This window comes from Rhodococcus triatomae, assembly GCF_014217785.1.
Taxonomy (GTDB): Bacteria; Actinomycetota; Actinomycetes; order Mycobacteriales; family Mycobacteriaceae; genus Rhodococcus_F; species Rhodococcus_F triatomae.
The window spans coordinates 1-114,047 of the sequence record NZ_CP048814.1 but is presented as its reverse complement, the minus strand read 5'-3'; the positions used below and the strand labels follow the sequence as shown (position 1 = coordinate 114,047).

Below are 114,047 nucleotides of genomic sequence, written 5' to 3'. Positions count from 1 at the left end.
GTCGTCGTCGACGCGGGTGCCGGGCAGACGAGCGCCCTGATCCTCGGAGCTGTGGCCTTCGGCCTCGGATTCGGTGCCGTGCAGAACGATTCGCTGGTGATGATCTTCACCGCCGCCGGTCCGGGGCGGACCGGTCCCGCCAGCGCCGCGTGGAACATCGGTTTCGACGCCGGCACCGGGGTGGGTTCGCTGACGCTCGGCGTCGTCGCCGCCGTCGCGGGCTACCCGTGGTTGTTCGTCGTCGCGGCCGTCATCGTTCCCGTACTTCCGTTCGCCGTCCTCACCGTCGGCGGCAGTCGGCGGGCCCACCGATAGAATCGGCCCATGACCGTCGCTCGCATCGCCGTTCTCGACTACGGATCCGGGAACCTGCACTCGGCCACACGCGCCCTGGCCCGTACCGGTGCCGAGGTCGAGGTGACCGCGGATCCCCAGGTGGCGCTCGCCGCCGACGGACTTCTCGTCCCCGGTGTCGGCGCATTCGCCGCCTGCATGGAGGGGCTGCGCGCGGTGCGGGGAGACCGGATCATCGGGCAGCGTCTGGCGGGTGGGCGCCCGGTGTTGGGGATCTGCGTCGGAATGCAGATCCTGTTCGAGAAGGGCGTCGAGTTCGGTGTCGCCGCGGACGGGTGCGGCGAATGGCCCGGCACCGTCGACCGTCTCCAGGCCGACGTCCTTCCCCACATGGGTTGGAACACGGTGGACGCACCCGAGGACAGCGTGCTGTTCGCGGGGCTCGATCCGCAGACCCGCTTCTACTTCGTGCACTCCTACGCGGCGCAGCGCTGGGAGATGCCCCCGTCCGAGCACCTGGCCCCGCCGAAGCTGACGTGGGCCGACCACGGGGGCCGGTTCCTCGCCGCCGTGGAGAACGGCCCGCTCTCGGCCACCCAGTTCCACCCGGAGAAGTCCGGTGACGCCGGGGCCGAGCTGCTGGAGAACTGGGTACGCAGCCTGTGACCGATCACGGTCAGGTGCCCGCGAGTGGTCCTGAACGGGACGACGGCGAGCGAGACCTGTCCGTGGGCAAGCTGGCGCTGTGCGCGCTGGGTGCTGCCACGGCGGTGCTCGTCGCGACAACCCTGCTCCTGGCACTCTGGCGGCCCGGCCCGGCCGTGACGGCGGTGATCGGGCTGCTCGGGCTCGTCGGCGCGGTCACGGTGATGGGGCTGGTGTCCACGCGCATGACGCGGGCGGCATACGGCGGCGCCCCGGCCCACGATCGTGACCCCGGCGCGTGCGGTCCCGACGATCATGGTCCCGACGATCACGGTCCCGACGAACCCGGCACCGGTGCGACGGCGCGGAGCGACTAGGGTTGACGCACGTGAGCCTGGTCCTTCTGCCTGCAGTCGATGTCGTCAACGGTGAAGCTGTTCGCCTCGTACAGGGAGAGGCAGGCAGCGAGACCGGATACGGCTCTCCCCGCGATGCCGCCCTCGCCTGGCAGGAGCAGGGTGCCGAGTGGGTCCACGTCGTGGATCTCGATGCCGCGTTCGGTCGCGGCTCGAACTACGAACTGCTGGCCGGAGTGGTCGGCGAACTCGATGTGAACGTCGAACTCTCCGGCGGAATCCGTGACGACGCCTCGCTCGAGGCGGCGCTGGCCACCGGATGTGCCCGTGTCAACATCGGTACCGCCGCGATCGAGAACCCGCAGTGGTCGGCGAGGGTGATCGCCGAGCACGGCGAGAAGATCGCGGTCGGCCTGGACGTCCGGTTCGTCGACGGCGACTACCAGTTGCGCGGCCGGGGCTGGGTCAGTGAAGGCGGCAACCTGTGGGAGACCCTCGCCCGGCTCGACCGCGACGGCTGCTCGCGCTACGTCGTCACCGACGTGGGTCGTGACGGCACCCTCACCGGCCCCAATCTCGAGCTTCTCGCGCAGGTGTGTGCCGCGACGGACGCGCCGGTCGTGGCCTCCGGTGGCGTGTCCACCATCGACGATCTCCGTGCGATCGCCGGCCTCACCGGTCAGGGCGTCGAGGGATCGATCGTGGGGAAGGCACTCTACGCCGGGCGATTCACGCTGCCCGAGGCGCTCGCCGCGGTCTCCGGCTGACGCCGATGGCCCTGGACCGTGATCCCCGGGAACTACTCGCCGTCGCCGGCGAGATCCTCGATGCCGCGTCGGAACGATTCCTGACCGGCGTCGGCGCCCCGAGCGCGGTCGCCAAGGGGCGCGACGACTTCGCCACGGCGGTCGACCTGGAACTCGAGAAGCGGGTGTCCGGCGAACTCTCGGACCGGACCGGAATCGCCGTGCACGGCGAGGAGTTCGGCGGACCGAGTCTGCGCGAGGGCGCGGTCTGGGTGCTCGACCCGATCGACGGCACGCTGAACTACTCTGCCGGGCTGCCCACGGCCGGGATTCTCGCGGCTCTCCTCGTCGACGGTGAGCCGGTGCTCGGTCTCACCTGGCTGCCGTTCGTGAACCGCCGCTATGCCGCGTGGGTGCACGGTCCGGTATACGAGGGTGGAGAGGAACTGCCGCCGCTGGCGCCGCGGACCCTGTCCTCCTCCATCGTCGGCATGGGGGCGCTCAACGTCGACAGCCGGGGGCGCATCCCCGGCCCGTTCCGGTTGCAGGTGCTCGCCGAATTGAGTCGCACGTCGTCCCGGATCCGCATCCACGGATCGACCGGAGTCGATCTGGCCTACACCGCCGCGGGAATCCTGGGAGCCGCCGTGGTGTTCGGACACAATGCGTGGGACAACGCCCCCGGTGTCGCTCTCGTCCGCGCGGCGGGCGGGGTGGTGACGGACCTGCGCGGCGCGCCGTGGACGGTCGACTCGGGATCGGTGCTGGCGGCGGCGCCCGGCGTGCACGCCGAGATACTCGATATCCTGGGACCGCTGGACAATCCGGCATCCCCGCATTCAGGAGGACTTCGATGACGCTGGCCGTTCGGGTGATCCCGTGTCTGGACGTCGACGCGGGCCGCGTCGTCAAGGGCGTGAACTTCGAGAATCTGCGTGATGCGGGCGATCCCGTCGAGCTCGCCGCGGCCTACGACGCACAGGGCGCCGACGAGCTGACCTTCCTCGATGTCACGGCATCCACGTCGGAGCGCGGCACGATGCTCGACGTGGTCAGCCGGACCGCCGAGCAGGTCTTCATCCCCCTCACCGTCGGGGGTGGCGTTCGTACCGTCGAGGACGTCGACCGCCTGTTGCGGGCCGGGGCGGACAAGGTGAGTGTCAACACCGCCGCGATCGCCCGTCCGGAACTGTTGCGTGAACTGAGCGAGCGGTTCGGCTCGCAGTGCATCGTGCTGTCGGTGGATGCGCGCACCGTCCCCGAGGGCGCCGAACCGACACCGTCCGGTTGGGAGGTCACCACGCACGGCGGCAGGCGGGGGACCGGTATCGATGCGGTCGAGTGGGCGGTGCGGGGCGCCGAGCTCGGCGTCGGGGAGATCCTCCTGAACTCGATGGACGCCGACGGTACCAAGGCGGGATTCGATCTGCGGATGATCGAGTCCGTGCGCGCGGCAGTCCACGTTCCGGTCATCGCGAGCGGGGGAGCGGGTGCGGTCTCGCACTTCGCCCCGGCCGTGCAGGCCGGTGCGGACGCCGTGCTCGCGGCGAGTGTGTTCCACTTCGGGGACATGACCATCGACGAGGTCAAGACGTCGATGCGCGGCGAGGGGATCGTGGTCCGATGAGTGGAGGAGCAGGCGGTCTCGATCCGGCCGTCGCGGCCCGTCTCAAGCGGAATGCCGAAGGGCTGTTCGGCGCGGTCGCACAGGAGCGGTCCACCGGCGACGTCCTGATGGTGGCGTGGATGGACGACGAGGCGCTCGCGCGCACCCTGGCCACCCGGAAGGGCACCTACTATTCGCGGTCCCGGCAGCAGTACTGGGTCAAGGGCGAGACGTCGGGGCACACGCAGTACGTGCACGAGGTGCGGCTCGACTGCGACGGAGACACGGTGCTCCTCGTCGTCGACCAGGAGGGCGCCGCGTGCCACACCGGCACCCACACGTGCTTCGACACGGACGTCCTGCTGCCGGCGCCCTGACCGGGGATCTGCACAGCGCCTCGTCCGTCGGTCTCGAGGACTCGGAGGACCTGATCGACGACCCGGCCGCAGCACTGGGCACAACCGGCTGACCGGCCCCGTGACGTACGGGACGCGTGCGTGCTGGCAGGATCGCGGCATGCCGCTGATCCAGATCTCCCAGACCCCGGGCCTGTCCACCGCGCAGAAGCGCGCCGTGATCGAGGGCGTGACGCGCGCCTACGCCGATGCCACCGGCAAGGACCCCGCGAAGGTCTGGGTCACCCTCACCGACGTTCCCCGGGAGAACTGGGGTGTCGGCGGAGAGCCCCTCGGCTGAATCTGTGGCCGGATTCGGAGCCGGTCCGGTTCAGGGCCTCCCGACGCCGGAGGCGATGGCCTTGTCGAGCTGGGTGACCATCGACTCGGCCAGACGTTCCAGCTGACCGACCTGTCGCGCGGACAGGCCGTCGAAGACGAGGTTGCGTACGGTCTTGACGTGCTGCGGAGCAGCCTCGACGATCTTGGCGGTGCCCTCCTCGGTGAGAACCGCGTCGGACGCCCGGGAGCCGGGCACCGGTTCACGCCGCACCCACCCGCGCTTCTCGAGCTTCGTGACTACGTGGGACAGGCGCGACAGCGAGGAGTTCGCGCGTTGGGCGAGCACCGAGAGTTGCAGGCGCCCATCCCTTTCCGCCGACAGTGACACGAGCACGAAATACTCGAAGTGGGTCATCGAGGAGTCGCGCTGCAGTTGGGTGTCCAGCGCTGCCGGAAGGCGCATCACCAGGGCGATGAGGGCGAGCCACGCGCGCTGCTGATCGTCGCTCAGCCAGTGTGGTTCGGTGGCGTCCGGGTCGTGTCCCCGGCCGCCCTCGGAGTGTGCGGCGTCGTCACCGGTTCCGTCGCTCATGCTTCGTTCGTCTCCAGTCTCCGGCGCCCGACGCGCCGTCGGTCCATCTTTGCGCACGGGAATGCTCTCCGCGATATCCAGGTTGTGTGTCCTGTAAGTTGAAGGTTCAACTTGATGTGCTCTCGAACGAGGCGCGATCGCGAACGAGGAGTGACGATGTCCGGCCAGGTACCCACCCCTCCGCCCACCCGGATGCCCGCACTGTTCCTGTCCCACGGCGCCCCGCCGCTCGTCGACAGCGAACTCTGGGTGGGACAGTTGCGCGAGTGGGCAGCACGCCTCCCGCGGCCGACCGCGATCCTCGTGGTCTCCGCGCATTGGGAGTCCGCGCCGCTGACCATCGCGTCCACCACCACGGGAACGCCACTGGTGCACGACTTCGGCGGATTTCCCGAGCGGTTCTCCCGGGTGACCTATCCCTCGCCCGGTGCTCCGGAGCTCGCCGCCGAGGTCGCGGCACTCCTGCCCGGTGACGAGTCCGTCGCGCACCAGCCGAACCGGGGACTCGACCACGGCGCGTACGTGCCGCTGACCGTGATGTATCCCGATGCGGACATTCCGGTCCTGCAGATCTCGCTGCCCACCCTCGATCCCGAGCGGCTGCTGCGACTCGGGCGGAGGCTGCGTCCGCTGCGCGACCGCGGCGTCCTCGTCATGGGGTCGGGATTCACCACGCACGGACTGCCGTTCCTGCGTGATCCGTCGCCCGACGCGGCCGCGCCCACGTGGTCCGCCGAGTTCGACGCGTGGGCGGCCGAGCGCCTCTCCGGTGGCGACGTGGACGGGCTGCTCGACTTCCGCGCCCGAGCACCCGGGATGCCGTACGCGCACCCGACGATCGAGCACTTCGCGCCGATGTTCGTCACCCTGGGTGCGTCGAGCGATCCGGAGCATCCGCCGCAGCAGGTGATCGACGGCTTCTGGATGGGCCTGGCCAAGCGCTCGTTCCAGGTGGCGTAGGCCGGTATCGCCACGGAGTCCGGAAGCCGGGCGAAGCGCTCAGGCGGTGCGGCGCGAGCGCAGGAACTCGAGTGCCTGATCGCCGTGGGTGTCCGCGCGCAGTTCCCTCGCGATCGTCGTCAACACGGTGCGATCGGTGTCGATGACGAAGGTGGTCCGCTTCACCGGGGCGATCCGGCCGAGTAGGCCCCGCTTGACGCCGAACTGTGCGGCGACCGCACCACCGGCGTCGGACAGCAGCGGGTAGTCGAACGACTGCGCCGTGGCGAACGACGCCTGCTTCTCGACGGTGTCGGTGCTGATCCCGGCGCGGGCCGCACCGACGGCGGCGAACTCGGCGGCGAGGTCACGGAAATGGCAGGCTTCCGCCGTGCACACCGGGGTCGAGGCACCCGGATAGAAGAACAGGACCAGCGGGCCGTCCGCGAGGAGGCCGGAGAGTGTGCGGACGGCTCCGGTCTGGTCGGGGAGGCTGAAATCGGGCGCAAGATCTCCGGGCTGCATACCCACGCACCGTAGTCGAGAAGGCGCTCGGCGGTGCGCGGGCCCGATCCGGCGCGGGGTGCGCGGGACGTCTGCGGGGCACCTGGGACAATGGGCGTCATGCACGCCGAGCCCACCGCCCTGTCCGATGCCGCGGGGTCGGATTCGACCACCACCCGCGAGCAGTTCCGACTCCTCGCCGCCGAGCATCGGGTCGTGCCGGTCACGCGGAAGTTGCTCGCCGACGCCGAGACTCCGCTGTCGGCCTACGCGAAGCTCGCGGCGAACCGCCCCGGCACGTTCCTCTTCGAGTCGGCGGAGAACGGGCGTTCCTGGTCCCGCTGGTCGTTCATCGGGGCGGGAAGCCCGGCGGCGCTCACGGTCGTCGACGGTGAGGCCGCGTGGTACGGCAATGTGCCCGCGGGCGTTCCCGCAGGTGGCGACCCGGTGTCGGCGCTCGGCCGAACCCTCGAGTTGCTGCGTTCGGAGCGACTGCCGGATCTGCCGCCGCTGACCGGAGGCATGGTCGGATTCCTCGGCTACGACGCGGTACGCCGGCTCGAGCGGCTGGGCGATCACGCCGACGACGACCTGCGGATTCCCGAGATGCTGATGCTCCTCGCCACCGATCTCGCCGCGGTGGACCATCACGAGGGCGTGATCTGGCTGATCGCGAATGCTGTGAACTGGGACGGCACCGACCGACGGGTCGACGAGGCGTACGACGACGCGGTGGCCCGACTCGACCGGATGGAGGCCGCGCTCGCCGCGCCGTCGTCGTCGACGGTCTCCACCTACTCCCGGCCGAAGCCGGAGTTCCGCAGGCAGCGGACCACCGAGGAGTTCGGGGCGGGTGTGCGGCGGCTCGTCGGCGAGATCGAGGCGGGCGAAGCCTTCCAGGTGGTGCTCTCGCAGCGGTTCGAGATGCCGTGCGATGCAGCCCCGATCGACGTCTACCGGATGCTGCGGGCGACCAATCCGAGCCCCTACATGTACCTGGTCCACGTCCCCGACGGCACCGGCGACACCGCGTTCTCCATCGTCGGGTCCAGCCCGGAATCCCTCGTGACGGTGCACGACGGCGTCGCCACCACGCATCCGATCGCCGGGACGCGCTGGCGCGGCGAGACCGAGGAGGACGACGTCCTGCTCGAGAAGGATCTACTGGCCGACGAGAAGGAGAACGCCGAGCACCTGATGCTCGTCGACCTCGGCCGCAACGACCTCGGGCGGGTCTGCGAGCCGGGCACGGTCAAGGTGCACGACTACCGGCACATCGAGCGCTACAGCCACGTCATGCACCTGGTGTCCACGGTGACCGGCCACCTGGCCGACGACAAGCACGCCCTCGACGCGGTCACGGCCTGTTTCCCGGCGGGCACCCTGTCGGGAGCACCGAAGGTCCGCGCGATGCAGTTGATCGAGGAGCTCGAGCCCACCCGGCGGGGGGTGTACGGCGGGATCGTCGGGTACCTCGACTTCTCCGGTGACGCGGACACCGCCATCGCCATCCGGACCGCGCTGATCAAGGACGGCACCGCCTACGTCCAGGCCGGGGCCGGGGTCGTCGCCGATTCCCATCCCGAGTACGAGGACACGGAATCGCGGAACAAGGCGATGGCGGTGCTGTCCGCGGTGGCGGCCGCACACACGGTGCGTGCGGTCGGGAGCCGGGCGGCCGGGACACAGGGAACGAGCGGAGGTGTGTAGGCGATGACGGGCGAACGGAACGGCAGGGGCGGCGCACGTCCGACCGCGGTGGCCGTGGTGCTTCTCGCCGCGGCGGCGGTTCTCCTCTGGGCCGCCTCGCGGATGACGTGGGTCGACGCCGTGTCCGCCGACGGGCTCGGCGAGGAACAGTCGACCGCGATCGACGGCGGTACCTGGGCGGCCGCGACGACACCCCTCGCGCTCGCGTTGGTCGCCGCGATCGCGGCGACGTTCGCGGTCCGCGGGTGGGCGGTACGGGTGGTCGCGCTGTTGGTGGCACTCGTCGCGGTGGCGGCGGCCGTACCGGCGCTCACCCTGCTGGCCTCCGGCGCCCCGGACGAGCGGGTCGCACAGTTGGCGGAACTCCCGGGTCGGGCCGAGGTGCACTCGGTGGTGGTCCATCCGCTCGGCGCCGTCCTCGTCGTGGTGGGAGCGGTGATCGCGCTGGCCGCGGCACTCGCACTGGCCCGCAGGCCCCGCGCGAGCGGCGGCCTCTCCTCGAAGTACGACGCTCCGGCGGCACGCCGGGCTGCCGCGACGGCCGTGACCGACGAGCCCGTCACGCAGAGGATGATGTGGGATGCGCTCGACGCCGGAGACGACCCCACCGTCGAAAGTGACGACGGTGCCGGATCTGCCGCGGACGACGGTGTCGGATCCGTCGTGGACGACGGTGCCGGCCTGCCCCGCGGAGAGACGGAATCGGGAGACGGTCCGGGACCCGGCCGTAGACCCGATCAGAGTGCAGATTAGGCTGTCAACGTCTCGATGATGTTTCTCACATCGAGCTACTGCCCAGAAAGGACTCGGGCCAGATGACCGTTCTCGATTCGATCCTCGACGGGGTGCGTGCCGATGTCGCAGCCCGGGAGGCAGTTGTCGACTTCGCTGCCGTGAAGGCCGCGGCTGCCGCCGCACCCCCGGCACTCGACGCCGCCGCTGCGCTGCTCGGACCCGGGATCGGAGTCATCGCCGAGGTGAAACGTGCCAGTCCCTCCAAGGGGCCGCTGGCGGACATCGCCGACCCCGCCGAACTCGCCGCCGCGTACGAGGCGGGCGGTGCCAGGATCATCAGCGTTCTCACCGAGGAGCGCCGCTTCCAGGGCTCGCTCGCGGACCTCGACGCCGTCCGGCGCGCGGTGAGCATCCCGGTTCTGCGCAAGGACTTCATCGTCGGGCCCTACCAGATCCACGAGGCCCGCGCACACGGTGCGGACGTCGTGCTGTTGATCGTGGCGGCGCTCGAGCAGACGGCCCTGACGTCGCTCATCGACCGCACCGAGTCGCTCGGAATGACCGCCCTCGTCGAGGTGCACACCGAAGAGGAAGCGAACCGCGCACTCGAGGCCGGTGCCCGGGTGATCGGGGTCAACGCGCGCAACCTCAAGACGCTCGAGGTCGACAAGAACACCTTCGGTGAGATCGCCCCCGGGCTGCCCACCGAGACCATCAAGATCGCGGAGTCGGGTGTGCGCGGCACCGCGGACCTGCTCGCCTACGCCGGCGCGGGCGCGGATGCGGTGCTCGTCGGCGAGGGCCTCGTCACCAGCGGTGATCCGCGCAAGGCGGTCGCCGATCTGGTGAATGCGGGAGCGCACCCGTCCTGCCCGAAGCCCGCCCGCTGACCGAAGATCGCGGGGCAGGTCCGGCGGTCGACCCGGTAGGCGGCGACGTCCGTCGTTGGGGCAGACTGGAAGGGTGACTGCACCGAATCCAGGACCCGCTTCCGGAGCCTCCGCCACCGGCGGCGGCCTGCCGACCTCGAGCGCCGGCATCGCCGAGCGCACAGCCCACGACCCCGACGGTGGCGGGCACTTCGGTGTGTACGGCGGCAGGCACGTTCCCGAGGCGCTGATGGCGGTCATCGAGGAGGTCACGTCCGCCTACGAGAAGGCGCGCAGCGACGAGTCGTTCCTCGCGGAACTGGACCGGCTGCAGCGGGACTACACGGGTCGGCCCTCACCGATCTTCGAGGCGACGCGGATGAGCGAGTTCGCCGGCGGCGCGCGGATCATCCTGAAGCGCGAGGACCTCAATCACACCGGCTCGCACAAGATCAACAACGTGCTCGGCCAGGTCCTGCTCGCGCAACGGATGGGCAAGCGGCGCATCATCGCCGAAACCGGTGCCGGCCAGCACGGTGTCGCGACTGCCACCGCGTGCGCGCTCCTGGGCCTCGAGTGCATCATCTACATGGGAGCGGTCGATACCGGACGCCAGGCCCTCAACGTGGCACGGATGCGGCTGCTCGGCGCGAAGGTCGTTGCGGTGCAATCCGGTTCGCGCACGCTCAAGGATGCGATCAACGAGGCGCTGCGGGACTGGGTGACCCACGCGCACAACACCTACTACTGCTTCGGTACCGCCGCCGGGCCGCACCCGTTCCCCATGATCGTGCGCGACTTCCAGCGCGTGGTGGGGCTCGAGGCCCGAGTGCAGGTGCAGGCGCTCACCGGAAGGCTCCCCGACGCGGTGACGGCGTGTGTGGGTGGCGGGTCGAACGCGATCGGCATCTTCCACGCCTTCCTCGACGATCCGTCGGTGCGGCTCGTCGGCTACGAGGCCGGCGGTGACGGGGTGGAGACCGGCCGTACGGCGGCCACCTTCTCCGCCGGCACCCCCGGGGCATTCCAGGGCGCCTACTCGTATCTGCTGCAGGACGAGGACGGCCAGACGATCGAATCCCACTCGATCTCGGCCGGTCTGGACTACCCGGGCGTCGGCCCCGAGCACGCACTGCTCAAGGATCTCGGCCGCGCCACCTACGAGCCGGTCACCGACAGCGAGGCGATGGACGCGTTGCGGCTGCTGTCCGAGCGGGAGGGGATCATCCCGGCGATCGAATCCGCGCACGCCGTCGCCGGCTCGCTGCGCCTCGGCCGTGAACTCGGCGCGGGGGCGATCATCCTGGTGAGCCTGTCCGGTCGCGGAGACAAGGACATGGACACCGCCGCCCGATGGTTCGGACTGTTCGACGACGACCCCGAGAACAACCCCGGTGACGACCAGAAAGGTTCGGCCCAGTGAGCAGCTTCGACCCGGCGAGCAGCAGCATGTCGCGACTTGCCCCGACGTTCGAGCAGTGCCGCAGCGAGAATCGTGCGGCCCTCGTCGGATACCTGCCCGCAGGGTTTCCCACCGTCCCGGACTCGATCGACGTGTTCAGGGCGATGGTCGACTCGGGCTGCGACATCATCGAGGTCGGCCTGGCCTACTCCGACCCGGTGATGGACGGTCCCACCATTCAGGCCGCTGCCGAGACCGCGCTGTCGAACGGCGTGCGGGTGCGGGACATCTTCCCGGTCGTCGAGCAGATCGCCGCCGCGGGCGGCAAGGCCGTGGTCATGACGTACTGGAACCCGGTGCTCAAGTACGGGGTCGATGCGTTCGCCCGTGATCTCGCGAACGCCGGTGGTCTCGGCATGATCACACCCAACCTCATTCCGGAGGAGGCAGGGGAGTGGCTGACCGCATCCGAGCGGCACCACCTCGACCGCATCTTCCTGGTGGCGCCGTCCTCGACGGAGGAGCGCCTGGTCAAGACCATCGAGTCCAGTAGCGGCTTCCTCTACGCCGCGTCGACCATGGGCGTCACCGGCGCCCGGGATGCGGTCTCGACGATGGCGCCCGAACTGTGCGCACGGATTCGTGCCCACTCCGACATCCCGATCGGCGTCGGGCTCGGTGTCCGCTCCGGCGCCCAGGCCGCCGAGATCGCCGCGTACGCCGACGCCGTCATCGTCGGATCCGCGCTGGTGTCCGCGGTGGAGAACGGTCTCGACGCGGTACACGCCCTCACCGCCGAGCTCGCCGCGGGCGTGCGCTCCGCTACCGTGGCGTCGTGACCTCCTCGGTAGATCTGCTCGCATACATTCCCAGTCCGCCACAGGGAGTGTGGTACCTCGGCCCGGTCGCATTGCGGGCCTATGCGCTGTTCATCGTCGTCGGCATCATCGTGGCGATCGTGTGGGGCGACCGCCGCTGGGTGGCCCGCGGTGGCGACAAGGGGACGGTGCTCGACGTCGCGATCTGGGCGGTGCCGTTCGGCCTGATCGGCGGCCGGCTGTACCACGTGATGACGGACTGGCCCACGTACTTCGGTGAGGGCGGTCGTCCACTCGACGCGTTGAAGGTGTGGCAGGGCGGACTCGGGATCTGGGGCGCCGTGGCGCTGGGTGGTGTCGGTGCCTGGATCGCCTGCCGTCGGCGCGGTATCCCGCTGCCGGCGTTCGGCGACGCGGTCGCCCCCGCGATCCTTCTCGCGCAGGCGATCGGACGCATCGGCAACTACTTCAACCAGGAGTTGTACGGACGCGAGACCACCGTGCCGTGGGGGCTGGAGATCTTCGAGCGCCGCAACGACGCCGGGGCGCTGTCGCCGAGCCTCATCGACGGCGTGTCCACCGGCCAGGTCGTCGCGGTGGTGCACCCGACCTTCCTGTACGAGGCGTTGTGGAACGTCCTGATCGTCGTCGCCCTCGTGGTGATCGACCGGCGGTTCCGGATCGGCCACGGCCGCCTGTTCGCGCTGTACGTCGCCGGCTACTGCCTCGGCCGGTTCTGGATCGAGATGATGCGTACCGACCACGCGAGCCTCATCGCCGGTGTCCGCGTCAACTCGTTCACCTCGGCGATCGTGTTCGTGGCTGCCGTCGTGTACGTCGTGTTCGCGACGAAGGGCCGGGAGGCTCCCGAGGAACTGAGGACACGGCGACCGGGTGCCCCGGTACCCGCCGGTGTCGCGGCCGCGACCACATCGGAGCCACCGGCTGACGACCCGGCCGGGACCCACCTGGACGACACCGAGTCGGGCGGGGGGCCGGCCGGCGAGTCCGCGGAGGCACCGACCGAGAAGACGAAAGATGGTGACTCATGACCGATCCGTCTGCACGCGGCGACCAGCCCGAGAAGGATGAAGCGCAGGTCCAGCCGGAGTCGGGAGCCCAGCAGGAGTCGGGAGCCCAGCAGGAGTCGGGAGAGCAGTCCGGACAGTCCCGCCCCGCGCCCGATTTCGGGGATCCGTTCGACTACGACGCGACCGCCGAGGCCTCGCTGTCCGAGCCGCCGTCCGAGGCGATTCCTGCCCCGGGTGGAACGGGCGCCGGCCCGGGGTGGGACACCTATTCCGGGGTCGGCAACGGGCCGGGCTGGGGGTCCACGCCGAGCTATCCGCCGCCGTCCGAAGGTGGCGCGGTGTTCGGCGCTCCCGATCCGAACCTGGGGCGCGAGACGTCGGCGGAGTCCGGTGCAGCGACGGAAGCGGGCGGCTATACCGGGACCGGTTACGGCCAGCAGCCGACTTACGGCGAACCAGGCGCGTACGGGGCGCCGCAGTACGCGCAGCAACCCTTCGATCCGCAGGGCCAGTACGGTCAGCAGTACCCCTACGGTGCGCAGCCGTACATGGCGGCGCCGTACGGCTACGGGCCGGTGGACCCCACCGCTCCGTACGGCAGGCATCCGATGACCGGCGAGCCGTTCTCCGACAAATCCAAACTGACCGCCGGTCTCCTGGAGCTGTTCCTCGGTGCGTTCGGCGCCGGACGTTTCTATCTGGGGCAGCCGGGGATCGCCATCGCCCAGATCGCGGTGACGTGGCTGACGTGCGGTGTCGGCGCCATCTGGCCGCTCATCGACGCGGTGCTCATGCTCGTCGGCAACGTCAAGGACAAGTACGGACGTCCGCTGCGCGACTGATCGGCGGTAGGCCACCGGCATTTCCGCTGGTAGAATCACTCGCGCCGGATCACTCCCGGCACACAACCTTCTCGGGTCGACGCTCGTGCGGTTCCTCCTGCGGCGCACGGCCCAGTGCGGAGGTCCTCGGTGCACTACTCCCGGCTTCCCGGGCGCCAGGGTCTGTACGACCCTGGCGGGGAGGCCGACGCGTGCGGCGTGGCGATCGTGTGCGACATCGAGGGGCGTCCGTCGCACCGGATCGTCGCGGATGCGCTCGATGCTCTCGGGAAGCTGGCCCATCGCGGCGCGGCCGGGGCGGAACCGGACAGCGGTGACGGGGCGGGCATCACGCTTGCGCTGCCCGTCGACCTGTACGCGCGGGTGTGCCCCTTCCCGTTGCCCGGTGTGCCGGGTTCCCACGGGTCCTGCGGGAGCGAGCGCGAGCACGCATTCGCGACAGGTTTGTGTTTCCTCCCCGCGGACGCCTCGGCCCGGGCGGAGGCAGTGCGCCGGGTAGAGGCGATCGCCGCCGAAGAGGGCCTCGAGGTGCTCGGATGGCGCGAGGTCCCGGTCGACCCCGACCGGGCCGGCGTGGGGGCCGCGGCGCGGGCCTGCGCCCCGCACATCGGTCAGCTGTTCGTCGCGGCGACACGCCCGGACGGCGGGTACGAGCGTGGGGTGGCGCTCGATCGCCGTGTCCTGGCGCTCCGTATCCGAGCGGAGCGGCTCCGGGGCACATCGGACCACGGCGGCGAATCGCACGAGGACGGCGAATCGCACGAGGACGGCACCGTCTACTTTCCCTCGCTGTCGAGCCGGACCATCGTCTACAAGGGGATGGTGACGCCGGGACAACTCGCCGCGTTCTACCCGGATCTGCGGGATCGGCGTACGGTCGCCGCGATCGCCCTCGTCCACAGTCGCTACTCCACCAACACCTTTCCGTCCTGGATCCTCGCGCAGCCGTTCCGCCTCGTCGCGCACAACGGTGAGATCAACACCATTCGCGGCAACCGCAATCGGATGCGCTCCCGTGAAGCTCTCCTCGAATCAGCGCTGCTCCCCGGCGATCTCGCCCGGATGTTCCCGATCTGCACGCCCGGGCTGTCGGATTCCGCGTCGTTCGACGAAGTGCTCGAGCTGCTCCACCTGGCCGGGCGTACCCTCCCGCACGCGGTGGCGGCGATGGTGCCGGAGACGTGGGAGCGCGACGCCGCGATGGCCCCGTCGCGCAGGGACTTCTACCGATTCCACGCCTCGGTCATGGAAGCCTGGGACGGGCCCGCGTGTATCGCCTTCACCGACGGCACCGTCGCGGGCGCCGTCCTCGACCGCAACGGCCTCCGGCCGGGCAGGTGGTGGCGCACCGCCGACGGCCGGATGATTCTGGCCAGCGAGAGCGGCGTCCTCGACGTCGATGCGGCCGAGGTGGTCGAGAAGGGGCGCCTCGAACCCGGGGCGATGTTCCTCGTCGACACTGCGGCGGGACGGGTCGTCCCGGACCGGGAGGTCAAGGAGGCGTTGGCCGCGCATCGCCCCTACGACGCATGGTCGTCGAATCTGGTATGGCTCGATACCGGTGTCCGGCCGGGGGAGGTCGAGGTGCCCGCCGACCTGCGCCGTCGGCAACAGGTGTTCGGGTACACCGACGAAGAGCTACGAGTGCTCCTCGCTCCGATGGCGCGGTCGGGTGCCGAGCCGGTCGGTTCCATGGGGGACGACACCCCGATCGCGGCGCTCTCGGAACGGCCCCGCCTGATCTACGACTACTTCGTGCAACTGTTCGCGCAGGTCACCAACCCGCCGCTCGATGCGATCCGGGAAGAGATCGTCACGTCGCTGCGCAGCGTGGTGGGTCCCGAGTCGAACCTCCTCGACCCCGGCCCGCACTCGTGCCGGCAATTGGTACTCGACGGGCCGATCCTCGATCGCGCCCAGGTCGCCGAGATCCTCGAACTCGCCACGGCACGGGGTCACCGGCACCTGTCCGCCGTCGTGCTGCCCACGGTCTACGACGTGCGCCGCGGCGCGGCGGGGATGCGTGAGGCCCTCGACCGGCTGCGTGCCCGGGCCGCTGCGGCTCCGGCCGAGGGCCACTCCCTGCTCGTCCTCTCCGATCGGGACGTGAGCCCGGACCGGGCGCCGATTCCCGCGCTGCTCGCGGTGGCCTCCGTCCACCACCATCTGGTGCGGACCGGTCACCGCGCCCAGGTGTCACTCGTCGTCGAGACGGGCGACGCGCGCGAGGTGCACCACGTAGCGGCATTGCTCGGATACGGCGCGTCCGCAGTGCACCCGTACCTCGCGACGGCGTCGGTGGCGGACCTCGTCGCGTCGGGGGAGATCGACGGGACGTCGGTGGCCGAGGCCGTCGACAACTACGTCCGGGCTCTGCGCCGCGGGGTGGTCAAGGTGATGTCGAAGATGGGGATCTCCACCCTCGCGTCGTACACCGCGGCCCAGGTGTTCGAGGCGATCGGCCTGGACCACGATCTGGTGGACGAGCACTTCACCGGGACGACGAGCCGCATCGGCGGCGTGGGCCTGGACCGACTCTCGGCAGACGTACGTCGACGCCACCTTCGGGCGTACCAGGAGAATCCGGCGGCGGCAGTACATCGGCCCCTCGACGGAGGAGGTGCCTACCGGTACCGGTCGGACGGCGAGATGCACCTGTTCACACCGGAAACCGTGTTCCTGCTCCAGCATGCGACGCGTACCGGCAGGTCGGAGGTGTTCGCCCGGTACAGCGCCCGAGTCGACGAACTGTCCGCCCGTGGCGGAACGCTCCGTGGCCTGCTCCGGTTCCGGGACGTGGACGAGCCGATACCGCTCCACGAGGTGGAGCCGGCCTCGGAGATCGTGCGCAGGTTCGGCACCGGCGCGATGAGCTACGGCTCGCTCTCGGCCGAGGCGCACGAGACCCTCGCGATCGCGATGAACCGGATGGGGGCACGGTCGAACACCGGCGAGGGCGGCGAGGACGGCGCCCGGCTGCGCGATCCGGAACGTTCGAGCGCGGTCAAACAGGTCGCCAGTGGGCGTTTCGGCGTCACCAGCGACTATCTCGTGCACGCGGAGGACATTCAGATCAAGATGGCACAGGGAGCGAAACCTGGTGAGGGAGGTCAGCTTCCGGGTTTCAAGGTGTATCCGTGGGTGGCGCAGACCCGTCATTCGACCCCTGGTGTCGGCCTCATCTCGCCGCCTCCCCATCACGACATCTACTCGATCGAGGATCTCGCCCAGCTCATCCACGACCTGAAGAACGCCAACGATCGGGCGCGCATCCACGTCAAGCTCGTCAGCGCCTGCGGCGTGGGAACTGTGGCCGCGGGGGTCGCCAAGGCACATGCCGACGTGGTGCTGATCTCCGGGCACGACGGGGGCACCGGAGCCACTCCGCTCACCTCGATGAAACATGCCGGCCTGCCCTGGGAGATCGGGCTCGCCGACACGCAGCAGACCTTGGTGCTCAACGGGTTACGTGATCGCATCGTCGTCCAGTGCGACGGCGGGCTGCGCACCGCGCGGGACGTGACCGTGGCGGCATTGCTCGGGGCCGAGGAGTACGGCTTCGCCACCGCCCCGCTGGTGGCCGCCGGATGCGTGATGATGCGGGTGTGCCATCTCGACACCTGCCCGGTGGGGATCGCGACCCAGAACCCCGAGCTGCGCGGGCGGTACACCGGCAGGCCGGAGTTCGTGGAACAGTACTTCCGATTCGTCGCCGAGGACGTCCGGCGCCATCTCGCGGTGCTGGGGCTGCGCAGCCTCGACGAGGCCGTCGGCCGCGCCGATCTGCTCGAGGCCGCCGATCGTCACGAGGACGCGGCCTCGCGCGGTGGGCTCGACCTCACGCCGTTGCTCGCCGTCCCGCCGGGTTCCGGTCGGGTGGCGCGGCGGCGAGGTGCGGTGTCGGCGCGACGGGATCTGGACGGCTCGCTCGACCGCACACTCCTTCTCCCCGCCGCGGAGCCCGCGCTCGAGGATGCGCTTCCGGTGCGGATCGACACTCCGATCCGCAATGTCCACCGGACCGTCGGGACATTGCTCGGCGCCGAGATCACCCGCCGCTACGGCGCACGAGGGCTGCCCGACGACACGGTGCGGGTGGTCCTCACCGGCTCCGCCGGCCAGTCGTTCGGCGCGTTCCTCCCGCCGGGGCTGACGCTCGAGCTGATCGGAGATGCCAACGACTACCTGGCGAAGGGGCTGTCCGGCGGCCGGGTGGTGGTGCGACCCGACCCGGCAGCGCCGTTCGAGGCGCAGGGCCAGGTGATCGCCGGGAACACCCTGCTGTACGGCGCCACGTCGGGAGAGGTGTTCCTACGGGGCCGGGTCGGGGAACGCTTCGCGGTGCGCAATTCGGGGGCCCTCGCCGTCGTCGAGGGCATCGGCGATCACGGGTGCGAGTACATGACCGGTGGCCGGGTGCTGGTGCTCGGTCCGATCGGCCGCAACTTCGCGGCGGGGATGTCCGGGGGAATCGGCTACGTACTCGATCTCGACCGGAGTCGGGTGAACCTCGACATGGTCGAGATCGAACCCGTCGACGCGGACGACGTGGCCTGGTTGCGCGGGGTACTCGCTCGACACCGCGAGCGGACCGGGTCGGTCGTGGCGTCGGCGTTGCTCGCGCACTGGCCGGCCGCGGCGGATTCGGTGTCGAAGGTGATGCCGGTCGACTATCGGCGTGTGCTCGCCGCGACCAGGGCGGCCGAGACCGAGGGGCTCGACGTGGATTCCGCGGTGATGGAGGCGGCACGTGGCTGATCCACGCGGGTTCCTGCACACCGTCCGCCGCGACGCGCCCCGGCGGCCGGTCGACGAGCGGGTCCGGGACTGGCGTGGAGTGGAGGTGCCGCAGCCCCGGCCCGCGCGGGATGCGGAGGTGCGTGAACAGGCCGGTCGGTGCATGGATTGCGGCATCCCGTTCTGTCACTCGAGCGCGGTGGGATGCCCGCTCGGGAATCTCGTGCCGGAGTGGACCGATCTGGTGCACCGCGGCCGTTGGGGCGCGGCGGCGGAGCGGCTGCACGCGACGAACAACTTCCCGGAGTTCACCGGTGCACTGTGTCCGGCGCCGTGCGAGTCCGCCTGCGTTCTCGCGCTCGGAGACCCGCACACCACCGGTGGGGTGACCATCAAGAGGATCGAACGGGCCATCGCCGACCACGCGTGGGAGGACGGTCGCGTCACTCCGGAGCGAGCGGGCATCGACACCGGATTCCGGGTGGCCGTCGTGGGGTCGGGGCCGGCGGGCCTGGCTGCCGCGCAGCAACTGACCCGCGCCGGTCACCGGGTGACCGTCTTCGAACGCGAGGACCGGCTGGGCGGACTTCTGCGCTACGGAATCCCCGCGTTCAAGATGCCCAAGTCCGCGATCGACCGTCGGATCGCGCAGCTGCGGTCGGAGGGAACCGCGTTCGTCACCGGATGCGAGGTCGGCGTGGACCTCGACGTCGACCGCCTCCGCGCCACCCACGATGCCGTCGTCCTGGCGATCGGCGCACTCGACGCCCGCGAGACGCAGGTGCCCGGCCGCGAACTGGCCGGAGTCCACCAGGCGATGGAGTACCTGGTGGCAGCGAACCGCGAGGGGGAGGGCGACGGGGCGACACCGGTGAGTGCCGCCGGGAAGAGGATCGTCCTCGTCGGCGGCGGCGACACCGGGGCCGACTGCCTGGGCACCGCACACCGCCAGGGCGCGCGGTCGGTGATCCAGCTGGACTACCACGCGCCGCCGCCGACGGACCGCGACGAGTCCGGCACGCCGTGGCCCCTCGTCCCGTTGGTCCTGCATACCTCGGCCGCCCACGAGGAAGGCGGCGAGCGTCGGTATCGCGTCGCGGTTCGGCGTTTCGTCGCGGATGCGGCGGATGCGGTGCGGGCGGTGGCTCTCGCCGAGGTGTCCGTCGATCGGGACAGGGACGGGCGCCGGGTGGTCACTCCGGTGGGCGCCGAGTACGAGATCCCCTGCGATCTCGCCCTGCTGGCCATCGGGTTCGAGGGTGTCGAACGGGGCGCACTGCTCGACGGCCTCGGCCTGTCCCCGGACATCCACGGCCGGCTCCGGTGCGGACCGGACTGGCAGAGCGGAACACCCGGTGTCTTCGTGTGCGGTGACGCCCACCGCGGAGCATCCCTGGTGGTGTGGGCGATCGCCGAGGGACGCGCCGTCGCGCGGGCCGTCGATGCCCGTTTGACCGGAACGTCCGTCCTGCCCGCACCGGTCTCCAGCACGGCGCTCCCGCTCACCGCGAGGTGACCGGAGGTGAATGGAGAAGGTGGAGGCAGCCGACTAGGCTCGAGCTGTGAATCGACGGACGAAGATCGTTTGTACTCTTGGACCTGCAACCGCACACGGTGACCGGATTCGCGAACTCGTCGAGAGCGGCATGGACGTCGCTCGGCTCAACTTCAGCCACGGCGAGCACGCGGACCACGAGAAGAGCTACCACGCCGTCCGCGCAGCCTCGGACGCCACCGGCCGCGCGGTCGGTATCCTCGCCGACCTCCAGGGACCGAAGATCCGGCTCGGGAGGTTCAAGGACGGGCCGACGAACTGGGCCACCGGCGAACTCGTGAGGATCACCGTCGACGACGTCGCCGGCTCGCGCGATCGGGTATCGACCACCTACAGGCAACTCGCCCAGGACGCCCAGGCAGGCGACCGGCTGCTCGTCGACGACGGCAAGGTCGGTCTCGTCGTCTCGGAAGTCGACGGAAACGACGTCGTGTGCCGGGTCACCGAGGGTGGCCCGGTCAGCAACAACAAGGGCGTCTCGCTGCCGGGCATGAACGTCTCGGTGCCGGCGCTGTCGGAGAAGGATCTCGAGGATCTCGAGTTCGCGCTGCGCCTCGGGGTGGATTTCATCGCGCTGTCCTTCGTCCGCTCCCCGGCGGACGTGGAACTGGTGCACGCCGTGATGGACAAGGTGGGCCGCCGTATCCCGGTGATCGCCAAGCTCGAGAAGCCGGAGGCGATCGACAACCTCGAGGCCGTCGTGCTGGCGTTCGACGCGGTCATGGTCGCCCGCGGCGACCTGGGTGTGGAGCTGCCGCTCGAGCAGGTGCCGCTGGTCCAGAAGCGCGCGATCCAGATCGCCCGGGAGAACGCCAAGCCGGTGATCGTCGCGACGCAGATGCTCGAATCGATGATCGAGAACTCGCGCCCCACCCGCGCGGAGGCATCCGACGTGGCGAACGCGGTGCTCGACGGCGCGGACGCGGTCATGCTGTCCGGTGAGACCTCGGTCGGCAAGTACGTGATGGAGACGGTGCGGACGATGGCCCGCATCGTCGAGGCGGTCGAGTCGGAGTCCACCCGGGTCCCGCCGCTCACGCATGTGCCGCGCACCAAGCGCGGCGTCATCTCCTATGCCGCGCGGGACATCGGTGAGCGACTCGATGCGAAGGCGCTGGTCGCGTTCACGCAGTCCGGCGACACGGTGCGTCGTCTCGCGCGCCTGCACACCCCGCTGCCCTTGCTCGCGTTCACCCCGCTGCCCGAGGTGCGCAGCCAGCTCTCGCTCACCTGGGGCACCGAGACGTTCATCGTCCCGCCGGTGGACAGCACCGACGCGATGGTGCGTCAGGTGGACCACGCGCTCCTCGGCCTCGGCCGATACGTGAAGGGCGATCTCGTCGTGATCGTGGCGGGCTCGCCCCCGGGCACGGTAGGGTCCACCAACTTGATTCACGTGCACCGCATCGGAGAAGAGGATCACGGGTGAGCGACACCTCCACCAGGACCGATCTCGAGACCTTGCTCGGTCTCCTCGATCTCGAGGAGGCCGGCGAGGATTTGTTCGTCGGTCACCACCCCGCACAGGTCGGTAGCCGCACGTTCGGCGGCCAGCTGATCGCTCAGGCGCTCGTCGCCGCGGGGCGGACGGTGGGGGATGCGCGTGCGGTCCACGCGATCAATGCGCACTTCATCCGTGGCGGAGATGTCAAGGCGCCCATCGAGTATCGGGTGGACCGGCAGAGAGACGGGCGGGCCTTCGCCAACCGCCAGGTCACCGCGTTGCAGGACGGCAAGGAGCTGTTCGTGATGCTCGCGGCGTTCCAGGACTGGGGCAAGGGGCTCGATCACGCCGTGGAGATCCCGGACGTGCCCTACCCGGATGCGTTGCCGCCGTTGGGTGATCACTTCGTCGGTTTCGAGGACAAGCTCAAGATGTTCGTCGACGCGCTCAAGCCGATCGACATGCGCTACGCGAACGATCCGGCGTGGATCCTCAAGGGCACGGGGGAGAAGCTCAACCACAACCGGGTGTGGATGCGGGCGGACGGCGCGTTGCCCGATGATCCGTTGACTCACGTGGCCACGATGGCGTACTCGTCGGACACGACGGTGCTGGACTCGATCATCACCACCCACGGACTGTCCTGGGGCTTCGATCGGATCGTCGCGGCGACGGTCAACCACTCGATCTGGTTCCACCGCCCCTTCCGGTTCGACGAATGGGCGCTGTACGCCACCGAGTCCCCGGTGGCCGCCGGGTCGCGTGGACTCGCCACCGGTCGCTACTTCTCGATCGAGGGGCAGCTGCTCGCCACCGTCGTGCAGGAGGGATTGATCCGGCACTTCCCGGCGCGACGGTGAGACGGGCTGAGCGCAGCTCGTTTGCGGGATTCCCTCAGGCCGATTGCCGATAGGCGTCGGCGAGTTCCTCGGCCCGGTCCCACGGGGACCAGTCGATCGCGCGTCCGTCGAGTTGGGCTTCGACCACCTCGAAGCCCGCGTGCCAGCCGGCGGCATGAGCGTAGGCATCGTCCTGGTCCTCGACGGTGTGGGTGAGGGTCAGCCAGCACCCGCCACTGCCGTCGTGAGCCAGCTCCCAGTGCAAGGTGTCTGCGCCCCAGAGGTATTCGAGGATGTGGCCGGGACGGACGGCGATTACCGTTCCGGTGGTCTCGTGGTCGGGCGCGAGGCCGTAGCGCCGTGTCTGTTCGGGCGTGACTCGGAAGACGAGGTCGGCTCCCGGACGCAGGTCGAAGTCGACTTCTGCGGGAAACCAGGCGCGCAGTCGATCGGGGTCGGTGAGCACGGACCACACACGCGTCGCCGGATGCGGGAACGCCTGCTGCAATCGCAGAGCGACTCGTCCGTCATAGGTGAACTGCACGGTTCCGAGATCGGTCACGGCGGCCTCCGGTGGCTACGCGGATGTTCGTCTCGCCATTCTAGCTGCGGATTTACCGGTCGGACACCGAAAAGCGTGCATCGGTTACCGACCGGTAGGCCGGTGTCGCGGAGGGTTAGGAGGTTCCGGGGCTTGCGCGTGGCGGGCAGTACGGGCTGCCCCTCAGTCGATTCCGTTTTCGGCTTTGAGCTTGGCGAGGAAGGCATTCAGGAGCGGCTTTCCGTCGCCGCCGGCCAGAACGGTGCGGGCGATCTCCTCGGCCTCGGGCGTCCACTCGAGGCCGCCGAGCTCGAGGCTGGTGCGAATCCCCGCCAGTTCGACGTCGAGCGCGGTATCCGTGAAGGTGCGGCGCGGGCCGCGGGGCGACTCTGTGGTCATGGTTCCTCCTGGTGCCAGTGTGCCTGGTCTGACAGTGTTCGTCACCTGGCCTTCCCGTGAACCTTGGTCCTGCATACTCGTGTCAACGCTCCCCCTTTCGTGTCGGCGCACCCCCGATCGTGGGAGCGCCGACACGAGCGGCAGCTCCTCTTCGTGCATGGCAGCGCCTCCACTGAGATCGCGGCTCGGATACCGTCGGGCTCGTCAAGCCGAAAAGACCATTTCCGAGTGGCGGTTGGCGCCCCGAGCCGGCACGCCGGTTTCGCTGTGGTTGCTGTGCTAGCGTCCCTACTGATCTGTCGACAGGGGGAGATTCAGGTTGATCGCGAGCGATTGCGGGTATTGGCGTCGTCGACAGCCCGCCGAAGGTGCAGGTAGTTGCACCTGAGTATCCGACGAAGTCGCCAATGATATGAAAGTGTCTTCCGGGATTCCGCGAAATCGACGTTGTGACGGTTGTTGGGCGTCGGCAACGTGGTCTGTTCCGGTCACCTTCCCCCTCGTTGTCGCGGCACTGGCACTGGCACTGATGGTGTGGGCGATCGGACGGTTGTCGTCGATCGACGAGCGAACATCGTTGCTCGTGGTCGCGGCGGCGTCGAGCGTGAGCGTCGGGGCGGCAGCAATCGCTGCTGCCCTCGCCGTGCGGGGTTCGGCAAAGCAGCGTGGGGCTGCTCTCGGGCTGGGTTGTGTCACCGTGTTCGTTTGGGTGTGTGCAATGGTATTTGCGGTATCGGTGGGTCGATGGTGACGACAACTTCTGGTGCGAATTATCTGGGGCGGAGATTCGGTCCAGCCAGTTTCGTGGCTGCGCTTCTCAATGCGCCGATTGCAGTTGCTCCCGTCCTGTTGCTCATGCTTGGCGGAATCTCAGTCTTCTTTCTGGTCATGGTGGTCCTCGACCTGGTGGTGGCATTCGTCCTGGTGTTCCTCCGTGGCCATGCAGGACAAATCGGAAGGGGGATGCTCATCGCTTGGGCAACGGTTCCTGTGATGGCAATAGTGGTTCTCGGGGTCGTCGTCGCACGCGCATGAGCGGAGCGTCGGCCTCAGGCGACGCAATTAATGGACTCAAAAGCACTGGAAGTGCCGTTGCGGAACTCTGAAAATCAGGAGTGGGGTTAGTTACAGGTGCATGGAACAGCATATTCTGACATACCGCAACCGCGGGAATGGCCAGTCGAACGGATGACTTCTCGTGAGCGAGCGCGATTTGCGCTCATCTTTCTTATAGGAGTCGCATTCGTAGCGATCTGTACGCTCGGCTTCATCGCCGGGATCATTGAAGATGAGCCGGGCCTCGCAAAATACGCAGGGCTACTCACAATCTATTGGGCTATCCATTACATATTCCTGTTCCGTCATAGGGCATCATATAATGGAAAACTCGAGCTTGAGGACGGCGACCTAGGCGGGGCACCTACATCCGTCATCCGCTACGCGCCGTCACTCAAGTTCGGATACATGCTCTACGGGTCGGTGCTCGCCCTCGCCTGTGGGTTCGCTGCTTACGACCTGTCCCCGTTGCAAGGCCACGACACTTGGCTCTGGTCGGCCATCTTCGGAGCACTTGCCCTTTGGCTGGCATCATTGCCCGGCGCCTATCTGATCGGCACACTCCACCGTGGCTACCTCGCCTTCACACCCGAAGGCATCGAGATTCAGAGTTGGACCAGAAAGGCCACCATCCCTTGGGATTCAATCCTTGACATAAGCGGTGGGTACACGAAGAAGTCACACAAAGAGTTCGGATACCCCGAGACTGTGATCACCGTCCGTGCCGAAAACGTCCAGCAGAAGTACTCCACCCTCATCTGGCGCATGAACGAGCGCATACCGCGGGGCACCGCTGTCCGCATCGACTACCGAAAAATCAACTCCGATGCGCGGCTCGTCCACGACTACGTACTTACGCAGGCTGAACGCCGCAGCAACTTCCGGCGCCAGCCTGTCGTCTGATGCCACCGTCGGGTCGGGCCGGCTGGAGCCATTGCCAAAGAACTGACCTGTTGGTAATTTACCGCCAGGTCAAATTATCTGGTACTTCGGGTCACAGTCAACGATGGGTGGATACATGTCAGTGAAGACCGCCGTACTCCATGCCGTGCAACGCACGGCGTCGGGTGCGCACGCACTTGCCGGTGCTCCGTTCGACCCGGAGACACCCTTCCACCCGCCGCGAGGGCGCTACACGACCGTGCATTACGGGTTGATGTTCCCGAATCTTCCCGCGCCACTGAACTTCTTGGACATCATCGCGGTCGTGGGTCAGCCCTACATCAAGCTCTGGCGCAACGGCCACCTGATCCGGACGACGGGGCGTGACACGGCGTCGCTGTTGGTCGGGTCGGCGGTGACCTTTCCCGGGCAGTTCCGGGGCTACAGCGTGTCCGAGGAGATGGAACTCGCGGCGGACTCGAGCGTCGTCCGCTTCGGGAGCGATCTGTCACTCGAGGGCAGTTATCCGGACTTCACGCTGACGTACGACAACCCTGCCTGCCAGATTGCCTTCGACATCCGTGCCACGGACAGGATTGCTCACTTCGCCAAGGTGCGTGGTGGCCTCTACGATCACTGGTCGCTTCTGTGCGAGTACGCGGGCACGGTGCGCCACGACGGCACCACCTACGAGTTGTCCGGGCTCAGCACCCTCGAGTACGCGCGGGGGACGCCGCTGACCCTCGGATTCACCTTCTTCACCTACCAGATCATCAACGTGGACGAGCGGACTCAGGTGCTGATGGTGGAGGTGCTCGGGCCCGCGTCGGTGTCGGTGCAGCAGGCGGTATACGTCCGCTCGTTGGACGACCACGGGGGCGTGTACGAAGACGGATTCCGTTTCGACGTCTTCGATGTCGAGCCTGAGCCCAGAACAACTCCGAACGGCCTGACGATGGAGCTGGGAACGCGCTTCGAGTGGTCGGTCGACGACGAGAACGGAGACGAGTTGATCTCCATCGACGGAACGACCAACGACGACTACATCTTCGGGATGGCCGGTGGCTATGTGGGGAGCTACGGGTACACCGGCCGTTTTCGCGGTCGGGAGATTTCGGGGACGGGGTACATCGAGTACATCGGCAGACACCGGAAGGCTCGTCGAGGCTGAGGTGGTCCGGAGTAGCTCGGTGCCGGTAGTACCTGGCGTCCTACTCCGACGTTTGCGCCGTAGCCGCGCCACTGGCCGAGTTGGTCCCCGTCCTCGCAGAGGCACGCGATGTAGGCGTCGCCCAGCTGGTTCTTCTCGAACAGTTCGCCATCTGCGAGGGTCTTAGCGGTGAAGCGCAGCGTGACGGCTTGGGCGGTCTGCGCGTCCGTCACAGTCCTTTTGCGGCCGGGATTGAACTGGTCCGCTGCTCGGCGTAGGGCGTGTTCATGCTCGCGGAGCCGTGACGTAGTTCTCGGGTGTCGTTGAGGTCAGCGTCCGTGGCCCACAGCACGTTGCTCTGAAGGATGCCTAAGGAGTGCGTCCGCTGACGTGTAGCGGTAGAGGAGCCGAGGTGTCTTGTCGCTCACTGGGTGACCTTCCGGCGCTCGTCGAAAAGGGCGTCGGCGCGGTGGATGGTGCGGACGGCGACTTCCAGCACCTTCGACAGGCCGTGATAGCTGGGCGAGAAGTCGGCTTTGAACGCGCCGTTGCCGACCACGCGGCGGTTCGACTCGGCGGCGAACACCTCAAAGGACCAGAGTTTGCCGTGCGACATCCCCGAGGTCGTTCGCCAAGCCAGTTCGACGGACTTCAGGGTGTTTGGTGCGTCGTCGATCTCCTGGACGACGGCTCCGTATCCATGCCACTGGCAGTTCTTGAGCACAAGACCGGAATCTCGGAGGAGGGCGCCTAGGTTTCTCTTGCGTTGGTCAGCGTCATCCTGGTCGGCGTGCCCGGCAGCCGCGATTGCCTTCGATGCTTCCTTTGAGTTGTCGACTTCTAGGGCGACGCGCCGCTGTAGACGCGTGGTTTGGTCGTCGGGCGACAGAAGCCAGACGGCGGTGGCGGCGGACTCCAGCGCACCCCTGATGAGGACATAGGGGGAGTAGTGCTGGGGGCCATTGACGACGAGGAGTTGGTTGAGACCCCACAGGCAGTCCAGGCTGTGGTGCAGGGCGCGGTCGACGCTGTGCCCGACCAGAAGTCCGGTCATCCGCTGGTGGTCAAGGTCGAGGTCGCTCGTCGGCTCGATGCTGTGGCCGCCGGTCTCACATTTGCGTGCGACAGCGGTGAGTGTCTTCATGAGCTGCTGAGTCTTTGCGCGTCCAGCTTCATCCAGGCCGTCGAGGTCTGTCGTCGTATCGGCTGTCACCGTTGGAGTCTATGTGTGGCCTCCGACAGTCGACTCAGCCAACTTCTTAGCACGACGGGGTCGGTGGCACCCGCGAACTATTCTCCGTGCACGTCGAGTTGGAGCGTCTTCGTGCGCGAACACTTGGAACGCCTGGGCTTCGACAGCGCTGAGCTGAGTAGGCAAGCCAACGGCAGCGCTGCCACGGTGTCGCGGTGGCTCAACGACGACGCCCAACCGAGTGTGAAAGTCATCCCGAGCACAGCGCAAGCGCTGGGCGTGCCCACTATCGACGCGATGATCGCGGCGGAGGCACTCACCCCCGACGACCTAGGCGTGAACCACCTGGCGTCCGACCCGGCTCTGCTGTGCAACGAGGACCTCGTGCGTCAGCTGGAGGAACGACTCAGGCTCGCAGCGACCTCAGCGGCAGCTGCCGAGCTCTCACCGCCACCGCCGTCGGTACCTGCCGGCTGGTACTCGGACCCGGCCGGGCTGCCGACTCAGCGATACTGGGACGGGTTCTGGACCGAGCACACCGCCTCGACGGCCCCTTGGCGGGTCTCGTAGACGGAGTGCGCTTGCGGGTGCTTCTCTTAACTTAACGAGACCGAACAGGGATGGGCAGGTAGGTCGAGATGGCGAAGTGGACGAACGTGGTGGAGGAGCGAGACGGCGAGTACCGGCTTCTGGCAGCGATGGACCCACCCCATGCCAAGCTGTTCGCCAAGGTCTGGACCGGGGCCGCCCGTCCTCTCGAACGTATTGAGACCGGCGTGCATTGGGAATACCCGGAGCACCGCGTCGCCGTGATCGCCGGGTACCACGAGACCGTGAACCGGTGCCGGGGGTGGGATGCGCCGGTGGCTTCGATCTTCTCGGTGTTCGATAGGCCTCTGCTGCTTGCTCAGCTACTCACCGAGGATGACGCTTGGTACGACGTCGTCGAGGACCGCAAGAAGTTTGAACGGGCCGATGCGGCGGGACTACGTGCTCTGGGCGTCCAGCTCCGCTAGCTGCTCGACCCTGCGCACAGCACCGCCCGTTCACCGAGACTTCCATTCTCGTATCACCGGTCTCGGAATTGCGCGTCACTTCCTTTCGGTCTGATGGCTCCTGCCTACCCACGCACCGCCTGTGGGTTCCCGACTCGTCCGAAAGGCTGTACTCCTATGCGAACTCGCGGCCCCTCCGTTCTGGGCGCGTTCGTCGCTGCGTCCGCGATCGTCCTGACCGGCTGTTCCTTCGGCAGCAGTGCTACCGCGTCCGGGAGCGAGGACGTCATCCGCTTCGCGACGCTCCCGCTCACCGACGACCCGACCGCCGAGACACCTGTCGACGTGATCGCCGCGCTGCTCGAAGCAGAGACCGAGTATACCGTCGAAGTCACCGACGTACCCAACTACTCGGCCGTCATCGAAGCGATCCGCGCCGGCCACGAGGACATCGGCATCATGAGCGGATTTCCGTCCGCGCTCGCCGTCAACACCGGTGAGGTCGATTCGCTCATCGCGTGGTCCGGCGGTGACGACCCCGTCTCCACCTGTCTCGTCCTCGATTCCTCGCCCCTTCGCACGCTCACCGACATCACCCCCGACACCACCGTCGCGTTCGCCGACCCGGCATCGAGTTCCGGCTACTTCATGCCGGTGCACATGCTGTACGAGGCGGGCCTCGAGATGGGCGACGACTACGAGGTCCTCATCTCCGGCGGTCACGACCGCAGCTTCCTCGCGCTCAGGAACGGCCAAGCCGACGTTGCCTGCACCGCAACTATTTTCCCGTCGCTGGCGGGCAGGGGCGACCCGATGTTCCCCTTCGAGGTGGGGGAGACCCGCTCGCTCGGCGAGAGCATCCCGATGCCCGTCTCGACCTCCGTGCTCGCCAATCCCGGCATGGGTGACGCGAAGCGCCAGGCCCTCGTCGAGGCGCTGCCCAAGGTCTTCTCCGTGGAGAACAAGGAAGCCCTCGGACTGTACGGGGAGGGCATCGGTGTCGGAGTCGATCCCATCATCGAACCCGACGCCTCGGTGTTCCAGCCCTACGTCGACATCGCGGCGGTCGCCGGCGTCGACATCTCCGATCTCGAATGACGTCGATCGAGAAACGGGAGGCCACCGTCATGAGCACGCTACTGGGCCCGCGCGTACCAGCGGAGCCGGCCGCCTTGGCGGCGCGGGTTTCCGTTCGAGAACTCGCGGTCCGCTACGCACCCGACCTTCCCCTCGTACTCGACGGTGTCGACCTCGACCTGCACGCGGGTGAGGTCGTGGCACTGCTCGGCTCGTCCGGATCGGGCAAGTCGACCCTGATGAGGGCGCTCACCGGATTCGCACCCATCACGTCGGGAGAGGTCACGGTGGGCGGTGTGGACGTCGCACGGCTGCGACGCAGACAGTTGCGCGGTCTACGTGCCGAGGTCGGTCAGGTGTTCCAGCAGTTCAATCTCATCGGACGGCTGCCCGTTCTCACCAACGTCCTCACCGGGGCGCTGCACGGCGCGGGGCCGCTCAATGTGCTCGGCACCTTCCGCTCCGCCGACCGCGTCCGCGCATTCGAACTGCTCGAGCGAGTAGGTATCGCGCACAAGGCGAAAGACGAGGCGCGCTCGCTCTCGGGTGGGCAGCAACAGCGGGTCGCGATCGCGCGTGCACTCATGCAGAACCCGCGTGTGATCCTCGCCGACGAGCCGGTCGCCTCGCTCGATCCGACGATGAGCGCCGTCGTTCTCGACCTGCTGCGGTCGATCGCACGCCAGGAGGGCATTCCCGTCCTGGTGAGCCTGCACGTCGTGCCGCTCGCGCTCGCTCATTCCGACCGGATCGTCGGGCTACGCGGTGGCCGCGTGGTAGTCGAGGGCAGCGCGACCGACCTCACCGAAACGGACCTGCGGGCCGTCTACCACGGTGCGGCCACGGAGGAGCACGGATGAGCGGCCCTCGCACACTCGAACCCCAACTGGACCCGCGGGAACGGGAACGGATGCAACGGGCGTTCGCCGTCCCGAGGGCACGCGTCGGACTCGGAGTGGCCGTTGCCATCGTGCTGTTCCTGTGGTCCGCCGAGGGCGCCCAGTTCGATTTCCTGAAGCTCGGCGACGGCGCGTTCAACATGGTGGACTTCGTTACCAGACTGTTCCCGCCCGACTTCGGCAAGCTGCCACTCATCGTCGAACTGCTCGTCGAGACGCTCCAGATGGCCATCGTCGGAACCGTGCTCGGTGCTCTGCTCTCACTCGTCATCGCGTTCGGGGCGGCGCGCAACATCGCGCCGAGCTGGCTCTACTACCCGTGCCGATGGATCATGAACGTGATCCGCTCGATCCCCGACCTCGTGCTCGCTCTCATGTTCGTTTCGGCCGTCGGGCTCGGGCCGTTCGCCGGAATCCTGGCGATGACCCTCGGATCGATCGGGTCGATCGGCAAGATCTTCGCCGAGGCGATGGAATCCGTCGACCGCGGCCCGATCGTCGCGATGGAATCCGTCGGTGCGTCGAAACGGCAAGTCATCCGCTACGGCATTCTGCCGCAGTCGATGCCGATGCTCACGAGCTACACCCTGCTGCTGTTCGAGGGCAATGTGCGCGGCGCAACCATCCTCGGACTCGTCGGCGCCGGTGGTATCGGCCTCGAACTCACCACTGCCATGAACCGCTACGACTACGGACACCTCTGCGCCATGGTCCTGTGCATCATCGTGCTCGTCACCGTCATCGACCAGACGAGTGCCATCATCCGAAAGAGAATCACGTGAACCCAGTAGACCTCCTCCCCGAACTCATCCTGTCGGCCCCGGCCAACCTGCGTGATCTCGGCGGCATCGTCACGCGCGACGGCGTCGTGCGTGACGGATTCGCGATCCGCGCCGACGACCTCTCGATCGCCGACCCCGACTCGGCGAGGAAGCTCGCGGACGGTGGCCTCACCACCCTCATCGATCTGCGTTCGCCTGCCGAGGTGCGCCTCACCGGGCGCGGCCCGCTCGCCGACCTGCCGGTCACCTACCACCACGTCCCGTTCATCGCGTCCGTCGCGGAGACGACGCGCACCGCGGTAAACACCCGTGACCTGCTCGACCAATCCACGTTCGCGGACATGTACATCCGGATGTTCGAGACGGCCGCCCCGCACATCGTCACGGCGCTGTCGATCATCGCGCACAGCCCCGGCGCCGTCGCATTCCATTGCGCTGCAGGGCAGGACCGGACCGGGGTCCTCGCGGCATCGCTGCTGCTGGCGCTCGGTGCCGACGACGACGCGATCGTCGCCGATTACATCGCCACCGGAGCGAATACCGACGGGATCGCGGCCCGGACGCACCAAGTTGTCGGACCCCTGCTGGAAACGCTCGGTGTCGAACTCGACGAGGGCGCCCGCGCCGCACTGCGGAACGGGTTCTCGCCGGAACCGATGCGCGGGCTGCTCGGGTATCTCACAGCCACCTACGGTGGTCGACTCGAGCCGCTGCGGCGTGCCGGACTCGGCGACGGACTGGTCGAGCGGCTGCGTGAACGGGCGATCGCGCCGTGACGGCGGCAGCCGAGACCCGGGGACCCGGGCGTCCCCGTACCGAGGGGCACGACGAGAAGATTCTCGCCGCGGCGCTGCAGCTCATCGACGCCGACGAACCCGTCACGGTCAGCCGGGTGCTGCAGATCAGCGGCCTGTCACGTGCTGCGCTGTACCGACGCTGGGAATCGATGACCGTGCTGATGGCCGCTGCGCTCGACCACGGGCGCACCGCCATCGAGATCGACACGTCCGGTGACGTCAAAGCGGTGATCGTGGAACTGCTGTTCGGTGACATCGAGGCGACCCGAGGAAAGACGTACACCGAGCGGCGATTCCGCAAGCGTATTGCGCTGGTCATGGAGAACCCGGACCTACAGAAGGCGTATTGGACGTCCCATGTGCAACGCAGAAGGCGTGCGATGGTGAGGGCGCTCCAGGTGGCCGTCGACCGCGGTGAGTTGCGTGCCGATCTCGATGTGGACGCGGCCATCGACGCGATCAACGGGATCTTCTACTATCAATCCATCGCTCGCGGAGCGAATTTCGACGACCCGGTGACGTCGGCGCGGTGCCGGTCGGCTTTCGAGATCGTGTGGCGAGGGATGGTCGGGTAGTGGTGGCGCGCTGACGCCGCAGGAGCTGCGACACCCTGCAGCGTCACAGGCCGGTCGCATTGGGGCGGCGGTGATGGTCATGCAGCGGATGGGGTACACGTCGGATGGGATGATCCGGGACGTCTGGGCAGGCTGCGGCTCATGCGGACCGGATGCGGACTTCCGGTGCGGTCGCGGACCTGCCAGGTGCGGTGGGGCCGGCTTCCAGCGGTGAGTATCGGGAGTGCCCTCGGTGAGACTCGAACTCACACTGTACGGGTTTTGAATCCGTTTCCTCTGCCAATTGGGATACGAGGGCGTGCGGGGCCGGCCCGCGGTGCGGAGACAACTCTAGAAGATCGTTGCCGGGAGTCAACCACCGGTACCCTTCTAACGTTCACGCCCGGCATCGGGGCGTCCAGCAGAGGAGGATGGTGCCCATGAACGCACCCGAACCGCAGGTGGTGGCGCAGCCCACGCGTGTGCTCGTGGCGGAGGACGAGGCGCTGATTCGGCTCGATCTGGTGGAGATGCTGCGCGAGGAAGGGTACGACGTGGTCGGGGAGGCCGGCGACGGCCAGGTCGCCGTCGAACTGGCGCTGGAACTGAACCCTGACCTGGTCATCATGGACGTGAAGATGCCTCGCCGGGACGGTATCGACGCCGCGTCCGAGATCGCTGCCAAGCGGATCGCACCCGTGGTGATCCTCACCGCATTCAGCCAGCGCGAGCTGGTCGAGCGGGCCCGGGACGCGGGTGCGATGGCGTACCTGGTGAAGCCGTTCTCGATCGCCGACCTGGTGCCCGCCGTCGAACTGGCGACCAGCCGGTTCAAGGAGATCACCGCGCTCGAGCGTGAGGTCACCGAGATGTCCGATCGGCTCGAGACGCGCAAGCTGGTCGAGCGAGCCAAGGGCATTCTCATGGAGAAGCAGGCGATGACCGAGCCGGAGGCGTTCCGCTGGGTCCAGCGCGCCGCGATGGACCGTCGGTCGACGATGAAGGCGGTCGCGGAGATCGTCATAGAGACCCTGGGCGGGTCGCCCGAGGAGTGACTGCCGGGTCGCCCGAGGAGTGACTGCCGGGTCGCCCGAGGAGTGACTGCCGGGTCGATTCGCTACGGGCACGTTAAGTCTGGGTCCCCCAACGTCACAGTCAGGTCACGAGGCGTTCTCCGGCATTCGCGAAAGCGTATATGCGGCTACCGTTCTCTCCCACAGCTGCCACCGCGGTGCGGTGTCGGCATTCTGCTGACGTTAGGAGAGTTCGGATGGCTAGACGGTCCCTCGTTCGCGCCGCCGCGGTACTCGGTGCGGCCTCCCTCGCACTCGCGGCGTGTACCTCGGACAACGACGACTCCTCGGCTGCCGGTGACACCACCACGGCGGCGGGCGAGACGACGGTGTCCACCGACTGCACTCCCGAAGAGGCGACGCCCGGGGACACTCCGGTCACCACGCCGCTCAAGGTCGGCACTCTCCTGCCCGACACCGGCAGCCTCGCATTCCTCGGCCCGCCGATGGTGGCCGGTGCGCAGCTGGCGATCAACGACGTCAACGAGGCCGGGGGCGTCCTCGGTCAGCCGGTCGAGCTCATACCCGGCGACTCGGGCGACACCACCACGGATACCGCGAACGCGACGGTCGACCGTCAGCTGGCCGCCGGCACCCAGGCGATCATCGGTGCCGCCTCGTCGTCGGTCTCGCTGAAGGTCATCGACAAGATCACCAGTGCGGGCGTCGTGATGTTCTCCCCGGCAAACACTTCCGATCAGTTCGTCTGCTACCCGGACAAGGGGCAGTACTTCCGCACCGCGCCCACCGACGTCCTCCAGGCACAGGCCCTCGCGCAGTTGATCTCCGACGACGGTGCGCAGCGCGTGTCCATCCTCGCGATGAACGACCCGTACGGCACCGGCCTCGCCGCCAACCTCGAGGACAACCTCACCGAGGCGGGCATTCCGAGCGATCAGGTGCAGAAGATCATCTACGACCCCAACGCCCAGTCGTTCAACGCCGAGATCGACGACATCAAGAACTTCGCGCCGGATGCGGTGGCGGTCATCGGATTCGAGGAGTCCGCGAAGATCATCACCCGCATGCACGAGGTGGGTATCGGCCCGGCTGACGGCATGGCCGTGTACGGCGTCGACGGCAACATGGGTAACGCGCTCGGCGAGTCGGTGGCGACGCCGCTGCTCGACACCATGCAGGGCACGACGCCGCTGACCGATGTCGGCGCCGAGTTCCAGCAGCGTCTCACCGCAGTGAACCCCACGCTCATCGACTTCAACTACGCCGGTGAGTCCTACGACGCCGTGATCGTCACGGCCTTGGCCGCGGAGCAGGCACAGTCCACCGCCGGCCGCGACATCGCCGCGAACATCAACAGCGTCACCAAGGACGGCACCGTGTGCACGTCGTACGCCGAGTGCCTTCCGCTCGTGCAGGCCGGTACCGACATCGACTACGACGGCATCACCGGCAAGCTCGACTTCACCGATGCGGGCGAGCCGTCCATCGGTTCCTACGGCAAGCTCGTCTTCGACGACCAGAACACCCTCACCACCGAGGACTTCATCGTGGTCGGTGGCTGACCTTCGGAGCTGAACACGGCACTGAACTGAACACGGCGTGGCCCGGGGCTTTCGAGCCCCGGGCCACGTGCTGTTTCAGCGAATCATTCGCCGTTCGGTGACCTGCCCGGGCTTCCCCACGTGGCAGGATCGCGGGATGAACGAGGCGCATCGGCAGGGCGAGTACCGGATTCGGTTCGACTGGGGGCTGGTCGGTGCCGAGGCGGTGGCGCCCGGTGTGGATGTCGCGGTGGTGGTGGATGTCCTGTCCTTCAGCACGACGGTGTCGGTGGCGCTGGACATCGGGACCGAGGTGATCCCGTACCGATGGGACGACGGCGGTGCCGCGGATGCGGCCCGGCGTGCCGGAGCGGCACTGGCGGTCGGGCGCAGTCAGGCGGGAGACGACGGAATCAGCCTGTCGCCGGGGACGCTCCGCTCGGCGTCACCCTCGCCGAAACGCCTCGTCCTGCCGTCGCCGAACGGCTCGACCATCGCGGCGGCCCTGGCGGATCGGGCCGGACACTGCGTGGCCGCCTGCCTGCGGAACGCTCCCGCGGTGGCCGAGTGGATCGCCCACCACGCTCCGGGGGCAACGGTGGCCGTCGTGGCCGCGGGGGAGAGGTGGCCGGACGGAGCGCTGCGCCCCGCTGTCGAAGACCTGTGGGGCGCCGGCTACGTACTGGACCGACTCGGGGCGGGCGAGGCGAGTTCCGGTTCCTCACCCGAGGCGAGAGCCGCGGTGGCGGCATGGCGCGCGATCACCACCGATGTCCCGGACACACTGCGCGACTGCGCATCCGGGCGCGAGCTGATCGCGGCCGGATACACCGGCGACGTCGAGATCGCGGCGGAGGCGGCAGCGAGTCGGTCGGTGCCGCTGCTCCACGACGGCGTATTCGTGTGCGGCGAGTGAGCGGCCGGTGTCAGGTCACTTCTTCTCGCCGCTGCCCGCCAGGGTGCCCAGATACAGCTCGATCACCTTGGGGTCGTTCATCAGTCGGCGCCCGGTGTCGGTGTAGGCGTTGCGGCCCTGATCCAGGACGTAGCCCCGATCGCAGATCTGTAGACACCGTCGGGCGTTCTGCTCGACCATGATCACGGACACCCCGGCGGCGTTGATGGCCTTGCATCGGATGAACACTTCGTCCTGGAACATCGGGGACAGGCCCGCCGACGGCTCGTCGAGGAGCAGTACCTTCGGGTCCATCATCAGCGCCCGGCCCATCGCCACCATCTGACGCTCGCCGCCGGACAGAGCACCGGCTTTGACCTTGCGCCGTTCGGACAGCAACGGGAACAGGTCGCTCACGAAGGCGTATCGCTCGGCGAACTTCTTGGGCCGCAGATAGATCCCCATCTCGAGGTTCTCCTCGATGGTGAGCGAGGGAAAGACGTTCTGGGTCTGCGGTACGTACCCGACACCCTTCTGCACCAGGATGTGGGCGGGAGCGGACGTGATGTCGTCGCCGCGCAGCCGGACCGATCCCTCGCGCACCGGAATGAGCCCGAACAGCGTCTTGAGCAGGGTGGACTTTCCCGCCCCGTTCGGTCCGATGATGCCGACGATCTCGCCGTCCCGGAGGAAGAAGTTGCAGTCGCGCAGGATGTCGACGCCGGGGATGTACCCGGCGACCAGGCCGTCCGCGCGGACCAGGGCGCCCTCGGCGAGCTTGGCGTGTTCTGCCGGAGTGGCGGCCAGTTCCGCGGGGGTCGGTTCCGACGTCGGCCGGCCGGACGTGGGGGAATCGGTCATCGATCTCTCCTCAGCTCGTCGATGTCGGGTTCGGAGAGGTCGCCACCGGCCTCGAGGGTCTCGACCTCGGCCTCCTCGAGGACCTGGGCCAGCTCGGCCGTCGCCCCGACCGGATTGCCCTCGTCGTCGAACTCGAGTGCCTGATCGTGGTGGCTACCCAGGTAGGCGTCGACGACGGCATTGTTCGACGCCAGATCCGCCGGGGCGGACTCGGCGATCACCGAACCCTGCGCCATCACGACCACCCAGTCGCTGATGTCGCGGATGACGTCCATGTCGTGTTCGACGAACACCACGGTCATTCCGTCGTCGCGCAGCGACTTCACGTGACCGAGCAAGCTCTGCGTCAGCGCCGGGTTCACGCCTGCCATCGGCTCGTCCAGCATCACCACCGTCGGGTCCGTCATGAGGGCACGAGCCATCTCCAGCAGCTTGCGCTGACCGCCGGACAGGGAGCCGGCGAGATCGTTCGCCTTGGCGTCCAGCTTGAAGCGTGTCAGCAGCGAGTGAGCCCGCTCGGTGATCTCCCGCTCCTGTGCCCGCCACGTCCAGGGCAGCAGGCTGGTGAGCATCCGCTCCCCGGTCTGGCCGCGTGCCCCGAGCCGGACGTTGTCGAGCACCGACAGTTTGGAGAGCGCCTTGGTGAGCTGGAACGTGCGTACCACCCCGGTGCGGGCGACCTGGTGCGGATACATCCGGCCCAGGTCACGTCCGTCCATCGACCAGGTCCCGGTGTCCGGGCGGTCGAAGCCGGTGAGCAGATTGAACAGGGTGGTCTTCCCGGCACCGTTGGGCCCGATGAGGCCGGTGATGGATCCGCGCTGGATCTCGAGGTGGGCGACGTCCACCGCCTTGAGCCCGCCGAACGTGCGGGAGACCTGGTCGACCACAAGGATCGGGTCGGGTTTGGCAACGCCCGGCTCGTTGGGGACGCTGGCGAACAGCGCGGTGCGGACCGCCGAGGCGGTTTCCGCGCTCGACGAGGGGTGAGCGCCGGACACGGGATGGTCGGACGGCACGGGATGGTCAGACATTGAGCTGCACCTCCCTCTTGTTACCGAGTATGCCCTGTGGTCGGAACACCATGAGCAGGGCGATCATCAGGCCGAGCAGGACGAACCGCATGGCGCCCACCTGCTGTTCGGTGAGCGAGAGCAGCGGGTCGGGACCGGAGATCGCCTGGCGGAGCAGAGCATCGGGGATCGCGAGCAGGAACCAGAAGAGCATGGCGCCGACGACGGGACCGAACACGGTGGCGGCACCGCCGAGGATCAGGGCGCCGAACGCGAAGAACGTCTGCGCGGTGGAGTAGAAGTCGGGGTTGATCGACTTCGTCTGCAGCGCGTTGAACACGCCGCCGAGCCCGCCGATCATGCCGCCGAGGACCAGGGCCTGCAGCTTGTAGACGAAGACGTTCTTGCCCAGCGAGCGAGCCGCGTCCTCGTCCTCCCGGACCGCCTTGAGGACGCGACCCCAGGGGCTGTGGATGAGCAGGTAGACGAACCCGCACAGGACCAGCACCAGGGTCCAGCCCACCACCATCGCCCACAGGTCGTCGCCGTAGAACCGCACGCCGAGCAGCGAGTACTGGCGGCCGGAATCGAACGGACTGTAGCGGAAGAAGGGGTCGGCGAACCCGTACAGCCCGTTGGTGGATCCGGTCACCGAATCGGAAGCGGTGGACCGGAACACGAGTCTGAGCACTTCGGAGGCCGCGATCGTCACGATCGCCAGATAGTCGGCTCGTAGTCGCAGTGTCGGGATACCGAGGACGACGGCGAGCAGACCTGCGGCGGCGAGGCCGACGAGCACACCCAGCCACAGCGGTTGCTGATACGTGATCGTCATGATGCCGACGCCGTAGCCGCCGAGGAGCGCGAAACCGATCTGGCCGAAGTTCAACAGGCCCGCATAGCCGAAGTGCAGGTTGAGGCCGATGGCGAGCAGCGCGTAGAAGATGGCCGACGGGCCGATCAACTGCGCGAACGAGACCTGGAGCGCACCGATGACGTCCATCGCGATCACCCCACTCTCTGTCGGGAGCCGAGAATGCCCTGAGGCCGGACGACGAGGATGACGATCAAGATGAGCAATCCTCCGATGTACTTGAGATCGGGATTGATGACCAGCGTCGACAGCTGCACGAGCAGACCCACGATCACGCAACCGAGCAGTGCCCCGTACGCGGTGCCGAGACCACCGAGCGTGATGCCGGCGAACATGAGCAGCAGCAGCTTGAAGCCCATCTCCCACTGGACCCGGCCACCGAGCTCCGACAAGCCGAACAGGACCCCGCCGAGTGCGGCGAGCCCGCCGCCGAGGCCCCAGACGAACATGATCACGCGTTCGACGTTGATACCGGAGGAGGCGGCCAGATCACGGTTGTCCGCGACCGCCCGCATGGCCTTGCCGATCCTGGTCTTCTGCAGCAGCAGCGCGACACCGAGGAGGACGACCAGGCTCACGCCGATCGTGACGAGGTTGGAGTCGGTGATGCTGATCGGTCCCCACTGCCGCTCGACCTGCGCCTGGTAGTCGTCGAACGGCTCCGAGCGGTCGGAGAAGAAGATGAGGATCAGGTAGCGCAGCGCGATCGCGATGCCGATCGACACGACCAGCTGCTGGATGAGTCCGGTTCTGCGTTTTCGCAGTGGTTTCCACACCGCGGCGTTGTTGAGCAACCCGATGCCGATACCGACCACGATCGCAAGAAGCGTTGCCGGGATCAGTTGAATACCGAAGCTGACGTTGAACACCCAGGCGGCGACCGCGCCGAGCGTGACGAGTTCGCCGTGCGCGAAGTTGGTCAGGCCCGTGGTTCCGAAGATCAGGCTCAGGCCCACACCGGCGATGGCGATGACGAGACCGAACCGCAGCCCGTCCACCGTCAGGCGGAGCAACCGCTCCCACCATTCGACGCTGGTGCCGGTCCGCGCCTCGCCGAAGGAGAAGATGACCGTGTTGGTGCGACCGGACGCGACCTCGCGGTCGACGGACGACTGCACCGACACCTCGTCGGGCAGCGTGTCCTCGTCGACCTCGAACGTGTAGGAGCCGGGGGGCACTTCGAGTTCCCAGCGCCCACCCGTCGCGGATTCGGCGGTGGCGACCTCGTCGCCGTCGGAGTCGACGGCGCGCACCGTCACTCCTTCGAGGCGCTCACCCGCGTTGTTGAGGCTGCCGCTCACCCGTACGAGCGTGTCGGTGGGCGGTGGATCAGGTGGCGCCGGTGGCTGACCGAACGCGAGCCCGGCCGACAGGAAGGCCGAGAAGAGCCCGAACAGGACGATGGTCAGGGTGCGGCCGACGTGCCGGACGGCGGGCACGCTGCCACGCCGCTCCGTCGAGGTTGAAGCCACGCAGGTCCTCCGGATCAGTAGTGACGACACACCCTCGGCGCGCCGGACGAACCCGTCCGCGACGACGTGGGTGGTCGGACTCTAGCGGCTGAAATCGTTCGATCGGCGGTTCTGCGATTTCCGGCAAGTTTCGGTTGCGTATCGAAGCGCGAGGGGCCGAGTTCGTCGGGTCGATCGGTGCTGCGCGTCGTGGCTGTCGGCTGCGCTCCCTAGACTGGACGACCGTGAGCCCCGCAACCACGCCCCCCGAACCTGTCGACACTCTCGCCCCCGGTGACTCCGCTTCCGGTGCCGCCGCAGGCGACCGGCCGACGCTGCTGCTCCTGGACGGGCACTCGTTGGCGTTCCGGGCGTTCTACGCGTTGCCCGCGGAGAACTTCAAGACACAGAGTGGGCAGACGACCAACGCGGTCTACGGCTTCACCTCGATGCTCATCAATCTGCTGCGCGACGAGAATCCGACCCATGTCGGTGCGGCCTTCGACGTCTCGCGCAAGACCTTCCGCGCCGAGATGTTCGCCGACTACAAGGCGAATCGCGCCAGCGCGCCCGACGAGTTCCGCGGCCAGATCGACGTCACGAAGGACGTGCTCGGCGCGCTCGGCATCCCGGTCATGGCGATCGAGGGCTACGAGGCCGACGACATCATCGCCACGCTGGCCACTCAGGCGCAGGCCCTCGGGTACCGCGTCCTCATCGTCACCGGCGATCGTGATTCGCTCCAGCTGGTCAACGACGACGTCACCGTGTTGTACCCGCGCAAGGGGGTGTCGGACCTGACCAGGTTCACTCCCGAGGCCGTCGAGGAGAAGTACGGGCTGACCCCGTCGCAGTACCCGGACTACGCGGCCCTCCGGGGTGATCCGTCGGACAACCTGCCGGGTATTCCCGGGGTGGGGGAGAAGACGGCGAGCAAGTGGATTCGTGAGTACGGCTCGCTCGTGGGGCTCGTCGACAACGTGGACAAGGTGCGGGGCAAGGTCGGCGACGCGCTGCGCGAGAACCTCCCGAGCGTGCTGCTCAACCGGGAACTCACCGAGATGATCCGTGACGTGGCTCTGCCGTACACGCCGGATCAGCTCGGCCTCGCCCAGTGGGACCGGGAGAAGATCCACTCGCTGTTCGACGACCTCGAGTTCAAGGTGCTGCGTGACCGGCTGTTCGCGACCCTCGCAGCCCCGGAACCGGAGGCGGAGGAAGGGTTCGAGGTGCGTGGTGGCACCCTCGCACCCGGCACCGTCGCCGCATGGCTGGGCGAGCACGCGGCCAGTGGGCAACGGCACGGCGTCGCGGTCGTGGGTTCGCGTTCGCCCTACAACGGCGATGCCACCGCGGTCGCGATCGCGGCCCCCGACGGTGAAGGCGCCTACGTCTCCACCTCGGACCTGACTCCGGACGACGAGCAAGCCCTCGGTGAGTGGCTCGCCGATCCCGCGCAGCCGAAGGCGCTGCACGAGGCGAAGTGGGCGATGCACGCGCTGCGCGGCCGGGGCTGGACCTTGGGTGGGCTCACCAGCGACACGGCTCTCGCGGCGTATCTGGTGCGGCCGGGCCAGCGCACGTTCGCGCTCGACGACCTGTCGCTGCGCTACCTCAAACGTGAACTCCGCGTGGAGGACACGGGGCAGCAGCAGCTGTCGCTGCTGGACGACGAGGACGAGGCGGACGCGAAGGTCGCCGAGACCCAGATCCTCTCGGCCCGGGCGGTTCTCGATCTCGCCGCGGCCCTGGACGAGGAACTCGACGCCATCGAGTCCCGATCGCTGCTCGCCGACATGGAGCTTCCCCTCCTCGGGGTGCTCGCCGAGATGGAGGCCACCGGAATCGCCGTCGACGGAGCGCACCTGCACGATCTGCAGAGCACCTTCGCGTCGCTGGTGACCGATGCCGCGGAGTCGGCCTACGGCGTGATCGACAAGCAGATCAACCTCGGCTCGCCGAAGCAGCTGCAGGTCGTGCTGTTCGACGAACTCGGCATGCCGAAGACGAAGAAGACCAAGACCGGCTACACGACGGACGCCGAGGCGCTCCAGGGGTTGTTCGAGAAGACGGGGCACCCCTTCCTCGAACACCTGCTGGCACACCGAGATGCCACGCGCCTGAAGGTGACCGTGGACGGGCTGCTCAAGACCGTCGCCGATGACGGCCGGATCCACACCACGTTCAACCAGACGGTCGCGGCGACGGGACGGCTGTCGTCGACCGAGCCGAACCTGCAGAACATCCCCGTGCGCACCGATGCCGGCCGCCAGATCCGGGACGGGTTCGTCGTCGGCGAGGGGTTCGAGACACTCCTCACCGCCGACTACAGCCAGATCGAGATGCGGATCATGGCCCACGTGTCCGGCGACGAGGGGCTGATCGAGGCGTTCAACACGGGAGAGGACCTGCACAGCTTCGTCGGTGCCCGCGCCTTCGGTGTTCCCATCGAGGAGGTCACCCCGGAGCTGCGGCGACGGGTGAAGGCGATGTCGTACGGCCTCGCGTACGGGCTGAGCGCCTTCGGCCTCGCGGCGCAGCTCAAGATCTCGACCGAAGAGGCGCGCGAGCAGATGGACGCCTACTTCTCCCGCTTCGGTGGGGTGCGCGACTATCTTCGTGAGGTGGTCGAGAAGGCCCGCAAGGACGGCTACACCGAGACCCTCTACGGCCGCCGGCGCTATCTGCCGGATCTCAACAGCGACAACCGTCAGCGCCGGGAAGTCGCCGAGCGGGCCGCGCTCAACGCGCCGATCCAGGGCACCGCGGCCGACATCATCAAGGTGGCGATGATCAACGTGCGCAAGGCACTGGTCTCAGCGGAACTGCGTTCGCGGATGCTGCTCCAGGTCCACGACGAATTGGTGCTCGAGGTGGCCCCCGGGGAGCGGGAGCAGGTGGAGAAGCTGCTGCGGGACGAGATGTCCTCGGCCATCGAGCTCTCGGTGCCGCTCGAGGTCTCGGTCGGGACCGGACGGAGTTGGGACGCCGCCGCGCACTGACGTGGCGGCGACGTCGCGGGTCGGCGGAGCGCTCGGCGTCCCAGCGCTCGGTGGCCCAGCGCTCGGTAGCCCAGCGCTCGGTAGCCCAGCGGCAGCCGAATCCTCTAGGCGTCGCCCTGCTGCTGGGCGATCTGCTTGCGGACCTCGTCCATGTCGAGCGCCTTGACCTGGGTCACCAGATCCTCGAGCGCGGCCGGGGGGAGGGCACCGGCCTGGTTGAACACCAGTACGCCCTCGCGGAACGCCATGATGGTCGGAATCGAGCGGATGTTGGCGGCTGCGGCGATCGACTGCTCCGCCTCGGTGTCCACCTTGCCGTGGACGACGTCGGGGTGCGTCTCCGAGGAGGCCTCGTAGGTCGGGGCGAACGAGCGGCACGGACCGCACCAGGACGCCCAGAAGTCGACGAGGACGACATCGTTGCCGGTCACGACGTCGTCGAAGTTCTGCTGAGTCAGTGTCTGGGTGGCCACGGAGTTCCTTTCGTTGGCTGACGATCTTGTGGAATCAACACCGCCGTGCATCCGATTCTTCCCGAGACCCGATCCGCTGTCAGGCCGTGGACCCGGCGCGCCGTCAGGCCGTGGGCTCCATCTGCCGGAACGTGCGCCGATAGGCCTGGGGGGTGGTGCGCCGCAGCCGGACGAAGTGTGCGCGCATCACTGCGGCGCTGCCGAAACCCACTCGGTCGGCGACGAGTTCCACAGGCAGGTCGGTGGTCTCGAGAAGGCCCTGCGCTGCGAGTACGCGCTGGTCGGCGATCCACCGCGCCGGTGTGGTGCCGGTCTCCGCCTGGAATCGGCGGGCGAAGGTCCGGCCGGACATGTTCGCCTTCTCGGCGAGCGCGGTGACGTCGAGGTCGCCGCCGAGATGCGCGGAGATCCAGTCCAGCAGCGGAGCGAGCGAGTCGTCGGTGCAGGCAGGCAGTGGCATCGCGACGTACTGGGCCTGGCCCCCGTCTCGATGTGGTGGTACGACCATGCGCCGGGCGATGCCGTTGGCGACCGCGCTGCCCTGCTCCTTGCGGACGATGTGCAGGCACAGGTCGATCCCGGCCGAGGTCCCCGCGCTGGTGAGCACGGGGTCGTCGTCGATGTAGAGCACGTCCGGATCGACCCGCGCGGTGGGATGGCGAGCCGCGAGTTCGTCCGCGTGCCGCCAGTGCGTGGTGCACCGACGTCCGTCGAGCAGTCCGGCGGCGCCCAGGACGAACGCTCCGGTGCACAGGCTCGCGACCCGGGCGCCGCGGGCGGTGGCGGCGCGCAGCTTCTCGAACAGGGGCTCGAGTCGGGGAGGTTCGGTGGAGCACACCGACGCGCCGGTGACGCCCACCGAGGTTCCGCCGGCCGGCACGACGATCAGGTCCGCGTCGTCGAGGGCATCGAGGTCGTAGGGCACGTCGATCGAGTAGCCGAACCGGGTCGTGACGGGATCGGGGGACCCGGCGACCAGGGTGAAGTCGTAGCGGGGGAGCCCGTCGTCGGTCCGGTCGAACCCGAACACCTCGCACACCACCCCGAGTTCGAACGCCTCGGTGAGGGGGAGCAGGGGGGCGACGACTTTCTGCAGCATGGGATCAGTATGACGCAGTCCGTGGCAGAAATCTTCTCTTGAATGTCTTTTCAGCCACTGTTCGCGGGGCTCGTTGCGCACGACGCTCGATACATGACAACTCTGCTCGTGTTCCTCCTCGTTCTCCTGATCCTGGACGTGCTGGTACTCACGGGCCGCACCCCGGACACCCACCGCGAGGTCACCCAGCACGGTGACTACCGGGTGTGACGGGTCCGTCGCGCGCCCGGGTATCGCTGCCGCTCCAGTACGCAGGCGCCGCCCTGGCGTGGGGGTCCAGCTTCCTGTTCGTCTCGATCGGGCTCGGGGGCATGTCGCCCACCCAGGTCGTGCTCGGCCGCTTGCTGCTCGGTGCCGCCACGCTTGCGCTGGTGCTGCTCGCTCGCCGCAACGCATTGCCCCGCGACCCGATGGTGTGGTGGCACATGACCGTTCTCGCGGTCACCCAGTGCCTGCTTCCCTGGCTACTCTTCAGCTGGGCGCAGCAGAGCATCAGCTCGGGTCTGGCGAGCATCTACAACGCGACCACGCCGTTGATGACGATGGCCGTCGCGCTGGCGTTCCTGCCCGGCGAACGTTCGACGCCGGGCAAGATCGCGGGCCTCCTCCTGGGCTTCGGTGGCGTGGTCGTGGTGCTGGCGCCGTGGTCGGTCGAGTGGGGCGGCAGCATCAGCGCGCAGGTCGCGTGCCTGGGTGCCACCGCGTCCTACGGTGTCGCGCTCGTCTATCTGCGTAGGTTCGTCCTCGTCCGCGGTGTCGGGGCCCCGACGGTGGCATTCCTGCAGACCGCGATCGCCGCCGGGATCCTGCTGTCCGCGGCGCCGGCCGTGGCCGCGACGCCGGTGCACCTCACGCCGGCGGTGGCGGCGGCGATACTCGCGCTCGGCGTGGTCGGATCCGGCCTCGCGTTCGTCTGGAACACCAACGTCGTGCGTGGCTGGGGTCCGACTGCCGCCTCCACTGTCACCTATCTGACCCCGATCGTGGGAGTCGCGCTCGGTGCAACGGTTCTCGGCGAGCGGATCTCGTGGAACCAGCCGGCGGGCGCGACGGTGGTGATCGCCGGGATCCTGCTCACCAGGCGGGCATCGCCGGACATCCGACGGGCGTCACGGGGGAAGAGTGAGGGCCCACTCCCGCTTGGCGTCACCGTCCCAGCGCCGCAACCCCATGGCGTGGCCACGAATCTCGGGGCGATCGATCAGTCGGAGGGCCTCGGGCAGGTCGGAGGCGGCCAGCCTGCGGCTGAGGGTCACGTGTGGAGTCCACTGCCCGGGAGCGATGTGAGCGGGAACGTCGAGGTGGGGCGAGGCGAGATCCCATACTTGCCGGTGCAGGGTGAGGAGACGGCGACTGGGAACCACCGCGCGGGCCAGCGTCACGTGCCGGCCGCCGAACAGCAGAAGTCCGCCCAGCGTCACGGGGAAGTCTGCCGCGCCGAGCGCGCGGACGAGTGATTCGTCCACCTCGGCGGGGATGTCCCGCGCGACGAACAGGGTGATGTGGGGCCGATTCGAGACCGCCGAGACCCGGGCGAGGCTGGGAAGCCCGGCGTCCCACAGCGTCCGCCACTCGGCCCGGACCGCGGCGTCCGTGTCCGCGTCGACGAGCAGTTCCACCGACTGGACCATGGTGGGTAATGATTGCGGCATGACAGCACAGTCCGCAACGGCAGGGCAGACGGGGACAGCAGGGCAGGCGGGCGACTCCGTGCGCATCGGCGTGATGACCGGAGACGGGATCGGGCACGAGATCGTGCCCGCGACTCGGCGGGTGGTGACATCGGCGGCGAAGGCGTCCGGGGTGGCGATCGAGTGGGTACCCCTGGAACTGGGACTCGACGCGATCGAGCGTCGGGGGACACCGATCCCGGAGGAGACCGTGGAGGCTCTCGCCGGGCTCGAGGGCTGGGTGCTGGGGCCGCACGACAGCGCGGCCTATCCCGATCCCTTCCGCGGCACGCTGACGCCCGGCGGGGTGGTGCGTAAGCGTTTCGACCTGTTCGCGAATATCCGTCCGGCGGCCGCGCTGCCGGGAGTGGCCGCGATGGTGCCCGGAATGGACCTGGTGATCGTGCGGGAGAACACCGAGGGGCTGTACGCGGATCGGAACATGGCCGTCGGCAGTGGAGAGTTCATGCCCACGCCCGACATCGCACTGGCCGTGGGTGTGTTCACCCGAGCGGCGTGCGAGCGGATCGCACACTCGGCGTTCGCGCTGGCCCGCCGTCGGCGCCGCAGGGTCACGATCGTCCACAAGGCCAACGTCCTCTCGTTGACGACGGGGTTGTTCCGCGACGTCTGCCGTGAGGTCGGCGGGCAGTACCCGGACGTCGAGGTGGACGACTTCCACGTCGACGCCATGGCCGCCCACCTGGTCCGGCGGGGAGCCGATTTCGATGTCGTCGTCACCGAGAACATGTTCGGTGACATCCTGTCGGACCTGTCTGCGGAACTGTCCGGTTCGCTCGGCACCGCGCCGTCGCTCAACACGTCCGAGCACCAGGCCATGGCGCAGGCGGCGCACGGGGCGGCCCCGGACATCGCGGGGCGCAATCGGGCGAACCCCACCGCACTGATGCTCTCGGCGGCGATGCTGCTCGACTGGCTCTCCGACCGCCACGACGACCGCCGGCTGTCGACTGCGGCTCGCCGGGTAAGGCAGGCGGTGGTCGCCACGGTGGAATCGGGAGTCGCCACCGCGGACCTGGGTGGTCTCGCCTCGACATCCGAGTTCACCGAGGTGGTCGAGGCCCGCACCGTGCGATGGTGACTTCCTCTTCCGATGCGGAGATCGGCGGGGTCTGGCGTTAGAGTGCTCGAACTGTGCCCCTCGCCGTCCCGACCCGATTCCGCGTCCGCCGCCGCCTGACGGCGGTCGTCGGCGCCGCCCTGCTCTCCGTCGCGGCGACTGCGTGCATGACCAACACCGAGGCACTCGTCCCGCCCGGCGAGCCCGTCCGTGCGGAGGTCGTGCCGGAGATCGCGGCGCAGCTGCCCGAGCGGATCGCGGCCTCCGGCCGGCTCCAGGTCGGGGTCAACACCCCGTATGCGCCGAACGAGTTCAAGGACGACGACGGCACCATCGTGGGGTTCACGGTGGAGTTGCTGCACGCGCTGGGCGACGTGCTGGGGCTCGACATCGTCGTCAACGAGGCGGACTTCGATCGCATCATCCCGGCCGTGCAGGCCGGCACCTACGACATGGGGTCGTCCTCGTTCACCGACACGAAGGAACGCGAGGAGACGGTGGACTTCGTGACCTACTACAGCGCCGGGATCCAGTGGGCGCAGCGGGTGGGTGAGCCGGTCGATCCCGAGAACGCGTGCGGACTCCGCGTCGCGGTGCAGACCACCACGATCGAGGACATCGAGGAGATCCCGGCCAAGAGCGAGGCCTGTGAGGCGGCGGGGCTCCCACCGATCGAGAAGATCAAGTACGACAGTCAGGACGAGGCCACCAACGCACTGATCCTGGGCCGGGTCGATGCGCTGTCGTCGGATTCTCCGGTGACCGCCTACGCGATCGCCCGCAGCGAGGAGCGCATCGAGAGCGCCGGACCGGTCTTCGACGCGGCGCCGTACGGCTGGGTGGTCGCGAAGGGGTCGCCGCTGGGACCGGTGATCCAGCAGGCGGCCCAGCATCTCATCGACTCCGGCGCGTACGGCGAGATCGCCGAGCGGTGGGAACTCGAGGACGGCATGATCGCCACATCGTTGATCAATGCCGCGGTGAGCTGACGAGAGGGCAGTGATGACCGACAGAACGGATTCGGCCGGCGACCGGACCGGTGCCCCGCCCGACGTGATCCGCGCCGTGCCGCTGCGTCGGCCGGGTCGATGGATCGCCGCGGTGGTGATTGTCGTCCTCGGTGGCCTGTTCGTGTACGGCGCCGCGACGAACGAGGCGTACCGCTGGGACGTGTACGCGCAGTACCTCTTCGATCGCCGGATCACCGCGGCGGCGTGGAAGACGGTGCAGCTCACCGTCCTCGCCATGACCATCGCGATCGTGCTCGGTGTGGTCCTCGCGGTGATGCGGTTGTCCCCGAATCCGGTGCTGCGCGCGACGGCGTGGGTCTACCTCTGGGTGTTCCGCGGCACGCCCGTCTACGTGCAACTGGTGTTCTGGGGGCTGTTCCCTTCCATCTACAAGCAACTCGACCTGGGTATTCCGTTCGTGCACCAGTTCGTGCACATCGACCTGCAGGGAATCAGTGCGGCGTTCCTGTTCGCGGTGATCGGCCTGGGTCTCAACGAGGCCGCGTACATGGCCGAGATCGTGCGTGCGGGCGTGAGTTCGGTCCCCGAGGGCCAGACCGAGGCGTCGAAGGCGCTGGGCATGTCGTGGGCGCAGACGATGCGGCGCACCGTGTTGCCACAGGCGATGCGGGTGATCATTCCGCCCACCGGCAACGAGCTGATCAGCATGCTCAAGACGACGTCGCTCGTGGCGGCCATTCCGTACAGCCTGGAACTGTACGGGCGGGCACGGGACATCTCCGGCGCCAACTTCCAGCCGATCCCGCTGCTTCTCGTCGCGGCGACCTGGTACCTCGCGATCACCAGCATCCTGATGGTCGGCCAGTTCTACCTGGAGCGCTACTACTCCAAGGGCGTGAGCCGTCAGCTCACCGCCCGTCAGTTGCAGGCACTCGCCGACGCGCAGGCGGCGGCTGCGTCGGCAGGGTCCGCGGGCGGATCCGGGACGTCCGGAGGTGAGCGTCGATGACGCCGATGGTGCAGGCGGATCGCGTCTGTAAGAGCTACGGCGCCCTGCAGGTGCTGCGCGGGGTGAGCCTCGAGGTGGGTAGGGGAGAGGTCACCTGCCTGATCGGTCCCTCGGGGTCCGGCAAGTCGACGTTCCTGCGCTGCATCAATCACCTCGAGCGGGTCGACGCCGGGCGCCTGTACGTCGACGGCACCCTCGTCGGATACGAGGAGCGCGGCGACAAGCTGCACGAGCTGCACCCGCGGGTGGCGGCTCGGCAGCGTCGCGACATCGGAATGGTGTTCCAGCACTTCAACCTGTTCCCGCACCGGACCGCGCTCGAGAACGTGGCGGAAGCGCCGATCCAGGTGAAGAAGGTGCGCAAGGCGGACGCGGTCGAGCGAGCCCGTGCCCTGTTGGACCAGGTCGGACTCGGTGACAAGGCCGACGCGTACCCGGCGCAGTTGTCGGGCGGGCAGCAGCAGCGCGTCGCGATCGCGCGGGCACTCGCGATGGACCCCAAGCTCATGCTCTTCGACGAGCCCACGTCGGCGCTGGACCCGGAACTGGTGGGTGAGGTCCTCGCGGTCATGAAGAAACTCGCCGCCGACGGAATGACGATGGTGGTCGTCACCCACGAGATGGGCTTCGCCCGCGAAGTGGCCGACCGGCTGGTGTTCATGGACGGCGGGGTCGTCGTCGAGTCGGGCGATCCGCGCGAGGTCATGAGCACGCCGACGCACGAGCGGACCCGGGCGTTCCTGTCGAACCTGCTGTGACCGCCCGGGCCGATCGGAACTGCCGAGGGGCACTCAGCCGGGCTTACGGCAGCTGAAGATCGCGGTTCCCGGGAAGAGTGCGCCGCGCAGGGGACTCCACTGCCCCCACTCCCGGTCCGACCATTCCGGCCACTCGGGTTCGACGAGGTCGTGGAGTTCGAGGCCCGCGGCGACGATCTCGCGCACCCGGTCGCCGAGGGTTCGGTGGTGCTCGACGTAGGTGGGCACGCCGTCGGCGTCCGTCTCGACGTAGGGCGTGCGATCGAAGTAGGAGAGTGTCGCGGTGAGGCCGTCCGGGCCCGGGTCGTCGGGGAAGATCCACCGGATCGGGTGGTTCACGGCGAAGACCCACCGCCCGCCGGGGCGCAGTACTCGGGCGACCTCTCTCATCACCAGGGCAGAATCCGCAACGAACGGAACCGCACCAAAAGCCGAACAGGCGAGGTCGAAGCTGGCATCCGCGAAGGGGAGTGACTCGGCGTTCGCCTGCACCAGCGGCACCGCCGCCGTGTCGCCCCGCATGGCGGCGACGCCCCGCTCGAGCATGGCCAGGGACAGATCGAGTCCGACAGGCCGGGCTCCCTGCGTCGCCAGCCAGCGCGAACACGGGGCCGATCCGCAGCCGACCTCGAGGACGTCCTTGCCCGCCACGTCCCCGAGCAGGTGATGGTCGCCCTCGTGCAGCCCCTCCGGGCACCACACGAACTCGCCGGCGGTCGAATCCACTCCCAGGAACTCCCCGTGCGTGCGGTGGTAGTCGTCGGCGTCGGCATCCCACCACGAACGACTCGCCCGTTCGCTCGCCGCGGAGTCCAGTCGGGCCCGTCCGGCGTGGGCGGTGCCGAGGAGGCTCTCCGCGCCCGCATGACGGTCGGCGGCGAGTTTCTCGTCGGAATTGTCGGAATCAGGTGGCGGTGGAGTGGTCACGGATGACAGAGTAGAGGCGCGGATCGGGGTGGGTTTGCCCAGCTGAACTCCGGACGCGTACGCTGTTGGACGCGAGTGTGTCCGGATGATCCCTCGGGGTGACACCGGAGCGCTCGGGTAACCGGATCCGGTCCAGGTTCTCCCTGGGTTCCGCTGGGGTTTCTCCGAGTATGCGAGTTTCTCCGAGTGTGGTGCCCTCGGGTTTCCGTCGGGTCGGGTTGCCGCGCCCGACAGAACATCATCAACCGACCACAACCCGTCCGGAGCAACTCTACTAATGCCCTCCACCACCGTGACCTCGCCGCAGGTAGCCGTCAACGACATCGGCTCCGCCGAGGACTTCCTCGCCGCCATCGACGCCACGATCAAGTACTTCAACGACGGTGACATCGTCGAAGGAACCATCGTCAAGGTCGATCGCGACGAGGTTCTGCTCGACATCGGTTACAAGACCGAAGGTGTCATCCCTTCCCGTGAGCTCTCCATCAAGCACGACGTCGACCCCAACGAGGTCGTCTCCGTGGGCGATGAGGTCGAGGCTCTGGTCCTCACCAAGGAGGACAAGGAAGGCCGCCTGATCCTGTCGAAGAAGCGTGCTCAGTACGAGCGCGCCTGGGGCACCATCGAGGAGCTCAAGGAGAAGGACGAGGCCGTCAAGGGCACCGTCATCGAGGTCGTCAAGGGTGGTCTCATCCTCGACATCGGCCTGCGTGGCTTCCTTCCCGCGTCGCTCGTCGAGATGCGCCGCGTCCGCGATCTGCAGCCGTACGTCGGCAAGGAGATCGAGGCCAAGATCATCGAGCTCGACAAGAACCGCAACAACGTGGTTCTGTCGCGCCGTGCATGGCTCGAGCAGACCCAGTCCGAGGTTCGCAGCGAGTTCCTGCACCAGCTCCAGAAGGGTCAGGTCCGCAAGGGCATCGTGTCCTCGATCGTCAACTTCGGTGCGTTCGTCGATCTCGGCGGCGTCGACGGTCTGGTGCACGTCTCCGAGCTCTCCTGGAAGCACATCGACCACCCGTCCGAGGTCGTCGAGGTCGGCAACGAGGTCACCGTCGAGGTTCTGGACGTCGACCTGGACCGCGAGCGTGTCTCCCTCTCGCTCAAGGCGACGCAGGAAGATCCGTGGCGTCAGTTCGCCCGCACCCACGCAATCGGCCAGATCGTGCCCGGCAAGGTCACCAAGCTGGTTCCGTTCGGTGCCTTCGTGCGCGTCGAAGAGGGAATCGAAGGCCTCGTGCACATCTCCGAGCTGGCCGAGCGCCATGTCGAGGTGCCGGACCAGGTCGTGGCCGTCGGCGACGACGCGATGGTCAAGGTCATCGACATCGACCTCGAGCGTCGTCGTATCTCGCTGTCGCTGAAGCAGGCCAACGAGGACTACAGCGCCGAGTTCGATCCGTCCAAGTACGGCATGGCCGACAGCTACGACGAGCAGGGCAACTACATCTTCCCCGAGGGCTTCGATCCCGAGACCAACGAATGGCTCGAGGGCTTCGACAAGCAGCGTGAGGAGTGGGAGAAGCGCTACGCCGAGGCGGAGCGTCGCCACAAGATGCACACCGCTCAGATGGAGAAGATGGCTGCCGACGAGGCCGCCGAGGCTGCGACTGCCGCCGCCGGCTACTCCTCCGAGTCCGGTGCCGCCGAGCCCGGTGTCGCTGCCAGCGCACCGGAGACCACCGGTGGATCGCTCGCCAGCGATGCCCAGCTGGCTGCGCTTCGCGAGAAGCTTTCCGGCAACGCATGATTCGGGCGGGCCGGTCAGTGATTCGCTGACCGGCCCCATCCCGACCCGAACAACGAGAAACCCCGCTCTCCACCGGAGAGCGGGGTTTCTCGTTGTGTGTCGTGGCTCGTCGTGTCGTGGGAACGCGTTGCGCCGAGCGCTGTCGTCGACCGTGCGCGATCAGCCGGCCGGGGCGGGCACCCAGGAGGACGGTGCGGCGGTGCGACGACGCATCGCCGCAAAGCTGTGCCGCCCGTTGCTGATCAGGGTCGACAGCCAGGTGCGGCGATGCTCGGCGAGCGCCGACGCGACCTGGGGGTGTTCGAGGCAGTGCACACCACCGGGCATGCCGAGGCGGTGCCGGCCGACGATACGGGGAGCGGACATCGGAGCGCTCCTTCCCGGGAGCAGGTAGGTCGGGCTCGAAACTGGTAGTCGAAAGATAGCCGACGAGTCGCCCGTTTCGGGGTATTTGATGCTGGTGAGTCGGTGCCGGTCCGCGCGCGTCGCCCGACGGCGAGCCCGGCGAGGATGACAGACTGGTGCGGTGTTGAGAGTGGGCCTCACCGGAGGCATCGGAGCCGGCAAGTCGACCGTGTCGAGTGAACTCGCCGAACTCGGCGCGGTGATCGTCGACGCGGACCTGATCGCGCGGGAAGTGGTGGAACCGGGAACCGAGGGTCTTGCCGCTCTGGTCGACAGATTCGGCGGGTCGATCCTCACCGCGGACGGGCGCCTGGATCGCCCGGCCCTGGCGGCCGTGGCGTTCGCCGACGACGAGTCCAGGACGGCGCTCAACGCCGTCCTGCATCCACTGATCGGCCGTCGCACCGCCGAACGCATCGAACAGGCGCCGCCGGATGCCGTCGTGGTACAGGACATTCCGCTTCTCGTCGAGGGCGGTATGGGTCCGGCCTTCCCGCTCGTGGCGATCGTGTTCGTCGAGGAGCCCGAACGGCTCCGGCGGCTCACCGAGATCCGCGGCATGGACGAGAAGGACGCGCGAGCCCGGATCGCGGCGCAGGCATCGGACGAGCAGCGCGTTGCCGTGGCGGACGTGCGGCTGGACAACAACGGCGAGCCGGAGGATCTGGTCCGGCAGGTGCGACAGCTGTGGCACGAGCGGCTGGTGCCGTTCGAGGCGAACCTACGTTCTCGGACTCCGGTATCCGTGCTGCCGCGACTGGCCGAGCCCGACCCGGAGTGGCCCGCCGAGGCCGGTCGACTGGCGGCCCGGCTCCGGCTGCTGTGCGGTGCCGACGCGATTCGTGTCGATCACATCGGCTCGACCGCGGTTCCCGGGCTGGCCTCGGTCGACGTCGTCGACGTGCAGGTGACGGTCGCCGATCTGGCTTCCGCGGACCGCCTCGTCGATCACCTGGCCGATGGTGGGTATCCGCGGGTGGCCCAGGTGTACTCGGAACGGCCGAAGCCGGCGTATGTCGGCGGCGAAGTCGATCCCGCGGTGTGGGAGATGCGCCTGCACGGCGCCGCGGATCCCGGACGACCCGCCCACGTACACCTGCGCGTCGACGGGTCACCGGGCCAGCAGTTCGCCCTGCTTTTCCGGGATTGGCTGCGAGCGGATCCGGACGTGCGCGCCGAGTATCTGCGGATCAAGGAGGCGTCCGCGGAGCGGGCGGCGGATGCACCGACGGCGGCGGAGACGCGTGCGCGGTACGCCGACGGGAAGGCGCCGTGGTTCGACCGGGCGTATCACCGCGCCTGGGCATGGGCGGAGGAGACCGGCTGGACCGTCAGCGCCAGCTGATCGGCATACCCCGGCTCGCGAGCCACGCCGCGAGGTCGTGCCCGTGGGCGGCGATTCCGTCGATCGCCGTGGTGGCGGTGAGGATCGCCTGCTCGGTGGCGGCGGCATCCAGCAGGCCCGCGGTGTGTGCCTCCACGAGTTCGTCGACGTCGAGCAGTTCGGTGTCCCGGCCGGTACGTACGACCAGGTCGAGGTAGTGGTCCTCGGACTTCCACACGGTGTCACCGCGGGTGAAGGAACCGATGTCGACGTAGTGGTCCTGATCCCGCGCGTGGTACGGGTGGAAGTGGAAGACGGTCGCGCGGATGCCGAGGTCCGGCAGGATCCAGGATTCGAGGTAGTGGAACTGGCGGTGATCGGCCGAGCGCGCCATGTACAGGCCCCACGGCTCGACCCGGTAGTGATCCACCGGGCGGACGAATCCCTTGGGGTCGGTGTTGGTCCGTTCCACGAGATCGAAGTACTCGATCTTCGGTGGGTGCACTGCGGCCATGACAGGAACCTACCCGGCCGGCCGGCCGGCCGGTGGCGTGGCGGCGTGATCCGGGGCCGGTGTCGGAGGCTACGACTACCCTGGTGACATGGCCTTTGCATCCGAGCATCCGGTGGTTGCGCACTCCGAATTCCGGCCCATCGGGGAGATCGAACGGTCGGAGGCGCGGTTCCAGGTCGTGAGCGACTATCGGCCGGCAGGCGATCAGCCGGCCGCCATCGACGAACTCGAGCGTCGTATCGACGCGGGGGAGAAGGACATCGTGCTGCTCGGTGCCACCGGCACCGGCAAGTCCGCGACCACGGCGTGGCTGATCGAGCGGGTCCAGCGCCCCACTCTCGTGATGGCACCCAACAAGACTCTCGCGGCACAGCTGGCGAACGAGCTCCGGGAGATGTTGCCGAACAACGCGGTCGAGTACTTCGTCTCGTACTACGACTACTACCAACCCGAGGCGTACATCGCGCAGACGGACACGTACATCGAGAAGGACTCCTCGATCAACGACGACGTCGAGCGGCTCCGGCACTCCGCGACGTCGAGCCTGCTGTCCCGGCGTGACGTCGTCGTGGTGGCCTCGGTGTCCTGTATCTACGGCCTCGGTACCCCGCAGTCCTACCTCGACCGGTCCATTCATCTCGAGACGGGCGTGGAAGTGCCGCGGGACGCGCTGCTGCGCCTGCTGGTGGACGTGCAGTACAACCGCAACGACACCGCATTCACTCGCGGGTCGTTCCGGGTGCGCGGCGACACCGTGGAGATCATTCCCTCCTACGAGGAACTCGCGGTGCGGATCGAGTTCTTCGGCGACGAGATCGAGGCGCTGTACTACCTGCATCCCCTCACCGGGGACGTGGTGCGGCAGGTCGAATCACTGCGAATCTTCCCGGCGACCCATTACGTCGCCGGCCCGGAGCGCATGGAACGGGCGGTCGCGGACATCGAGGTCGAACTCGAGGAGCGGCTGGCCGACCTCGAGAACCGGGGCAAGCTGCTCGAGGCGCAACGTCTGCGCATGCGTACCCAGTACGACCTCGAGATGATTCGCCAGGTCGGCTTCTGCTCCGGCATCGAGAACTACTCCCGCCACATCGACGGCCGCGCCGCCGGCTCGGCCCCGGCGACGCTCATCGACTACTTCCCGGAGGATTTCCTCCTGGTCATCGACGAGTCCCACGTCACGGTGCCGCAGATCGGCGCGATGTACGAGGGCGACATGTCCCGCAAGCGCAACCTCGTGGAGTTCGGGTTCCGGCTCCCGTCCGCCGTGGACAATCGGCCGCTCACCTGGGAGGAGTTCGCCGATCGGATCGGCCAGGCCGTGTACCTGTCGGCCACGCCGGGCAAGTACGAGCTCGGGCAGAGTGGCGGCGAGTTCGTCGAGCAGGTCATCCGCCCGACGGGGCTGGTCGATCCTCGGGTCGTGGTCAAGCCCACCAAGGGTCAGATCGACGACCTGGTCCACGAGATCCGTCGGCGTGCCGAGCAGGACGAGCGCGTCCTGGTCACCACGCTGACCAAGAAGATGTCCGAGGACCTCACCGACTACCTGCTCGAACTGGGAATCAAGGTGCGGTACCTGCATTCCGACATCGACACGCTGCGCCGCGTCGAGTTGCTTCGCCAGTTGCGTCTCGGCGAATTCGACGTGCTGGTCGGAATCAACCTGCTGCGTGAGGGACTGGACCTGCCGGAGGTGTCCCTGGTGGCGATTCTGGACGCGGACAAGGAAGGCTTCCTGCGCAGCTCCACCAGCCTGATCCAGACCATCGGTCGCGCCGCCCGCAACGTCTCGGGTGAGGTCCACATGTATGCGGACAAGATCACCGACTCGATGCAGCACGCGATCGAGGAGACCGAACGGCGCCGCGAGAAGCAGATCGCCTACAACGAGGAGCGGGGCATCGATCCGCAACCGTTGCGGAAGAAGATCGCCGACATCCTCGACCAGGTGTACGTCGAGGCGGACGACACCGCGGAGACGGTCGATGTGGGTGGCTCCGGGCGCAACGCGTCGCGTGGGCGTCGGGCCCAGGGCGAGCCCGGGCGTTCCGTCAGTGCCGGTGTCGTGGAGGGGCGTGACACGAAGTCGATGCCGCGCGCCGAACTGGCGGACCTCATCACCGATCTCACCGCGCAGATGATGAACGCCGCCCGTGACCTGCAGTTCGAACTGGCCGGGCGGCTGCGGGACGAGATCTCGGATCTCAAGAAGGAACTGCGGGGAATGGACGCCGCGGGGTTGAAGTAGCCCGACCGTACCGAGTGGTAGGGTCCACATCACATTTTGGACCCATTGTGACCTGTCGTGCATGTGACGGTCGGCGTGTGGGGTGCGTGTCAGTTCGACCGTTGATGACTCGGTAACCGCTAGGGTCAGCGCAACGGTCGAGGTGCTGCGTGCCGACCTCGACCACCGACCGTCGTGGATACCTGGAGGATTGAATGAGCGCGTACCGGACCGTAGTCGTGGGGACCGATGGCTCCGAGTCGTCGTATCGGGCCGTGGAGAAGGCCGCTGCGCTGGCCGGGGATGCAGGGGCGAAGCTCTTTGTCGCCTGTGCCTACTACCCGGCCGATCCGAAGGACATCGGTAAGGACGCCGACGTCCTCGGTGACGAGGCATACCAGATCACCGGTGCCGCACCGACGTACGAGATCCTCCGCACGGCCCGTGAACGTGCCGTGGCCAAGGGGGCCAAGGACATCGTCGAGCGCGCCGTCGTCGGGGCCCCGGTCGAGTCGTTGCTGGCGCTGGTGGACGAGGTCGAGGCGGATCTGTTGGTCATCGGGAACCGCGGGCTGAACACGCTCACCGGCCGCCTGCTCGGATCGGTGCCGTCGGATGCCGCCCGCAAGTCCACCTCCGACGTCCTCATCGTTCACACCGTGCGCTGATCGCCGTGCCGTGGTTCGGCCCTCGCCGAACCACGGCACGGTGTCGTCAGGAGGCGGTGGGGGAGGCGCCGGGAACGGCGCCGAGTGCTTCCGGTAGCGGCCTCGTGTGCACCATCCCGAGCCGCTGGGTGGCGCGGGTCAGCGCCACGTACAGATCGTTGAGGCCGCGGGGGGACTCCTCGACGATGTCTCGGGGCTCGACGATGACGACGGAGTCGAACTCCAGCCCCTTCGCCTCGCGGACGGTCGAGACCTGCACCGTTTCCGAGGCGAGGTCGGCGAACTCCGCCACCAGGGGGCCGGGGATGAGGACTGCGACCGTTCCCGGCCCGGTTTCGCCGTCCAGTACGGCGCGCACGGCCGAAACCCTCTCCCCGGCAGGGACCTCGGACGCCCACGGTGCGAACCCGGACTCGCGAATCGATCGCGGCACCGACTGCTCGGGGTCGATCTCGTCGAGCACCCGGTGGGCCAGTTCCATGATCTCGCTCGGTGTCCGGTAGTTCACCGTCAGCTCGGTCAACTTCCAGCGTTGTGCCACATAGGGTCCGAGCACCGTCTGCCATGCCGAGGTGCCGGCGAGGTCACCGGTCTGCGCGGTGTCTCCGACCAGTGTCATCCACCTGTTCGGAATGCGCCGCATGAGCATGCGCCACGCCATCTCGGACAGTTCCTGCGCCTCGTCGACGATCACGTGTCCGTAGGTCCAGGTGCGGTCCGCGGCCGCGCGTTCGGCGGTCGAACGGCGTTGATGCGCGTCCTGGCGCCTCGCGAGCTGGCTCGCGTCGACCAGGTCGTAGGCCATGAGGATCTCCGGATCGAGTTCGTCCTCGAGATCCTGGGGCGCGGAGCCGGTGAGGATGTCGAGGGCGCCCTGGGCATCCGCGATCTGCTGGCGCCAGCGGCGTTGTGCCCGTTCCTGTTCCGCGGTGTCGTCGATGCCGAGCAGTTCTGCCAGCTCGTCGAGGAGGGGAGCATCGGCGGCGCTGAATCCGGGTCCGGTGCGGGCGAGTAGTGCTCGGGTGTCCGGGTCGAGGAGATTCCCGGCGGCCGCCTCGAGCCGGGCGGGTTGCGCCCAGAGGTCGAGCAGGACTTCCTGCGGGCTCAGCTCGGGCCACAGCGCTCCGACCGCCGCCATGATGGCCGGGTCCTGGCGCATCTCGTCACGAATGTCCGCGATGTCGTCCCGGCTGAGCAGGCTTCCGCCGTCGACGACGTTGGCCCCCATCGTGTCCGCCAGCTGCTGCGCGAGCGCCTCGATCACCGAGGAGACGAAGATCGGCCGAGCCAGGTTGTGCGGTCGGCGCGACGATCGGGCTCGGCCACGTGCTCGCGTGACGACCTTGCGGTCCAGTGTGAGTTCGTAGTTGTCGAACTCGAGACGTACCGGACGGCCGGGGAGTTCCTGACGGTCGCGGACGGCCTGCGTGAGGACCTCGATCATGGCGAGGGATCCCTTCACCCTCCCGGCTTCGAGAGAGTCCTCGCGAGTGGCACGCACGCCCGGGTAGAGGTCGCCGATCGTGGACAGGAGCACGCCCGTCTCACCGAGGGAGGGCAGAACCTGGCCGATGTAGTCGAGGAAGGTGGCGTTGGGTCCGATGATGAGCACGCCGCTCTTCTCGAGCTGCTTGCGATAGGTGTAGAGCAGGTAGGCGGCGCGGTGCAGCGCTACCGCGGTCTTCCCGGTGCCCGGCCCGCCCTGGACGACCAGGACGCTCTTGTGATCGGAGCGGATGACGGCGTCCTGCTCGGCCTGGATGGTCTCGACGATGTCGTTCATGTGACCGGTGCGTGCCGCGTTGAGGGCCGCGAGCAGCGCGCTCTCCCCGGCGACGCCGTCCGATCCGGTGACGACACCGGCGGCTCGCGCCGCATCGAGGTCGAGGAACTCGTCGTTGACAGCGGTGACCGTCCGCGACCGGCTCCGGATGTGCCGGCGCCGGTTCACCCCCTCCGGGGCGGCCGGTGTGGCGAGATAGAACGGCCGGGCCAGCGGTGCGCGCCAGTCGAGCAGGAGGGTCTCGTAGTCGTTCTCCTCGTCGAGGATGCCGACGCGGCCGATGTGGCGGCTCTCGTCGTCGAGATCGATCCGGCCGAAGCACAGGCCGTTCTCGGCGGCGTCGTACTTGGCCAGATCGTCCGTGTACATCTGGTTGAAGGATTCCCGCTCGCTGCGCGCCTGCGGAGTGCCCCCGGACTCGAGGAGCACTCTGCGCAACCGTTCGTCGGCATAGCGGCGGAGGTTGTCGAGACGCGTGTAGAGCATGGTCACGTACTGCTGCTCGCGCTCGCGTTCGGCGTCGAGGTCGACCGCGAGTTCGAGGGGGGACGCGTTCTCGTCGGGCAAAGAGAACTCCTAGTTCGGGAAGGCTGCGAGGGTGTCGGCAGCGTTTGCGGAGCGCCCGCAAAAGTGCCGTAGCAGTCTAGTCCCGAGAGAGGAGACCGCGCAGAAGCGCAGGTCAGCAGCGTCGTGATCGCCCTGCGCGCTGTCAGCGTGCCTCGGCGGCCTTCTCCTGTGCTTTCTTCACGGCGGTCTCGACCCGGTCGCCGAGAGCCTCGCCGCGTTCGGCGGCCGCCTCGGCCCAGGCGGCGCTACGCGTGCGCGCCGTCTCGGCGAGTTCGGGCGCGCGCGAACGGACCGTCCCGGCGAGTTCGGGAGCACGCGAACGCACCGTTTCCGCCAGGTCGCCGCCCCGGTCGCGAGCGCTCTCGAGCAGGGAGGCTCCCTTCTCCGTCGCGGTCGACAGGGCGGGGGTCACCGGGGACTCGTCGCCGGACCCGAACGGCAGGATCTCCTCCACTCGCTGCTGCGCCGCCCGCGCTGCGCGGCGGCCGCGCCATCCGAGTGAGGGCTTGCCCTCGGTGTCGACGGCGGTGATGAGCAGTCCGCCGAGGAGCCCGGCGTTCTTCAGGAATTGCAGCCGGTGCAGTGCCTGCTGCTGCGGGTCGTCCTTGTTCCAGAAGTCGTGGCCGGCGAGCGTGGTGGGGACGAGGGTGGCAGCCAATGCGAGCGCTGACAGCCGGGGGAACTTACCGAGGGCGAGGAGGCTACCGGCTCCGATCTGTACCCCGGCGTTGATCTTGACGAGCGTTTCCGGCTCGGTGGGTACCTTCTCGGTCACCGAATCGGGAAGGGCGCCCGCGGACTTGTCGATCCACGGCCCGGCCACCTCCGCCTTCTGAGCGGGACTCTTCAGCGAGTCGATCCCTCCGGCGATGAACACCGAGGCGAGCAGGGGACGTGCAATGCGACGGACGAGCATGAAGACCTCCCGGCAGTTGGATACGTCCTCCCCACACTAACCACGGCCGCTGCGGGGCGGGGCGATCCGGAAGTTCACCACCCGCGGGCGCGCCACTCGCCGAGGTGTGGACGCTCGGCGCCGAGCGTGGTGTCGTCCCCGTGACCCGGGTACACGACCGTGTCGTCGGGGAAGCGGGCGAACAGTTTCGTCTCGACGTCGCCCAGCAGGGAGGCGAAGGCCTCGGCGTCCGCCGTCTTGCCGACGCCCCCGGGGAACAGGGAATCGCCGGTGAACACGTGTGTGCGGTCGTCGGCGGTGAGCGCCAGCGCGATGCCGCCCGGGGTGTGGCCCGCGAGATGGATCACGTCGAGTTGGAGATCACCGACCGTGAGGGTGTCGTCGTCGGCGAGGAGCACGTCGGGGTGAACAGGCAGCGCGGGCGCATCCAGCGGATGAGCTGCGGTCTTCACCCCGGTGGCCTTGGTGACCGCTTCCAGCGCGAGCCAGTGGTCGGCGTGTTGGTGGGTCGTCACGATCAGTTCGAGTCCCGGGGCGTACCGATCGACCAGGTCGATCACTCGGGTCGCATCGTTGGCGGCGTCGACGAGCAGTGCCTTGCCGGTGCCGGAACAGATCACCAGGTACACGTTGTTGTCCATGGGGCCGACCGACATCTTGGTGATCGCCGCGCCGGGGACGGTGCGGCGCTGCGCCGGTTCGCCCGACGTGACGTGGCCGGTGTAGGAGTCGTCGATCACGATGGGCTGCTCGCTCATGGACGGAAGGCTACCGTCGAAGAGGGCTGGTCGGCGCGGGGCGCGGCTCGTCCGGCGGACGTGTCGGTGGGCGGTCCTACGATGGGCGAGCGAGTTCTCGGTGCCGGATTCACCCGGCGTCGTTCTCGGTGTCGGAATTCGCGATGTCGCCGTGCGTGTGGACGTGCCGGGCGGTGTCGACAATGAGAAGGGATGTTCAGTGGCGGATCGCCTCATCGTGCGTGGTGCTCGCGAGCACAATCTGCGAGGTATCGACCTCGATCTGCCCCGGGACAGCCTCATCGTCTTCACCGGGCTCTCCGGTTCGGGCAAGTCGAGCTTGGCGTTCGACACGATCTTCGCGGAAGGGCAGCGCCGGTACGTCGAGTCGCTGTCGGCCTACGCACGCCAGTTCCTGGGTCAGATGGACAAGCCCGATGTCGACTTCATCGAGGGCCTGTCGCCCGCGGTGTCCATCGACCAGAAGTCGACCAACCGCAACCCGCGCTCCACCGTCGGGACCATCACGGAGGTGTACGACTACCTTCGCCTGTTGTTCGCGAGGGCCGGGACCCCGCACTGCCCGGTGTGTGGTGCGCAGATCGCACGGCAGACGCCGCAGCAGATCGTGGACCAGGTGCTCGACATGGAAGAGGGCACGCGCTTCCAGGTCCTCGCTCCGGTGGTGCGTACCCGCAAGGGCGAGTTCGTCGACCTGTTCGAGCAACTCAACACGCAGGGCTATTCGCGGGTGCGCGTGGACGGCGTGGTGTATCCCCTCACCGAGCCCCCCAAGCTCAAGAAGCAGGAGAAGCACGACATCGAGGTGGTCGTGGACCGCCTCACGGTGAAACCGAGCTCGAAGCAGCGGCTCACCGACTCGATCGAGACGGCGCTCGGTCTCGCCGAGGGGATCGTCGTGCTCGACTTCGTCGATCGGGACGAGAACGCGGCGGACCGCGAGCGCCGGTTCTCGGAGAAGCTCGCCTGCCCCAACGGTCATGCGCTCTCGATCGACGATCTCGAGCCCCGGTCGTTCTCCTTCAACTCCCCGTACGGCGCGTGCCCGGAGTGCACGGGCCTGGGCATCCGCAAGGAGGTGGACCCGGACCTCGTCGTCCCGGATCCGGAGTTGACCCTCGCCGAGGGGGCCATCGCGCCGTGGTCGATGGGACAGAGCTCGGAGTACTTCGGACGACTGCTGTCCGGTCTCGGAGACATCCTGGGATTCGATCTCGACACGCCGTGGAACAAGCTGCCCGCGAAGGCGCGCAAGGCAGTGCTCGAGGGCAGCACCGAGCAGGTGCACGTGCGGTACAAGAACCGGTACGGCCGTACCCGTTCGTACTACGCGGAGTTCGAAGGCGTCATGCCGTTCCTGCACCGGCGCCTGGAACAGACCGAGTCCGACCAGATGAAGGAACGCTACGACGGGTACATGCGGGACACCCCGTGCCCGGCGTGCGGGGGAGCGCGGCTGCGCCCCGAGATCCTTGCGGTGATGATCGCGAGCGACGAGTTCGGGACCAAGTCCATCGCGGACGTCGCCGAGCTGTCGATCGCGGATTGCGCGGAGTTCCTCAACAGTCTCACCCTGGGTTCGCGCGAGGAGGCGATCGCCGGGCAGGTGCTCAAGGAGGTCCAGGCCCGACTCGGCTTCCTCCTCGACGTCGGGCTCGAGTACCTGTCGCTGGCCCGGGCAGCCGGAACACTGTCGGGCGGTGAGGCCCAACGCATCCGCCTGGCGACCCAGATCGGTTCCGGTCTCGTCGGCGTGCTGTACGTCCTGGACGAGCCGTCCATCGGCCTGCACCAGCGCGACAACCGCAGGCTCATCGAGACGCTCACGCGGCTGAGGGATCTCGGAAACACCCTCATCGTGGTGGAACACGACGAGGACACCATCCGGGCCTCGGACTGGGTGGTCGACATCGGCCCCCTCGCCGGCGAGCACGGCGGCAAGGTCGTGCACAGCGGTTCGTACGCGGAGCTGCTCGAAGACCCGGAGTCGATCACCGGCGCGTATCTGTCGGGTCGCCGGGTGATCGACGTGCCTGCCCTCCGCCGTCCGGTCGACCGCAAGCGGCAGGTCACGGTCGTCGGGGCACGGGAACACAACCTCGCCGGGATCGACGTGAGCTTCCCGCTCGGCGTGCTCACCGCGGTCACGGGGGTGTCCGGTTCCGGCAAGTCGACCCTGGTCAACGACATCCTGGCCACGGTGATGGCCAACAAACTCAACGGTGCACGTCAGGTGCCGGGCAGGCACACGCGCATCAACGGGCTCGATCAGCTGGACAAGCTCGTCCAGGTGGACCAGTCGCCGATCGGGCGGACGCCGCGGTCCAATCCGGCGACCTACACGGGTGTGTTCGACAAGATCCGCACGCTGTTCGCCGCGACCACGGAGGCCAAGGTACGGGGATATCAGCCCGGGCGGTTCTCCTTCAACGTCAAGGGCGGCCGCTGCGAGGCGTGCTCGGGCGACGGCACGCTCAAGATCGAGATGAACTTCCTGCCCGACGTCTACGTGCCGTGCGAGGTGTGCCACGGGGCCCGGTACAACCGGGAAACCCTCGAGGTGCACTACAAGGGCAAGACCATCGCCGAGGTACTGGACATGCCGATCGAGGAGGCCGCGGAGTTCTTCGAGGCGATCACCTCGATCCACCGCTATCTCGCGACGCTGGTCGAGGTGGGGCTCGGGTACGTGCGGCTCGGTCAGCCCGCGCCCACGCTGTCGGGCGGTGAGGCGCAGCGGGTCAAGCTGGCGGCGGAGTTGCAGAAGCGGTCCACCGGCCGCACCGTGTACATCCTCGACGAACCCACCACCGGCCTGCATTTCGAGGACATCCGCAAGCTGCTCGGCGTCGTCAACGGCCTGGTGGACAAGGGCAACACCGTCATCGTGATCGAGCACAATCTCGACGTCATCAAGACATCGGACTGGATCGTCGACATGGGCCCGGAGGGCGGCTCCGGTGGCGGCACGGTGGTCGCGCAGGGCACGCCGGAGGACGTCGCTCAGGTGGCGGAGAGCTACACCGGCCGGTTCCTGGCCGATGTGCTCGCTGCGGGAGCCGCAGCCACGTCGGGCACGGCCGCGAACAAGCGAGCCTCCTCGACACCGACGAATGGCACGGCGGGCACGAAGAAGACCGCCGCCGCGAAGTCGGCTAGCGGTGGTACCGCTGGCGCGGCGCGTAAGCGTGCGCCGCGAAAGGCGGCCGCTCGCTGATCCGACGTGCCTGACGGCGAAGCTCTTTCACCCGCTGGTGGTGAGCTGTCCGGTCCGCCCCGTCGCAGCTGCCCTCCCAGCCGGTGAGGGTCCGGAGTGCCAGGACCGCTCCCCACGGGCCGATCACCCAGATCGGCCACGGGTACACCCCTCCGTCGGCCACCAGAGACACGATTCCCCAGATCACGACGTTGATGCTGCCGACCGCGAGCCACGCGCTCCACTCGATTCGCTGATGGACCGGAAGGCGCAGCAGCCGCCGCCTCCGGTGCGGCGAGGCAGGTGTCGGTGCGCTCGCCGCCGGAGGGCCGGGCAGCTCCGGAAGGTCGCGGAGTGTCTCGCGCGCCTGTGCGCGCGTGACGGAGCGGTAGACGTCGGCCGCTCGGGTGTCGAATTCGGCGATCGTGAGCCGGCCGTCGGCGACGTGCCTGCCGAGCTGTTCGACGATCTGCTCGCGTTCGGCATCCGACGCACGAAGGTCGTCCGGTGCGGGACGTTCGTTCGGGCTGCTCATGGCCGACACCTCCGTCGAGAGAACTGGACAGACGTTCCATTGTGGAATGTGACTTGTCTCCATCGTCGATATGACACAGTGGAATGTCAAGGGGGTATCCAGTGCCCAGGGGTGAACGGAGGTCGTGATGGTCAGGGAGCTCAATGCCACGGCGGCGTCGCTTCTCGGATTCCTGCACGAGGGCCCGCGGACGGGCTGGGATCTGGTGGGTATGACGCAGCGCAGGATCGGCAAGTTCTGGTCGATCACCACCAGTCAGGTCTATCGCGAGCTTGCGGCGATGGACCGATCCGGCCTGGTGGAGGCGGGGGAGTCGGGGCCTCGTGACCGCAAGCCGTACACGATCACCGGCGCAGGCCGTGCCGCGTTCGCCGAGTGGATCGACCGCGATCCGGGGCCGGAGAACATTCGTCATCCCCTGCTGTTGACGGTTGCCTTCGGCGCACATCTTCCCCCCGAGCGCCTGCGGGAGATGCTCACCGCCCACCGGGAGGTTCACGAACGCCAACTGGCCGAGTACGAGTCCGTGCTGGCGGGAGGCGAGCCCGACGAGTTCGGGATCGCGACACTCGAGTACGGGATCCGCTACGAGCGGGCAGCGCTGGACTGGTTCGACGCCGTCGCGGATCGACTCCCCACCGACACCACGGTCGAGCGGTGAGTCGTAGGATCACGTCGAATTGTTCGACGTCAGTTCTGCTTCCGAAGGGGACCCACACGCCATGACCGCGAAGATCGAGCAGCTCGAGTTCCAGGCGGAGACGAGACAGCTTCTGGATCTGATGATCCACTCCGTCTACTCGAACAAGGACACGTTCCTGCGCGAGCTCGTCTCCAACTCGTCCGATGCACTCGACAAACTCCGGCTCGAGTCGTATCGGGACAAGGATCTCGACGTCGACACGTCGGATCTCCACATCGAGATCGAAGCCGACAAGGAGGCGCGCACACTCACCGTGCGCGACAACGGTATCGGCATGAGCCGTGACGAGGTGGTCGAACTCATCGGCACACTCGCCAGGTCGGGCACCGGCGAGCTTCGTCGCACGTTGGCAGAGGCGAAGGACGCCGTCGATTCGGGAGTGAAGGACGCTGCCGCCTCGGGAGAGTTGATCGGCCAGTTCGGTATCGGCTTCTATGCCACGTTCATGGTCGCCGACAAGGTCACCCTCACGACTCGTCGTGCCGGGGAGACGTCGGCGACCCGCTGGGAGTCCGGCGGCGACGGTACCTACACGATCGAGACGCTCGACGAGGCTCCGCAGGGCACGTCGGTGACCCTGCACCTCAAGCCCGAGGACTCCGACGATCACCTCTTCGACTACACGTCGGAGTGGAAGATCAAGGAGATCGTCACGAAGTACTCGGACTTCATCTCGTGGCCGATCCGCATGGAGACCGAGCGGCCCGGCAGCGGTGAGGATGCCGAGATCGTCCGGGAGACGACGACGCTCAACTCGATGAAGGCCTTGTGGACCCGGTCTCGGGACGAGGTGTCCGACGAGGAGTACCGAGAGTTCTACCGTCACGTCGCGCACGCGTGGGACGACCCGCTCGAGATCATCCCGATGAAGGCCGAGGGCACGTTCGAGTACCAGGCGCTGCTCTTCCTGCCCTCGCACGCGCCCCACGACCTGTTCATGCGGGACGGGAAGACTGGGATCTCGCTCTACGTGCGGCGCGTGTTCATCATGGACGACTGCGACGACCTCGTCCCGCCGTACCTGCGATTCGTCAAGGGTGTCGTCGACGCACAGGACCTCTCGCTCAACGTTTCCCGCGAGATCCTGCAGCAGGACCGCCAGATCCGCGCGATCCGTCGGCGGCTCACGAAGAAGGTGCTCTCGACGATCAAGGATCTGATGTCGTCGAGTCCGGACAAGTATCGGACCCTCTGGACGCAGTTCGGCCGGGCGATCAAGGAGGGCCTCCTCTCCGATACCGACAATCGCGAGACGATCCTGGGCATCTCGTCGTTCGAGTCCACCCATTCCGACGAGGGTGTGACGACCCTTGCCGAGTACGTGGAGCGGATGAAGGACGGACAGGAGCAGATCTTCTACATGACCGGCGAATCGCGTCGGCAGATCGAGAGCTCACCGCACATGGAGGCATTCCGCGCGCGAGGTCTCGAGGTGTTGTTGCTCTCGGACCCGGTGGACGAGATGTGGGTGGGGGCGGCACCGGAGTTCGACGGCAAGCGTTTCCAGTCGATCGCGAAGGGCGAGGTCGACCTCGAGTCCGAGGAGGAGAAGAAGGCCGCCGAGTCCGAGCGCGAGGAGCGCGAGAAGGACTTCGAGCCGCTGCTCGCCTGGATGCAGGAGACGCTCGACGAGTACGTGCAGAAGGTGCGCCTGTCGTCGAGGCTGACGGAGTCCCCGGCCTGCATCGTCGGCGACGACTTCAGCATGTCGCCGGCTCTCGAGCGGATGTACCGTGCGTCGGGCCAGCCGGTGCCGGTCACCAAGCGGATCCTCGAACTCAATCCCGACCATCCGCTGGTGACCGGCCTGCGCGCGGCGAGGGAGGAGCGTCCCGACGAGTCCGCCCAGGCCGAGACCGCGCAGTTGCTCTACGGCATGGCGCTCCTCGCCGAGGGCGGCGAGCTGACCGATCCGGCGGCATTCACCAAAATGCTCGCCGATCGGTTGGCCCGTACCGTCTGACCGTCAGGATCGGACCGCGTCCAGCAGTGCTGCGGCGAGGTCGTCCGGGCGCGACCACATCGGCCAGTGTCCGGTGGGCAGATCGACATAGTCGACGTGGCGGATCCGCGCGAGCTCGGCCGCCATCGGGTGACCGGCCTGCGCCATCCGGGTGATGACCTCGGCCGGAAAACTGCTGCAGACCACTGTCGTGGGCAGCTCGAGTCGTCGATCGTCGGTGAGATCGAGCGGCGTCCGTGCGGGGCCGGCTGGTTCGGGTACCGCGCGTGCCGCGAACTCCTCCAGATCTGCGGTGTCGAGCCCGTCGAGGCTGTTGCCGTCCGCCTCGAGTTCGGCCCATGTCGGAAGCGGGATCTCGACCGTGGAGTCGGGCAGGTCCGGTCGGAGCGCGGCGCCGTGAGGCATCGGGCCCGAGTCGACGTAGACGACCCGGGCCAGGTCTTCCGGCACACGGTCACTGACCGCGTATCCGACCGGGCCGGCGCCGCTGTGGACGACCAGGATCACGTCCTCGTCCTCCGCGGTCGTCCGCACTGCCGCCAGTATCGCGTCGACGCGGTCGTCCAGCGTGATCGCGTCCCGTGCGGTGTCCGGGGAGTCCGAGCCGGGCAGGGTGAGAGCTGTGACGCGCGCTCCGGAGTCGCGCAGTGCCGGGGCCACGCGGTCCCACGCCCAGGCTCCCAACCAGAAGCCGGGAACCAGGATGTAGTGGGAGCGGTGATCGTGCGGTGTCGGTGTCATGGAACGAGCATCCGGCGGGATCGGTGACAGCAGCGTGTCACCGTATTCGTCTCGGTTCCATAACGAGTCGCCCCTCTCTGTCAGACTTTCGTCATGGATCGAGCATCCCGGCTTCACGCGCTCACCGAGGAACTGCGACGGGCCGGCGATCGGGGCCGCACGGCGGGGCAGCTCGCGACGCGGCTCGAGGTGACCACACGAACGGTGAAGCGGGACATCGCCACACTCCAGGCCGCGGGGGTGCCCGTCTGGGCCCGTTCCGGACCGGGTGGCGGCTACGGCATCAGCGGTCGTCCGACTCTGCCTCCGGTCAATTTCACTCCCGCGCAGGCAGTGGCGGTCGCGTCGGCCCTGCAGGCGGCGGGGGACACCGCACCCTTCGCCGCCGACGGTCGGGCGGCGCTGGCCAAATTACTGGACGTCATGGATCCGGGCTCACGCGCCGAGGTGGAGGCACTCGGCGCCCGGGTCTGGATCCGCGGGGACCGTCCCGTCGAGGCGGGCGCGACGGTCCGCCGAGTTGTGGAGGAGGGGCTGCGCCGCAACCTGGCGATCTCGCTGCACTATCGCGACGGCGAGGGCAACGACAGTGAACGGGTGGTGGAACCGCATCTGCTCGTGCACACCTCGGGTTCCTGGTTCCTCGTCGCGTGGTGTCGCACCCGCGGCGCGGTGAGGTGGTTCCGGCTCGATCGGATCGCCACGGCGACGACGACCCGGGACCGGTTCGAGCCTCGTGCGGAGGACACGTTCGGCGTCCCGCCTCCCGACGCCCGCAGGATCGGTGTCGGGCCGTAGCGCGCCGATTCTGTGACGAATCCCGCAGTGTCGGCGATAGAAAAGATGATGATGCGGACACTCCGTGTCCGGTGAGATGCGGGCACTCCGTGTCCGTCGAGAAGCGGACACTCCGTGTCCGGTGACGATGCCCTGTCGCGAATCGAGGAGGAATGACCATGAACCGGCAATCGGTGCGCCGTGTGTGCGCGTCTGTGCTCGCCGCCGCTGGGGTGGGTACGGCAATGGTGGCAGGAGGAGGGGCAGTGGCGAACGCACAGCCCGCCCCGCCGACATCGACGACGATGACCTGTTCGAGTGCGAACCCGCTCTTCTGGGCACCGTCGTTCACCTGGACCGTGACCGCCTCGTCCGGAGAGTCGCTTCCTCCGGGCGGAGCAGGGCTGGAGCCGGCGATCCTCCTCAGTGGCAACAACGAGTTGCCTGCCCCGCCCGCCGGCCTCCTTCCGAGTATCGGACCCAATTGGTACGGCACCCGGGTTCTCGTCGACTGGCACAACTCCACGACGGGTGCGTCCGGCAGCAGCGTCAGCGACGAGGCCGCGTGGCAGCAGAAGCCGGGGATCCCGATCAACCGCACCTGGACCGGGACCGGGACGGTGTCCTTCACGGTGACGGTCCAGACCGGCGCCGGGTGGTGGTTCGTCAACCCGCAGAACGCCGTCTGCCAGGGAACGATCTCGGTCGTGCCCGGCCGCTGACCTCTCCCGGCACGGAGCCGAGTGGTAGGGCGGGTCGGGGGGGTCAGTACACCGGGCCGGTGTACTTCTCGCCCGGCCCCTTGCCCGGCTCGTCCGGGTGCGCGGACGATTCGCGGAACGCCCGCTGCAGGGCCTGGAGGCCTTCACGGATCGGTCCCGCATGCGGGCCGAGGTACTCGATCGACGCGGTGACCAGCCCGGCCAGCGCGGTGATGAGTCGTCGCGCCTCGTCGAGATCGAAGTGGGGACTCGACAGCGGCTCGGACTCGGACAGTCCGAGCTTCTCCGCGGCAGAACTCATCAGCATCACCGCAGCCCGGCTGATGACCTCGATGGAGGGCACTTCGGCGAGTTCGCGGACATCGGGGGAGTCCAGGTCGTCGGGGGAGTCCGGTTCGGGAACGAAGCTCTCGGTCATGACACAGAGCATGGCATTGTCGATGGTGCCGGTGGCGCGCAGTGCCGCCGATTGGGTTCCCGACGTGCGGTGATGCTATCCTGGAACGCAACGACCGCCTCCGGGTAACTCGGAGGCAGCAAGTGGAGTCCGGCTCCCACCTCTGCGCGGCAGTGTTTCTGCAGTTCAGGGGTCCGGTCGCACGGAAGCGGTGTCGAGCCCTCCGTGTCCTCACGGGCGTGAGGTGGCGAGCACGAGTTCGCCGGATCGGTCGACAACGGACCCCGCAGGTGAGGCACTCACCGGAGCGGGGTTCTTTTGTTGGAAGACGGGCGTACGGGCTGCAGGCGGTCACCACACCGCTCAACCTAGGAGGCCCCATCAGCACTGAGACCCGCATCAACGATCGCATCCGCGTCCCCGAGGTCCGCCTCGTCGGTCCCGGAGGCGAACAGGTTGGCATCGTGCGTGTTGAAGATGCTCTCCGTCTGGCTGTGGAAGCGGACCTCGATCTCGTCGAGGTCGCACCCGACGCCCGCCCGCCGGTCTGCAAGATCATGGACTACGGCAAGTTCAAGTACGAAGCGGCGCAGAAGGCCCGCGAATCGCGCAAGAACCAGCAGCTGACGGTCATCAAGGAGCAGAAGCTTCGACCGAAGATCGACGATCACGACTACGAGACCAAGAAGCGCAATGTGATCCGCTTCCTCGAGGCCGGATCCAAGGTCAAGGTCACCATCATGTTCCGCGGACGCGAGCAGTCGCGTCCCGAGCTCGGGTTCCGGTTGCTCCAGCGACTGGGTGCCGATGTGGCGGATCTGGGTTTCGTCGAGACCTCGGCGAAGCAGGACGGCCGCAACATGACCATGGTGCTCGCACCGCACAAGGGTGCCAAGACGCGGGCCAAGGCACAGGAAGGCGTCCAGGCGGCAGCCGCGAAACAGGCTCCGCCACGGCCCAGGGCCGAGGCGGCACCGGCGGAGCAGCCGGGGACGCCCGCGCCGGGGGACGCCCCCGCAGGCCAGTAGACCACCAGCACGACATCCGGAATCATCGACGAACCGGTGATCCGGAACGAGAAGAACTGAGGACTCTCATGCCCAAGTCGAAGACCCACAGCGGCACCGCGAAGCGATTCAAGGTGTCCGGTAGCGGAAAGATCCTGCGCCAGAAGGCCGGCCGCCGCCACCTCCTCGAGCACAAGCCGACGAAGGTGACGCGCCGCCTGGACGGCAAGGCTGTCGTCAGCAAGGCCGACACCCCGCGCGTCAAGCGACTGCTCGACATCTGAGTCGGCACACTTTCTCTGACCACCCCCGGGGCGGATTGTCCACCGTCCCGCAGATCGACAGGATTTTTCAGTGGCACGCGTAAAGAGGGCGGTCAACGCCCAGAAGAAGCGTCGTTCGATTCTCGAAGCCTCGAGCGGCTACCGCGGACAGCGTTCGCGTCTGTACCGCAAGGCCAAGGAGCAGCAGCTCCACTCGCTCACCTACGCCTACCGCGACCGCCGTGCGCGCAAGGGTGACTTCCGGAAGCTGTGGATCACGCGCATCAACGCCGCTGCCCGCGCCAACGACATCACCTACAACCGCCTCATCCAGGGCCTGCGCCTGGCCGAGGTCGAGGTGGACCGCAAGAACCTCGCCGAGCTCGCCGTGTCGGACCCGACCGCTTTCGCCGGTCTGGTCGCCGTCGCGAAGGCCGCGCTGCCGGCCGACGTGAACGCTCCGGCCGGAGACGTGGCCTGAGCCACCGCGGTACGACGCACCAGCATCGGAAACGACCCGTGGAACCGCTCTCCGAGCGCAACCCGCGGGTCGTTTCTGCTGTCAAACTCCTCCGCGGAGCGGAGCGGCGCAAGAGCGGCCGGTTTCTCGTGGAGGGAGAGAACTCCGTCGCCGAGGTGATCGGGGTCGTCGCGGTGCACGACGTGTTCCACACCGCCGATGCCGCCGCGCGGTACGGCGCTCTGCTCGATCGGATCGAGGCGGCCGGGATCCGGGCCTCGCTGGTGAGCGACCGGACCGCGCGCACCCTCAGTGACACCGTGACGCCTCCCGGGATCGTCGCGGTGGCCGATCAGGTGGACGTGGCACTGGACACGGTGGTGGGAGCCGGCACCCGGCTCCTGGCCGTCCCGGTCGCGATCGGAGAGCCGGGCAACGCGGGCACCGTGATCCGGGTGGCGGACGCGGTCGGGGCCGATGGCGTCGTCCTGGCCGGCGACAGCGTCGACCCTCACAACGGGAAGGCAGTTCGGGCCTCTGCCGGCAGCCTCTTCCACATTCCGCTCGCCAGGGAACGTGACGTCGACACCGTGCTGGACAGCCTCCGCGCTGCCGGAATCTCGATCCTGGCGACCTCAGCGGACGGGGAGGTCGACCTCGACGAGGCCGACGAGATACTCGCCCGTCCGACTGCCTGGCTGTTCGGAAGCGAGGCGCACGGCCTGCCGCCGGACATCGCCGGCCGCGCCGATCATCGCGTTCGGATACCGATCCACGGCCGTGCGGAAAGCCTGAACCTGGCGACGGCGGCCGCCATCTGCCTGTATTCGAGTGCCCGGGTGCAGCGGCGCGCGTAGACCGGCCCCTGGGGGTCGATAGGATGTTGCCTGGTGGACACCGGGTACCGCACGGACCGGAAACCCGACGAACGAGAAGACGACGCGAGGAGTGGCACCGGGTGGCTGACAAGAACGGCGCAGCGGATGTCGATACGAATGCGCTCGGTGAGCAGGCGCTGACCGCGGCAGCGGACGCCGCGGAGCGGGCGTTCGGGGCCGCAACCGACCTCGATGCTCTCGCCGCCGCCAAGGTGGAACATGTCGGCGACCGGTCCCCGGTCGCCCTCGCCCGCCGCGGCCTGGGTGCGCTGCCCAAGTCGGAGAAGGCGGAGGCGGGCAAACGGGTCAACGTTGCCAGGACCCGTATCGCCGCCGCCTATGAAGCGCGTCGCGAGACCCTGCTCGCCGAACGCGATGCGGCCGTCCTCGTCGCCGAATCGATCGACGTCACCCTCCCCGCCAGGCGGCAGCCGCTCGGGGCCCGTCACCCCATCAGCGTCATCGCCGAGCAGGTGTCGGACGTGTTCGTCGGGATGGGCTGGGAGGTCGCCGAAGGGCCGGAGGTCGAGACCGAGCATTTCAACTTCGACGCCCTCAATTTCCTGCCGGATCATCCGGCACGCACGATGCAGGACACGTTCCACATCGCCCCCGAGAGCTCGCGGCAGGTCCTGCGCACTCACACCTCCCCGGTGCAGGTCCGCACGATGCTGACTCGCACGCCGCCGATCTACGTGGTCTGTCCGGGCCGCACCTTCAGGACCGACGAACTCGACGCCACACATACGCCGGTCTTCTCCCAGATCGAGGGGCTCGCGGTGGACAGGGGGCTCACGATGGCCCACCTGCGTGGAACCCTCGACGCCTTCGCGCGGGCTCTGTTCGGTCCCGAGACACGTACACGGATGCGGCCCAACTATTTTCCCTTCACCGAGCCCTCCGCCGAGGTGGACGTGTGGTTCCCGAACAAGAAGGGCGGCGCAGGCTGGGTCGAGTGGGGCGGCTGCGGAATGGTCAACCCGAAGGTTCTCATCGCCTGCGGCGTCGACCCCGACGAGTACTCGGGTTTCGCATTCGGAATGGGCCTCGAGCGCACGCTGCAGTTCCGCAACGGAATCTCCGATATGCGGGACATCGTCGAGGGCGACGTGCGGTTCACCCTGCCCTTCGGCGTGCAAGCCTGACCGTCGTCCGTCTCCGACCGCATCCACCGAACGAACGAGAAAGCTGAGCTGACGTGCGAGTTGCGCAATCGTGGCTGACCGAAATCCTGCAGCGGGCCAACCCGGGCTGGGAGATCACCGCCCAGGAGCTGGACGCCGGGTTCGTCCGGGTGGGCCTCGAAGTGGAAGCCGTCGATCATCTCGAGCAGGTCGAGGGACCGCTCGTCGTCGGCAGGGTCGTCGAGATCACCGAACTGACCGAGTTCAAGAAGCCGATTCGCTTCTGCAAGGTCGACGTCGGCAACCCCGAGCCCCAGGGAATCGTCTGCGGGGCAAGGAACTTCGCAGAGGGCGATCTGGTCGTCGTCGCACTTCCGGGTGCGGTGCTGCCGGGAGGGTTCGCGATCGCGTCCAGGAAGACGTACGGGCAGGTCTCCGACGGGATGATCTGCTCGACGGCAGAACTCGGTGTGGGCAAGGATCATTCCGGAATCCTGGTTCTGGCGCCGGGAACCTCGCTGCCCGGCGCTGACGCCAAGGAGCTGCTCGGTCTCGACGACACCGTCATCGAGCTCAACATCACTCCCGATCGCGGCTACTGCTTCTCCGTGCGGGGACTCACCCGTGAACTCGCATGTGGTTTCGATCTGGAGTTCGCCGACCCCGCACTGGTCCAACCCCATGCGGCCGAGGGGCAGGCATGGCCGGTGCGGCTCGAACCCGAGTCGGGTGCCACCCGATTCGCGATGAGGCGGGTCACCGGTATCGATCCCGAGGCACTGACCCCCTGGTGGATGCAGCGGCGTCTGCTGCTCGCCGGGGTGCGCCCGATCTCGCCGGCGGTGGACGTCACCAACTACGTGTTGCTCGAGCTCGGCCAGCCGCTGCACGCATTCGACGCCGCCGCGGTGTCCGGGGAACTCGTCGTGCGCCGTGCGACGGCGGGGGAGAAGCTCGTCACCCTCGACGACGTCGAGCGGGCTCTGGATCCGGAGGACGTCGTCATCGCGGACGAGTCGGGCGTCGTCTCGCTCGCCGGGGTGATGGGCGGGGCGAGCACCGAGGTCGGAGCCGACACGACGGATGTTCTTCTCGAGGCGGCGACGTGGGACCCGCTGGCGGTGTTCCGCACCGGTCGGCGCCACAAGCTCTCCAGTGAGGCGAGCAAGCGTTTCGAGCGCACCGTCGACCCGGCGATTCCGGTCGCAGCACTCGACCGGGCGGCGGCGCTGCTGGTGGAGATCGCCGGGGGCCGGATCGAGCCCGGACTCACCGATGTCGGTTCGGTGCGGGCTCGGCCGGAGGTCCGGATGGACCTGGACCTGCCCGATCGCGTGGCGGGTGTGAGCTACCCGAACGGTACCGCGGTGCGCAGGCTCACCCAGATCGGGTGCGCCGTCGACGTGGACGTCAACGATTCGGGCCACGGCGAGCTGGTGGTCACGCCACCGTCCTGGCGGCCCGACCTCGTTCAACCGGCGGACCTCGTCGAGGAGGTGCTGCGGCTCGAGGGGCTCGAGCAGATCCCCTCGGTGGTACCCGCCGCCCCGGCGGGGCGTGGCCTGACCCCCACCCAACGACGTCGGCGGTCGGTGGCGCGTGCGCTCGCCGGTGCCGGATACGTCGAGGTCCTGCCTCCGGTGTTCCTTCCCGCGGGTGTCTTCGATGCGTGGGGCCTGGACGAGGACGACCCGCGGCGCGTCACCACGAAGGTGCTCAATCCGCTCGAGGCGGACCGTCCGGAACTCGCGACCACCCTGCTGCCGGGACTACTGGAGGTGGTGGCGCGCAACGTCTCCCGCGGTCAGCGCGATCTGTCGCTCTTCGGGATCGCCCAGGTGGTGCAGCCCGGTCCGGAGACCGCCCCGGTTGCCGCACTTCCGGTGGACCGCCGCCCGACCGACGAGCAGATCGCCACACTGAACCGCTCGCTGCCGGCGCAACCCCTCCATGTCTCCGGCGTGCTCACCGGACTGCGCGAGCCCGCCGGGCCGTGGGGCCCCGGCCGCCCGGCCGAAGCGTCCGACGCTTTCGCGGCCGTTCAGGACGTGGCGGATGCCGCGGGTGTCGAGGTGAGCCTGCGCGCCACCAGGCTCCTGCCGTACCACCCGGGTCGGGGGGCCGAGATCATGCTCGGCGACGTCGTCGTCGGTCATGCCGGTGAGTTGCACCCGGCGGTACTCGAGCGGTCGGGGTTGCCCCCACGCACCTGCGCGTTCGAGATCGACGTGGATGCCCTTCCGGTCCGGGAAGTTCTTCCCGCGCCCCGGATCTCGCCGTTCCCCGCCGTGCTGCAGGATGTCGCCGTCGTGGTGGACCGGGACGTTCCGGCCGCCGAGGTCGCGTCAGCGCTGGGGGCCGGTGGCGGCGAGCTACTCGAGGACGTGAAACTGTTCGACGTGTACGAGGGCGAGCAGGTCGGCGAGAACCGGAAGTCCCTCGCGTTCGCGCTCCGTTTCCGTGCCGAGGACCGCACGCTCACCGAGGACGAGGCGAGCGCGGCGCGTGACGCGGCGGTGGCCGCGGCGACCCAGGCGGTGGGTGCGCAGCTGCGCGCGTGAGCGTGGGTGCCCCTCAGGGGCACAGCCATTCGGGAAACGGATCTGCGTACTGTTGCCAGCGGCTCGGGCCGGCGATCAGTTCCGAGTCGTCGAGCGTGCAGGAGTCGAGCGCGGCCGACAGTCGACGGCGGTCGAGGTCTACGCCGATGAAGGCGAGGTCCTGCCCGATCGCGAGTAGTTCGTCGTGCTCCGCGTCGCGGGCAAGGTGCTCGAACGAGAGGGACCGGCCCGCCTGATCCCAGTGGGCGGTGCTCTCCGGCCTCGTCGCGAGCCGACAGAAGCCGGCGGACCGCACCACCCACCCGTAGGCCCGGCTGTCGAAGACGTCGTCGAGCACTTGTTGCAGTCGTCCGGGATGGAACGGCCGGAGCTGTTCGTAGCGGAAGCACGAGACGTCCGGCCGGCCCGTGGAGACGATCTCGGGCACGTCGAACTCGCCATCCAGGATCGTCGCCCAGCCGGGTCCCGAGGCGAGATGACGGGAACGGCGTGCTCGACGGCCGATGCGGGTGCTGTGGCGGTGAGTGAGGTACGCGGCCGGAGCCAGGCATTCCAGGAGGGCGAGAGTCAGTTCCGGGGGTGCGCTCGCCGCACTTCTCGCGGGCTCACCAGGCGCCGTGCCGACCAGGTGAATGTGCGCTGCATGCTCGATCTGCGCGATCACCGAGCGCACGATCGTCGAGTCCTCGCCGTGCAGGTCGAGGTGGAAGGTTGTCTCCGTGAGCACGGTGTGGGAGGTGATCGAGGCGTCGAGGTCGAGGGCGCATCGGATTCCTTCGGCGATGCCGGCGCCCAGATGGACCGGGTGCGAATGGTCGGGGCACTCGATCACGACGGTGTCTCCCGCCGTGGTCCTCCCGATCCGGTGCGCGACGAAGTCCGTTGCACGCTCGGTGATCTCGTCGTCACCCATGTCGTCGTGGCACGGGAGGACCTGATCCGGCTCACGCTGCGCGAGCGTGGCGATCAGCTGTCGGCGTGGTCGCGGGTGCGCGCCGAACACGAGATGGACGTCGAGGGCCGGTTCGAGGTGCACGCGATTCCTTCCACCCGGGGGCGGGGTTCGGTGGGTAGGTTACGATAACGATAATCGTAACCAATAAATGTCGATCGAGGAGGTCCCGTGAAGGTTCGTGCATCGCTCAAGGCGTTGAAGAAGCTGCCCGGTTCGCAGGTGGTCAAGCGCAAGGGCCGGATCTACGTGATCAACAAGCAGAACCCCCGGTTCAAGGCCCGGCAGGGCTGACGCGCCGTACGGCTCCCGCCTGCGCACGCCGACTCCGCATAGAATCGGTACACGGCCCATGCCGGAGGACGAACGACGACGTACACGACAGCGACCGAGACGGTCCCAGGAACACAGGAGCACTCATGATTCACGGTCTGGTTGCCAAAGCCGCGTCCACGGTGGTGACGGGTGCTGTCGGGGTGGCCGCCGTCGAAGGCGTGAAGCGCCTGGCACGCGAGGGCAGCGTCCGCGACGCGGCGGTCACCGTCACGGAGTGGGGGCTGCGCGGGGTCCGGAAGGCGGAGGAGGGCGCCGAGTCGGCGCGGCTCGCGGTGTCCGACGTGGTGTCCGAGGCGCGCGAGCGGATCGGCGAGGAGGCGCCACTGCCCGCGTCGGAGTCGCCGCATGACCACCAGCACTGACCGGCCGGTCGAAAAGGCAGCAGTTTTCCGGGCGCCCGACGTCGTCTCGGACGCGGCGGGTCGGGTCCGCTTCGCTGTCCCGTCGCTGCGGTCCAGTCGCAGCCGAGCAGTAGGGATCGAGGACGCGCTGCTCGGTGTCACCGGGGTGCGCGCCGCCCACGCGTACCCGCGGACCGGATCGGTCGTCGTCTGGTACTCCCGCAGCAAGGCATCCCGGCCGGAGATCCTCGCCGCGATCGAGACCGGCCTGGCCGTCGATCCGTCGAAGACCCCGGCGAGGGTTCCGTACTCTGCGGACGTCACCAACGGTGATCTGTTGCGCATGGCTGTCGGTGGGGCTGCTCTTGCGGTACTGGGCCTGCGTCGCTACGCATTTCGGCGCCCGTCCGTGTTGGGGCCGGGTGGCCGTCTCGGGGCCACCGCTGTCACCGTGTTCACCGGATATCCGTTCCTGCGCGGCGCGCTCCGTGCCCTCGCCGGGCGGCGTTCCGCCGGCACCGACGCGCTGGTGTCGGCTGCCACGATCGCCAGCCTCGTGCTGCGGGAGAACGTGGTCGCCCTCACCGTGCTGTGGCTGCTCAACATCGGCGAGTACCTCCAGGATCTGACGCTGCGGCGGACCCGTCGCGCGATTGCGGATCTGCTGACCGGGACCCAGGACACGGCGTGGATTCGTCTCGGCGACGGCAGCGAGGTCTCCGTGGACATCGACTCGCTCCGTGCCGGAGACGAGGTCGTCGTGCACGATCACGTGGCGATTCCCGTCGACGGCGTCGTGGTCGAGGGGCAGGCAGTGGTGGACCAGTCCGCGATCACGGGCGAGACGCTCCCGGTGACGTTCGAGGAGGGCGCGCGCATCCACGCCGGTTCGGTGGTGATCCGGGGACGGCTGGTCGTGCGGGCGACCGCGGTCGGGACCGAGACCACCATCGGCCGGATCATCGCGCGGGTGGAGGAGGCGCAGGAGGATCGTGCCCCCATCGAAACCGTCGGCGCGGCGTTCTCCCGGCGATTCGTGCCTGCGTCCTTCGCGTTGTCGGCGTTGACGCTGCTCGTCACCCGCGACGTCCGCCGTGCGATGACCATGCTTCTCGTCGCCTGCCCGTGCGCGGTCGGGTTGGCCACGCCCACCGCGATCAGCGCGGCGATCGGCAACGGCGCCCGGCGGGGAATTCTCATCAAGGGCGGTTCGCACCTCGAGGAGGCCGGTCGCGTCGACGCCGTGGTGTTCGACAAGACGGGCACGCTCACGGTCGGCCGGCCGGTCGTCACCAATGTGGTGGCCTTCGACCTCGCGTGGGAGCCGGAGCACGTTCTGGCCTACGCGGCCAGTTCGGAAGTGCATTCCCGGCATCCGCTGGCGGAGGCGGTGATTCGGAGCACCGAGGAACGGCACATCGCGATCCCGCCGCACGAGGAATGCGAGGTGCTCGTCGGTCTCGGGATGCGGACGATCGCTGCGGGACGCACACTGCTGCTCGGCAGTCCTTCGCTGCTCGTCGGCGAGGGGATCACGCTGTCCGACGATGCCCGCGACTGGGTGACCAGGTTGCGGCGCGAGGCGGAGACACCGCTGCTCCTCGCCGTGGACGGCACGCTGGTGGGGTTGATCAGCCTCCGGGACGAGGTGCGGCCCGGTGCCCGCGACGTCCTCGAACGCCTACGGGCCGACGGGGTCCGGCGCATCGTCATGCTCACCGGCGACCATCCGGAGACGGCGGCGGCTGTCGCGGCCGAACTCGGGATCGACGAGTGGCGCGCGGAGGTGCTGCCCGACGACAAACTGGAGGCCGTGCGGTCCCTGCAGGATCGTGGCTATGTGGTGGCGATGGTCGGCGACGGAACGAACGACGCCCCGGCGCTGGCCGCGGCGGACATCGGCATCGCGATGGGACTGGCCGGGACGGATGTCGCGGTGGAGACGGCAGACGTCGCACTCGCCGGCGACCACCTCGAGCGCATTCTCGATACCCGCGACCTCGGCCGGCACGCGGTCGCGGTGATCCGGCAGAACTACGGGATGTCGATCGCGGTCAACGCGATCGGCCTTCTGGTCGGTGCCGGAGGTGCGCTGTCGCCGGTGCTCGCCGCCGTGCTGCACAACGCCTCGTCCGTCGCCGTCGTCGCCAACAGCTCCCGATTGATCCGCTACCGCCTCTGACCCCCGCGTTTTCCCCTTCCCCTTCCCCCTCTCCTTCCTGGGTGAAGGGACCGTTCGACCGGTCTGAGGAGGCGAAGGGCACTTTCACCCCACGGGGGCGGGATCAGCCGCTGTGCACGGTGTCGCTGCAGACGGTGTCGCCGAACGCGGTGGTCTCGGTGGAGAGGATGCCGTCCTCGAGCCGCAGGACCTGGTCGGCGTCGCGGCAGTCGCGCCGGTCGTGGGTGGCGACGACCACGATCGCGCCACGACGGGCTTCGTCGCGCATGACGTCCACGATCACGGCGCGGGCTTCGGCGTCGAGCCCGGTGGCGGGTTCGTCGAGGAGGACGATCTGCCCGCGCTGGACCACTGCCTGGGCGAGCAGTGCCCGTTGGCGTTGTCCGCCGGAGAGGTCGCCGATCCGCCGTGTCGACAGGTGCGCCACGCCGAGGCGGTCGAGGGCCGCGTCGACGGCGCGGCGATCCTCGGGGCTCAGCCTGCGCCACAGGCCTCGTCGCCGCCACGCACCCATGGCGACGACCTCGCGTACCGACAGGGGTAGCTCGTCTCGCACGCTACTGCGTTGAGGGACGTAGGCGATGTCTGCCCGATCGGTGCCGGTGATCCGGCCGGTGGACGGTGTCACGGTGCCCGCCAGCGCCTGGAGCAGAGTGGACTTGCCGGACCCGTTGTGGCCGACCAGGGCTGTGATCGCGCCCGGTTCGAACGTGGCGGTGACTCCGCTCAGGGCAGCCCTGGTCCCGTATCGCACCACCACATCGCTTACGACAATCATTATCGCCTAGGTTAGCAGGGTGCAGTGGCTACTCGATCCTTTCACCGCGACCTTCGTCCAACGGGCGCTGGCTGCGGGATTGCTGGTATCGGTCCTGTGTGCCCTGGTGGGCACGTGGGTGGTGATACGCGGTATGGCGTTCATGAGCGAGGCCGTGTCGCACGGCATGCTTCCCGGGGTGGCGATCGCCTACCTCGCCGGTGCGAATCTGCTTCTGGGCGCCGCCGCGAGCGCCGTGGTGATGATTCTCGGTGTCGCATGGGTGACCACACGCTCCCGGCTGTCCGAGGACACCGGAATCGGACTGCTGTTCGTTGGAATGCTCGCCCTCGGCGTCGTCATCGTGTCCCGGGCGCGGTCCTTCGCCGTCGATCTGACGGCATTCCTGTTCGGTGACGTCCTGTCCGCCACCCGGGGTGACCTGATCTGGCTCGGGTGCGCGGTGGCCGTGGCAGGGGCGATCTCCGTCGTGGCCTACCGGCCCTTCGTCGCGCTGGTGTTCGACGAGCGCAAGGCGTTCACGCTCGGAATGCGACCACGGCTGGCCCACGTGCTCCTCCTGGCGCTCGTCGTGCTCGCGGTCGTCGCCTCGTTCCGAATCGTGGGGACCCTGTTGGTCTTCGGTCTGCTGGTCGCGCCGTCGGCGACGGCGGCACTGTGTCGTCGATCGATCGTGTCCACGATGGCGATCGCGGTTCTGCTCGGCTGGAGCGCGACCTTCTTCGGGCTGGTGGTGTCCTGGCACGCGAACACCGCGGCGGGGGCGACGATCGCGGGCCTCGCGGTTCTGCAGTTCTTCGTCGTCGCCGCGCTCGGTTCCGCGGCCTCCGGACTACGCGGGCGGGCCGCCACCGAGGGGGAGTCGGTTCGGACTTCGCTACAGTAGTCGAAAATGATTGTCATGATTATGAGTGGAGTGTGAATGAAGTCGACGAGTATCCGTCGTATCTCGGCCGTGGCGCTCGCGCTGGGCCTCGTCGCCACAGGCTGTGGGAGTGACGAGGACGGCGCGACGGGCGAACCCGCGGCGACCGGTGCGAGGCCCGGGAGCGACCTCCAGGCAGACGAGGGATCGACCGAGGTCGACGGTCCACAACCCCGGTTGGTCGTGTCGGATGCCGATTCGGGACGAGTGGACGTGCTCGATCTGGAGTCGGGTGAGAACATCGCGACCTTCGACGTACAGGAGCCGTCGCGGCTCACCGACGTCGGTGGCAGGTACGCATTCGCCACCGCAGCGGCCTCGTCCGGCGAGGACGGCCGGGTCCACGTGATCGACGTCGGTTCCTGGACGATCGATCACGGAGACCACACGCATTCCTATGTCAGATCGCCCGCCGAACTGGGAGTGCTGAGCGGCGACGATCCGGCTCACATCGTTGCCGGGGACGGCAAGGTGGCCGTGTTCTTCGACGGTGAGGGCGAGGCCGACGTGCTGGACAACTCCGGTCTTCGGAACGGGGATGTCACGGTGACCGGCACCGTCGAGACCGGCGGCCCACATCACGGAGTGGTGATCCCGGTGTCCGATCACTTCGTGACCTCGCGTCCCTCGGGAGAGGCGGACGACTCGCGGCCGAGCTCGTTCGAACTACGCGACGGTGGAGGGGAGTTCGTCCAGGAGTTCACGGACTTCTGCCCGCGGATGCACGGGCAGGCAGCGTTCCGCACCTACGCGATCGCGGCGTGCGATGACGGCGTGTTCGTGGCGAGCGTCGCGGACGGGCAGTGGATCTCGGAGAAGGTTGGGTATCCGCCGGGGATCACCGCCGAGACGCGCCCCTCCTCGTTCCGGACCCAGGACAAGCTGCCGGTCGTCGTCGCCCCGGCCGGGCCGGCGGCGAGCAATGCGGGAATCCTCTTGTTCGACACCGCCACCCGGCAGTGGTCACAGATCGCGACCCCCGAGCCGGTGCTGAGCGTGAATCTCTCCGGGGACGGTCGCAACGCCCTCGCGGTGCTTGCCGACCGTACGTTCCGGGTCTACGACGCGGCTACGGGCGAGGAGACGGGTTCGTCGTCCGTCCTCGCGGAGCCGTTCGATCCGAGTGACCGGAGCGCGACCGCGCCGGTGGTCGTCGTCGGCGGCAACCGGGCGTACGTCGCGGATCCCGCCGCCGAGGTAGTGCTGGAGATCGACTATCGCGACGGCGCTCGCGTGGCGCGGACTCTCGACGTCGGCGTGGCTCCCGCTTCCATGACGCTGGCAGGCTTCTGATGCGTCGCCGTCTCGTCGGTGCCGCCGCCGTCCTGGTGGCTGCCGTACTCGGGTCCGCGCTCTCCGGGTGCGAGTCGGCGGCCGGATCGAACGGTCCACTCGTGGTGGTCACCACCAATATCCTCGGTGACGTCGTGGAGAACGTCGTCGGCGACGAGGTCGAGGTCATGGTGCTCATGCCGCGTGACGCCGACCCGCATTCGTTCGAGATCTCCGCGGCCGAGGCGGCGCGGGTGGAGCGATCCGATCTTGTCGTCTCCAACGGTCTCGGGCTCGAGGAAGGGATCACGAAGACGGTCGACACGGCACGGTCGGAAGGAATTCCGGTCCTCGAGGTCGGTCCCGCGGTGAACCCGCTGGACTATGTGGCAGGGCAGTCGTCGGGTATGCCCGATCCGCATTTCTGGACGGATCCGGAACGGATGGCGACGGCCGTGTCGGCCATCGAGCGCGCCGTCGTCGACAGCGTGCCCGGAGTCGACGCGACAGCGGTCTCGGCCAGGGCGCAGGAATATCTCGCCGAACTCGAGGCCTTGACCTCCCGCATGCAGTCGCGGTTCGAGTCGCTACCTCCGGATCGGCGGAAGCTGGTGACCAATCACCACGTCTTCGGCTATCTGGCGGAACGTTTCGGCTTCGAGGTGATCGGCGCTGTCGTACCCAGCGGAACCACGTTGGCGTCACCGAGCGCCTCGGATCTGTCCGAACTGACGGCCACGATCTCCGCGGCCGGTGTCCCGGCGATCTTCGTCGACTCGTCCCAGCCCGATCGGTTGGCTCAGGTCCTTGCCTCGGAGGCCGACACTCCGGTCGAGGTGAGAGCGCTGTTCACCGAGTCGCTGGGCAGTGAGGGCTCGGGCGCGAGCACGTACATCGAGATGATGGACTCCAATTCCCTGGCGATCCAGGAAGGTCTTTCGCGGTGATCGGTCGCGATATGCGCATCTACGACTTTGACAATCGTTTGCAGTAAGGATACTTCTTTCCTGTGACTTCAACACATCGATATCGACTTCCGGTCGGTATGGCGGCCCTCGGGCTCTCCGCCGTACTGATCGCTTCCTGTTCCTCCTCGGACGCGGAGGCCGGCCAGGACGGCGCGGCCACGGCCGAGCCCACTTCGGTTGCGGCCGCCACCCCTCGGCTCGCGGTGTCCCACGACGGTGGAATTCTCGTGCTCGATGCCGAAAGCCTCGAGGTCGTCGGATCCGCGGAGTCGGAAGGCTTCGTCCGGCTCAATCCGGCAGGCGACGGGCGCCATGTCTTCGTCAGCACGGGCAGTGGATTCACGGCGCTCGACACCGGTACGTGGACGGACGGCACCTCGCACTACACCGCGGAGCCGGCACTGACCGACATCACCTTCTCCGCGGAGACCCCCGGCCACGTGGTCCGTCACGCAGGCAAGACGGTCCTCTTCGACGACGGCACCGGGCTGGTCCGGATCTTCGACTCCTCGGACCTGTCCGAGGGTGAGCCGGACGTGACGGAGTACACGACCCCGGAGCCACACCACGGTGTCGCGGTAGAACTCTCGGACGGCAGCCTGCTCACCACGATCGGTGACGAGGAGGAGCGTACGGGGATCGTCGTCCTCGATCGCGACCGTAACGAGATCGCCCGCAACGAGGACTGCCCCGGAGTGCACGGCGAGGCGGTGGCCGCGGACGAGGCAGTCGTCGTCGGCTGCCAGACCGGCGTCCTCGTCTATCGGGACGGCACCATCACCAAGATCGCGAGCCCGGACCCGTACGGCCGCATCGGCAATCAGGCAGGCGACGAGGAATCTCCGGTTCTCCTCGGCGACTACAAGTCCGATCCAGATGCGGATCTGGAGCGCCCGGAGCGGGTGGCACTCGTCGACACCCGGACGGGCCGACTCGATCTGGTGGACCTCGGTACGAGTTACACCTTCCGTTCGTTGGGTCGGGGACCGCACGGTGAGGCGCTCGTCCTCGGCACCGACGGTCGTCTCCACGTCATCGACGTCGATACCAAGCAGGTGACGAACTCCATCGACGTGATCGATCCGTGGACCGAGCCGGAGAAGTGGCAGGAGCCGCGACCGGCGCTGTTCGTCGAGGATCACACGGCGTACGTGACCGACCCGGCCACCAACTCCGTGCACGCCGTCGACATCGAGGGTGGGACGGTGACGGCCTCCGTCGAGTTGCCCGAGACGCCCAACGAGATCACCGGTGTGACCGGCTGATTCCCTGCCTGCAGAACGACATCGGGCCGCAACGCGCTGCGCGTTGCGGCCCGACGCGTCATTCGGCGACCACGGCCCCGGCACGAGCGAGCCACTCCAGCTGATCCCTGCGCACCCGCATCCCGGGGTGAGCGCACGGGATGACCTCGACTCGGGTGCACAGCTGGGCCAGGGTCGTCAGTTCCCGCTCCGCCTGCTCGACGGCCGAACCCCGGTCGTCGCCGGTCAGCCGGACCGTCGCCGCCCCGTCGGTGAGGATGCAGCAGCGGACGTCGACGTCGCGGCCGATCAGCCGAACGAGGTCGGTGGCGAGTTCGAATGCCGAAGCCAACGGGGTGCCGCCGCCACACGAGAGGTCGCGGATCGTGCGGTGGGCGCGGTGCAGACTCCGGGTCGGTGCCAGGGACAGCTCCGCGCGGGCGCCCCGGGCGGCGATCACGGCGAGCTCACACCGATCGGCGACGGCCGAGCGTAGGGCGCGTTCTGCGAATGCCGCCGCATCCCGTGCGCGGAGACCGCCCATCGAGTCCGAACGGTCGAGTATCACAACCAGAATCCGCCCACCCCGGCGAACTCGGCGCCAGCTGCGGAGATCGGCGGCAGTGGGGATACGGCGGCCCTCGCGTGCTGCGCCGACGAGCGTGGGGACGACCGCGACTCCGGATTCCGGATGATAGGTGGACACGCCGCGCGGGCGTCCGCGGAGGTCGCGGGCGACGGCGCCACGGCGACCGGGCAGTATTCGCCGCACCGTTCGGCGCGCGGGTGGAGCGGGCGGTGGCCCGGGTCCGGCCGTGAGCGGTGCCCTCGGCGGACCGGACTCGCACTCGGCCTGGTCCGGAGTCAGCTCGTCCGTGCCGTCGCCGCCGGCGGTGCCCGACGTGTGTGGAGGAGCAGTGGTGTTCTCTTGCGGTGCGGGCGATTCCGCGACTGCGGGGAGACGCGGAGCGACGACGAACCGTGCCACCAGGTCGAGTGCTGCCGCCCCGTCGAGGCCCACGGCGCGCACACACGCGACGGCGCCCAGATCGAGGCGATGGCTGCACAGGGAATTCGCGTCGAGCAGGCGGACGATCGCCGTCACGACGTCGTCTCCACCGGGCGGGATGCGACGTGGGCGGCCCACCGGCCGGCGCCGGACGCCGACGACCACGGTCAGCGAATCCCGGAGGGCGACGGGGATGGACTCCCAGTCGGGCGCCGAGGCGAGGATCCGGACGGTGGTGATCGCGGCCGCTACCTGGGGGTCCAGCGTGTCGACCGCCGCGACGGCGAGTGCGGTGCGATCGGCGCGGTCGTTCAGAGGCGCGCTGCGCCGTCCGAGCCGGTCGTCACCCGTCGTCAGTGTCGTCACGGAGGTTCCGGGACCGACGTGCACCGCGTCGGCGCGACGGGAGAGTTCTCGCAGCAGGCGTTCGCGGCCCCAGGAATCGCCGACGAGGGCGAGTCCGAAGCGTCCGCCGCGAGCCCAGGCTCGGCACAGCGCCCACTGGTGCGATGTGAGCAATTGTTCGACCGTCGGCTCCCAGGGGAGCGGGTGGCAGCTCATGCGGCGACGGGGCCGCCCGTCACGGCGCGAATCGTGTTCGTCAGGCGGGCATTCACCCGAGCCGCAGGCTCGAAGGGATCTCGTGGAATGCGGTGGCGCAGCGCAGGAAGCATGACCTCGGCCAGATCGGTGTGGAGAACCTCGGTCCGCCCGTGGAGGGCCGCGGACGCACGAGCCGCGCGGACGAGGACGATCTCGGCGCGGTGTCCGACGGCCTCGGCGGCGACACAGAACTCGACGGCCTTCTCGACGATCCGATCCGGCACCCGGACGTCGGGGAGCGCCGACCTGGCTGCAGCGACGAGGCCGCCGAGCTCGGATTGCCGTGCGGCGTACCGCGACCTGAACGCCACCGGATCGGCGTCGAACGCGAGGCGCGCCCGCACGATCGCGGTGCGAGTGGCGACGTCGCGGAGAGTGGAGACGAACGTCGAGAGGCCGAAGCGGTCTTCGAGCTGTGGCCGTAGCTCACCCTCCTCCGGGTTGCCGGAACCGACCAGCACGAAGCGCGCCGGATGGCTGTGGCTGACACCTTCGCGTTCGACCCGATTGACTCCGCCTGCGGCGACGTCGAGCAGGAGGTCGACGAGATGGTCGTCGAGGAGGTTGACCTCGTCGATGTAGAGAAATCCCTCGTGCGCGTCGGCGAGTAGCCCTGGGCGGAAGCGGAACTCGCCTCGGGCGAGGGCGGCATCGACGTCCAGGGAGCCCACCACCCGATCCTCGGTCGCGCCCAGGGGGAGGTCGACGACGGGTGAGTGGCTTCCGGAGCCGGCGATGAGATCTGCCAGCGACCGCACGAGAGTGGACTTGGCGGTGCCGCGATCGCCCATGGCCAGGACACCGCCGATCCCGGGATCGATCGTGTTGAGGAGTAGTGCTCGTTTGAACGATTCCTGGCCGATGACGGCGGTGAAGGGGAAGGTCTCCGACATCTCGGGGAGCCTATCGGCCGAGGCGCATATTGACAATCATTGCCGATAACTATCGGGGTGCATACGGATGGTCCGGTGCCTCGATCTCGGTGACGGACCGGACGTGCAGCGTCGGAATGTAGCGAGTGGACGGTGTCGAGGAAACGGGGTCGACGACACCCCGGACCGAGACCCAGGTTCCCTCGGGGTACGCGGGCACCTCCGGGGACAGGTGGACCCGTACCGTCCGCGCATCGGCGGCGCAGCAGACGATGCGGATACGCGCGAGATCGAGCCCGGTCAGGGACCCGTCGGCTCGCGGCGCGCCGCCGTTCGAGGTGCGCACCACGAAGCCGGTGAGGGTGATCTCCCTGCCGACGAGACTGTCGGTCGAGTCCCGTGCGGCTCGCGTGACCGCGTCGGCGATCCCGATTTCCGGCGCGTCGCCGCCGGGGAGCGGAGGAAACGGTTCCCGCTCCACGGTGGCGATCGCCTCGGAACGGATGTTTCCCACCGACGAGACGCTCAGTGGAGGCGGGGAGACGAACACGATGACGACGACTGCGGCCACCAGAAACCAGTGCACGCCACCGGAGTGCTCGTGGCCCGAATGCGCGTGAGCCCGGTGCGGGGAATCCGCGGCGGCCTCTGCGCCGTGCCGGCGCACGTCCAGGATCATCGCTGCGACCGCGAGTAGGACGAGGACGAGACCAGCGGCCATCAGGTACGGCCCGAATCCGACCGCGACGTACCGCGCGTAGGTGCCGTTCCCCGCGAGTTGCACGGTCATCATCCCGACGAGGAGCAGGACCACGTTGGAGGTCGCCCGCGTCATCCCGCGCCCCCGAACACGACGAGACCGGCGATGCTCCCGCACGTCACGGCGACGACGAACGTCAGCGGGGCGAACCGGAGAGCGAACGCCCGACCGAAGGCACCCACCTGCATGACGAAGAGCTTGACGTCGACTGCCGGGCCGACCACCAGGAACACCAGGCGAGGGAGGAGGGGGAGCATGGGAAGGCTCGCGACCACGAAAGCATCGGCCTCCGAACACAACGACAGCACCACCGCGAGGATCGCCATCACGAGGATCGCGAGCAGGATCCGATTCGCGAGCTCGTCGTAGATCCCCGCAGGAACGACGATGTGCAGCACGGCTGCGGCCGCCGCGCCCACCACGAGGAAGGAGCTGGACTGGAGGAAGTCGCTGCGGGCACTCTCGACGAAGGTGGCCGTACGGCCACCGCCCCCGGCGCAGGAGTGCACGGACGGAGGACGGGCGGTGATCCACTCGGGTCGCCCGATCCGAATCCACAACCATCCCATCGTCAGCGCCGTGGCCATCGAACCGAGTGCCCGGGCGAGAACGACTTTCGGGTCGTCGGGGAAGGCGACCGCCGTTGCCACCAGTACCACTGGATTGACGGCCGGTGCCGCGAGGAGGAACGTGAGCGCGGCAGCTCGGGGGACGCCCTGATCGACCAGCCTCCGAGCCACCGGCACCGCTCCGCACTCGCAGCCGGGAAGGGCCGCCCCACCGAATCCCGCAATGCCCACGGCAGCATGCTCGTTCCGGGGCAGGATCCGCTCGAACAGGCCCGCGGGGACGAAGGCGGCGATTGCCGCGCTGAGAAGGACACCGAGGACGAGGAACGGCAACGCCTGGACGAACACCGCGGCGAAGAGGGTGGCGAACGTCGCCACGGCCGGGTATGCGCGTAATACGGGCTCCGACACCGGCACGAGAAGAACGCCGACCCCGAGTGCGAGCAGGAACACGTGCATGGATCGCGGAGGGGAGTCGGAGCGTGTGAACACCCGGCCATCTTGCTCCCCGCGGGGTGTGCCGTCATCTCGCCGCTCCGGGCCCTGTTGTCGGATCGGAACCTTGTCGTGACTAACGATCCGGCCTCGCGGCGCGACAGACCTGATGTCGCCGACCGTCGGTGACGGGAACGGAGGGGCTCGTGCGGATATACGGAGAGCGCGATATTTCCGAGGATCGCCGCCGAATCGGTCGCCGTTCGGCGCTGACGGCGGTTCTCGCAGCCGGCGCCGTGGTCGTCGCCGTGTCGGGGTGCGGAAGTGACACGAGCGGAACGGCCGCGCCCGAAGGTGGCGACATCACGGAGACCGGTGCGGCGACGCACGAGGAAGGCGCGACGCCGTCCCCGCGCCCGGAGCAGGGGGAGGCGACCGGACACGCGTCCACGGCGGCCGCACCGACGGAGACCGGAGCGGGAGACGACTGTTCCGTTCCGGGTGGCGAGCCCACTGCGATCGCGAATGCCGTTGCGGCGATCCCACCTCCGATGTCCGGGGTCTCCTGGCAGGCGGCGGAGTCCACGCTCGACGGCTGTTCGGACCTGAGTTACGTCGTCCTCGAGACGGAGGGTGCGACGGTGTCGTCGCCCTGGCAGCTCCTGCTGTTCCACCGGGGCGAGTTCCAGGGCACGGGTACCCGCTGCAATCTCGGCTATCAGACGGTCACCGGCTCGGGTGGCGACCACGTCGACGTCACCTACCGGTATCTGGTGGGCGAGGAGCCGAACGCCGCCCCGCAGGGCAGCGTCGACATCACCTACCGGTGGAACGGATCCGGTGTGGAGATGGTGGGTGCCCTGCCCGAGGAGGTCACGCGCGGGCAGTGCTGACGGACGAACCGGTCAGCGTCGCGGGCCGACGGGGATGTCGCCGCGCAGGGTGATCCGGTGCATCACCCGATGCGCGGTGCCGTAGTCGCGGTTCGCGTAGTGGGCGGTACTCCGGTTGTCCCACAGCACCAGATCGCCGAGCCGCCAACGGTGCCGGACGATGTGCTCCGGCTTGGTCAGGTGGGCGTAGAGGAGGTCGAGGATGCTCCGGCTCTCGGCGTCGGAGACTCCGACGATGTGCGACGTGAAGCCCGGATTGACGAACAGTCCCTTGCGGCCGGTCTCGGGATGAACCCGCACCACGGGGTGTTCGACCGGAACCAGCCGCTCGACGCGCTCGCCGTCCCACTCGTTGCCCTGCCCGCCGCGTCGCTGCTCGAGGTAGTACCCGAATTCGCGATTGCCGTCGTGGATTGCGGTGAGTCCGTCGACGAGATCCCGGATCGGTGCGGACAGCGATTCGTACGCCAGTTGGGAGTCCGCCCAGTTCGTGTCGCCGCCGGTGGGCGGAAGCACGACCGGGCGCAGGATCGATCCCAGGGGTGGCCGCCGCATGAAGGTGACGTCGGTGTGCCAGACGTCCGCGAAGCCGTTGTCCTGGCTGTCGAGGGAATAGATTTCGGCGGCGACGTCCCCACTGTCGTGAACCGGATGACCCGCGGTCAGCTCGCCGAGGCGGCGCCCGAGCTCGATGTGTGCGTCGTCGTCGAGGTGCTGGTCGCGGAGGACGAGCACCTTGTGCTCGACGAGCGCGGCTTGCAGCGCCACGATCTGGGCATCGCTCGCACCGGCGACGTCGAAGCCGAGGACCTCGGCTCCGAAGCCGGGTCCGAACCGGTCGAGTGTCAGTGTGGCCGAGGGAATGTCGGTGGTGCGGGTGTCGAGTGTGAGACTCACGAGCGGATCCTTTCCGGTTCGGTGACGGTGGCTGCGGCCTTGACCGCGTGCCCGACCTCGGCGCGCAGCGCGGCGTATTCGGGTGAGCCGCGCAACTCGTCCGGGTCGACCCCGTTGCGGGGGAGATCGACCGGAATGTCGAGGGCCACCCGGCCCGGCCGATGGGTGAGGACGACGATCCGCGAGGCGAGGAATGCTGCCTCGTCCGCGCTGTGCGTGACGAAGACGCTCGTGCGTCCGGACTCGGCGCTCACCTTGCGCAGGTCTTCCTGGAGCCTCTCCCGGGTGAGGGCGTCGAGTGCGGCGAACGGCTCGTCGAGCAGCAGCAACGGGGTGTTGCCCGCGAGGGCGCGGGCGATCGCGACTCGTTGCTGCTGTCCGCCCGAGATCTCCCAGATTCGCCGCGCCCCGGTACCTTCCAGGCCGACACGTTCGAGCAGTTCGTCGCGTCGGTCGGTGCGGTCGGCACGGGGAACGCCCGCGTACTTCAGCGCCAGGTCCACGTTGCCCGCGACGGTTCGCCAGGGGAACAGCCGCGGTTGCTGGAAGACGACGCCCGAGGTCAGGCCGGGCGTGGGAGTATCCCCGGCCACCCGCAGGGAACCCGCGGTGGGGGTGTCGAACCCGGCGATCAGTCGGAGCAGTGTGCTCTTCCCGCACCCCGAAGCGCCGACGAGGACGAGGAACTCCCCGTCGGGAACCGTCAGCGAGACCGGACCGAGCGCCGTGACGGCCTCGCGACCCTCGCCGTAGACGTGGGTGACGTCCCCGATCCCGATCGCGGGAGGGGCGCCCGTGTGCTCACTCGTCGAGGACATCGGGAAGTCCTTTCACGTAGATCGCGTCCTGGAACGTCTCCAGTGGAGGGGCGGCGTCGATCTGGTTCTGCTCGGCCAGGAACTGGGAGGCTGCCTGCAGGTTGACGGCGAGGGAGCCGACCGCGTCCTCGGTTCCCAGCCATTCCGGCGAGGTCAGCTCCGCGGGGGAGAGGAACACGCCCTGGGACAGCTGGTTCGCTGCTTCCTCCTCGGTGATGCCTATCTCGGCGGCGACGGCGGATGCCGCGGCGTCGGGATCGTTCGCGATCGTGTCGAGGGCACGTGCCTGGACCCGTCGCCAGGCGTCGACGGCCTCGGGGTGCTCGGTGGCGAACGCGGTGGCCACCACTCCCAGGTCCAGAGTGGGCTTGCCGGCGGTGGCGAGTTCCCGACTGCTGACGAGGGTGGTTCCGCTCTCCCGGAGCTGATCCAGGGTGGGCAGCCAGGTGTAGACCGCGTCGATGTCGCCCCGTTCCCAGGCGGCGAGGGAGGCCTGCGGCTGCAGATCGATCAGCTGGACCTCGTCGGCACCGACCCCAGCCTGTCCGAGCGCCGCCAGCAGGCTGTAGTGCGCGGTGGAGGCGAACGCCGTCCCCACCTTGCGGCCGCGCAGGTCGGCGACGGTCTCGATGCCCGTGCCGTCCCGCGCGACCAGCGCCTCGTTGTCGCCGGCGACGTCGAGAACGAACGCGACCTGGTACGGGATGTTCAACGGCGCCGACAGCCCACGCGCGACGGGACTCGAGCCGATCGCGCCGAAGTCGACCTCACCGGCCACGAACGCGGTGTTGACGTCCGCGCCGGAGTCGAACTTCGTCCACCGAATGTTGTAGTCCGGCAACGCTTCCTCGAGCCAGCCGTTGTTCTTCACGACGAGGTCGCCGCTCGGGAACGACTGGTAGGCCAGTCGGATGGTGGGCTTGCCCGCATCCTGGCTGTTCTGGTCCACCGAGCATCCGGCCACGGCGAGCAGCCCGGTGAGGGCCACCGCGAGCAGCCGCAGCGTGCGGATTCCGAATCGAGGGGTGTGGGTGTCGTTCATGCCTTGCCTCTCCAGGGGACGACGCGTCGTTCGAGCGCGCGGAGCAGTCCGTCGATGACGAGCCCGGAAAACCCGATGGCGAAGATGCCGACGAGGACGACCGGGGTGTTGTTGTAGTTGCTGGCGTCCTTGACGGCGCCGCCGATGCCGGGGATTCCGTTGAACAGTTCGGCGGCGACCACCGACGAGTAGGCGATCCCCACCGAGAGCCGGATACCGGTGAAGGTCTCCGGAAGCGCCGACGGGGCGACCACGTCACGGATCACCTGGACCCGGCTCGCGCCGAGCGCCCGGGCGGCCTCGACGAGAGTGACCGGTGTCGCGAGCACCGCGGCGGTCGTCGCCACCGCTGCGGGTGGGAGCGCGGCCAGTGCGAGGAGCGTGATCTTCGGTGCCTCGTCGATGCCCAGCCAGATCACCAGCAGGAAAAAGTAGGCCAGGGGCGGGAGCGCACGCAGGAAGGTCAACCAGGGCTCGAGGAGTGAGCGAATCCAGCTGACGGTACCCATGGCGAGGCCCAGGAGAACACCGAGAACCACGCCGATGACGACGCCGATCGCGACGCGTCGCAGCGTCATGTAGAGGTGTTCCCACAGCAGGTAGCCCTGGTATCCGCGGACGCCGTCGTGGGTGGTGGAGAAGTCGACGAACGCCTTCCAGACGGTGCTGGGGTAGGGCACGAACGTCTCGTTCCACGTTCCGCTCGCGGCAGCGATCTGCCACAGGCCGAGGAACAGCGCCAGCGACAACAACGGCAGGCCGACGCGATGGGCGGCGAGGCGGAGGCGGCGGCGCCGCGGCGCGGGTGGAGGCGACGGGTCGGTGACGTCGGGTGGGGCGTCCAGGGATACGGACATGGTTCTGCTTTCGACAGAGGAAGCGTCCACGACTACATCGGCAACGAACCGAGGGGTGGGCAGCGGAGAGCAAGGTGGCGGAAGGCCGGGAACCGGCAGCACGGGCCGGTGACAGCGCGCTGAAGAGCGCGCCGGAGATCACCTACAACAGGTGTTGGCGCACATACGGCACAGGTCGACGCTCAGGCGCCGCACCAGGTGGGTCGTTTGCACGGTGCAATTCCTACCCGACGAAGGTTGAATCGGCAAGCGGAAGGCAAACGCGCGGTGTTTCGGGTGGCGACCGGCGTGTCGCGCGGCGAGCCGGCGTGCGGCTGCCGAGAGTCCATGCGGATCCGGACCGATACGTGAACCCGTGACTTGCGCCGTCGGAGGGGGTACGCAGGAGGAATGACGACTCGGGACGGGCACGGACGGGCCGCCGGACACGAGGACGTCGTCCGGGCGCTCAGTGCCGTCGTGGGCACGGCGAACGTGCTCACCGACCCTGCGACGGTGACCGGGTACACCACCGACTGGACCGGTCGGTATCGCTCGGACGTCGCCGTGGTCGTCCGCCCCGCGGGGACCGACGAGGTGGCGCAGGTGCTGCGGCTGTGTCACGCCGCGGACGTACCGGTCACCGCACAGGGTGGGAACACGGGGCTCGTCGGCGGTGGGATACCCGCGCCGGGTGCGGTTCTGCTCAGCACGCGGCGCCTGCTCGGTGCGCCGATCGTGGACGCGGTAGGGCAGACGATCGAGGCCGCGGCCGGAGTCACCGTGGCAGAGGCGGATCGGGCGGCACGCGAGCACGGACTGCGGATGGGCGTGGATCTGGCCTCGCGGGAGAGCGCCACTCTCGGCGGGATCGTCGCGACCAACGCCGGAGGGATCCGGATGATCCGCCACGGCAACACGCGCAGGCAACTGCTCGGTGTGGAGGCGGTGGTGGCGGACGGACGCGTGCTGCGCCGATGGCAGCCCCTGGTCAAGGACAACGTCGGCTACGACCTGCCCGGCCTGCTGTGCGGGAGCGAAGGGACCCTCGCAGTCGTCACCGCGGTCCTCATGCGGCTGGTGGGCCCGGCGCCGCCGGCACAGGTCGTACTCGCTGCCGTCGACCGGGTGGACGCGGCTGTCGAGTTCTGCCGCCGTGCGGCGCGCCACGGGCTGACCGTCGAGGCGGCGGAGTTGATGACCGCGGCCGGGGTCGGCCTCGTCGCCGGACGCACCGCGTCGGCGCTGCCCGCAGGCGGGAAGGCCCCGTTCTCGATACTGGTCGAGGTGTCCGGCGGAACCACGGACGATGTGGTCGAGATCCTCGGCGCGGCCGACGATCTCGTCGTCGATGCGGTCGTGGACGAGGCGCCTGGACGTCGGCTCTGGCAGATCCGGGAAGGGCACACGGAAGCGATCGCTCGATCGTCGGCGACTCCCGTCGTCAAACTCGACGTCGCGGTTCCGCTCGGGACGATGGGTCCGGTCGTCGACGCGATCACGGCCGGGATCGCCGAGTGTGCCCCGGGTGCGCGCTGTGTCCAGTTCGGGCACTTCCTCGACGGCAACATCCACGTCAACGTTCTCGACGTACCGCCGGATCTGGCCGGGCCCGTCACCGAGACGGTGTTCACCCTGGTGGCCCGGTATCGCGGCAGCATCAGCGCCGAGCACGGGATCGGCCGGGCGAAGCTGCCGTGGCTGTCGCTCGGACGCGAGCCGGTCGACATCGAGGTCATGAGATCGATCAAGCACGCCCTGGATCCACGGGGCATTCTCAACCCCGGTGTGCTCTTCCCGGCACCGTGACGCACCGCGTCGGTGTACACATGACGCATTACACATGACGCACCGTGTCGGGCAAGGAGGTTGTCGGGAGCTCGATCCGCTGGGAGGGTGGACGGTATGGACCCCTCCATCGCTCGTGACGCACTGTCCGCACTGACCGATGCCGAGATCGTGGCGGTCGTGCGCGAGGTCGCCGATGCGCGGCCGGGTCTGGCGTTCCTCGCCGCGGCGTGTGCCGATCCAGGCGGCGAGGTCCTCCGTCCGGTCGAGGCGTTCCCGATCCTCGATGCGGAGGCCGACACGTCGGGCGTCGCCTCGTCGCCCGCGTCGGGCACGGGTTTCTCGGGCACGGGTCTCTCGGGTGGGGATGTCACCCGATCCGACTACACCGACGACGGTGTCCCCACCTACGACGCGGTGCGGGAGAAGATCGAGGGACGATTCGGTACCGCGATCGGTTCTGCGGAACTGGCGCACGAGACACCGGCAGGCAAGTCGGTGGAGCAGCAGTGGACGGAACGGGAGAAGGCGGCGAAGGCCAGGTTGGACGAGATCCGGAAATCGATGGGCACGTTCGGGGACGACTGACTGCAGGGACGACTGACTGCATAATGATTATGCAGCGCGATGCACGATGATGCATAATGGTCGTCATGACGGACCAATCGCGCACACCGATCAGGGTCGCCGTGGCCGGCGCCAGCGGATATGCGGGCGGCGAGCTGCTGCGCCTGCTCCTCGGCCACCCGCTGTATGCGGACGGGTCGCTCGTGATCGGCGCGCTGACCGCGGGCGGTAGCGCCGGATCGACGCTCGGCAGTCACCACCCGCACCTGCTGCCGCTGGCCGAACGAGTGCTCGAGGGCACCTCGGTACAGACGCTCTCCGGGCACGACGTGGTGTTCCTCGCGCTCCCGCACGGCAAGTCTGCGCAGTTCGCGCGGGAACTGCCCGAGTCCACCGTCATCATCGACTGTGGCGCGGACTTCCGCCTCACCGACGCCGCGGCCTGGGAGCGGTACTACCAGAGCCCGCACGCGGGTAGTTGGCCGTACGGCATGCCGGAGCTGCCCGGCGCCCGGGACCGGTTGCGGGGCGCAACGCGCATCGCGGTTCCCGGCTGCTACCCGACGGCGGCGAGCCTCGCGCTCGCGCCCGCGGTCGCCGCGGGAATCGTCGAGCCACGGGTGCACGTGGTCGCGGTGACCGGAGCCTCCGGAGCGGGCCGCGCCCCGAAGGCTGATCTGCTCGCCGCCGAGGTGATGGGTTCGGCCCGCGCCTACGGCGTCGGCGGAGCGCACCGGCACACGCCCGAGATCGCGCAGAACCTCTCTGCCGCGGGTGGCGTCGACGTGTCGGTCTCGTTCACCCCCGTCCTCGTGCCCATGCCGCGGGGGATCCTCGCGACGTGCACCGCTCCCACGGCAGTGACTGCGGAACATGCCCGAGAGGTCTACGAAAAGGCTTACCACGACGAGCCTTTCGTGCATGTCCTCCCGGAAGGGGTGTTCCCTCAGACGAGTGCGGTGATCGGGTCCAACGCCGTGCAGATCGGCGTCACCGTGAACGCGGACGCGGGCGAACTCGTCGTGATCGCGGCGATCGACAATCTCACCAAGGGCACCGCAGGCGGTGCCGTCCAATCGATGAACCTCGCCCTCGGCTTGCCCGAGACCGCGGGCCTGACCACCGTGGGAGTAGCACCGTGACCGCCGATTTCACGCCCGAGCCCGGGCAGCCCGACGATGCGCCGGGCACCGAGGTCGCAGGCGGCCGGCTCGTCCGAAGCCAGGGCGTGACCGCGCCGGCCGGCTTCCGTGCGGCGGGTATCACGGCCGGGATCAAGGCGAACGGCAACGCCGACCTCGCGCTCGTCCTCAACGAGGGCCCGGAGCTCTCGGCCGCGGGCGTGTTCACGGCCAACAAGGTCAAGGCCGCGCCGGTGCTCTGGTCCCAGCAGGTGCTCACCACGGGACGGCTTCGTGCCGTGGTTCTCAATTCCGGCGGTGCCAATGCCTGTACCGGCGCACCGGGGTTCCAGGACTCCCACAAGACGGCGGAGGAAGTCGCAGCGGCCCTGAGCAATTGGGGAACGGACACCGGTGCTGTCGAAGTCGCAGTCTGCTCCACCGGGCTCATCGGCGACCGGTTGCCGATGGACAAGCTGCTGCCCGGCGTCACCGAGGCGGTGCACGAGCTCGCGGGCGGACTGTCCGGCGGCACCGATGCGGCCTACGCGATCATGACGACGGACACCGTGCCCAAGCAGGCGGCGCTGCACCATTCCGGCAAGTGGAACGTCGGCGGGATGGCCAAGGGTGCGGGCATGCTCGCGCCTGCCCTCGCCACCATGCTGTGTGTGATCACCACCGACGCGGTGGCCTCGGCGGAACAACTCGACGAGGCGCTGCGTGCCGCCACCAGGGTGAGCTTCGACCGCCTGGACGTGGACGGCGCGACGTCCACCAACGACACGGTGCTGCTCCTGGCATCCGGTGCGAGCAACGTCGCGCCGTCCCAGGAGGAGCTCACGGCAGCGGTCACCGCGGTGTGCGACGATCTCGCGGACCAGTTGATGGCGGACGCCGAGGGCGTCACGAAGCGGGTGCGGGTCACGGTACGTGGCGCGGCCTCCGAGGACGAGGCACTGATCGGCGCCAGGACCGTGGCCCGGGACAGCCTCGTCAAGACCGCGGTGTTCGGTTCCGATCCCAACTGGGGCCGGGTACTGGCAGCGATCGGTATCGCCCCGATCGAGCTCGATCCCGACCGGATCACGGTGTCCTTCAACGGAAGCCCCGTGTGTATCGACGGTGTCGGGGCTCCCGGAGCACGCGAGGTCGATCTGTCCGGGGTCGACATCGACCTGGACATCGACCTCCGGATCGGCGACGCCGCGGTGACCATCCGCACGACGGACCTCTCGCACGGGTACGTCGAAGAGAATTCGGCGTACTCGTCGTGAGCGCGATCGCGGGTATCACCGCGCACCAGAAGGCGCACGTCCTGGCTGAAGCGCTCCCGTGGCTGCAGGCGTTCCGGGACAAGATCGTGGTCGTCAAGTACGGCGGCAACGCCATGATCGACGAGGAACTGAAGACCGCCTTCGCCGCCGACATGGCCTTTCTCCGGACGGTGGGCATCCACCCCGTCGTGGTGCACGGCGGGGGCCCGCAGATCACGGCGATGCTGCAGCGGCTGGGCTTGGTCGGCGAGTTTCGCGGCGGATTCCGGGTCACCACACCGGAAGTCATGGACGTCGTGCGGATGGTGCTGTTCGGGCAGGTCGGACGCGAGCTCGTGGGTCTGATCAACGCTCACGGCCCGTATGCCGTCGGAATCTCCGGTGAGGACGCGCACCTGTTCACCGCCACCCGTCGGACGGTGTCGGTCGACGGCGTCCCGACCGACATCGGCCTCGTCGGTGACGTGACGACGGTCAACCCCGACGCCGTGCTCGACCTCATCGGCGCCGGCCGGATTCCGGTCGTGTCCACCATCGCCCCGGACCAGGACGGCGTCGTGCACAACATCAACGCCGATACCGCGGCAGCGGCGCTGGCGGAGGCGATCGGCGCCGAGAAGCTCGTGGTTCTCACCGACGTCGAAGGCCTCTACACGGACTGGCCGGATCGCAGTTCCCTCGCCACCGAGATCGACGTCGCGGCGCTGGAACAACTCCTGCCGACCCTCGATGCCGGGATGGTGCCGAAGATGGAGGCCTGCCTGCGGGCGGTGCGTGGCGGTGTGCCGACCGCGCACGTCATCGACGGACGACTCGCGCACTCGGTCCTGCTCGAGTTGTTCACCGAGGAGGGCATCGGCACCATGGTCGTGCCCGCCGGTTCCGGGCCTGCCCACAACCCTGTGAGCCAGACCCGTTCCGCCCCGATCCAGGGAGACGTTTCATGAGTGGCACCTTCGAGATCCAGCAGCGGTGGGAGACCTCGCTGATGGACAACTACGGAGTTCCGAAGGTCGCGCTCGCACGCGGCGAGGGCGCCGTGCTCACCGACGTGGACGGCAGGAACTACCTCGATCTGCTCGGCGGTATCGCGGTCAACATCCTCGGCCACGGACACCCCGCCGTCGTCGAGGCCGTCACCCGGCAGCTTGCGACCCTCGGGCACGTGTCGAACCTGTACGCCAGCGAGCCGGTGGTGACCTTGGCGGAGCGGCTCCTCGCGCTGCTGGGGGCGCCGGGACGCGCGTTCTTCTGCAATTCGGGTACCGAGGCCAACGAGGCCGCGTTCAAGCTGGCCCGGCTCACCGGCCGGCCGAAGATCATCGCCGCACAGAACGCGTTCCACGGCCGCACGATGGGTGCCCTCGCGCTCACCGGGCAGCCGGACAAGCGCGTGCCGTTCGAGCCGATGCCTCCCGGTGTCGAGCACGTGCCCTACGGGGACGTCGCGGCGCTCGAGGCCGCCGTCGACGACCGGACGGCCGCAGTGTTCCTCGAACCGATCATGGGGGAGTACGGCGTCGTGGTTCCCCCGGAGGGGTACCTGGTCGCCGCGCGGGAGATCACGGCACGACACGGCGCGCTGCTGGTGCTCGACGAGATCCAGACCGGCATCGCCCGAACCGGCTGGTTCTACGCGCACCAGGCGCACGGCATCGTTCCCGATGTGATCACCCTCGCCAAGGGGCTCGGCGGCGGAATGCCGATCGGTGCGGTGCTCGCCACCGGCCCGGCCGCGCAGTTCTTCGGACCGGGCAAGCACGGCACCACGTTCGGCGGCAATCCCGTGTGCGCCGCGGCGGCACTGGCGGTTCTCGACACGATCACCGAACAGGACCTCGTCTCGCGGGCGGACGCGCTCGGCAAGCACGTCACCTACGGGATCGAGGCGCTGGGCCATCCGCTCGTCGATCACGTGCGCGGCGCCGGCCTGCTGCTCGGCATCGTGTTGACCGACCAGGTCGGTCCTGCCGTCGAGGCGGCCGCGCGAGACGCCGGATTCCTCGTGAACGCCGCACGTCCCGACGTGATCCGGTTGGCGCCGCCACTCGTGCTCTCCGACGAGCAGGCGGATTCGTTCGTCGCGGCACTGCCGGCGATCCTCGACGCAGCGGGCTCCCCGGCGACGCAGGAAGGGAACTGACCGCGATGACCGCGCACAGCACAGTGAAGGACACGCCAGTGAAGAACTTTCTGCGCGACGACGACCTCACCCCTGCGCAGCAGGCCGAGGTGCTCGACATCGCGGCCCGGCTCAAACGTGAGCCGTTCTCCGAGCGTCCGCTCGAGGGACCGCGCGGTGTCGGCGTCATCTTCGAGAAGAACTCGACGCGCACCCGGTTCTCTTTCGAGCTGGGCATCGCTCAACTCGGTGGACACGCGGTGGTGGTGGACGGCCAGAGCACCCAGCTCGGGCGGGAGGAGACCCTCGCGGACACCGGCCGGGTGTTGTCGAGATATCTCGACGCGATCGTGTGGCGCACGTTCGGACAGGCGCGGCTCGAGCAGATGGCCGCGGGCACCACGGTGCCGATCGTGAACGCGCTCTCCGACGAGTTCCATCCGTGCCAGGTGCTCGCCGACCTGCAGACCCTGCGCGAACGTAAGGGCGACCTGAAAGGTCTGCGGCTGACCTACCTCGGCGACGGCGCCAACAACATGGCGCATTCGTTGCTGCTCGGTGGTGTCACCGCAGGAATCGACGTGACGATCGCCAGTCCCGAAGGGTTCGCCCCGAAGGAGTGGATACTCGATCTCGCCCGGTCCCGCGCCGCGGAGACGGGGGCGTCGATCGCTGTCACCAGCGACCCGAAGGCCGGCGCGGAGGGTGCCGACGCCCTGGTGACCGACACGTGGACGTCGATGGGGCAGGAGAACGACGGACTCGACCGGGTCGGTCCGTTCCGGCCCTTCCAGATCAACGAGTCGTTGCTCACCCACGCCGACGACGAGGCGATCGTGCTGCACTGCCTGCCGGCGCATCGCGGCGAGGAAGTCACCGATCAGGTGCTCGACGGTCCGCAGAGCGTGGTCTGGGACGAGGCCGAGAACCGGCTGCACGCCCAGAAGGCGCTGCTCGTCTGGCTGCTGGCCCAACGGAGCCCACGGTGAGCACCACCTCCGAATCCCGGGCGGGTCGCGGCACCGCGGGCGGCCCGGCCCGGACCCGAGCCGGGCGTCAGGCCAGGATCATCGCGATCCTGTCGAACAACCCGGTCCGCAGCCAGACCGAACTGGCCGCGTTGCTCGCCGCCGAGGGGATCGAGGCCACGCAGGCCACTCTCTCGAGGGACCTCGAGGAACTCGGCGCCGTCAAGCTGCGCGGTGCCGACGGCGGTGCCGGGGTCTACGTCGTCCCGGAGGACGGCAATCCCGTGCGCGGCGTGTCCGGCGGTACCGACCGGCTGTCCCGCCTCCTCGGTGATCTGCTCGTCTCCACCGACGCCAGCGGCAATCTCGCCGTGCTGCGAACTCCGCCGGGGGCGGCGCACTATCTGGCCAGTGCACTCGATCGGGCATCATTACCCGAAGTGGTGGGCACCATCGCCGGGGATGACACGATCATGGTGGTGGCACGCGAACCGATGACCGGCGCGCAGCTGGCCGCGAAGATCGAGTCGCTCGCCTGACAATCGAATCGAACGTCCCGAATGCACGTCCGCGAATCCGAACCTCGCGAACGCTGCACATTCTCTACAGAACAACCTAAGGAGCACACAGACAATGGCCGATCGCGTCGTACTCGCCTACTCGGGTGGGTTGGACACCTCCGTCGCCATCAGCTGGATCGGCAAGGAGACCGGCAAGGAAGTCGTCGCCGTCGCGATCGATCTGGGTCAGGGCGGGGAGGACATGGAGGTCGTGCGTCAGCGCGCCCTCGACTGCGGTGCGGTCGAGTCCGTCGTCGTCGACGCGCGCGACGAGTTCGCCGACGAGTACTGCCTCCCCACCATCCAGGCCAACGCCCTCTACATGGACCGTTACCCGCTGGTGTCGGCGATCAGCCGTCCGCTGATCGTCAAGCACATCGTCCAGGCGGCCCGGGACCACGGCGGCACCGTCGTGTCCCACGGCTGCACCGGCAAGGGCAACGACCAGGTGCGTTTCGAGGTCGGCTTCGGTGCCCTGGCACCGGACCTGGACGTCATCGCCCCGGTCCGTGACTACGCGTGGACGCGGGAGAAGGCCATCGCCTTCGCCGAGGAGAACAAGATCCCGATCAACGTCTCCAAGAAGTCGCCGTTCTCCATCGACCAGAACGTCTGGGGACGCGCGGTGGAGACCGGGTTCCTCGAGGACCTGTGGAACGCGCCGACCAAGGACGTCTACAGCTACACCGAGGACCCTACGGTGCACTGGCAGACACCGGACGAGCTGATCATCACCTTCGACAAGGGCCGCCCGATCGCGATCGACGGTCGCCCGGTGTCCGTGCTCGAGGCCATCCAGGAACTCAACCAGCGGGCCGGTGCCCAGGGCGTCGGCCGCCTCGACGTCGTCGAGGACCGCCTCGTCGGCATCAAGAGCCGCGAGGTGTACGAGGCGCCGGGCGCGATGGTCCTCATCACCGCGCACCAGGAGCTCGAGCACGTCACCCTCGAACGCGAGCTGGGTCGCTTCAAGCGTCAGACCGAGCAGCGCTGGAGCGAGCTGGTCTACGACGGCCTCTGGTTCTCGCCGCTCAAGGACGCGCTGGACACCTTCGTGCAGAAGACGCAGGAGCACGTCTCCGGTGACATCCGCCTGGTCCTCCACGGCGGTTCGGTGGTCGTCAACGGCCGGCGCAGCGGAGAGTCGCTGTACGACTTCAACCTCGCCACGTACGACGAGGGCGATTCGTTCGACCAGTCCAACGCCAAGGGCTTCGTCCACATCCACGGACTGTCCTCGAAGGTCGCCGCGAAGCGGGATCTGGGCCTGTAACGATGACGGATGCCACCCCTCACGGGACCAACGAGGGCGCGTTGTGGGGCGGCCGGTTCGAGTCCGGACCGGCCGCCGCCATGGCGGCACTGAGCAAGTCGACCCACTTCGACTGGGTACTCGCGCCGTACGACATCCGGGCGTCGAAGGCCCATGCGCGGGTACTGCACCGGGCGGGGCTGCTGTCGGAAGCCGACCTCGCCACCATGCAGGACGGCCTCGACGGTCTCGCCGCAGACGTCGCGAGCGGTGCCTTCGCACCCGCCGAGTCCGACGAGGACGTGCACGGCGCCCTCGAACGAGGGCTCATCGAGCGGGTGGGCCCGGAGGTCGGCGGGCGCCTGCGCGCCGGGCGCTCGCGCAACGACCAGGTCGCCACGCTGTTCCGGATGTGGCTGCGGGACGCGGTGCGCCGGGTCGCCGCGGGAGTCCTCGACGTGGTGGACGCGCTCACCGCGCAGGCGGCCACGCATCCCGCCGCCGTGATGCCGGGCAAGACGCACCTGCAGGCGGCCCAGCCGGTTCTGCTGTCCCACCACCTGCTCGCCCACGCCCATCCTCTGCTCCGGGACGTGGAGCGGTTGCGCGATTTCGACCGCCGCGCCGCGGTCTCGCCCTACGGCTCCGGTGCGCTCGCCGGGTCGTCGCTGGGACTGGACCCGGAGGCGATTGCGGCAGATCTGGGGTTCGATTCGTCGGCGGAGAACTCCATCGACGCGACGTCCTCCCGGGATTTCGCCGCGGAGGCGGCGTTCGTGCTCGCGATGATCGGTGTGGACCTGTCCCGGATGGCGGAAGAGGTGATCCTCTGGAGCACACCGGAATTCGGCTATGTGACGCTGGCCGACGCATGGTCGACCGGGTCGTCCATCATGCCGCAGAAGAAGAATCCGGACGTCTCCGAACTGACCCGGGGCAAGTCCGGTCGACTCATCGGCAACCTCACCGGTCTGCTCGCGACGCTCAAGGCACAGCCCCTGGCCTACAACCGTGATCTGCAGGAGGACAAGGAGCCGGTCTTCGATTCGGTGGCTCAGCTCGAACTGCTCCTGCCCGCGATCGCAGGTCTGGTCGGCACCCTCGAGTTCCACACCGATCGGATGGCCGAGCTCGCGCCCGCGGGCTTCACCCTCGCCACCGACATCGCCGAGTGGATGGTGCGGCAGGGGGTGCCCTTCCGGGTGGCCCACGAGGCCGCGGGCGGGTGCGTACGCGCCGCCGAGGCCAGGGGAGTGGGCCTCGCGGATCTCACCGACGCGGAGCTTGCCGCCGTGGACGCGGCGCTGACGCCGGAGGTCAGGGAGGTGCTCACCGTGGCCGGGTCGATCGCGTCCCGCGACGCACGCGGGGGAACTTCGGGCGTTCGCGTGCGGGAGCAACTCGACCGTGTCGCGGCGCTCGCGACGACACTGCGTAGCTGGACGGTGTGAGAGATCACGTCGTGGCCGGACCCCGCGTGGTAACACAGAACGTGCACAGGCAGACTTAGGTCACAGTTCGAGTAGCGGGGAGTGGCGACGTGCGTGTGAGAGCGAACTCGGTGATCGGTCCGGTCCGTCGTGTGGTGGCTACGGCCCAGAACGGGTTGGAGGTGGTCCGGCTCGGCGGTCTGGCCACCGACATCACCCGTTCGCCGTACGTCGTCGTCGAGCGCACCCCCATGTATCGGTTGCGGAGGTACTTCACCGACGCCGAGACCGGCGAGGCCGGCCCCCCGATCGTCCTGGTGCCACCGATGATGATGTCGGCGGACGTCTACGACGTGACCAAGGACCAGGGTGCCGTCAGCGTTCTCCGGGAGATGGGCATCGATCCCTGGGTGGTCGACTTCGGCGAGCCCGACGTCGAGGAGGGTGGGTGGGATCGCAATCTCGCCGATCACGTCATCGCGATCAGTGACATCGTGGAGTTCGTCCGCCGGCAGACCGGCCGTAAGGTGCACCTCGCCGGATACTCCCAGGGCGGAATGTTCGCCTATCAGGCCGCCGCGTACCGGCGCAGCCGGGACATCGCCAGCCTGATCACCTTCGGCAGCCCGGTGGACACCCTCGCCGGTTTGCCGTTCGGCATCCCGGCGGAAGTGGCGTCGAATGCCGCGGACTTCCTCGCCGACCACGTCTTCAGTCGGCTCGCGGTCTCGGGATGGATGGCGCGCACCGGCTTTCAGCTCCTGGACCCGGTGAAGACCCTCCGGTCGCGGGTGGAGTTCCTCCTCCAGTTGCACGACCGCGAAGCATTGCTCCCACGGGAACAGCAGCGCCGCTTCCTCGCCACCGAAGGGTGGGTGGGCTGGTCGGGCCCCGCGGTCGCGGAACTGCTCAAGCAATTCATCGCCCACAACCGGATGATGACGGGCGGATTCGTCATCAAGGACACGGTGGTCTCGCTCGCCGAGATCTCGACCCCCATTCTGGCCTTCCTCGGTGAAGTCGACGACATCGGGCAACCCGTGGCCGTTCGAGGAATCCAGCAGGCCGCACCGAGCGCCGACGTATTCGAATCCTCGCTGAGGGCCGGTCATTTCGGGCTCGTGGTCGGATCAGCGGCCGTCTCGCACAGCTGGCCGACGACGGGGGAGTGGGTGCTCTGGCGCGAGGGGGAGGGCGGCAAGCCCGCCGAGGTGTACGCGATGCGCCGGGACGAGGTCCATCCCGGCGAGACCGGCGTGTCTCTCGCGGACCGTGTCGTGCACACGGTGGCCTCGGTGGCGGAACTGGGCATCGGCGTCGGAAGGGGCCTGAGCGACCTGGCCTCGGGTGCGGTGCGCGGGACGGTGGAGTTGTCCGGCGAGGCGACTCGGGCTCTCCCGCGGCTCGCCCGCCTGGGCCAGATCCAGCCGCACACGCAGATCTCACTGAGCCGCCTGCTCGCCGAGCAGCGTCGCAAGGCGCCGCGCGGTGAGCTGTTCGTCTTCGACAACCGGATACACACCCACGAGAACGCGGGTGCCCGGATCGACCGGGTCGTGCGGGGGCTCATCCAGTCCGGTGTGCGCCCCGCCGCTCACGTCGGAGTGCTCATGGGTACCCGTCCGAGTGCGCTCGCGGCCGTCGCCGCGTTGTCGCGGATCGGTGCCGTCGCGGTGTTGCTGCCCCCGGACGGCGACCAACTGCCCGTCGCCGTCGAGTTGGGGAACGTGTCCCGCATCGTCGCCGATCCGGAGCACGTGGAGCTGGCGGTCGGCACCGGGAAGGAAGTCCTCGCACTCGGCGGCGGCGAGGTGCGCGAGCTGGAGCTGAAGCCGGGATGGAAGGTCGTCGACCTCGAGCAGATCGACGCCGATGCCGTCACCCTGCCCGGGTGGTACCGGCCCGATCCCGGTCTCGCACGTGAACTCGCGTTCATACTCTTCACCGAGTCGCACGGAAGCCTCGAGATCAAGCAGATCACGAATCACCGGTGGGCGCTGTCGGCGTTCGGTACGGCCTCCGCCGCCGATCTCGACCGCAGCGACACCGTCTACTGCCTCACCCCGCTCCACCATCCGTCGAGCCTGCTCGCCACCCTGGGCGGTGCCGTCGCGGGCGGGTCCCGGATCGCGCTGTCCCGCAGCCTCGATCCGAAGCGCTTCGGCGAGGAGGTCCACCGCTACGGCGTCACGGTGGTGAGCTACACCTGGACCATGTTGAGGGAGATCCTCGACGCCGACGAGACGACGGTGCACGGCATCCACCCGGTACGCCTGTTCATCGGCTCCGGCATGTCCCCGGCACTGTGGAACCGGACGATCGACGAGTTCACGCCGGCACAGGTTCTGGAGTTCTACGCGTCCACCGAGGGAGACGTCATCCTCGCGAACGTCTCCGGCGCCAAGATCGGCTGCAAGGGTCGCCCGCTGCCCGGCACCGCCGAGGTGAAGCTGGCCGCCTACGACCCGGTGACACGGTCGCTCATCGAGGACGAGAACGGGTTCGTCCGCGAGTGCGCCGACGACGAGGTGGGCCTGCTGCTCGGTCGCGCCGGCGTCTACGCCGAGATGCAGGGGGGCGCCCTGCGGGGCATCTTCGCGGCAGGTGACGCCTGGAGCCCGACCGAGAACCTCTTCCGGCGCGACCAGGACGGGGACTACTGGCTGGTCGACCACAAACGCACCGTCGTCGTGTCGCCGCGTGGGCCGATCTACACGACCCCGCTGGTCGATGCGCTCGGGTGTGTCCGGAAGGTCGACCTCGCGGTCGTCTACGGGATCGAGGTCGACGGCACCGAGATTGCCGTGGCGGCGATGACGGTGAAGGGCAACGGTCTCCCCGCGGTGGCCGACATCGAGGATGCGTTCGCGCACATCCCGGTGGATCAGTGGCCGGACATCCTCACCGTGGTCGCCGGTATCCCGGTCGGGACGTCGTACCGGCCGAGCGCCACCGAACTGCGCGCCGCAGGGCTCCCGTCGCCCGGGCCGCGGGTGCGCTACCTCGACCTCGAATCGGGCACGTACAAGCGTTTCACCAAGGCCGTGGCCGCTCATTTCGCCGAGGGGCGAGGAGTGCATGCCGGGGCTCCACATGGTTCCCTCGCCACCGGGGCGCGGTAGCCTGAACCGCGAACCGACCCCCGAGAGGAACCCAGTGGCCATCGACCCGACCTTGCTCAGCATCCTCGCCTGCCCTCAGGACAAGGGCCCGCTGCTGTTGATCGGGGACGAGCTGCTCTACAACCCGCGGTTGCGCCGGGCCTACCCGATCGATGCCGGCATCCCGGTCCTGCTCGTCGACGAGGCGCGTGATGTCGATGCGGCGGAACACGATCAGCTGCTCGCCCGGGCGGATGCGCCGCCGTCAGCGGATTCCTGACGAGGCACTCCCGGTGAGGTCGCGTCCCCAGTCGCCGGTGAGGTAGCGCTGGACCGTCGGCCCCACGACCGCGACGACGTCGTCGACGGGCAGCGAGGCGAGCGGCTCGAGCGTGAGGACGTAGCGGGTGAGGAGGAGCCCGGCGATCTGGGAGGCGACCAACTGCACCCGGACCCGGCCCGACCCGGCGGGCTCGTCGACCAGTGGGACGAGATCGCGGAGGACGAACTCGAGCAGGAACGTACGCAGGAGTGCGCCGTCGGACTCGGTGACCGTCGCTCGGAACGCAGCCGCGAGTGTGGGCCGGAGCGGCGATTCCCAGGCTCCGAGGACGGTGCGGAGCAGTGCCGGCCCGATGTCGCCGACCGGGAGTTCGAGGACCGGAGCGATCACCTCGGACGGATCCACCGGTACTTCCAATGACGCGGTGAAGAGTCCGCGTTTCGTCCCGAAATAGTGGTGCACCAACGCGGGGTCGACCCGGGCTGCGCTCGCGACCGCGCGGATCGTGGTGCGGTCGAAGCCGTTCCGCGCGAACTCCACCCGGGCGGCGGCGAGGATCTCCTGCCGGGTGGACGAGCTTCCCGGGCGCCGTCCGGGCCGAGTGCCGCGCGCACTCACGGCGTGCGGCGTCGCAGCGTCGCCGCCGCGAGAGTGAGGGACACCACGACGAAGCCGAGGACCACGGCAAGATCGCGCAGCATGAGCCCGGTGACGCCGGGGTGAACGGTCACCTGCCCGAGCGCGTCGACCGCGTAGCTGAGGGGGAGGACGTTGCTGACCCATTCGAGCCAGGTCGGTAGCTGGTCGCGGGGCACGAGCAGGCCGCAGAGCAGGAACTGCGGGATGACCACGACCGGCATGAACTGCACGGCCTGGAACTCGGTCCGGGCGAACGCGCTGCACAGCAGGCCCAGAGCTACGCCGAGGATTGCGTTGAGCACGGCGATCGTCACCACCCACGCGACGCTTCCCGCCGTCTCGATGCCCAGGAACCCGAAGGCCGCTGCGCAGGCGAGGGCGGCCTGGGCGATCGCCGCGGCGGAGAACGCGGCGGCGTAGCCGCCGAGCAGATCGAATTTGGCCAGGGGAGTGGTCAGTAGCCGTTCGAGGGTTCCCGACGAGCGTTCGCGCTGCATCGCGATCGAGGTGACGAGGAACATCACGACGAAGGGCAGGACGCCCAGCATCGTGACCGCAATCCGGGAGTACAGGGACGGCTCCCCCGGGGCCGTGGGTACGTCCTGGTACAGGAAGTAGAGCAACACCATCAGCAGTGTCGGAACGAGGAGGATCATCGCCACGGTGCGGTGATCGGAGCGCAACTGGGCGAGGATCCGGCCCGTCGTCGCGACCAGAATTCGTGGATTCATCGGTCCTCACCCCGGGCCTCGGTGTCGTCCGCCGGGCCGGTCTCCCGGATCAATTGCAGGAAGGCCTCGTCGAGGCGTTCCCGGCCGGTGCGTCGACGTAATCCGGTGGGCGTGACGTGCGCGAGCAGCCTTCCCTCGCGCAGGAGAAGCAGAGTTGCGCAGTGGTCCGCCTCTTCCATCACGTGACTCGACACGAGGAGTGTCGTGCCGTTCCGGGCCAGGTCGGCGAAACGATCCCAGAGGTCGGCGCGGAGTACGGGGTCCAGGCCGACGGTGGGTTCGTCGAGCAGGAGGACCTCCGGCTCCGCGACGAGCGCGCACGCCAGTGACACGCGGCTCGACTGTCCGCCGGACAGGTTGCCCGCCAGTCGGGAACGGTGCGAGCGGAGTCCGACAGCCTCGATCGCCGAGTCGGCGGCGGCGCCGGACCGCCCGTAGAGGGATGCGAAGTAGCGGACGTTGCGGGTGACCGTGAGATCCGCGTAGATGCTGGGGGACTGTGTGACGTAACCGATGCGGTGACGCAGGGCCGGGGAGCCGGCGGGCTCCCCGAGGACGGTCACCTGGCCGGACCGCACGATCTGGGTGCCCACGACGGCACGGATGAGGGTGGTCTTTCCGGACCCGGACGGGCCGAGTAGGCCGGTGACGGCGCCTGCCTCGACGTCGAGGTTCAGCCCGTCGAGCACCATCCGACGCCCGCGGCGCACGGTGAGTTCCCGCGTGCTGATCGCGGCCGCCTCGGTCATCGGCCGTCCCGTCGTCTGCCGAATGAATTCATCACACGATGAATTCTGCGCGTCCGGTTGCCGCCGGGTCAAGGGAGCGCAGGCACAATCGACGGGTGAGCTCCGAACGTCTGTCCGCGTGTGCGCCCGTCGAAGCCGCGGGTCTGATCCTCGGCGGGTGCCTGGTCGTCGACGACGTCGAGATGGAGATCGTCGAGGTCGAGGCGTACGGGGGCGATCCGGACGGCCCGTGGCCGGATCCTGCGGCGCACTCGTATCGGGGGCCGACCCCGCGCAACAGCGTGATGTTCGGACCCGCGGGCCGTCTGTACGTCTATCGCAGCTACGGGCTGCACTTCTGCATGAACGTCTCGACCGGACCGCCCGGGACGGCGTCCGCCGTCCTGTTGCGGGCGGGTCGGGTCCTGCGGGGCGACGAGAGCGTGCGTGCACGCCGCGGCGGCGCGCGTCCGCGTCGGGACTGGGCACGTGGTCCCGGCAACCTGGGCTCGGCGACCGGGATCTCCCTCGACGACAACGGGGCCGATCTGTTCGACCCGGCTTCCCGTGTGCGCCTCGGGCTCGGCGACGCGGCCCGGTGGGAGTCGGGTCCGAGGGTCGGGGTGAGCGCGGCGTCCGAGCGGCCGTGGCGCCTGTGGATACCCGGCGCCCCGGAGGTGTCGGCCTATCGACGCAGCCCGCGTGCGCTGGTGGCCGACTCGTCGGCATGGTGAGAACCGCGGATGGGATGATCGGTGTCGTGACTGAGAACATCATCGACGAACTGACCTGGCGTGGGCTCATTGCCCAGTCGACCGATCTGGATGCCCTGCGGAAGGATCTCGCCGCCGGTCCGGTCACGCTCTATGCCGGGTTCGACCCCACCGGGCCGAGCCTGCATGCCGGCCATCTGGTCCCGCTCCTGGCGTTGAAGCGCTTCCAGCGGGCCGGACATCGCCCGATCGTCCTCGCCGGGGGAGCGACCGGGATGATCGGCGACCCCCGAGACGTCGGTGAGCGCACGATGAACTCTCCGGACACGGTGGCCGAATGGGCGGACCGGATTCGTGGTCAACTCGAACGGTTCGTCGACTTCGACGACTCTCCCACCGGCGCCGTCATCGAGAACAACATGACGTGGACCGGGAAGCTGTCGGCAATCGACTTCCTCCGGGACATCGGCAAGCACTTCTCGGTGAACGTCATGCTCGCGCGCGACACCGTCAAGCGGCGGCTCGAGGCGGACGGGATGTCCTACACCGAGTTCAGCTACATGCTGTTGCAGGCGAACGACTACGTACATCTGCGACGTGACCACGGGTGCCGGCTGCAGGTCGGTGGTTCCGATCAGTGGGGCAACATCATCGCGGGCGTCGAGCTCAACCGCCGCCTCGACGGCGAGTCGGTGCATGCGCTCACCGTGCCTCTGGTGACCTCGGCGGACGGAAAGAAGTTCGGCAAGTCCACCGGTGGCGGGAGCCTGTGGCTGGATCCGGAGATGACCAGCCCGTACGCCTGGTACCAGTACTTCGTGAACACCGGCGACGCGGACGTGATCAAGTACCTGCGCTGGTTCACCTTCCTGTCCGCCGAGGAACTGGCCGATCTGGAGATCTCGACCGCGGAGCGCCCGCAACTACGGGCGGCGCAGCGCCGACTCGCCGCGGAGATGACCACGCTCGTGCACGGTGAGGCGAACACCAGGTCGGTCGAGCTGGCGAGTCAGGCACTGTTCGGCCGTGCCGAACTCGGCGAGCTGGACGAGGCCACCCTCGCCGCCGCGTTGCGGGAGGCGTCGGTGTCCGTCCTCGATCCCGGGGCTCCCTCGACGATCGTGGATCTGCTCGTCCTGAGTGGGCTCTGCGAGAGCAAGGGCGCGGCACGCAGGACGGTCAAGGAGGGTGGGGCGTCGGTGAACAACGTCAAGATCGCGGACGAGGGATGGACTCCGGAATCTGTCGACGCGCTGCACGGAAAGTGGCTGGTCATCCGCCGCGGCAAGCGAAACTTCGCCGGCATCGAAGTCGCCACCCGGTGACGTGTGGGGCGTCACAACAGCCGCGGCGGCGTGGAAGCCCGGGAGCGGGCCGCCTTCGGGCGGCCCCACCTGCGGCTTTCATCCCACCGTGGGCGGCGACCTGGGGATTTGACGCTCCGTTTTCCTTGACGTAACTTATTCCAG

109 protein-coding genes, 1 tRNA gene and 1 pseudogene (1 of these 111 running past the window's edge) are annotated in these 114,047 nt (G+C 68.5%); 76 read left to right on the top strand and 35 right to left on the bottom strand.

Going from position 1 to position 114,047, the window contains the following annotated elements:
- The 8 genes from G4H71_RS00550 to G4H71_RS00515 form a co-directional block, all read left to right on the top strand.
- Positions 1-315, top strand: the end of a protein-coding gene (locus G4H71_RS00550; protein WP_072737864.1) for an MFS transporter. The gene continues 825 nt to the left of window position 1, outside the view; 315 of the gene's 1,140 nt are visible here — the last part of the coding sequence; its start codon lies off the left edge, out of view; the stop codon is at positions 313-315.
- A 9-nt stretch (positions 316-324) separates the two neighbouring features.
- On the top strand, positions 325-960 hold the full coding sequence (hisH, locus tag G4H71_RS00545) for an imidazole glycerol phosphate synthase subunit HisH (protein WP_072737782.1): 636 nt from the start codon (positions 325-327) through the stop codon (positions 958-960).
- Positions 957-1,316 carry a hypothetical protein gene (locus tag G4H71_RS00540; RefSeq protein WP_072737783.1) on the top strand — a complete coding sequence of 120 codons (360 nt, stop codon included), beginning with the start codon at positions 957-959 and terminating at the stop codon, positions 1,314-1,316. The genes hisH and G4H71_RS00540 overlap by 4 nt, the downstream gene beginning before the upstream one ends.
- Before the next feature lie 11 nt (positions 1,317-1,327).
- Positions 1,328-2,062: a bifunctional 1-(5-phosphoribosyl)-5-((5-phosphoribosylamino)methylideneamino)imidazole-4-carboxamide isomerase/phosphoribosylanthranilate isomerase PriA gene (gene priA, locus G4H71_RS00535; protein WP_072737865.1), complete on the top strand. Its 735-nt coding sequence runs from the start codon at positions 1,328-1,330 to the stop codon at positions 2,060-2,062.
- 5 nt (positions 2,063-2,067) lie between these two features.
- Complete coding sequence (locus G4H71_RS00530) at positions 2,068-2,898, top strand: inositol monophosphatase family protein (RefSeq protein WP_072737784.1); 831 nt, start codon at positions 2,068-2,070, stop codon at positions 2,896-2,898.
- Complete coding sequence (gene hisF, locus G4H71_RS00525) at positions 2,895-3,668, top strand: imidazole glycerol phosphate synthase subunit HisF (protein ID WP_072737785.1); 774 nt, start codon at positions 2,895-2,897, stop codon at positions 3,666-3,668. Before G4H71_RS00530 ends, hisF begins: the two co-directional genes overlap by 4 nt.
- Positions 3,665-4,024, top strand: a complete 360-nt coding sequence (hisI, locus tag G4H71_RS00520) for a phosphoribosyl-AMP cyclohydrolase (protein WP_072737786.1) — start codon at positions 3,665-3,667, stop codon at positions 4,022-4,024. Before hisF ends, hisI begins: the two co-directional genes overlap by 4 nt.
- 139 nt (positions 4,025-4,163) lie before the next feature.
- Positions 4,164-4,343 (top strand): tautomerase family protein, encoded by a 180-nt coding sequence (locus tag G4H71_RS00515; RefSeq protein WP_072737787.1) that lies wholly within the window; start codon positions 4,164-4,166, stop codon positions 4,341-4,343.
- A gap of 30 nt (positions 4,344-4,373) precedes the next feature.
- Here G4H71_RS00515 and G4H71_RS00510 read toward each other — a convergent pair whose 3' ends face one another.
- Complete coding sequence (locus tag G4H71_RS00510; protein ID WP_139183151.1) at positions 4,374-4,916, bottom strand: MarR family winged helix-turn-helix transcriptional regulator; 543 nt, start codon at positions 4,914-4,916, stop codon at positions 4,374-4,376.
- A 192-nt stretch (positions 4,917-5,108) separates the two neighbouring features.
- On the opposite strand from G4H71_RS00510, the gene G4H71_RS00505 reads away from it, so the two are divergent.
- A complete protein-coding gene (locus tag G4H71_RS00505) occupies positions 5,109-5,876 on the top strand; it encodes a dioxygenase family protein (RefSeq protein WP_072737788.1) in 768 nt (255 codons plus the stop codon).
- Between the two features lie 39 nt (positions 5,877-5,915).
- On the opposite strand, the gene G4H71_RS00500 is transcribed toward G4H71_RS00505, so the two are convergent.
- Positions 5,916-6,380 (bottom strand): peroxiredoxin, encoded by a 465-nt coding sequence (locus G4H71_RS00500; protein WP_072737789.1) that lies wholly within the window; start codon positions 6,378-6,380, stop codon positions 5,916-5,918.
- Positions 6,381-6,479: 99 nt separating this feature from the next.
- On the opposite strand from G4H71_RS00500, the gene G4H71_RS00495 reads away from it, so the two are divergent.
- The 11 genes from G4H71_RS00495 (at position 6,480) to G4H71_RS00445 (ending at position 22,362) form a co-directional block, all read left to right on the top strand.
- Positions 6,480-8,069, top strand: coding sequence for an anthranilate synthase component I (locus G4H71_RS00495; protein ID WP_072737867.1), 1,590 nt, complete (start codon positions 6,480-6,482; stop codon positions 8,067-8,069).
- A gap of 3 nt (positions 8,070-8,072) precedes the next feature.
- Complete coding sequence (locus G4H71_RS00490) at positions 8,073-8,822, top strand: TIGR02234 family membrane protein (protein ID WP_072737790.1); 750 nt, start codon at positions 8,073-8,075, stop codon at positions 8,820-8,822.
- Between the two features lie 62 nt (positions 8,823-8,884).
- The gene (gene trpC / locus G4H71_RS00485) at positions 8,885-9,694 is read left to right on the top strand and encodes an indole-3-glycerol phosphate synthase TrpC (RefSeq protein ID WP_072737791.1); all 810 of its coding nucleotides are present in this window, start codon (positions 8,885-8,887) and stop codon (positions 9,692-9,694) included.
- Between the two features lie 73 nt (positions 9,695-9,767).
- Positions 9,768-11,096: a tryptophan synthase subunit beta gene (gene trpB / locus G4H71_RS00480; protein ID WP_072737792.1), complete on the top strand. Its 1,329-nt coding sequence runs from the start codon at positions 9,768-9,770 to the stop codon at positions 11,094-11,096.
- 26 nt (positions 11,097-11,122) lie between these two features.
- Entirely contained in the window at positions 11,123-11,914 is a 792-nt protein-coding gene (gene trpA / locus G4H71_RS00475) for a tryptophan synthase subunit alpha (RefSeq protein ID WP_072737868.1), read from the top strand.
- The gene (lgt, locus tag G4H71_RS00470; protein WP_072737793.1) at positions 11,911-12,945 is read left to right on the top strand and encodes a prolipoprotein diacylglyceryl transferase; all 1,035 of its coding nucleotides are present in this window, start codon (positions 11,911-11,913) and stop codon (positions 12,943-12,945) included. Before trpA ends, lgt begins: the two co-directional genes overlap by 4 nt.
- Complete coding sequence (locus tag G4H71_RS00465) at positions 12,942-13,766, top strand: TM2 domain-containing protein (RefSeq protein WP_072737794.1); 825 nt, start codon at positions 12,942-12,944, stop codon at positions 13,764-13,766. The genes lgt and G4H71_RS00465 overlap by 4 nt, the downstream gene beginning before the upstream one ends.
- 129 nt (positions 13,767-13,895) lie before the next feature.
- Complete coding sequence (gene gltB, locus G4H71_RS00460; RefSeq protein ID WP_072737869.1) at positions 13,896-18,524, top strand: glutamate synthase large subunit; 4,629 nt, start codon at positions 13,896-13,898, stop codon at positions 18,522-18,524.
- Positions 18,517-20,019 (top strand): glutamate synthase subunit beta, encoded by a 1,503-nt coding sequence (locus G4H71_RS00455; protein ID WP_072737795.1) that lies wholly within the window; start codon positions 18,517-18,519, stop codon positions 20,017-20,019. Before gltB ends, G4H71_RS00455 begins: the two co-directional genes overlap by 8 nt.
- A 46-nt stretch (positions 20,020-20,065) precedes the next feature.
- On the top strand, positions 20,066-21,487 hold the full coding sequence (gene pyk, locus G4H71_RS00450) for a pyruvate kinase (protein WP_072737796.1): 1,422 nt from the start codon (positions 20,066-20,068) through the stop codon (positions 21,485-21,487).
- Positions 21,484-22,362 (top strand): acyl-CoA thioesterase, encoded by an 879-nt coding sequence (locus G4H71_RS00445; protein ID WP_072737797.1) that lies wholly within the window; start codon positions 21,484-21,486, stop codon positions 22,360-22,362. Before pyk ends, G4H71_RS00445 begins: the two co-directional genes overlap by 4 nt.
- 34 nt (positions 22,363-22,396) lie before the next feature.
- Here the strand turns inward: G4H71_RS00445 and G4H71_RS00440 are convergent, their stop codons facing one another.
- The gene (locus G4H71_RS00440) at positions 22,397-22,903 is read right to left on the bottom strand and encodes an SRPBCC family protein (RefSeq protein ID WP_072737798.1); all 507 of its coding nucleotides are present in this window, start codon (positions 22,901-22,903) and stop codon (positions 22,397-22,399) included.
- Positions 22,904-23,065: 162 nt separating this feature from the next.
- Positions 23,066-23,281 (bottom strand): hypothetical protein, encoded by a 216-nt coding sequence (locus G4H71_RS00435; RefSeq protein WP_072737799.1) that lies wholly within the window; start codon positions 23,279-23,281, stop codon positions 23,066-23,068.
- Between the two features lie 744 nt (positions 23,282-24,025).
- On the opposite strand from G4H71_RS00435, the gene G4H71_RS00430 reads away from it, so the two are divergent.
- The 3 genes from G4H71_RS00430 (at position 24,026) to G4H71_RS00420 (ending at position 26,390) form a co-directional block, all read left to right on the top strand.
- Positions 24,026-24,316 (top strand): hypothetical protein, encoded by a 291-nt coding sequence (locus tag G4H71_RS00430; RefSeq protein WP_139183150.1) that lies wholly within the window; start codon positions 24,026-24,028, stop codon positions 24,314-24,316.
- A 153-nt stretch (positions 24,317-24,469) separates the two neighbouring features.
- Positions 24,470-25,240 (top strand): hypothetical protein, encoded by a 771-nt coding sequence (locus G4H71_RS00425; RefSeq protein ID WP_072737801.1) that lies wholly within the window; start codon positions 24,470-24,472, stop codon positions 25,238-25,240.
- Between the two features lie 115 nt (positions 25,241-25,355).
- Positions 25,356-26,390, top strand: a complete 1,035-nt coding sequence (locus G4H71_RS00420; protein WP_074700609.1) for a DUF6670 family protein — start codon at positions 25,356-25,358, stop codon at positions 26,388-26,390.
- Positions 26,391-26,793: 403 nt separating this feature from the next.
- Here the strand turns inward: G4H71_RS00420 and G4H71_RS00415 are convergent, their stop codons facing one another.
- Entirely contained in the window at positions 26,794-27,582 is a 789-nt protein-coding gene (locus G4H71_RS00415; RefSeq protein WP_072739973.1) for a hypothetical protein, read from the bottom strand.
- Positions 27,583-27,693: 111 nt separating this feature from the next.
- Here G4H71_RS00415 and G4H71_RS22460 point away from each other — a divergent pair, with 111 nt between their 5' ends.
- The 7 genes from G4H71_RS22460 (at position 27,694) to G4H71_RS00380 (ending at position 32,686) form a co-directional block, all read left to right on the top strand.
- Positions 27,694-28,131, top strand: a complete 438-nt coding sequence (locus tag G4H71_RS22460; protein ID WP_072739972.1) for a DUF2510 domain-containing protein — start codon at positions 27,694-27,696, stop codon at positions 28,129-28,131.
- A 68-nt stretch (positions 28,132-28,199) separates the two neighbouring features.
- Entirely contained in the window at positions 28,200-28,577 is a 378-nt protein-coding gene (locus G4H71_RS00405; protein WP_072739971.1) for a hypothetical protein, read from the top strand.
- Positions 28,578-28,733: 156 nt separating this feature from the next.
- A complete protein-coding gene (locus G4H71_RS00400) occupies positions 28,734-29,654 on the top strand; it encodes a phosphate/phosphite/phosphonate ABC transporter substrate-binding protein (RefSeq protein WP_072739970.1) in 921 nt (306 codons plus the stop codon).
- A gap of 29 nt (positions 29,655-29,683) precedes the next feature.
- On the top strand, positions 29,684-30,493 hold the full coding sequence (phnC, locus tag G4H71_RS00395; protein WP_072739987.1) for a phosphonate ABC transporter ATP-binding protein: 810 nt from the start codon (positions 29,684-29,686) through the stop codon (positions 30,491-30,493).
- Positions 30,490-31,314 (top strand): phosphonate ABC transporter, permease protein PhnE, encoded by an 825-nt coding sequence (gene phnE / locus G4H71_RS00390; protein WP_072739969.1) that lies wholly within the window; start codon positions 30,490-30,492, stop codon positions 31,312-31,314. The genes phnC and phnE overlap by 4 nt, the downstream gene beginning before the upstream one ends.
- Positions 31,311-32,090 carry a tyrosine-protein phosphatase gene (locus G4H71_RS00385; protein ID WP_072739968.1) on the top strand — a complete coding sequence of 260 codons (780 nt, stop codon included), beginning with the start codon at positions 31,311-31,313 and terminating at the stop codon, positions 32,088-32,090. Before phnE ends, G4H71_RS00385 begins: the two co-directional genes overlap by 4 nt.
- Positions 32,087-32,686 (top strand): TetR/AcrR family transcriptional regulator, encoded by a 600-nt coding sequence (locus G4H71_RS00380; protein WP_072739967.1) that lies wholly within the window; start codon positions 32,087-32,089, stop codon positions 32,684-32,686. The genes G4H71_RS00385 and G4H71_RS00380 overlap by 4 nt, the downstream gene beginning before the upstream one ends.
- Positions 32,687-32,910: 224 nt before the next feature.
- Here G4H71_RS00380 and G4H71_RS00375 read toward each other — a convergent pair.
- Positions 32,911-32,984: transfer RNA gene (locus tag G4H71_RS00375), tRNA-Leu, on the bottom strand.
- 112 nt (positions 32,985-33,096) lie between these two features.
- Here G4H71_RS00375 and G4H71_RS00370 point away from each other — a divergent pair.
- From G4H71_RS00370 to G4H71_RS00360, 3 genes are all read left to right on the top strand, one after another.
- Positions 33,097-33,720: an ANTAR domain-containing response regulator gene (locus G4H71_RS00370; RefSeq protein WP_139183149.1), complete on the top strand. Its 624-nt coding sequence runs from the start codon at positions 33,097-33,099 to the stop codon at positions 33,718-33,720.
- Positions 33,721-33,935: 215 nt separating this feature from the next.
- Positions 33,936-35,261, top strand: a complete 1,326-nt coding sequence (locus tag G4H71_RS00365) for an ABC transporter substrate-binding protein (protein ID WP_072739966.1) — start codon at positions 33,936-33,938, stop codon at positions 35,259-35,261.
- A 136-nt stretch (positions 35,262-35,397) separates the two neighbouring features.
- Positions 35,398-36,156, top strand: a complete 759-nt coding sequence (locus tag G4H71_RS00360; RefSeq protein ID WP_072739985.1) for a 2-phosphosulfolactate phosphatase — start codon at positions 35,398-35,400, stop codon at positions 36,154-36,156.
- A 15-nt stretch (positions 36,157-36,171) separates the two neighbouring features.
- Here G4H71_RS00360 and G4H71_RS00355 read toward each other — a convergent pair whose 3' ends face one another.
- The 4 genes from G4H71_RS00355 to G4H71_RS00340 are packed head-to-tail and all read right to left on the bottom strand — an operon-like array spanning position 36,172 to position 40,355.
- Positions 36,172-36,996, bottom strand: a complete 825-nt coding sequence (locus G4H71_RS00355) for an ABC transporter ATP-binding protein (protein WP_072739965.1) — start codon at positions 36,994-36,996, stop codon at positions 36,172-36,174.
- Positions 36,993-38,030, bottom strand: a complete 1,038-nt coding sequence (locus G4H71_RS00350) for an ABC transporter ATP-binding protein (protein ID WP_083342859.1) — start codon at positions 38,028-38,030, stop codon at positions 36,993-36,995. The genes G4H71_RS00355 and G4H71_RS00350 overlap by 4 nt, the downstream gene beginning before the upstream one ends.
- Complete coding sequence (locus G4H71_RS00345; RefSeq protein ID WP_072739982.1) at positions 38,023-39,012, bottom strand: branched-chain amino acid ABC transporter permease; 990 nt, start codon at positions 39,010-39,012, stop codon at positions 38,023-38,025. Before G4H71_RS00345 ends, G4H71_RS00350 begins: the two co-directional genes overlap by 8 nt.
- Positions 39,013-39,017: 5 nt before the next feature.
- Positions 39,018-40,355, bottom strand: coding sequence for a branched-chain amino acid ABC transporter permease (locus tag G4H71_RS00340; RefSeq protein WP_083342858.1), 1,338 nt, complete (start codon positions 40,353-40,355; stop codon positions 39,018-39,020).
- Positions 40,356-40,579: 224 nt separating this feature from the next.
- On the opposite strand from G4H71_RS00340, the gene polA reads away from it, so the two are divergent.
- Entirely contained in the window at positions 40,580-43,336 is a 2,757-nt protein-coding gene (gene polA / locus G4H71_RS00335; protein ID WP_072739964.1) for a DNA polymerase I, read from the top strand.
- 104 nt (positions 43,337-43,440) lie between these two features.
- On the opposite strand, the gene trxA is transcribed toward polA, so the two are convergent.
- The gene (gene trxA, locus G4H71_RS00330; protein ID WP_072739963.1) at positions 43,441-43,809 is read right to left on the bottom strand and encodes a thioredoxin; all 369 of its coding nucleotides are present in this window, start codon (positions 43,807-43,809) and stop codon (positions 43,441-43,443) included.
- A 103-nt stretch (positions 43,810-43,912) separates the two neighbouring features.
- Entirely contained in the window at positions 43,913-44,908 is a 996-nt protein-coding gene (locus G4H71_RS00325; protein WP_072739962.1) for a GlxA family transcriptional regulator, read from the bottom strand.
- Positions 44,909-45,114: 206 nt separating this feature from the next.
- Between G4H71_RS00325 and G4H71_RS00320 the strand changes: the two are divergent.
- A pseudogene (locus G4H71_RS00320) lies at positions 45,115-45,999 on the top strand (DMT family transporter); the annotation flags it as partial.
- Between the two features lie 18 nt (positions 46,000-46,017).
- Here the strand turns inward: G4H71_RS00320 and G4H71_RS22455 are convergent.
- Positions 46,018-46,539, bottom strand: a complete 522-nt coding sequence (locus tag G4H71_RS22455; RefSeq protein WP_072739981.1) for a 2'-5' RNA ligase family protein — start codon at positions 46,537-46,539, stop codon at positions 46,018-46,020.
- A gap of 94 nt (positions 46,540-46,633) precedes the next feature.
- Here G4H71_RS22455 and G4H71_RS00315 point away from each other — a divergent pair, with 94 nt between their 5' ends.
- The 4 genes from G4H71_RS00315 to G4H71_RS00300 all read left to right on the top strand — a co-directional run bounded on the left by G4H71_RS00315 (position 46,634) and on the right by G4H71_RS00300 (position 50,397).
- On the top strand, positions 46,634-47,680 hold the full coding sequence (locus G4H71_RS00315) for an isocitrate/isopropylmalate dehydrogenase family protein (RefSeq protein WP_072739980.1): 1,047 nt from the start codon (positions 46,634-46,636) through the stop codon (positions 47,678-47,680).
- Positions 47,681-47,826: 146 nt separating this feature from the next.
- Positions 47,827-48,648, top strand: coding sequence for an ABC transporter substrate-binding protein (locus tag G4H71_RS00310; RefSeq protein ID WP_083342896.1), 822 nt, complete (start codon positions 47,827-47,829; stop codon positions 48,646-48,648).
- 13 nt (positions 48,649-48,661) lie between these two features.
- The gene (locus G4H71_RS00305; RefSeq protein WP_072739960.1) at positions 48,662-49,639 is read left to right on the top strand and encodes an amino acid ABC transporter permease; all 978 of its coding nucleotides are present in this window, start codon (positions 48,662-48,664) and stop codon (positions 49,637-49,639) included.
- Entirely contained in the window at positions 49,636-50,397 is a 762-nt protein-coding gene (locus G4H71_RS00300; RefSeq protein ID WP_072739959.1) for an amino acid ABC transporter ATP-binding protein, read from the top strand. The genes G4H71_RS00305 and G4H71_RS00300 overlap by 4 nt, the downstream gene beginning before the upstream one ends.
- Positions 50,398-50,430: 33 nt before the next feature.
- Here the strand turns inward: G4H71_RS00300 and G4H71_RS00295 are convergent, their stop codons facing one another.
- Positions 50,431-51,324: a class I SAM-dependent methyltransferase gene (locus tag G4H71_RS00295; RefSeq protein WP_072739958.1), complete on the bottom strand. Its 894-nt coding sequence runs from the start codon at positions 51,322-51,324 to the stop codon at positions 50,431-50,433.
- 277 nt (positions 51,325-51,601) lie between these two features.
- Here G4H71_RS00295 and rpsA point away from each other — a divergent pair, with 277 nt between their 5' ends.
- Positions 51,602-53,074: a 30S ribosomal protein S1 gene (gene rpsA / locus G4H71_RS00290; protein WP_072739957.1), complete on the top strand. Its 1,473-nt coding sequence runs from the start codon at positions 51,602-51,604 to the stop codon at positions 53,072-53,074.
- Between the two features lie 159 nt (positions 53,075-53,233).
- On the opposite strand, the gene G4H71_RS00285 is transcribed toward rpsA, so the two are convergent.
- Positions 53,234-53,440, bottom strand: coding sequence for a hypothetical protein (locus G4H71_RS00285; RefSeq protein WP_072739956.1), 207 nt, complete (start codon positions 53,438-53,440; stop codon positions 53,234-53,236).
- A 160-nt stretch (positions 53,441-53,600) separates the two neighbouring features.
- Here G4H71_RS00285 and coaE point away from each other — a divergent pair, with 160 nt between their 5' ends.
- Positions 53,601-54,824: a dephospho-CoA kinase gene (gene coaE, locus G4H71_RS00280; protein WP_072739955.1), complete on the top strand. Its 1,224-nt coding sequence runs from the start codon at positions 53,601-53,603 to the stop codon at positions 54,822-54,824.
- On the opposite strand, the gene G4H71_RS00275 is transcribed toward coaE, so the two are convergent.
- Positions 54,811-55,317, bottom strand: a complete 507-nt coding sequence (locus G4H71_RS00275) for a ribonuclease FAU-1 family protein (protein ID WP_072739954.1) — start codon at positions 55,315-55,317, stop codon at positions 54,811-54,813. The genes coaE and G4H71_RS00275 overlap by 14 nt on opposite strands.
- A gap of 88 nt (positions 55,318-55,405) precedes the next feature.
- Here G4H71_RS00275 and uvrB point away from each other — a divergent pair, with 88 nt between their 5' ends.
- Both uvrB and G4H71_RS00265 read left to right on the top strand, forming a co-directional pair.
- Positions 55,406-57,568, top strand: a complete 2,163-nt coding sequence (gene uvrB / locus G4H71_RS00270) for an excinuclease ABC subunit UvrB (RefSeq protein ID WP_072739953.1) — start codon at positions 55,406-55,408, stop codon at positions 57,566-57,568.
- A 194-nt stretch (positions 57,569-57,762) separates the two neighbouring features.
- Positions 57,763-58,215 (top strand): universal stress protein, encoded by a 453-nt coding sequence (locus G4H71_RS00265; RefSeq protein WP_072739952.1) that lies wholly within the window; start codon positions 57,763-57,765, stop codon positions 58,213-58,215.
- A 46-nt stretch (positions 58,216-58,261) separates the two neighbouring features.
- Here the strand turns inward: G4H71_RS00265 and G4H71_RS00260 are convergent, their stop codons facing one another.
- The 3 genes from G4H71_RS00260 to G4H71_RS00250 form a co-directional block, all read right to left on the bottom strand.
- Positions 58,262-60,484 carry a HelD family protein gene (locus G4H71_RS00260; protein WP_083342895.1) on the bottom strand — a complete coding sequence of 741 codons (2,223 nt, stop codon included), beginning with the start codon at positions 60,482-60,484 and terminating at the stop codon, positions 58,262-58,264.
- Between the two features lie 223 nt (positions 60,485-60,707).
- Complete coding sequence (locus G4H71_RS00255; RefSeq protein WP_072739950.1) at positions 60,708-61,481, bottom strand: DoxX family protein; 774 nt, start codon at positions 61,479-61,481, stop codon at positions 60,708-60,710.
- A 74-nt stretch (positions 61,482-61,555) separates the two neighbouring features.
- Positions 61,556-62,239, bottom strand: coding sequence for an MBL fold metallo-hydrolase (locus G4H71_RS00250; protein WP_072739949.1), 684 nt, complete (start codon positions 62,237-62,239; stop codon positions 61,556-61,558).
- A gap of 199 nt (positions 62,240-62,438) precedes the next feature.
- Here G4H71_RS00250 and uvrA point away from each other — a divergent pair, with 199 nt between their 5' ends.
- Positions 62,439-65,456, top strand: a complete 3,018-nt coding sequence (uvrA, locus tag G4H71_RS00245; protein ID WP_072739979.1) for an excinuclease ABC subunit UvrA — start codon at positions 62,439-62,441, stop codon at positions 65,454-65,456.
- Here uvrA and G4H71_RS00240 read toward each other — a convergent pair.
- Positions 65,395-65,970 (bottom strand): DUF1707 SHOCT-like domain-containing protein, encoded by a 576-nt coding sequence (locus tag G4H71_RS00240; protein WP_072739948.1) that lies wholly within the window; start codon positions 65,968-65,970, stop codon positions 65,395-65,397. The genes uvrA and G4H71_RS00240 overlap by 62 nt on opposite strands.
- Before the next feature lie 127 nt (positions 65,971-66,097).
- Here G4H71_RS00240 and G4H71_RS00235 point away from each other — a divergent pair, with 127 nt between their 5' ends.
- Positions 66,098-66,631 carry a PadR family transcriptional regulator gene (locus G4H71_RS00235; RefSeq protein ID WP_072739947.1) on the top strand — a complete coding sequence of 178 codons (534 nt, stop codon included), beginning with the start codon at positions 66,098-66,100 and terminating at the stop codon, positions 66,629-66,631.
- Between the two features lie 61 nt (positions 66,632-66,692).
- Positions 66,693-68,636 carry a molecular chaperone HtpG gene (htpG, locus tag G4H71_RS00230; protein WP_072739946.1) on the top strand — a complete coding sequence of 648 codons (1,944 nt, stop codon included), beginning with the start codon at positions 66,693-66,695 and terminating at the stop codon, positions 68,634-68,636.
- Between the two features lie 3 nt (positions 68,637-68,639).
- Here the strand turns inward: htpG and G4H71_RS00225 are convergent, their stop codons facing one another.
- Positions 68,640-69,377: an alpha/beta fold hydrolase gene (locus G4H71_RS00225; RefSeq protein WP_072739945.1), complete on the bottom strand. Its 738-nt coding sequence runs from the start codon at positions 69,375-69,377 to the stop codon at positions 68,640-68,642.
- A gap of 93 nt (positions 69,378-69,470) precedes the next feature.
- On the opposite strand from G4H71_RS00225, the gene G4H71_RS00220 reads away from it, so the two are divergent.
- Complete coding sequence (locus G4H71_RS00220) at positions 69,471-70,175, top strand: helix-turn-helix transcriptional regulator (RefSeq protein ID WP_072739944.1); 705 nt, start codon at positions 69,471-69,473, stop codon at positions 70,173-70,175.
- A 158-nt stretch (positions 70,176-70,333) separates the two neighbouring features.
- The gene (locus G4H71_RS00215; RefSeq protein WP_072739978.1) at positions 70,334-70,876 is read left to right on the top strand and encodes a hypothetical protein; all 543 of its coding nucleotides are present in this window, start codon (positions 70,334-70,336) and stop codon (positions 70,874-70,876) included.
- Between the two features lie 43 nt (positions 70,877-70,919).
- On the opposite strand, the gene G4H71_RS00210 is transcribed toward G4H71_RS00215, so the two are convergent.
- Entirely contained in the window at positions 70,920-71,294 is a 375-nt protein-coding gene (locus G4H71_RS00210) for a DUF1844 domain-containing protein (protein ID WP_072739977.1), read from the bottom strand.
- Between the two features lie 320 nt (positions 71,295-71,614).
- On the opposite strand from G4H71_RS00210, the gene infC reads away from it, so the two are divergent.
- The 6 genes from infC (at position 71,615) to pheT (ending at position 77,566) form a co-directional block, all read left to right on the top strand.
- On the top strand, positions 71,615-72,301 hold the full coding sequence (infC, locus tag G4H71_RS00205) for a translation initiation factor IF-3 (protein WP_072739976.1): 687 nt from the start codon (positions 71,615-71,617) through the stop codon (positions 72,299-72,301).
- 68 nt (positions 72,302-72,369) lie between these two features.
- Positions 72,370-72,564 (top strand): 50S ribosomal protein L35, encoded by a 195-nt coding sequence (rpmI, locus tag G4H71_RS00200; RefSeq protein ID WP_072739943.1) that lies wholly within the window; start codon positions 72,370-72,372, stop codon positions 72,562-72,564.
- A gap of 70 nt (positions 72,565-72,634) precedes the next feature.
- On the top strand, positions 72,635-73,024 hold the full coding sequence (gene rplT, locus G4H71_RS00195) for a 50S ribosomal protein L20 (RefSeq protein WP_072739942.1): 390 nt from the start codon (positions 72,635-72,637) through the stop codon (positions 73,022-73,024).
- Positions 73,025-73,062: 38 nt separating this feature from the next.
- Entirely contained in the window at positions 73,063-73,860 is a 798-nt protein-coding gene (locus G4H71_RS00190; RefSeq protein WP_072739941.1) for a TrmH family RNA methyltransferase, read from the top strand.
- 101 nt (positions 73,861-73,961) lie between these two features.
- Entirely contained in the window at positions 73,962-75,026 is a 1,065-nt protein-coding gene (pheS, locus tag G4H71_RS00185; protein WP_072739940.1) for a phenylalanine--tRNA ligase subunit alpha, read from the top strand.
- Between the two features lie 53 nt (positions 75,027-75,079).
- Positions 75,080-77,566 (top strand): phenylalanine--tRNA ligase subunit beta, encoded by a 2,487-nt coding sequence (gene pheT, locus G4H71_RS00180; protein ID WP_072739939.1) that lies wholly within the window; start codon positions 75,080-75,082, stop codon positions 77,564-77,566.
- Positions 77,567-77,579: 13 nt separating this feature from the next.
- Here pheT and G4H71_RS00175 read toward each other — a convergent pair whose 3' ends face one another.
- The gene (locus G4H71_RS00175; protein WP_072739938.1) at positions 77,580-78,602 is read right to left on the bottom strand and encodes a CobW C-terminal domain-containing protein; all 1,023 of its coding nucleotides are present in this window, start codon (positions 78,600-78,602) and stop codon (positions 77,580-77,582) included.
- An 87-nt stretch (positions 78,603-78,689) separates the two neighbouring features.
- Here G4H71_RS00175 and ykgO point away from each other — a divergent pair, with 87 nt between their 5' ends.
- The 3 genes from ykgO to G4H71_RS00160 all read left to right on the top strand — a co-directional run bounded on the left by ykgO (position 78,690) and on the right by G4H71_RS00160 (position 81,377).
- Complete coding sequence (gene ykgO, locus G4H71_RS00170; RefSeq protein ID WP_072739937.1) at positions 78,690-78,812, top strand: type B 50S ribosomal protein L36; 123 nt, start codon at positions 78,690-78,692, stop codon at positions 78,810-78,812.
- A gap of 125 nt (positions 78,813-78,937) precedes the next feature.
- Positions 78,938-79,216 carry a DUF1490 family protein gene (locus G4H71_RS00165; protein ID WP_072739936.1) on the top strand — a complete coding sequence of 93 codons (279 nt, stop codon included), beginning with the start codon at positions 78,938-78,940 and terminating at the stop codon, positions 79,214-79,216.
- Positions 79,200-81,377 carry a heavy metal translocating P-type ATPase gene (locus tag G4H71_RS00160; RefSeq protein WP_072739935.1) on the top strand — a complete coding sequence of 726 codons (2,178 nt, stop codon included), beginning with the start codon at positions 79,200-79,202 and terminating at the stop codon, positions 81,375-81,377. The genes G4H71_RS00165 and G4H71_RS00160 overlap by 17 nt, the downstream gene beginning before the upstream one ends.
- 103 nt (positions 81,378-81,480) lie before the next feature.
- Here the strand turns inward: G4H71_RS00160 and aztA are convergent, their stop codons facing one another.
- Positions 81,481-82,155, bottom strand: coding sequence for a zinc ABC transporter ATP-binding protein AztA (aztA, locus tag G4H71_RS00155; protein WP_072739934.1), 675 nt, complete (start codon positions 82,153-82,155; stop codon positions 81,481-81,483).
- Positions 82,156-82,174: 19 nt separating this feature from the next.
- On the opposite strand from aztA, the gene aztB reads away from it, so the two are divergent.
- The 4 genes from aztB (at position 82,175) to aztD (ending at position 86,585) form a co-directional block, all read left to right on the top strand.
- Positions 82,175-83,041 carry a zinc ABC transporter permease AztB gene (gene aztB / locus G4H71_RS00150; protein ID WP_072739933.1) on the top strand — a complete coding sequence of 289 codons (867 nt, stop codon included), beginning with the start codon at positions 82,175-82,177 and terminating at the stop codon, positions 83,039-83,041.
- Between the two features lie 36 nt (positions 83,042-83,077).
- Positions 83,078-84,373, top strand: coding sequence for a YncE family protein (locus tag G4H71_RS00145; RefSeq protein WP_072739932.1), 1,296 nt, complete (start codon positions 83,078-83,080; stop codon positions 84,371-84,373).
- Positions 84,373-85,299, top strand: coding sequence for a zinc ABC transporter substrate-binding protein AztC (gene aztC / locus G4H71_RS00140; protein ID WP_072739931.1), 927 nt, complete (start codon positions 84,373-84,375; stop codon positions 85,297-85,299). Before G4H71_RS00145 ends, aztC begins: the two co-directional genes overlap by 1 nt.
- 98 nt (positions 85,300-85,397) lie before the next feature.
- Complete coding sequence (gene aztD, locus G4H71_RS00135) at positions 85,398-86,585, top strand: zinc metallochaperone AztD (protein ID WP_072739930.1); 1,188 nt, start codon at positions 85,398-85,400, stop codon at positions 86,583-86,585.
- Between the two features lie 58 nt (positions 86,586-86,643).
- Here the strand turns inward: aztD and G4H71_RS00130 are convergent, their stop codons facing one another.
- The 4 genes from G4H71_RS00130 to G4H71_RS00115 are packed head-to-tail and all read right to left on the bottom strand — an operon-like array spanning position 86,644 to position 90,836.
- A complete protein-coding gene (locus G4H71_RS00130) occupies positions 86,644-88,092 on the bottom strand; it encodes a VWA domain-containing protein (protein ID WP_169847191.1) in 1,449 nt (482 codons plus the stop codon).
- 38 nt (positions 88,093-88,130) lie between these two features.
- Positions 88,131-89,069 carry a magnesium chelatase ATPase subunit I gene (locus tag G4H71_RS00125; RefSeq protein WP_072739928.1) on the bottom strand — a complete coding sequence of 313 codons (939 nt, stop codon included), beginning with the start codon at positions 89,067-89,069 and terminating at the stop codon, positions 88,131-88,133.
- 49 nt (positions 89,070-89,118) lie between these two features.
- Positions 89,119-89,883: a TIGR03943 family putative permease subunit gene (locus tag G4H71_RS00120; protein WP_072739927.1), complete on the bottom strand. Its 765-nt coding sequence runs from the start codon at positions 89,881-89,883 to the stop codon at positions 89,119-89,121.
- Positions 89,880-90,836, bottom strand: a complete 957-nt coding sequence (locus G4H71_RS00115; RefSeq protein ID WP_072739926.1) for a permease — start codon at positions 90,834-90,836, stop codon at positions 89,880-89,882. The genes G4H71_RS00120 and G4H71_RS00115 overlap by 4 nt, the downstream gene beginning before the upstream one ends.
- Positions 90,837-91,018: 182 nt before the next feature.
- On the opposite strand from G4H71_RS00115, the gene G4H71_RS00110 reads away from it, so the two are divergent.
- On the top strand, positions 91,019-91,705 hold the full coding sequence (locus G4H71_RS00110) for an LppP/LprE family lipoprotein (protein ID WP_139183147.1): 687 nt from the start codon (positions 91,019-91,021) through the stop codon (positions 91,703-91,705).
- A gap of 12 nt (positions 91,706-91,717) precedes the next feature.
- Here the strand turns inward: G4H71_RS00110 and G4H71_RS00105 are convergent, their stop codons facing one another.
- The 4 genes from G4H71_RS00105 to G4H71_RS00090 are packed head-to-tail and all read right to left on the bottom strand — an operon-like array spanning position 91,718 to position 95,319.
- Complete coding sequence (locus G4H71_RS00105; RefSeq protein WP_072739924.1) at positions 91,718-92,602, bottom strand: TauD/TfdA dioxygenase family protein; 885 nt, start codon at positions 92,600-92,602, stop codon at positions 91,718-91,720.
- On the bottom strand, positions 92,599-93,420 hold the full coding sequence (locus G4H71_RS00100; RefSeq protein WP_072739923.1) for an ABC transporter ATP-binding protein: 822 nt from the start codon (positions 93,418-93,420) through the stop codon (positions 92,599-92,601). The genes G4H71_RS00105 and G4H71_RS00100 overlap by 4 nt, the downstream gene beginning before the upstream one ends.
- Positions 93,404-94,462 (bottom strand): taurine ABC transporter substrate-binding protein, encoded by a 1,059-nt coding sequence (locus G4H71_RS00095; RefSeq protein WP_072739922.1) that lies wholly within the window; start codon positions 94,460-94,462, stop codon positions 93,404-93,406. The genes G4H71_RS00100 and G4H71_RS00095 overlap by 17 nt, the downstream gene beginning before the upstream one ends.
- The gene (locus G4H71_RS00090; RefSeq protein WP_072739921.1) at positions 94,459-95,319 is read right to left on the bottom strand and encodes an ABC transporter permease; all 861 of its coding nucleotides are present in this window, start codon (positions 95,317-95,319) and stop codon (positions 94,459-94,461) included. The genes G4H71_RS00095 and G4H71_RS00090 overlap by 4 nt, the downstream gene beginning before the upstream one ends.
- A gap of 390 nt (positions 95,320-95,709) precedes the next feature.
- Here G4H71_RS00090 and G4H71_RS00085 point away from each other — a divergent pair, with 390 nt between their 5' ends.
- From G4H71_RS00085 to G4H71_RS00030, 12 genes are all read left to right on the top strand, one after another.
- A complete protein-coding gene (locus G4H71_RS00085) occupies positions 95,710-97,107 on the top strand; it encodes an FAD-binding oxidoreductase (protein WP_072739920.1) in 1,398 nt (465 codons plus the stop codon).
- A 96-nt stretch (positions 97,108-97,203) separates the two neighbouring features.
- A complete protein-coding gene (locus G4H71_RS00080) occupies positions 97,204-97,674 on the top strand; it encodes a hypothetical protein (RefSeq protein WP_072739975.1) in 471 nt (156 codons plus the stop codon).
- 65 nt (positions 97,675-97,739) lie between these two features.
- Positions 97,740-98,795, top strand: a complete 1,056-nt coding sequence (gene argC, locus G4H71_RS00075) for an N-acetyl-gamma-glutamyl-phosphate reductase (protein WP_074700614.1) — start codon at positions 97,740-97,742, stop codon at positions 98,793-98,795.
- A gap of 86 nt (positions 98,796-98,881) precedes the next feature.
- Positions 98,882-100,051, top strand: coding sequence for a bifunctional glutamate N-acetyltransferase/amino-acid acetyltransferase ArgJ (gene argJ / locus G4H71_RS00070; RefSeq protein WP_246442864.1), 1,170 nt, complete (start codon positions 98,882-98,884; stop codon positions 100,049-100,051).
- Positions 100,048-100,998, top strand: a complete 951-nt coding sequence (argB, locus tag G4H71_RS00065) for an acetylglutamate kinase (RefSeq protein ID WP_072740364.1) — start codon at positions 100,048-100,050, stop codon at positions 100,996-100,998. The genes argJ and argB overlap by 4 nt, the downstream gene beginning before the upstream one ends.
- Positions 100,995-102,194 (top strand): acetylornithine transaminase, encoded by a 1,200-nt coding sequence (locus tag G4H71_RS00060; protein ID WP_072740365.1) that lies wholly within the window; start codon positions 100,995-100,997, stop codon positions 102,192-102,194. Before argB ends, G4H71_RS00060 begins: the two co-directional genes overlap by 4 nt.
- 5 nt (positions 102,195-102,199) lie before the next feature.
- The gene (argF, locus tag G4H71_RS00055; RefSeq protein WP_072740366.1) at positions 102,200-103,162 is read left to right on the top strand and encodes an ornithine carbamoyltransferase; all 963 of its coding nucleotides are present in this window, start codon (positions 102,200-102,202) and stop codon (positions 103,160-103,162) included.
- Positions 103,159-103,680, top strand: a complete 522-nt coding sequence (locus G4H71_RS00050; protein WP_072740367.1) for an arginine repressor — start codon at positions 103,159-103,161, stop codon at positions 103,678-103,680. Before argF ends, G4H71_RS00050 begins: the two co-directional genes overlap by 4 nt.
- 94 nt (positions 103,681-103,774) lie before the next feature.
- On the top strand, positions 103,775-104,974 hold the full coding sequence (locus tag G4H71_RS00045) for an argininosuccinate synthase (protein ID WP_072740368.1): 1,200 nt from the start codon (positions 103,775-103,777) through the stop codon (positions 104,972-104,974).
- A gap of 2 nt (positions 104,975-104,976) precedes the next feature.
- Positions 104,977-106,404: an argininosuccinate lyase gene (gene argH, locus G4H71_RS00040; RefSeq protein WP_072740369.1), complete on the top strand. Its 1,428-nt coding sequence runs from the start codon at positions 104,977-104,979 to the stop codon at positions 106,402-106,404.
- 89 nt (positions 106,405-106,493) lie between these two features.
- Positions 106,494-109,505, top strand: a complete 3,012-nt coding sequence (locus G4H71_RS00035) for an AMP-binding protein (protein ID WP_072740370.1) — start codon at positions 106,494-106,496, stop codon at positions 109,503-109,505.
- A 34-nt stretch (positions 109,506-109,539) separates the two neighbouring features.
- A complete protein-coding gene (locus G4H71_RS00030) occupies positions 109,540-109,764 on the top strand; it encodes a Trm112 family protein (protein WP_072740371.1) in 225 nt (74 codons plus the stop codon).
- On the opposite strand, the gene G4H71_RS00025 is transcribed toward G4H71_RS00030, so the two are convergent.
- The 3 genes from G4H71_RS00025 to G4H71_RS00015 are packed head-to-tail and all read right to left on the bottom strand — an operon-like array spanning position 109,750 to position 111,886.
- Positions 109,750-110,385, bottom strand: a complete 636-nt coding sequence (locus G4H71_RS00025) for a TetR/AcrR family transcriptional regulator (RefSeq protein ID WP_072740372.1) — start codon at positions 110,383-110,385, stop codon at positions 109,750-109,752. The two genes, G4H71_RS00030 and G4H71_RS00025, sit on opposite strands and share 15 nt — an antisense overlap.
- Positions 110,382-111,137 carry an ABC transporter permease gene (locus G4H71_RS00020; RefSeq protein WP_072740373.1) on the bottom strand — a complete coding sequence of 252 codons (756 nt, stop codon included), beginning with the start codon at positions 111,135-111,137 and terminating at the stop codon, positions 110,382-110,384. Before G4H71_RS00020 ends, G4H71_RS00025 begins: the two co-directional genes overlap by 4 nt.
- Positions 111,134-111,886 (bottom strand): ABC transporter ATP-binding protein, encoded by a 753-nt coding sequence (locus tag G4H71_RS00015; RefSeq protein ID WP_072740374.1) that lies wholly within the window; start codon positions 111,884-111,886, stop codon positions 111,134-111,136. The genes G4H71_RS00020 and G4H71_RS00015 overlap by 4 nt, the downstream gene beginning before the upstream one ends.
- Before the next feature lie 95 nt (positions 111,887-111,981).
- Here G4H71_RS00015 and G4H71_RS00010 point away from each other — a divergent pair, with 95 nt between their 5' ends.
- Both G4H71_RS00010 and tyrS read left to right on the top strand, forming a co-directional pair.
- On the top strand, positions 111,982-112,599 hold the full coding sequence (locus tag G4H71_RS00010) for a DNA-3-methyladenine glycosylase (protein WP_246442667.1): 618 nt from the start codon (positions 111,982-111,984) through the stop codon (positions 112,597-112,599).
- 26 nt (positions 112,600-112,625) lie between these two features.
- Positions 112,626-113,903, top strand: coding sequence for a tyrosine--tRNA ligase (gene tyrS, locus G4H71_RS00005; protein ID WP_072740376.1), 1,278 nt, complete (start codon positions 112,626-112,628; stop codon positions 113,901-113,903).
- Positions 113,904-114,047: the final 144 nt, after the last annotated feature.

Bases quoted from the DNA above. Each gene is read 5' to 3' on its own strand.
- G4H71_RS00465 (WP_072737794.1), top strand. From the start codon at position 12,942: ATGACCGATCCGTCTGCACGCGGCGACCAGCCCGAGAAGGATGAAGCG.
- G4H71_RS00080 (WP_072739975.1), top strand. From the start codon at position 97,204: ATGGACCCCTCCATCGCTCGTGACGCACTGTCCGCACTGACCGATGCC.
- trpA (WP_072737868.1), top strand. From the start codon at position 11,123: ATGTCGCGACTTGCCCCGACGTTCGAGCAGTGCCGCAGCGAGAATCGT.
- G4H71_RS00020 (WP_072740373.1), bottom strand. From the start codon at position 111,137: ATGAATCCACGAATTCTGGTCGCGACGACGGGCCGGATCCTCGCCCAG.
- G4H71_RS00365 (WP_072739966.1), top strand. From the start codon at position 33,936: ATGGCTAGACGGTCCCTCGTTCGCGCCGCCGCGGTACTCGGTGCGGCC.
- htpG (WP_072739946.1), top strand. From the start codon at position 66,693: ATGACCGCGAAGATCGAGCAGCTCGAGTTCCAGGCGGAGACGAGACAG.
- phnC (WP_072739987.1), top strand. From the start codon at position 29,684: ATGAGCACGCTACTGGGCCCGCGCGTACCAGCGGAGCCGGCCGCCTTG.
- hisF (WP_072737785.1), top strand. From the start codon at position 2,895: ATGACGCTGGCCGTTCGGGTGATCCCGTGTCTGGACGTCGACGCGGGC.
- G4H71_RS00495 (WP_072737867.1), top strand. From the start codon at position 6,480: ATGCACGCCGAGCCCACCGCCCTGTCCGATGCCGCGGGGTCGGATTCG.
- G4H71_RS00430 (WP_139183150.1), top strand. From the start codon at position 24,026: ATGGTGACGACAACTTCTGGTGCGAATTATCTGGGGCGGAGATTCGGT.
- G4H71_RS00085 (WP_072739920.1), top strand. From the start codon at position 95,710: ATGACGACTCGGGACGGGCACGGACGGGCCGCCGGACACGAGGACGTC.
- G4H71_RS00435 (WP_072737799.1), bottom strand. From the start codon at position 23,281: ATGACCACAGAGTCGCCCCGCGGCCCGCGCCGCACCTTCACGGATACC.
- G4H71_RS00145 (WP_072739932.1), top strand. From the start codon at position 83,078: ATGAAGTCGACGAGTATCCGTCGTATCTCGGCCGTGGCGCTCGCGCTG.
- G4H71_RS00165 (WP_072739936.1), top strand. From the start codon at position 78,938: ATGATTCACGGTCTGGTTGCCAAAGCCGCGTCCACGGTGGTGACGGGT.
- aztA (WP_072739934.1), bottom strand. From the start codon at position 82,155: ATGATTGTCGTAAGCGATGTGGTGGTGCGATACGGGACCAGGGCTGCC.
- G4H71_RS00425 (WP_072737801.1), top strand. From the start codon at position 24,470: ATGACTTCTCGTGAGCGAGCGCGATTTGCGCTCATCTTTCTTATAGGA.
- G4H71_RS00305 (WP_072739960.1), top strand. From the start codon at position 48,662: ATGACCGACAGAACGGATTCGGCCGGCGACCGGACCGGTGCCCCGCCC.
- rpsA (WP_072739957.1), top strand. From the start codon at position 51,602: ATGCCCTCCACCACCGTGACCTCGCCGCAGGTAGCCGTCAACGACATC.
- G4H71_RS00235 (WP_072739947.1), top strand. From the start codon at position 66,098: ATGGTCAGGGAGCTCAATGCCACGGCGGCGTCGCTTCTCGGATTCCTG.
- G4H71_RS00505 (WP_072737788.1), top strand. From the start codon at position 5,109: ATGCCCGCACTGTTCCTGTCCCACGGCGCCCCGCCGCTCGTCGACAGC.
- G4H71_RS00275 (WP_072739954.1), bottom strand. From the start codon at position 55,317: ATGGCCGCAGTGCACCCACCGAAGATCGAGTACTTCGATCTCGTGGAA.
- G4H71_RS00310 (WP_083342896.1), top strand. From the start codon at position 47,827: ATGACCAACACCGAGGCACTCGTCCCGCCCGGCGAGCCCGTCCGTGCG.
- G4H71_RS00260 (WP_083342895.1), bottom strand. From the start codon at position 60,484: ATGCTCTACACGCGTCTCGACAACCTCCGCCGCTATGCCGACGAACGG.
- G4H71_RS00370 (WP_139183149.1), top strand. From the start codon at position 33,097: ATGGTGCCCATGAACGCACCCGAACCGCAGGTGGTGGCGCAGCCCACG.
- G4H71_RS00090 (WP_072739921.1), bottom strand. From the start codon at position 95,319: ATGTCCGTATCCCTGGACGCCCCACCCGACGTCACCGACCCGTCGCCT.
- G4H71_RS00345 (WP_072739982.1), bottom strand. From the start codon at position 39,012: ATGGACGTCATCGGTGCGCTCCAGGTCTCGTTCGCGCAGTTGATCGGC.
- G4H71_RS00240 (WP_072739948.1), bottom strand. From the start codon at position 65,970: ATGAGCAGCCCGAACGAACGTCCCGCACCGGACGACCTTCGTGCGTCG.
- argF (WP_072740366.1), top strand. From the start codon at position 102,200: ATGACCGCGCACAGCACAGTGAAGGACACGCCAGTGAAGAACTTTCTG.
- G4H71_RS00160 (WP_072739935.1), top strand. From the start codon at position 79,200: ATGACCACCAGCACTGACCGGCCGGTCGAAAAGGCAGCAGTTTTCCGG.
- G4H71_RS00510 (WP_139183151.1), bottom strand. From the start codon at position 4,916: ATGAGCGACGGAACCGGTGACGACGCCGCACACTCCGAGGGCGGCCGG.
- G4H71_RS00120 (WP_072739927.1), bottom strand. From the start codon at position 89,883: ATGACGCGGGCGACCTCCAACGTGGTCCTGCTCCTCGTCGGGATGATG.
- G4H71_RS00250 (WP_072739949.1), bottom strand. From the start codon at position 62,239: ATGAGCGAGCAGCCCATCGTGATCGACGACTCCTACACCGGCCACGTC.
- G4H71_RS22455 (WP_072739981.1), bottom strand. From the start codon at position 46,539: ATGGTCCAGTCGGTGGAACTGCTCGTCGACGCGGACACGGACGCCGCG.
- G4H71_RS00265 (WP_072739952.1), top strand. From the start codon at position 57,763: ATGAGCGCGTACCGGACCGTAGTCGTGGGGACCGATGGCTCCGAGTCG.
- G4H71_RS00125 (WP_072739928.1), bottom strand. From the start codon at position 89,069: ATGTCGGAGACCTTCCCCTTCACCGCCGTCATCGGCCAGGAATCGTTC.
- G4H71_RS00530 (WP_072737784.1), top strand. From the start codon at position 2,068: ATGGCCCTGGACCGTGATCCCCGGGAACTACTCGCCGTCGCCGGCGAG.
- G4H71_RS00045 (WP_072740368.1), top strand. From the start codon at position 103,775: ATGGCCGATCGCGTCGTACTCGCCTACTCGGGTGGGTTGGACACCTCC.
- G4H71_RS00095 (WP_072739922.1), bottom strand. From the start codon at position 94,462: ATGAACGACACCCACACCCCTCGATTCGGAATCCGCACGCTGCGGCTG.
- G4H71_RS00220 (WP_072739944.1), top strand. From the start codon at position 69,471: ATGGATCGAGCATCCCGGCTTCACGCGCTCACCGAGGAACTGCGACGG.
- phnE (WP_072739969.1), top strand. From the start codon at position 30,490: ATGAGCGGCCCTCGCACACTCGAACCCCAACTGGACCCGCGGGAACGG.
- G4H71_RS00100 (WP_072739923.1), bottom strand. From the start codon at position 93,420: ATGTCCTCGACGAGTGAGCACACGGGCGCCCCTCCCGCGATCGGGATC.
- G4H71_RS00360 (WP_072739985.1), top strand. From the start codon at position 35,398: ATGAACGAGGCGCATCGGCAGGGCGAGTACCGGATTCGGTTCGACTGG.
- G4H71_RS00405 (WP_072739971.1), top strand. From the start codon at position 28,200: ATGGCGAAGTGGACGAACGTGGTGGAGGAGCGAGACGGCGAGTACCGG.
- G4H71_RS00060 (WP_072740365.1), top strand. From the start codon at position 100,995: ATGAGTGGCACCTTCGAGATCCAGCAGCGGTGGGAGACCTCGCTGATG.
- aztC (WP_072739931.1), top strand. From the start codon at position 84,373: ATGCGTCGCCGTCTCGTCGGTGCCGCCGCCGTCCTGGTGGCTGCCGTA.
- G4H71_RS00225 (WP_072739945.1), bottom strand. From the start codon at position 69,377: ATGACACCGACACCGCACGATCACCGCTCCCACTACATCCTGGTTCCC.
- G4H71_RS00115 (WP_072739926.1), bottom strand. From the start codon at position 90,836: ATGCACGTGTTCCTGCTCGCACTCGGGGTCGGCGTTCTTCTCGTGCCG.
- G4H71_RS00315 (WP_072739980.1), top strand. From the start codon at position 46,634: ATGACCGGAGACGGGATCGGGCACGAGATCGTGCCCGCGACTCGGCGG.
- G4H71_RS00285 (WP_072739956.1), bottom strand. From the start codon at position 53,440: ATGTCCGCTCCCCGTATCGTCGGCCGGCACCGCCTCGGCATGCCCGGT.
- uvrB (WP_072739953.1), top strand. From the start codon at position 55,406: ATGGCCTTTGCATCCGAGCATCCGGTGGTTGCGCACTCCGAATTCCGG.
- G4H71_RS00355 (WP_072739965.1), bottom strand. From the start codon at position 36,996: ATGACCGATTCCCCCACGTCCGGCCGGCCGACGTCGGAACCGACCCCC.
- argC (WP_074700614.1), top strand. From the start codon at position 97,740: ATGACGGACCAATCGCGCACACCGATCAGGGTCGCCGTGGCCGGCGCC.
- rpmI (WP_072739943.1), top strand. From the start codon at position 72,370: ATGCCCAAGTCGAAGACCCACAGCGGCACCGCGAAGCGATTCAAGGTG.
- hisI (WP_072737786.1), top strand. From the start codon at position 3,665: ATGAGTGGAGGAGCAGGCGGTCTCGATCCGGCCGTCGCGGCCCGTCTC.
- G4H71_RS00500 (WP_072737789.1), bottom strand. From the start codon at position 6,380: ATGCAGCCCGGAGATCTTGCGCCCGATTTCAGCCTCCCCGACCAGACC.
- G4H71_RS00515 (WP_072737787.1), top strand. From the start codon at position 4,164: ATGCCGCTGATCCAGATCTCCCAGACCCCGGGCCTGTCCACCGCGCAG.
- G4H71_RS00255 (WP_072739950.1), bottom strand. From the start codon at position 61,481: ATGCTCGTCCGTCGCATTGCACGTCCCCTGCTCGCCTCGGTGTTCATC.
- G4H71_RS00015 (WP_072740374.1), bottom strand. From the start codon at position 111,886: ATGACCGAGGCGGCCGCGATCAGCACGCGGGAACTCACCGTGCGCCGC.
- hisH (WP_072737782.1), top strand. From the start codon at position 325: ATGACCGTCGCTCGCATCGCCGTTCTCGACTACGGATCCGGGAACCTG.
- G4H71_RS00300 (WP_072739959.1), top strand. From the start codon at position 49,636: ATGACGCCGATGGTGCAGGCGGATCGCGTCTGTAAGAGCTACGGCGCC.
- G4H71_RS00350 (WP_083342859.1), bottom strand. From the start codon at position 38,030: ATGTCTGACCATCCCGTGCCGTCCGACCATCCCGTGTCCGGCGCTCAC.
- argH (WP_072740369.1), top strand. From the start codon at position 104,977: ATGACGGATGCCACCCCTCACGGGACCAACGAGGGCGCGTTGTGGGGC.
- G4H71_RS00420 (WP_074700609.1), top strand. From the start codon at position 25,356: ATGTCAGTGAAGACCGCCGTACTCCATGCCGTGCAACGCACGGCGTCG.
- G4H71_RS00490 (WP_072737790.1), top strand. From the start codon at position 8,073: ATGACGGGCGAACGGAACGGCAGGGGCGGCGCACGTCCGACCGCGGTG.
- trpC (WP_072737791.1), top strand. From the start codon at position 8,885: ATGACCGTTCTCGATTCGATCCTCGACGGGGTGCGTGCCGATGTCGCA.
- G4H71_RS00215 (WP_072739978.1), top strand. From the start codon at position 70,334: ATGAACCGGCAATCGGTGCGCCGTGTGTGCGCGTCTGTGCTCGCCGCC.
- G4H71_RS00210 (WP_072739977.1), bottom strand. From the start codon at position 71,294: ATGACCGAGAGCTTCGTTCCCGAACCGGACTCCCCCGACGACCTGGAC.
- aztD (WP_072739930.1), top strand. From the start codon at position 85,398: ATGGCGGCCCTCGGGCTCTCCGCCGTACTGATCGCTTCCTGTTCCTCC.
- G4H71_RS00325 (WP_072739962.1), bottom strand. From the start codon at position 44,908: ATGCTGCAGAAAGTCGTCGCCCCCCTGCTCCCCCTCACCGAGGCGTTC.
- G4H71_RS00400 (WP_072739970.1), top strand. From the start codon at position 28,734: ATGCGAACTCGCGGCCCCTCCGTTCTGGGCGCGTTCGTCGCTGCGTCC.